This is a genomic window from Enterovibrio norvegicus FF-33 (assembly GCF_000286835.2).
Lineage (GTDB): Bacteria > Pseudomonadota > Gammaproteobacteria > Enterobacterales > Vibrionaceae > Enterovibrio > Enterovibrio norvegicus_A.
This window is the reverse complement of sequence record NZ_AJYD02000013.1, coordinates 468308-583650: the sequence shown is the minus strand read 5'-3', so window position 1 is coordinate 583650 and position 115343 is coordinate 468308. Positions and strand designations below refer to the sequence as shown.

The window sequence follows — 115343 nt, the reverse complement described above, 5'->3', positions numbered from 1 at the left end:
CGGCTCTGCCACTCTTGAAAACTAAAAGTAGGAAAACGCCCATCTTCTAGTTCGGCCAACATACTCCATGCCGTTTGACCATCAACATAGCCGTCAAACTGCTTAAAAAATCGCAGTCGGTCAATGTATTCTGCAGCGTCGCCCGGCCGCCAAACTGCAGGCATAGAGACCAAAGCCACATTTTCTGTCTGTCCCATCGGACGGCGCATTTCCAGCTCAAAATCCAAATTGATTTTCTTGCTTGCACGTGAAGTAAATGTCGCCATGCCGTAGTTTGGGATCATGTGCTCTACACGGCACTCAATCGGCGTATCAACCGTGACTTGCCATTGAGATTCCAGCGGCTTCGCACCATAGAATTTGCTCGCATTAGCCGACAGCGGCAACATGCTTGCAGCGATGAGAAATGTCAGCAGTGGAGAGGTGTTTGATCTCTTCATGGCAGGGCAGTTTCCTGTTTCTCGTGGTGGCTCGAAGTGGAATGGTGCTGTTTACCATATCGGTAAGTGACGCCATATCTTTAGGGTTTATTTTAATCCGTAGAGCCTAAAGTAGAAATGAAAATACCCCGCGCTTCTGCCATAATACTCGCCTGATTTTTATTAGTTGCAAGAGACATGACTCAAGAAACCAACCTTAACACGCTAAGAGCACGATTCCGCGGATACTTTCCTGTTGTTATCGACGTCGAAACCGCAGGGTTTAACTCAAATACAGACGCTTTGCTGGAAATATGTGCCGTAACCTTAAAAATGGACGACGATGGTTGGTTGTCTCCTGATAAAACAATTCATTTTCATGTTGCTCCATTCGAAGGTGCAAACCTTGTCAAAGAAGCGCTTGAGTTCAATGGCATTCGCGACCCCTTCAGCCCGCTTCGCGGCGCGGTTAGCGAAGAACACGCGCTAAAGGAAATCTTTAAGCTTGTCCGTAAAGAACAAAAAGCATCAGGGTGTCAGCGTTCAATCATTGTCGCGCACAACGCGAACTTCGATCACAGCTTCGTGATGGAAGCCACTCGACGCTCTCTCCTCAAGCGCAATCCATTCCACCCGTTTGCGACGTTTGACACGGCGGCATTAAGTGGACTGGCACTAGGACAAACAGTGCTCGCAAAAGCCTGTAAAACCGCAGGCATCGCCTTTGACAACCGCGAAGCGCACTCAGCACTTTATGATACAGAGCGTACCGCAGAGCTGTTTTGTGAGATTGTTAACAGATGGAAGACATTAGGCGGTTGGCCTGTTCTTGAAGTCGAGAGCGATTCCGAACAAGCCGCTGATGAACAAACAGATTAGACACATCTAAATAAATGGCGGAACTGATTGAAATATAAGACAGTCCGCCTTCCTTACCAAAATATCAAACACCAAATTCAAACAAAAGTTTGAATTCCTCAAAAATCCACCCCAAATAGCAATCAGATCTCGCGCAAACTATTGATAACAAAACATCTACATTTTTAATCTTGTGCCTATACTTTTTTTGACTAACTCGCTCTACCATTTTTGAGAAATAACGCAAAAAAGAAGCGAGAACCATACAAGGCAGTGACAAAGAGGCAAAATTAGATGAAACCAATAGCAAAACGTACCCTACTAGCTACCGCCGTTGCTTTAGCAGCATTTCAAGCACACGGTGCAGGCTTCCAAATTAGCGAACATTCAGCAAGTGGGCTAGGCAGAGCATTTGCCGGCGAAGCCGCAATTGCAGATAACGCCGCCGTCGCAGTTCGAAACCCAGCCGCTATGACCATGTTTGACTCCGCACAGGTTTCTGGTGGTTTGTCATTTATTCAGCCGGATGTAGATGCGACTGTTAAAACTGTCGGAACTACGCCAGCGAGTGCATTGCCATCTACAGTTTCATCAGATCACAGTGATGTTGCTCCTGACGCGATCGTCCCTTATTTCCACTATGTCAGGCCCATCAATGATAAATCTGCGATTGGATTTTCTACCTTCTCTAACTTTGGCCTCGCAACAGACTATCCATCTAACTCCTCCGCTGGTCCTATTGCAGGCCAAACCGAATTGCTTACCATTGATTTCAATCTCAATTTCGCGCACAAGGTTTCAGAACAACTAAGTTTAGGTGCTGGCCTGAATGCTATTTATGCGGATGCATCGCTAACAAGAAATGCTGGTGCTGCAGTATATGGCGCATCAGCGCCTACATTGGCTGCAATTGGGGTAACACAACCTACCGATGAAGTAAGTCATCTTGCAGGAGATGGCTGGGGGTTCGGCTGGAACATTGGAGCGCTATGGCAAATTAACGAAAAAAACCGCTTAGGGGTAGCGTACCGTTCTAAAGTCGACGCCACCTTAGAAGGGGATTACCGTGGCGTTAACACTGCTTATGTTGGAAAAACTGGGGCATCAGTGCCTGGTGAGCTTGAACTAAATTTACCCGATGTGTTGGAGTTATCTGGCTATCATGAAGTAGTACCAAAATGGGCAATTCATTACAGTGCGATGATGACAGGTTGGAGCTCATTCCAAGAATTAAAGGCAACAAGTACTAATACAAACTGTGGCAGCTCAGCGGGCAATTTCGATGGTGTCTGTCTGCAAAAAGATGAAAAGTGGGAAGATAGCTGGCGCTACGCTGTTGGTGCGACACATTACCTAGACAGTCAATGGACGCTTAGGGCTGGTGTTGCATATGATGAGAGCCCGGTAAAAGAAGAATACCGAACTCTCAGCATTCCTGATTCTGATCGTACTTGGTATAGCATTGGGGCAACCTATGCGAGTTCAGACGATTTGACTATTGATGCTGGTTTTGCATACCTGAGCGGTGATAGCGTAACGGGATCTGAAGATGGCTTCACATTTGAAGCAGGTGGAGACGCTTATATCTTCGCGCTTGGTGCCAATTACACCTTCTAACCGATTGTTTTAAATATGAGAAAAGCCGATTTTTTAATCGGCTTTTTTTTGTTGCCTATCACAAAAGTGAAATCTTCTCTTCCCTCCCGTCACTATGTTATTTGGGTCAACAAGCCATCTTTCAAACAAACGTTCACTTAACACGCAAGCCATTTCAAACAGTAACCCCCTAATAATAAAGCGTTCATGACAATCCATACCATTTTAGTGTTTTTACTTAAAACGCAAGTTTTAAAACTAGGCACCGATACCTGATATTCCATACAGAAGCATTGCTTTTAACAGGTATTTAACATTCCTGTGCAACATGACATATTGACTATTCAAAAGATCCGACCAGCTTGAATAGTGGCTTGCTTTAAGCTGCAACGTTTTTCAAATTATTGAAAAAAATGGACTTTGATTAAACAACAATCAAAAAGCTCAATTTGGACGAGAGGCTCTATGTCAAAAAAATTATCAAGAATCGCGATAGCGCTGGCTGTCGCACTCGCTGCCCCTAGTGCTTGGAGTGCGGGTTTTCAGGTATCCGAGCACTCGGCCAGTGGTTTGGGTCGGGCATACGCAGGCGAGGCAGCAATGGCGGATAACGCTTCTGTAATGGCTCGCAACCCTGCTTCAATGGCGTTATTCACTGAGACACAAGTGTCTGGCGCTCTTCACATTGTTGACCCAGAAATTGATATTACAGACAAAACAACTGGGCAAAAAGCATCTGACGTTGCTCCAATGCAGGTTGTTCCCGCATCATACTATGTCAATCCGCTAAACGATAAGTGGGCATTTGGTGTTGGCCTTTATACAACATACGGTGTAGCTACTGATTACCCAGATGCTTTCAACGCAGGCGATCTTGCAGGAGATACTTCTTTAGTTTCAGTGAACTTGAATCCAGCAGCCTCCTATCGAATTAATGACAAGTTCAGTGTGGGTGCAGGCCTCAATATTGTTTATGCCATGGCTGAGTTAAATCGCCATTACGGTATCGCTTCAACAGCCGTATCCAACGATTTTAGTGACAAACTGATAACCATGGAAGGTGATACCTGGGGTTTCGGTTGGAATGCAGGTGCAGTCTATGAACTCAGTGACAAGCATCGTTTTGGACTAGCTTATCGTTCTCGTATCGACCTCGAGTTTAATGGTGATTTCACCGATCACTCTGGAAACATCATCCCAGGCGGTGGCGAAACCAGTGGAGACCTAAACGTTCCCCTCCCTGCCATTGCCGAATTTTCTGGTTTTCACCAACTTAATCAAACTTGGGCCGTTCATTACAGCGTCATGTGGTCTCAATGGAGCAAATTTACAGAGCTAAAAGCCACGGGCACAGGCTGTTCATTAACCAATGGAATCTGTTTTCAAAAAGACGAAAAATACGATGACGCATTCCGTTATTCAGTCGGCACTACTTATACACTTGATGAAACCTGGACGTTACGCACTGGTTTCGCCTTTGATGAACAGGCGGGTAAATCGACACTCAGCATCCCAGATACTGATCGCTATTGGTTTTCTGGTGGTGCCACCTATCAATACTCGCCACAACTCTCTTTTGACGTAGGTTTGACATATATCTACAGCAAGTCAAACACCTTAAAGGAAAGTAGCAGCGTATCGGGTATCGACTTTACCTTCGATGGCAAAGGCGCTGCGTATCTCGCGGCAATGCAAGCCAATTACACCTTTTAACATCAGTCGAGGGAGATGAATGATGTATTTAGAATTACCAAGCAATAAAACCCGACTAGCGCTGATGTTAACAGCTGCATTTGGTCTTTCCGCATGTGGAGAGTCCGAATTAAGTGGAAACACTGGCTCTGGCGTTTTTGAAGAAGCTTATATTCAAGAAAGCTTAAAAGCACCTACCAAGATCAGCTTTAACCTCTCTGGCAGTAATGCAACGATCCCTGGTCCTAGTTTCTTATTGATGGATACTAACGACGGCACGTTAAATATCCCCACCAGCGATGCAAGTGCCACGCAATCCAGTATGAGTTCAGGTAATCGTGCTGCTCTAGCTGCAAATCTCGCCGATCCAAGAGCAGCAATGGGTACCATGGATGGCTGGCCTGTCTCGATGCCGATAGTCATGCCGTTTGAAGGCGCAGGGTTAGCTGATGGCGTGTTGGCATCAGGTGTCGTTGTTGCTCAACTGACTGAAGGATTAACAGGCTCTCCAAACCTTAAAAAAATGTTGGTAAATGGCACGGATTACCAAGTCATTTCTGATGCAAAAAACGATCGCCTCATCATTCAATTCGCCGACTCATTGGCAGAAAAAGGTGAGTATATTATTGCACTCACAGACGACCTGAATGACGCCAACGGCGATACACTCGGCATGTCGTCCTCCTATGCAACACTGGTTTCTAAATCAACAACCATTGTGAATGATTCTATCGCTACCGCCGCTCAAGTGACCAAAGGAATCAATGCAATCTTTGCTCAGTTGGGGACCGCGAACGAGGACATTATTTACAGTTCTTGGTTTACGACACAATCAGTCGGCGACACGCTATATGCGACTAAAGCTGCGATTGCGACAGGAGCTGGATTAGGAGACTTCGGTGCAGTCTGGAAAGATTCCGCTAACCCCAATGATGTTAGCTTAACAGGCGCTTACTTTATGTCGGTTCCTGCGTCAGGTCAGGATTATGCAACTGCACTACCTGCCGACACCAACTTTGCTAGCTACATTGAAACGAACAACGGTAGCGATGCTGCAGCCTTGGTTACCGCTTATGCGCCCGGTACCGTGACTGTTTCAAAGGGCACAGTCAAACTGCCCTACTTCTTGGAAAAAGACGCTTCGACTTGGAACACAACACCGTTTGAATCGGCGATGCCGAGCTTGGCAATCGTTTCCAATGTACTCAATGGCGACAATTCCGATGACGCAAGTGCGGTTGGGCAACAACTCGTGGCGGCTGGTGTTGATTTAACCACATTGGCGACAGACCCTGCCGAACAACTCAAGCTTGTTGGCCTCACGTTAACCAAAGCAGACGGCTCACAGCTAGATTCAGAGCGTGTTATTACTCGCTATAACCCTGTCCCTCAGCTTAAATCTTTGGAAGACGTGCCATTTATACTCTTCACCCCAACAGCCCTGGTTGGCTCACCCGGTGACATGGAACTGGTGATTTACCAACACGGTATTACGTCAGCGAAGGAAAATGCCTATGCGTTTGCTGCCAATGTTATTAATGGCGCGAAAACTCTCACCAAAGACATTGCGGTTATTGCTATTGATCAGCCATTGCACGGTGAGCGAAGTTTAGATGCCACGCGCTCAGCCAATGTTGATCCGACGGCTTTCTTGAACTTGACTTACCTACCTGTAGGTCGTGACAATTTAAGACAAAGTATGTTGGACAACATGGGATTGAGAGCAGCAACAACAATCACCCAGTCTGTTACCGCATTTACAGGCACACCGCTCGCTTCATTGGCTAATACCGCCGTGACAAATCCATCACTGTTTGGTCACTCACTGGGAGGGATCACAGGGTTTGGTACTGTCGCCATGGCGAATAGCACGCTTGACGATGCGGCAGGCGACGCCATCTTTAAGTTCTCTCGTGTTGCGGCAGCCAATACCGGTGGTCAAATCGCCAACTTGTTGTTGGGTTCTAACACATTCGGCCCTGGCATCATTGCCCAGGTCACGAGTGGCACAACGGATGCAACAAAGGCGGCAGAACTAGTTAGTAGTTTTGCTTACGCGGCACAAACGGTTATTGATGCCGTCGACCCATTCAACTTGGTGGGTGAAAATGACATCAATGGCACTAACGTTTTAGACGCGTTGCCGATTCATATGCAACAAGTGAAAAATGATGCGACAGTGCCAAACACGGTAACCGATGCGCCGTTTGCGGGTACAGAACCGTTAGCAACGAAGCTTCAGTTAACCACTGTTGATAGTGCGTCACAAACGACAAGCAATGGCAGAAACTTCACTAAGTTCAGTGATGTTGGTAAGCACAGCACTGTGATTTCTCCTCAAGAAGACGATTTTAGTGACCTTGGGCATACCACAGAAATGCAAAGCCAGTTGGTACAATTCCTAGCAGGCAGTTCCGATTATGCGGTGAGTGACACCAGCGTTCTAGAATAATCTCCCTAGACCTCCCCCAAAAGGCCAGCACCCGCTGGCCTTTTTTATTTCCGCTAGTCGCCCAATTTCCCCTCGACAACCTCAAAAATATCCGCAAACTGTGACCTTCGTCTTTTTGGGATAAATATTGGCCCGCATTTGGGCTGGAAGTAGGGATAAGAAATCATGAATCCAGTAGTCATTTCAGTTTGCGTGATGCTGGCATTAGCGCTGATGCGCGTGAATGTCGTTGTCGCGTTAACCTTTAGTGCCGTTCTTGGCGGCTTGGTCAGTGGCCTATCACTCACCGATACCATTGCAGCCTTTGAAGGCGGGTTGGGCGGTGGTGCGACGATTGCACTCAGCTATGCCATGCTGGGCGCATTTGCCGTCGCGTTGAGCCGCTCTGGCATTACGGATTTACTCGCTCATGGCATCATCCGAAAACTGCATGGTAAAGACAATGCCGCCGCATCAAGTGCACTCAAATATATGGTACTTGTCGCACTTGCATTGCTAGCTATTTCGTCGCAGAACGTCATTCCGGTTCACATCGCCTTTATCCCAATTGTTATCCCGCCGTTGCTGCATGTGTTTGCCAAACTGAATATGGATCGCCGCCTTGTTGCTTGTGTTCTCACCTTTGGTTTGATCACGCCATACATGGTGTTGCCTATTGGTTTTGGCGGGATTTTCCTCAACAATATTTTGCTCAAAAACCTTCACGACAATGGGTTAGATGTCGTCGGCAGCCAGGTGCCACAGGCCATGCTATTACCCGCTGCAGGCATGTTGTTTGGTGTGCTGGTTGCAACCTTCATCAGTTACCGTAAACCACGCCAGTATTCTGAAGAGAAGATCCTCGCAGCAGAGCCTGAAAAAACCGAATTCAAACCTCAGAATATCGTTGTCGCCGTTTTTGCTATTGCCGCCGCGCTGAGTGTGCAGCTTTATACTGGCTCCATGATTGTCGGTGCTTTAGCCGGCTTTATGGTGTTTACCTTTGGTGGCGTCATTAAATGGAAAGACACCCAAGACGTGTTTACCCGCGGTGTACATATGATGGCGATGATTGGTTTCATTATGATTTCCGCCGCAGGCTTTGCCGCAGTGATGAAAGCCACTGGCGGGGTTGAGACCTTAGTGGCGTCGCTGTCTGACGCGATTGGGGACAACAAACCGCTGGCGGCGCTGCTGATGTTGGTTGTTGGTTTACTGGTGACCATGGGTATTGGTTCGTCGTTTTCCACCATTCCCATCATTGCCACCATTTACGTGCCACTTGCGCTGGCATTCGGCTTCTCACCAATGGCAACCATTGCTTTGGTTGGCACCGCAGCAGCACTGGGTGATGCGGGTTCTCCAGCGTCAGATTCGACCTTGGGTCCAACATCTGGTCTCAATGCAGATGGTCAGCATGAACACATTTGGGATACGGTTGTGCCGACCTTTATTCACTACAACCTGCCATTAATTGCCTTTGGTTGGATAGCGGCCATGACCCTATAGCATTCAAACAGTGCTTCTAGCAAACAGACACAAAAAAGCCGCTGAATCAGCGGCTTTTTAACATTATAGCGTCACAGACTGACAAAACGGACTAGCTGTTTTCTTCAGTGTCACGACGTGCTGTCGCGTTTTTGATCAATGGCTGAAGTTCACCTTTCTGGAACATTTCCAGAATGATGTCACAACCACCAACCAACTCGCCTTCAATCCACAGTTGTGGAAAAGTTGGCCACTGTGCATAAATTGGCAGCTCAGCGCGGATATCTGGATTTTGCAGAATGTCTACGTAAGCGAATTTCTCGCCACACGCCATCAGCGCTTGGCTAGCTTGAGAAGAAAAGCCACAGCTAGGTAGCTTAGGTGAGCCTTTCATGTATAGCAGGATCGTATTTTCTTCAATCTGCTGTTTAATTTTATCAATCGTTTCCATTACTTCCTCGAACACCAAGTGTGATGATTACCTTGATTCTAACTGGGAAAGGGTTGGAAAAAAACGCCTAAAATCTTTAGGGTCAAATTCAGCCGCTTTTTTAAAAAATTATTCTTTTAATAAAGTAAAACCTTGCTAAACTGTTTCGCAGTCAGTCTATAAGTAGATACGTCACCTATAGGTAACACTCCTACAGTGTAAGACAAATCTACAGGAAGCAATAATGTCAGGGGGAAACCCCGCCATCATGGAGAATCGAGTAATGGCATTTCAACTACCAGCTCTTCCTTACGAGAAAAACGCGCTAGAACCACATATTTCTCAAGAGACTCTGGAATACCACCACGGTAAACACCACAACACTTACGTTGTTAAGCTAAATGGCCTAGTTGAAGGTACTGAGCTTGAGAGCAAATCTCTGGAAGAGATCATCAAGACCTCTACCGGTGGTGTTTTCAACAACGCGGCACAAATCTGGAACCACACCTTCTACTGGCACTGCCTAAGCCCAAATGGCGGCGGTGAGCCAACGGGTGATGTTGCTGATGCAATCGCTAAGTCATTCGGTTCTTTTGAAGAATTCAAAGCGAAATTCACTGATTCTGCAATCAACAACTTCGGTTCTTCTTGGACTTGGTTGGTGAAGAAAGCAGACGGTTCTTTGGATATCGTTAACACGTCAAACGCAGCGACCCCTCTTACTGAAGAAGGTGTGACTCCTCTGCTGACTGTTGACCTGTGGGAACACGCTTACTACATCGATTACCGCAACCTGCGTCCAGACTACATGAATGCATTCTGGGCACTGGTTAACTGGGAATTCGTAGCACAGAACCTGGCTGCTTAATTTTCCGTTCACCTTGTGTGAAAGATGATAATACCTCGCCTCGGCGGGGTATTTTTTTGCCCAAAATTCAACGTGATTGTTTCTATCCCAAATAACAGATACAAAAAAGCCGCTGACGAACAGCGGCTTTTTTTAATTATTTACAAACCTGTTATTTTTGCGAGATGCGCTTAAGCCACTTCTGACAAAATAATGCGCAGTGTACGGCGAAGCGGTTCTGCTGCCCCCCACAACAGCTGATCACCCACGGTGAACGCGTTGAGGAAATCATCACCCATGGTCATCTTACGCAGACGACCAACAGGAACAGACAATGTGCCCGTTACTTTCGCTGGTGACAGTTCTTGAACCGTGATATCACGTTCGTTCGGGATGACTTTCACCCAATCGTTATGTGATGCGATGATGCTTTCAATCTCGTCCATCGGCACATTTTTCTTCAGTTTCAACGTCAGTGCTTGGCTGTGACAACGCATGGCACCGATACGCACACAAGTGCCATCAATCGGTACTGGGTTATCTTGAATGCCAAGGATCTTGTTGGTTTCAACCGTACCTTTCCACTCTTCTTTGCTCTGACCGTTTTCACGCTTCACGTCGATCCATGGAATCAATGAGCCCGCAAGTGGCGCACCAAACTCAGATGTTGGGAAGCTAGAAGAACGCAGTGTTTCTGCCACTTTACGGTCGATATCTAAAATAGACGTCGAAGGGTTTGCCAACTCAAGACCCACTGAGTCGTTAACCACACCCATCTGGCTGATCAATTCGCGCATGTTTTTAGCACCTGCACCAGACGCTGCCTGATACGTTTGCGCGGTCATCCACTCAACCAAACCTTCTTGGTACAGACCACCAACGGCCATCAGCATCAGACTGACGGTACAGTTACCACCTACATAGGCTTTCGTGCCTTTGTGGATGCCTTCTTGAATTTGCTTAAAGTTAACGGGATCAAGCGTAATGATGCTGTCTTCTTTCATGCGCAGTGTTGATGCTGCGTCAATCCAGTAACCTTTCCATCCTGCTGCCAGCAGTTTTGGATATACAGCCTCGGTATAGCTACCACCTTGGCAGGTAATCACGATATCGAGTTTTTTCAGGCTATCAATATCAAATGCATCTTCTAACAAACCCGCGTCTTTTCCGTAATTCGGCGCTGGAATGCCAATTTGAGAGGTGCTGTAGAAAACAGGCTCGATAACATCGAAATCACGCTCTTCTACCATGCGCTGCATCAGTACAGAACCAACCATACCGCGCCAGCCGACTAAACCTACTCTTTTCATTCGCTCTCACACTCCTTGTTATAATCTTCTCGCCCTATCTTGAAAATTAACGACACAAATAACAAGCAAAAACTGCATCTTTTTGCCTAACTCAGCGAGGCAAATCAAGGCAATCATGCCGACAGCCAACGAATTAATGATATTACCCCTCATTGAGTGAAATATAGGGCATTACTCTCTGTTTTTTTAAGTTTTCGGGGGATCTCAAAATCCCAACCACATCAATAAAAGTGTTTATCACTGGTAATTATCATATGAAGGATTAAAAAAACAAAAATTTCTGCTTACTCAGAGAAATTCGTGAGTTTGAAACAAAAATTCACACATTAGAAAAACACCCACGAAACACATTTAAAACACTTAAATCAACAAATAAACCGTCAATTAGACACAGTAAACCATGAAAAATAACGCACCTGACTCAAAGCTCACATAAAACGAAATACTTGTTCACCCCTTCATCCCTGTTTCTATAAAGTATGCGTCGCCGCCAGGAAGGCAGTACCGACAGCCCCTATATGGATATTTCACCGGCAGGAGCCATTGGGCCCGACATAGAAGGTTTGAAATATGCAAAAACACTCGGCGCAACTCCCTTCGTTATTCCAAGTATTCACTGCGCTTGGTCTGTTTCTCTTACTGGCATTCTCTTTCACAGCAAAGCTGGATTTGCCTATTCAGTTAGCGCTTTATATCGGCTGGTTCATCGTTATCGGCCTTGGTATTAAGCTAGGGCACAATTACAAAGATCTCGAAAAAGCAGCCACACAAGGCATATCTAACGGCCTTGGCGCTGTGCTGATCTTGCTCGCGGTAGGCGCGCTCGTTGGTACTTGGATTGCAGGCGGCATTGTCCCCACCATCATTTATTACGGCTTGAATGCTATTCATCCGGCGATCTTCCTTGCCGCTACCATGGTCATTTGTTCGTTGACCGCATTGGCAACAGGCACGTCTTGGGGAGCCGCGGGTACAGCTGGCATCGCAATGATGGGGATAGGACAAGGGCTGGGCGTTCCAGCGCCTGTCACCGCAGGTGCGGTGCTTTCTGGCTGCTATTTTGGCGACAAATTGTCTCCGCTTTCAGATTCAGTGATCCTTGCATCATCCATGTCTGGCGTTGAAGTCGTTGAGCATATCAAGGGCATGTTGCCAATCGCTCTGATCAGTTACGTTATCACAGGGATTCTGTTTACCGCTCTGGGTCTTCATTATGCCGGCAATGTCGATATGGCTCAGGTCAATGACGTCATCATTGCAATGGAAAAACAATTTGTAATCACCCCACTAAGCTTCGTCCCTGTCGCCATTGTCTTGGTATTGCTCGCTTTACGTTTACCGTCTTTCCCCGTTATTTCACTAGGGTCTGTTCTGGGTATCGTATGGGCGATAGTGGTTCAAGACATGGCACCGCTGAAGGCCATCAATACGGCATGGGCACCGTTTTCCATTGAATCTGGGGTCAGCTTTATCGATGCAATTCTTAATCGTGGTGGCATGGAATCCATGCTTGGTTCTGTGGCGGTAATTATATTCGGCCTGGGATTTGGCGGGCTGCTGGACAAAGTCGGTGTGCTTGAAACCATTGCGAAAGTGTTTGAAAGCAAAGTGAACTCGGCAGGCAGTTTGGCTACATCAACCATTGGCACCGCGTTTCTGGGTAACGTGTTTGGCTCCGCCATGTATGTATCGCTGATCCTGACACCAAAAATCTGTGCGAAGAATTATGATCGCTTAGGTTACCAACGCAAGAACCTGTCGCGGAACGCAGAGTTCGGCGGCACCTTGACGTCTGGCATGGTTCCTTGGAGTGACAACGGCATCTACATGGCCAGCATCTTGGGTGTTGCGACGCTATCTTACGCGCCGTTTATGTGGCTAAGTTTTGTCTGTATTTTCGTCACCATATTGACCTCGTACATGGGCTGGTTTGTTGACCCTTGCGAAAAGCAGCCGACTCAGACAAACACTGAAAGTAACGAGCGTCTAGCGACGGTTTCTTCAACCAGCTAGCCACGAACTATCGACGTAGAGCCCACCTCACTCAACACAAAGAAGGTGCTTTTTGCACCTTCTTTGTTTTCCTTTCTTGATCCACTTTCCTTTCTTTTGTCTTCTTCCTGTTTTCTTTCCGATTAGCGACAATCAAGCTTCTTCCCAGATCACACATCTTTATTGTTACACGTCATTCACACCAAATAATTGAACTGTTAATCCAACAAACTCAGAATTCCAATCTACTCGTAACGACTAACTCCATCTCTATTAACGTAAAAGCAGACCAATACCTCACATTCATGCAAAAGAAAGCTTTCCGGTTCATTTATTCCATTCGGGTTGATGCCAATCAATTTCCCTTGCCCGCACTTAAGCACAATCAGGGTGACTAATTTTTCATTTTAGGGAACCATCATGTCGCAACCTGACCCGCAGGACCGCAAAGTTACAATAGGCAGTTACATTGCCCTCGCCTTTGCTGTCGTTTTCTTTTCTGGACTACTTCAATCTAACGAATGGTATGGCGTTTTTGACTTCACCACATTGAACGGATCATTCGGTAGTGTTGTTTACGGCGTCAATGAAACTGCTGACGGCATTCAAGCCGCCACAACTTCTATGCGCGGTAAAGGCGGCAGCGGTGCTCGTGATGGCTTCCTGTTTGCGTTGACACTGATCCCTACCGTGATGTTCGCCTTGGGCATGATCAACGTGCTTGAGCACTATGGTGCGCTTGATGCGGCTCGTAAACTGCTTACGCCGTTACTTCGCCCTCTTATGAACATTCCAGGTAACACAGGTTTGGCACTGATTGCGTCTCTGCAGAGTACCGATGCTGGTGCCGCGATGACACGACAGCTAAAAGATGAAGGCCATCTGACAAAACGCGAAACCGATATCTTCACCATGTTCCAGTTTTCTGCCGGCGCGACCATCGTCAACTTTTTCTCGTCTGGCGCAGTGCTGTTCACGTTGGTACTCATGGATGGTTCACTCGCAGTCACGTCTTCTATCGGCTTGGCTGTCGCCGTGATGTTTGTGTTCAAGTTCGTCGGTGCAAATTTATTCCGTGTTTACCTAAACATCACCGAAGGTAAAGAAGACAAGACCACAACACCGACGATGACCGAGGAGAAAGCATAATGAGCACAGCTAAAAACCCAATGATTACCGACATTTTCGTTGAAGGTGCAAAGAAAGGCTGGACCATCGCAACGACCTCGACAGTACCGAACGTACTGATGGCATTCGTTATCATTAAAGCCCTTCAGATCACGGGGGCGCTTGACCTGATGGGCACGCTGTTTTCACCGATCATGGCCGTATTTGGCCTGCCAGGTGAAGCTGCAGCCGTTCTTATCGGTGCATGGATGTCCATGGGCGGCGCTGTAGGCGTGGTGATTAGCCTGTTTGACCAAGGTATCCTTAATGGTGAACACATCGCCATCTTGGCACCGGCTATCTACCTGATGGGCTCACAAGTGCAATATCTTGGTCGCATCCTCGGCCCTATTGGCACCGAAGGTCGATACATTCCTGTCATGATCTTTATTTCAGTGATTAACGCACTGGGTGCAATGCTAGTCATGAACATTCTTGTTTAACCCCTTTCTATCACGCTGCACCTTGATGGCCTTCACGGCCTGAAAGCTCGACGTTGCTCACCAAACTGGCTTGCCGATCAAATATCGTCAATAACAGACTAAAATTAAAAATAAAAAAAGGGCGCTATTCATCAGCGCCCTTTCTATTTTTGTCAGCCTAACTAGGATTTATATCCTCGCAACGAGTCGAGATAGTTCGGCAAGAACAGTGATATATCTGGAATGTAAGTGATCAATATCAGGAAGAAAAGCAGCAAGCTTAGCCACGGCAGTGCCGCTTTAATGGCCCACCCCATGCTCTCTCCCGTGATCCCCGCCGTCACAAAGAGATTTAACCCCACGGGGGGCGTGAGCATCCCGATCTCCATGTTCACCACCATGATGATGCCAAGGTGAATAGGGTCGATACCTAACTGCATGGCAATCGGGAACAAAATAGGCGCCATGATCAGCAAGATGGCTGATGGCTCCATGAAATTCCCCGCGATCAACAGCAGAATATTTACTACGATCAAGAAACCCCACGCTGGCAGCCCCCATGCAACAATGGTTTCCGCAATGCTGTGTGGAATACGTTCCGTTGTGAGTACATGTGCAAACAGCATGGCGTTAGCAATAATGAACAACAACATGATGCTAACTTTCGACGCATCACGCACCACATTGCTCACTTCTTTGTCTGTGAAAGAACGCACCATGACCAAAGGCAGTAGCGCGAAGTTACGCAGCAACATGCTGATTGTCCCCTCACCCTCGTTACGCCAAGGCTTGGCTTTTAGCGGCCCTATATCACGATAGCCCCACACACTGACAAGCCATGCATACACCGCAGCCACAGAGGCGGCCTCTGTTGGGCTGGCAACACCGCCATAGATGGACCCCAACACAATAATAATCAGCATTAAACCACCCAGCGCACGAAGCCCTGAATGAACCAATGACATCACACCCGGAAATGGCTGAGAAGGTAACCCTTTCACAACGGCAACAATGTAGATTGCCACCATCAAAATACCGCCCATCATCAACCCAGGAATGAAGCCCGCCATAAACATACGAGAAGCAGACACTTCCGTTGCCGCAGCGTAAACCAACATGACAATAGAGGGAGGGATCAAAATGCCCAATGTGCCTGCATTAGCGATAACCCCAGCCGCGAATGCTTTGGGGTAGCCCGCTTTAACCATGCCCACAATGACGATAGAGCCAATGGCCGCAACCGTTGCAGGCGAACTACCTGATACGGCGGCAAAGAGCATACACGCCATCACAGATGCCATGGCGAGGCCACCACGTATGTGACCCACGCAATCAATGGCGAAGTTGATCAATCGACGGGCAACGCCACCCGTAGACAAAAAGGCAGATGAAAGAATAAAAAATGGGATAGCCAATAAGGTGTAGTGTTCACTGGTGGCTTCAAACAGCTTAAGCGCTATCGACGCCAGCGAATCATTGGAAAACAGAAGAATAGTGGAAACGCTCGACAAACCCAGTGCAATAGCAATGGGCATCCCCATGAACATGCATAGAAAGAGCATGCCAAATAATGCAGCGATGGTCATTTCTTGCGCTCCTCTTTGTCTTTGTATTCCTCTTCCATTTCACCCGCCAGTTCCTCGGCCAAATGCATGCTTTCTTTGGCCTCGTCAAACAAACCGAAACCTTGACGATTTCCTGTCCATACTTCATAGCCAATCGTGCAAACCCGAAGCGCCAACATACAAAATCCGAGAACCAAACAAGACATTGCTTTCCATTTCTCGATCGGCAGATCTTCCATTTCGATACCGATCATTTGCATTTTGCTGAGGTAAATCCAAGATCCATAAAGAAACAAACCGCAGTAAACCAAACACAGCGCAAGCGCTAGCAAGGTCACGGCTTTTTGCATCGAGGGTGATAGCAATTTAATGGCGGCATCCACGCCAATATGTGCGCCTTCACGAAGCCCCCAAGAAGCCCCCATAAGCACTAGCCATGCTGAAAGGTATAGCGTTAACTCTTGCGCCCAAAGCAAACCTTCATTGAAAAAGAAGCGCAATATCACTTCGAAAAACACTAACAGTGTCATTGTCACCAATAAGAGGCCGATGCCTGCCTCTTCAAAACGGTGTAATAACCGAACCATTTCCTACTCCGAAGATAAACGCCCAGCGCCATTACACGCTCTGGGCTTTATCACTTACTGGTTAGATGCCACTGCGGCTTGGATAATGTCCTCACCGATTTCACCTTGAAACTCACCCCAGACAGGTCTCATGACCTCAACCCATTGCTGACGCTCATCGTCGGACAAAGTGATGATCTTGCTGCGACCTGATTCCAGAATTTTCTGGCGATCTTTCATCGATTTCTCATTGGCAATGGCATTACCGTGAGCAACCGCTTCAGCGAGCGCTTTTTTCAATACAGCGCGGTCTTCGTCAGGCATCGTCATCCAAAACTCGGTCGAGGTTGTGACCATGTAATCCAACACACCGTGGTTTGATTCAGTGATGTATGGCTGCACTTCAAAGAATTTCTTCGAGTAGATGTTTGACCAGGTATTTTCCTGCCCATCGATGGCGCGCGTTTGCAGGAGAGTAAATACTTCAGAGAAGGGCTTTTTCAGTGGCACAGCATCAACAGCTTCAAACTGAGCAGCCAAGACATCTGAACTCATAATGCGGAATTTTTTACCGTCGGCATCACCAGGCACATGGAGCGGATCATTCGCTGACAATTGCTTCAAACCATTGTGTAAATAACCAAGTCCAATCAAACCTTTGCTTTTGACTGACTCCAGCAGTTGCTGACCCGCTTCACTCTGTTGGAATCGATCTACGGCTTCCATGTCTTTGAACAAAAATGGGAGATCATAAACTTGCAGTTTTTTGGTGTACTTGGAGAATTTAGACAAAGAAGGTGCAATAAAATGAACGTCTCCAAGCAACAGGGCTTCCATTTCTTTCCCATCGCCAAAAAGCTGTGAGTTCGGATAAACCTCCACCACGTATTTGTCGCCAATGCGCTCTGCAACTAAATCGCGGAACTTCAGCGCCATTTGTCCTTTAGGCGTATTTTCAGCAACCACATGTGAAAATTTAATGGTTTCAGGTGCTGCATGCGCAAATGCAGTCATTCCTGCACAAAGCGCTAACGCTGAAAACATCGTTTTTAGCTTTTTCATACCGTGTCCTCTTTCCTTGTGTCAGCCATGCCAATGCGGCACGCGATTTATTAACTCCCTATATGTTTAGTGGAGGAAACAAACAAGCACACAACTTGAAACAATTAATTAACAGAAAGAAAACAAAACTGAGAGCTGCAAAAGAAGAAATGGGTGTGATTCCACCCATTCATTAGTCAAAAGCAGAAAAGGAAAATAAAAGCAGTTAGCTGAAGAGTGCAGATAGGTAATATCGTGCCACCATCAGTGGCCTACGCAAGCGCATTTTAGGCTCAGCCCAGCGCACAATGTGATTGATCTCCAAACGAGTAGCATCTGGGTAGCACTGTCGATTACATTCTCTGCACGACGAGCCGCTTCCCTCATTACAGCATTGCATAACACGCTGTTCTTCAAATGTGATTAAGGCAGTACACTGCGCACATAACTGACTGCCACGGTGTATACGTTTGCAATATAGGGTCGCCATTGCGCGAACAAGCCAAACAGGTTGGCGACGTTTCACTGGCGTTATCGATACAGTTTTCATAGGCGCGCTATTTTCCCTAGGTGCTTACAAAAACCTTTGACGCTGATCAACATTTAGTGGGTAAAGCCCGTTGAAACTCACGTCAATCAGAGCGTTTTATACTTCGACCTCAGTAGACAGTGCTTTGATGCAAGCAATATAGATGTCATTTTCTCGAAGTGGCTTACCGATATGACCTTGCATACCATTGCTGATGCAGCGCCAAATATCATCTTTCAGCACATTTGCTGTCATTGCCACAATGGGGGTTTGGCGATTAAAACTGTCAGAGGCTCGAATTTGCCTCGTGGCTTCTAAGCCATCCATCAACGGCATTTGTATATCCATAAAGATGATGTCATAACCTTGCGTCTTAGTCTTTTCTAGTGCTGCAAGCCCATCTGTTGCCCTGTCCACAGAAAAGCCAAACTTCATCAGCATCTTTTCGGCAATCATGAGATTGATTGCATTGTCTTCAACCAGCAAGCAATGCTTGCCGGAGAAAGCATCATTGTGTTGCTTGATCAGCTCTCGACCTTTTAGTTCGACACTGTCTTTTTCAATTTGGAGTGGCAACATGACACTAAACTGACTGCCTCTCCCAACTTCACTGGTGACAGATATTTCCCCACCCATTAGATCAATCAATTGCTTAGTGATGGCCAGCCCAAGCCCCGATCCCCCATAACGGCGAGTCGTGGACGTATCCGCTTGTTGAAATTCATCAAAAATAAGGCTGTATTTTTCCTTAGGAATACCGACGCCCGTATCCGACACTCGAATATTAACGCCAGTGTATCGACCCCCTTGCTTATCAACCGTCACCTTGAGGCTTACCAGCCCTGTTTCCGTAAATTTCAGCGCATTTGATACCAGATTAAGCATAATTTGCTCGATGCGGTGAGCATCACCTAAGAAGCGCCGAGGGCACTCAGCTTCGTAGAAGAAATCAAAGACCAATTGAGGTTTATTGATAATGGTTGGCAACATCAGGTCTCGAATGTAGCTACCTACCTGTTCAAGATCGAATGGCGCTTCTTCCAGTTTCAGGTGATTAGACTCCATCTTGCTGAAATCTAAAATATTGTTAATAAGCGACATTAATCCGCGCGAAGAATGTGAAATAACAGACAGATATTCCGCTTGCTTACCAGACATGGGCTCATCTTGCATCAATGAAGCAGCACCGAGTATGCCGTTCATTGGCGTTCGTATTTCGTGGCTTATATTTGCAAGAAACAACTGCTTCGCCCGCGCAGCTTCTACCGCGCGTTCGCGGGTTTCTACCAAATTGGTACTGAGCTGATTAAACTCCCGAACCAACATGCCTAATTCATCTTGTTCCGGATAATCAATTGGGGAAAAAGGCACATCACCACGCTGACTAACAAGGGCGCTTCGTACACGAGCCATAGGACGAACGATTTGCAAATGGATGGCAATGTATGCCATTGCCACCAGCAAGATGGCCACCAGCACCATAGCGAAAAAGAGGTCGTTTTTCAGTTTTGTCGCTTCAACCAGTAACAGCCGCTCTGGCAATGCTCCAACCAGTAACCAATCGGTATCCGGCAGCGTCCGCCCGAAAACTAACGTTGCTTCATGTAAGATAGGATCTCGTTCGAGACGATGGATGAACAGACGCTCTGTGGGCTGAAAAACCGTCGGATTAGGGGTTAGTTCAGCAGCAACAGAGAGTGCATACCCCAAATCAATATCAGGGGACGAGGCAACAATAGACTTAGCCATCTCTTGTAAGTTGGGGTTGCTTTGGATCACCAGACGCTCACCTTGCGTGGCAAGACTAATGACTAATGCTAGCTCCGAAAAATCAGGTTGGGTACTCGCAATCTCGCGTACACTCGGCAAGGGTGTTAGGCGATCACCAGAAAGCGCATCAGGGTATGACATGATGCGGCCACTTCGGTCGAACATCACCATATATCCGCCCAATTTCTGCCCACTTCGAGACAGGAATGCCTGCAATTCGGCCAACCGAACATCAATGGTAACCACCCCAGCAAATTTACTCTGGTGATATATTGGTACGCTGCAAGTCACCATCGGCTCATTGGTGTAAGGGTCAATATACGCTCTCGACCAATAGGCTTCTTCTTGAGACAGTCGCGCAGGCGCATACCACTCCGCAACATGGTAAGGCGCAGAGGAAGGTTGATTGTAATCCTCTATACGTGAATACGTTCCGTCTTCATTAAATGCGATGAACACAGAGGCTTTTGATCGCTCAGCATCGTAAAGGTAAGGTTCAGGCCAGAACCCGCCACTGGCAACAATGCGTTTGATGTTCTTGTTGCTGAGCATGGCCGACAGCTTTTTTTCTATCTCTGCTTCGTTGTCATCAAGGAGCAAGGTATTGGCCAGTGACAATGCGATGGTCTCAACGTTATTTGATAGCTGCCCTAAGCTTTGAGCCACGGTTTCGACCTGTGCCTCAACGCGTTGGTTAGCACTGTCTCTCACCATGCTGTCACCGGTTGTTTCCAGCACATAAACAATAGTGATAACAACAACAGTCAGCATCAAAGCCACTATCCAAAGGGCTTTAACCCCCATGGTTTTATACCAGGGTAGATCCTTCGCAAGCACGTTCAGCCCTCAAGACACGGTGGTTTTATGAGACTGTTCCATATCTTTCAAAACAGCTTGGATGGTGAGGCTCAACAACTTTTGAAATTGTTTGACAGAGGCAAGGTCGATTGGCATTCCTTGTCTGAGCGTCGCTTCAGCGCTCGTGCAATACGCTTGTAACGCAGTCGCTCCGATATTGCCGGAAACCCCCTTTAAGTTATGCATTAACGAACGGGCTCGAGCAATTTCACCCATTTCTACGTGTTTTTCGAGAGCGTGACCGTCACCTTGGTGTTCCGCAACGAACATGGTTAATACAGATTCAACAGCTGACATGTCATCTTCTAGTTGCTCTTGCAAAATGGTGCCATCAAAAAGTGGTTCGGAAAGATCGGCAGATTGGAATGGCCTAACCGCATTGGCCTCACTCACTTCTTTTTTCATGCTGTTAGTTTGCAGATTATCTGTCTGAGTACTAACAACGCTATACCTCAGTATTACCTGAGCAATCAACAGAGTAAAAGCCACAAACAGTGCTGAAATCGTGTTATCAAGCAGCGCCAATACTTGTGTTGTCCAATAGGTTTGTTGCTGAGTCATTGAACGAACAAATTTATGATTGATCACGGCATCGACACTTTCAAACTGTCGATTAATACGCTCCAAACTCGTATACAAGGTATAAAGTTGCACGTGTTCAACGTTGGATTCCAATCTTGTCAGTTCACCTTCAATCTCGGAGATATAGCGGTTAAAGCGCTCAACACGATCAGTCTCGGTGCCATGATTAAAACCATGTAGCTCGAATAAAAGATAACTACTGACGGATTGATACAGTGCCGTAAGCTCTGGAGAAGAGCGAGAATCCAAGAGATGCTTAAGCTGCTCAGTGACTCTCGATACGGCGTAAATTGATGCAAGTAGATTATCGACATCTTCAACAAACGCATCCGCATCTAACAACGTTTGCTGAATATCATCCCAATTGTCTTCGATAGTGTGCGATTTGGTACGCAGTAACAGATATCGAAAGTGCTGAACCTCTTGCTCAAGGTTCTTACGCTCTTTGTCTTGGTTCAACATGGAAGCCGACACCGTTTGGCGCAACTGTTGTGCGGCATTGTTCAATTTAACGATGTGCGTCGTGTGATCTTTCGTATGCTTCATATCTGTATACGCAAATAGTGCATAGCAAAAAGACACAATAAACCCTCCCCACAGCAACAGGGACAACCAATGCGTCAGCGTGCGTCGGCGCGCGTTTAAGGTGAGCTTTTGGTTTAATTGAGACAATAGAGGAAGCGGTGTCACTGGCGGTCCTTGTTTTTTGAATTCAACCCTAATGAGTTCAGATGCCTACACATTTATCACGCACGGTCTGCGAGACAAAGTAATAGTTTTACAACACTTACTTAAAATTAGGTAATTTGTCTTATTTTGCAAACACATTGGGGAAAACTTGTATGATTGCGCATACGCATTGTTCGCAAAGGACATGACAAACAAGGCGTATGCACACAAGTGTTACTCTTCGACGTTTAAGCGGCGTGTTAATTGGTCTCGCAGATTTGGCGGGGTGCCTTTGATGGTCAGCGTATCAGTCGCTTGATCGTAAAAAACACGCTCTCCAAGCAACATGCTGTCAAAATTAATCGACAAACCACCGCCGCCGCCCACAAATTTAGTCAGCTTTCGCATGGATGTTCTGTCGGCAGGGAAACTCTCTTCCAGTTCATAACCTTGCTCAGAGGCGAACTGATAGAAATCAACACCCTGATCATTTTTTGGCAACTCACTCGCAAGCTCTTTGACGATCACTTCGTCACCAGCCTGAAGCTGACCGTTGCAGTAGTCATAAACTTGTTTACGATATTCTTGCTTTTCTTCTTTCTCCAAGCGCGAATCCGCACAGTAATCCTCGACGGCCTGCATCAGAACAAGGTTTTGCTGCTTCGTATCCATGCCAACTTCGGCTTGCATGAAATCGAGGAAGAAATCTGCCACTTTGCGGCCGACACGCCCTTTGATGAAGGTCAAATAGCGGTTTGATTGCGCATCGGTTTCCCATGTTGATAAATCAATACGCGCAGCAATGTCCATTTTGGCCACATCAAGGTAGTCGGTCGAGCTGATCTCCAGATCATCCGTGACTTTCATGCTGGCTTTCGATTCTAACAAACCAATGAACAGATATTCCGTTGCAAGTGAACGGTATTCCGCGATCACTAACACCCCTTCATCAGCAAAAGGATATTTGGATAACTCCGTTTTTAATCGCTCTGCCGATTGAGATGAAAATGATAGAAAATCGAGTTCTTGCTTACGGCATGCTTTCAACCAACTGGCAACATCGCTTTCTTCGGCAAACTGGCCAAAACCTTTTGCCGCTTTGGCGTTGTACACACGATGGACTTCGCTGATCAAATTTTCCGTTGAAGGTGAATGAGTTAGCATCTGATCTCTCAGGTGCACGACCAATGAATCTTCACTATCTTTTTTAAGTTGATGAAGAATAACGTTTGAAAGCGTGAGGCTCATAATTGAAAACATTTTTCGTCAGACTAGAGTGTGAGGTATTATACGCGGCTTCTGCTGACACAAGACAAGAGTTTCTATGCCTGTTACTTCTAAATATCAAGATAAAAACGTTGAACAGATCCTCAACGATGTGGTCAATGTTCTTGAAAAGCACAAAGCTTCGACTGACCTTTCACTGATGGTGGTGGGCAACATTGCTACTAATCTGATGAATAACAACCTGCCAGCTGCGCAGCGAAAAGTGATTGCGGAAAAATTTGCTCAAGCTCTGCTGTCTTCAATCGATACAGAGTAATAAGACCGCGTCGGAAATTTACGCGCACAGTAAAACAAAGAGAATAATTGGCCTTTATGGTAGACAGCGGAAATACATACAGGGACAAGGTGTCACAGCTGATAAGCTGGGGACACTGGTTTAGCTTTTTCAATATTATCGCAGCCATGTTGCTGGGGACGCGCTACATAGCGCAATCCGGTTGGCCCGAGACATTGATCGGACAAACTTATCAGTTGCTGACTTGGGTTGGTCACTTCGGTTTTATTGTTTTCGCTGTCTACATTCTGGTGATTTTCCCGGCAAGCTTCCTCATTCCGTCTCAACGACTCATGAGGCTGTTTGCCGTTCTCGTTGCCACAGCAGGCATGACAATACTGCTGTTGGATATTTACGCCTTCGAAACTTTACACCTCCACCTCAATCCATTGGTGTGGGAGCTGCTATTAAGCGGCGAAAAAACTGACATGAACGCCCACTGGCAATATTTATTTGTTGTCGTGCCTGCTATTTTCCTTCTTGAAATAGCCATGTCTGAATGGGTTTGGCGCAAACTCCGTAAGCTTTCTCGCAAGCGTGTTGGCGTGCCAATTGCCGCTGTGTTCGCCGTCTGCTTTCTTGGAAGTCACCTCATTCACATCTGGGCAGATGCATTCTTGTATAGCCCGGTGACCGCACAGCGCTCTAATTTCCCCATTTCTTATCCTATGACGGCCAAAACCTTCATGGAAAAATATGGCTTGCTTGATCGTCAGGAATATCAACGTCGTCGTGACGAACTCGGCAACCAAGAAAGCGAAGTCATTCGCTATCCGCTGGAAAAAATCTCATTCGCCGCAGATGCATCAAGCTACAAACAGAATCTACTGATTGTAATGGTTGATGGTCTTCGTGCCGATATGCTCGACCCAGTCGTCATGCCAAACCTCAGCCAGTTCGGCAAAGATAACATGACGTTTTCCCATCATTACAGCTCCAGCAATGATGCAATGGCGGGTATCTTCGGATTGTTTTATGGTCTGCCTGGCAGCTATGCACAAAGTGCTCGCACTGAAGGCCTAAGCCCTGTACTTATCGACACACTCGATAAAAAAGGCTATCGCTTTGGCTTATTTAGTGCCGACAGCTTTGAAAACCCAATTTACTACCAGAGTATTTTCGGCAAACACCTAGAAAACACGACGAAAGTTAACTCAAACGAGGCTTGGGTTGCTGACCATATGGCCGCCGACAATTTGGACAAGTGGATCAAACAAGGCGATAGCAAAAAACCTTGGTTTGCCTATCTTGAGCTAAAAAGCGTCACCGAGTATGAACAAGGTGGCGACTATGACCGCCCATTCCAACCTTCTCTAGACAATGAGCTTGCCAACGTTGGCGATCACACCGCACTCGTACTGAAAAACAGCTACAACAATGCGGCATATTACGTTGATGGCTTGTTGGGCGAACTTTTTGACACACTTGAACAGAATGGTCAGCTTGATAACACCGTGGTGATGGTTACCGCAAACCATGGCACAGAATTCAATGAAACCGGTTCAAACAGTTGGGGCGCCAATACCAACTACAGCCAATACCAGTTGCAAGTGCCTTTGGTCGTTCATTGGCCAAATCAAAGCCCACGAGAAGTCGACGCCTACAGTTCACACTTGGACATCGTACCGACGCTAATGGAGTCCATGCTGGCTGTAGACAGCCCTGCGGAGCTTTATACCAGCGGTCGCAATCTGTTCGAGCTTGCTGATAAGCCACGTCGATGGGTGATTGCAGGTGATAGCCGCGACATTGTCGTGGTTCAGCCAGACAAGACAACCGTGGTAGACAAATTTGGTAATTACCGCATCTATGACAGTAATTACAAGTTACAACCTGAAGGTAAACCTCAGCTATCTGTACTCATGCAGGTGATGCACGAACTCAAGCGGTTTTATCATCCAGACGAAAGCTAATGCAAAAACTGATGCATAGGCAGCCTAAGTGGCTGCCTTGTTTTTTTGTCCAAATGATTGAAATACGCCAACTAAATGAAGAAAGTCGATTGACACTCAAATCATGTGTTCGTAACATGACTTTCGTGGAGTCGGTCTGTAGCGCAGCTTGGTAGCGCACTGTCATGGGGTGTCAGGGGTCGGAGGTTCAAATCCTCTCAGACCGACCATTATTTTTAAAAAGCCCGCAGCATTTCGCTGCGGGCTTTTTCCGTTTTAGAAACTCAGCCATGCATCGGTTAGTATCAAAATGCGGTTGCTAAAGCGTTTCCCTTAAAGTTATTACTTTGGATTGAAGATATGGAAGTCTCGATTGAATTTGGCGTACTGCTGGTCGTTCTCGGGTTTATCGCCGGGATTATTAACACACTGGCGGGCGGCGGTTCGAACCTGACCATTCCAGCACTGATTGTCTTAGGCATGCCCGCTGAAATCGCAAATGCAACCAACCGTGTAGGTGTCCTGATGCAAAGTGTTGCAGGCGTAGCGGGTTTTCGTCACCACAAACGACTTGAGCAAACCGATCTTATCCCAATACTCATTCCCACGTTGATAGGGGGTATTGCAGGAGCCTCAGCAGCAGCGTGGCTGCCTTCAAGCATTATTAAGCCAATACTACTCGGGACCATGCTACTTATGGCCTTCATCATGCTTGTGAAGCCCAGCATGGTCAGCCCCGATGCTAACGAACCCTTTCGGATGATGAAAGACACCCCAGCCTCATGGGTTGGGCTGGGCATCGCCGGATTTTACGGCGGCTTTGTGCAAGCAGGCGTCGGTTTCGTGTTGCTGGCAGCACTATGTGGAACCTTGCGCTATGATCTCGTGCGCGGCAATGCACTCAAGCTCGTCTGTACTCTCGCTTTCACTTCTGTCTCTCTCATCATCTTTATCTGGCAAGATCTCATCTTATGGCTACCCGGTGTACTGCTCGCTATTGGCTCCATGGCAGGGGCATGGTTGGCAGTGAAATTTGCCATCAAAGCCAATGCCAGCACCTTAAAATGGTTCTTGTTTCTAATGACTTTAGTGGGTTGTATTTTCGCGTACACATCGTGACGTCAGCCACATATTTTTCATTTAAAATTCAAGTGGCTACTAGCTGATATCAAAAACATTTACTTACATCACAACCTACAAATCTCAGCTGTGACGTCAGTCGAAGATGATGGACAATCCGCAAATTATGATACTAATTGCTGTCATACTTGCTGAAAAATATTAGAAGCAAAATCACACTTTTCGTCAGTCACTAAGGGAGTCATAGGGCATGATTGCTCTGGATTACGCATTCTGCCTCAAGGTAGGAGAAGCTATTTGTCCACAGAAGGATCTTAACGATTTCTGTCTGGCTCTTGGTCTCGCATTTACGAAGCAATTCACGGATGCGCGCAGCCAATTACTCATCAACGACGAAAATCATGCTGGTTGGCAGCAGTTGGCTGACATTAAGCCACGACACTTTCAGCTGTTCTCGCCCATGATACCCATCAGTGAACATGACGATTTATTGTTAACTAGTCTATTAACAGCAGAAAGCGATCACCTTTATAACGATGTGTTCAATCAACTGATCCCTCTTAAAATCAGAGGAAGCAGTTATGGCTATCTGCTATTAAAGACACCGCATAAATACCATGTCGACCGTCATGCCCTTGAGATGCTGTCTCTCTTAATTTCCGGTGCATTAGATAGCCACCTTCAACACCATGCATTTTTGTTAGAAAGATCTCATCATCAAAAGACCGAAGAAAAGCGAGTTCAAGAAGTCTGTTCTCAAAAAGGGCTACTCGAGCAGCTACATATTCTGCACAAGATCTCTCTACGTCTTTGGCACTCGCACTCTCTCGACAATATGCTTCACACGGCAGTCTACGAATGCATTCATGCGCTCGATTTCGACCGAATGGCGATATTTCTTCTTAATAGCCACACCGGACTAATGCGCGGTACCTACGGTACCGACATCAATGGCACTGTCACCAATGAGCAATGGTATTGCACTGCCATGTATGAGCACTATCACGCGAAGACGACACTTGATAAGAAACAGCACATCAACATCAACGAAGGTACAGCCCTGTTTCATGACAACGTCGAAGTGGGTAAAGGATGGAACGCGACGATTTCGCTTTGGGATGGTGACGAGCCAATCGGCTGGATAGCCTGCGATAACCTGATCACACATACGCCTCTCAAGAGTTACCATAGCGAGTTGCTGAAACTATTGGGTGTGACCATGTCACAACACCTTATTCAGCGTCGCTCCCAAGACGAGTTGAAGCTGCTTAACCTATCACTTGAACAGCGGGTAGCCGATCGCACTGCCCAGCTAGAAGAAGTGAATAAGCGCCTAAACCAAATTTCGCGCGAAGACAGCCTGACCAAGGTTCCTAATCGACGTATGCTTGATGAGAAAATGGAAGAAGAGTGGCGTAGAGCCATGCGTTATCAAACACCGCTTTCTATTTTGATCGTCGATATTGACCACTTCAAACAGTACAACGATTTATATGGTCACGCCTTAGGTGACAAATGCCTCGCTCAAGTGGCTAAGACGCTAAGCCAAGTCGAACGAAGAGCTGGCGCAATCCTTGCGCGATTTGGGGGGGAAGAATTTGTCTTTTTGCTGCCAGGCAGCAACAGGGAAAATGCAAAATCCGTAGCTGACCGCGCATTGGACGCGATCACAGCGCTACAGATCCCACATGATGATTCACCTATTTGCCCTTATGTGACTGTCAGCATCGGCGGGAAAACCTGCATTCCAGACAAACCTAACAGCCAGCAGCAATTGTTTATTGATGCCGATGTTGCGCTTTATGAAGCGAAAAGCAGCGGGAAAAATCAGGCCTTCGTTTTATAGCGTTTACGACCAGCGCCGCCGTTTCCTCTTTTCTTCTTGAATGGATTAGGCTGAGACGGCAGCGAACGCAGGCTCTCGGGTACTGGCCCTTTCCTTACAGCATTCATTAAGTCCAACAATTCCGATTCCAACGCCGACATGAACGGCTGATAGGCCCCCTTCTTTTCGGCCATATCTTGCAGCTGGCGCTCCCAATGCGCGGTCATGTCAGGGTAAGCCGCTTTTTCTGGTAATGCATCAATAAGACCACACGCCGATGCAGTAGCTCTTATTTGCTTACCTTCACGCGAGAGTAAACGACGTTTAAACAACAATTCCAGAATGCCAGCGCGGGTCGCTTCTGTGCCTAATCCGTCTGTATCCCTCAGTATTTTTTTTAACGACGCTTCTTTCACAAATCGTGCAATGCCAGTCATCGCTTGCAACAACGTCGCTTCAGTAAAATGCCTTGGTGGCTCAGTCATACAATCTTTAATTTCACCTCGTGCGCACGTCAGCACAGTGCCTTTGTTTAACGGTGGCACCTGACTTTCTATATCTTCTTTTTGCGCTGCGTTATCTCGCGTTAACAATGCCCGCCATCCGGGCAGAGTCAACTGTTTGCCTTTGGCAATGAAGATGCCTCCCGCAATATCAAAATCGAGCTTTGCTTCTACATATTCAGCCGCAGGGTAAAACTGCATCAGGTATTGGCGGGCGATCAGCTCATAAACATCACGCTCTCTGCCACTTAACGCATTGCTGCTCTTCCCTGTTGGAATAATCGCATGGTGCGCTTCTACTTTGCTGTCGTTCCACGCTTTGGATTTCAACGACAAGTTAGCGTTTTTCACCGCATCACTGAGCGAAGACACCGTGTTGCCAATTGCTGCTGTTACGGTAGACGCTTCTTTCAAATGATCTTTCGGTAAATAGCGACTGTCCGAACGCGGATAGGTGATGACTTTATGTTTTTCGTACAACGACTGACAACACGCTAATACATCAACCGCACTCATGGTGAAGCGTTTGGCGGCATCAATTTGAAGTGCAGACAGGCTGTAAGGCAGCGGTGGGGCTTGCTTTGTACCTTTGCGTTCAGACACGACAACCGTAGCAGGTTGATTAACAATACGCTGGGCGACATTTTCCACCAATTTACGCGAGAGTACCCTACCTTCTTCATCTTGCCATGGCTGGCACGATTCGCTCGGCTGCCAACGCGCCAAAATATCACTGCCTTGATAAGGAATGACTGCATCAAGCTGGTAAAAAGGTTTCGGCATAAATGCCGCGATTTCTCTGTCACGACGCACGACCAAACCAAGCACTGGGGTTTGTACGCGCCCTACCGACAACACACCCTGATACCCTGCCTGCTTACCCAGCAATGTGTATGCGCGAGACATATTCATGCCATACAGCCAATCGGCACGAGAGCGAGCCAGCGCCGAGACAGAAAGCGGGACAAAATCGAGGTTACTGCGCATGGCTGATAACGCTTTTTTCACGGCAGATACGTTAAGGTCGTTTATCAGCAAACGTTGTATGCGCTGTTTTTTCTTGTCCGCCAATTTGGCATAACTAAACACTTCATCCACCAACAGCTGCCCCTCTCGATCAGGGTCACCCGCGTGGATAATATCGTCAAATTGGCGGAGCAGTTTTTTTACCACTGAAAGCTGTTTAGCCGCAGATTTTCGTGGTTTCAGAATCCATGGTTCAGGCAATATTGGAAGATCGTCTAAACGCCATACTTTGTATTTTTCGTCGTAAGCGTCAGGCTCTGCTTGTTCAAGCAGATGACCAATACACCAGGTTACCGCGTCGCCATTGGCAGCCTGGACATAACCATCGTGATTTTTATGGGGCTTGGGTAAAGCGGCAGCGATTGCGCGACCAAGACTGGGCTTTTCTGCAACAAAGAGTCGGGCCATGGGAAACCATCAAACAGAGCAATTGTCGACAATTTAGCGAAATTAAAAGGGCTTAACAACAATTAACTGGATATTTATCCAGTTAATTGTGAGGTGGCATGAGGTGTAGCCTTAGAGGTAAGAAACGTATTTGCTGGTATCACGTTTGGGGGCATTAGCCGGTGTGCAATCTGGCGTCCCGATGTAAAGGAAGCCGACAATTTCATCATCGCCCGACACACCAAACGCTTCACGCACGACAGGATGATAAGCCCATTTCCCTGTGCGCCAAAAGCCTTGATAGCCCTGTGCAACGGCTGCCATTTGCATTGCCTGCGCAGCACAACCCGCAGAGATATGCTGCTCAATCACAGGTACCTTATCGTGCTGCTTAGTACGCGCTATTACGGTGATCACCATGGGTGCGCGAAAAGGCGAGTTCGCGGCTTTTTCCACCACGGCATCTTCTTCATTATCAGCTTGAGCAGCGCGTTTTAGGATGGAAGAAAGCTTATCTAAACCTTCGCCTGTCGCAACCACAAACTCCCACGGCGTTAACGCGCCATGATCAGGAGCACGAAGACCTGCCGCCAGCATATTTTCAAGCGCATCACCCTGAGGGGCTGGCGCAGACAAACGAGGAATAGAACGACGTTGGGTGAGTAAATGTAATGCGTCCATGAAGATCCCAATGACTAGTAAATAAAATCGCTGTTATTGCCCCTAAAAATAACACAAACCCGAAAGAACAACTCCCTCCGGGTTTTGTGGATTAATCGTCGATGTTCTTAAAGGGCTATCGCGAGTTCAACACCTTGACGAATGGCTCGCTTCGCATCAAGCTCACCGGCCTTTTCTGCACCGCCAATGATATGAGGCTTCTGACCTTGGCTTTCCAACTGATCGGCCAAATCATTCACTGACTCTTGCCCGGCGCAGATGATGACATGATCGGCGGGCAAAATATGTAACTGCCCTTCCAACGTAATGTGCAGACCGGCATCATCTATTTTTTCGTAGCTGACACCACCCAGTAGCTCGACACCACGTTTCTCAAGTGTTCGACGATGTATCCAACCCGTCGTTTTACCGGGCCCTTTGCCAACCTTGCCAGGCTTACGTTGCAGCAACCACACTTGACGCTGGGCAACATAATGAGGCTGTGGCAGCAACCCTCCCTCATGAGACAGGGTTTGATCAATGCCCCAATCTTTTAGCCAATCTTCCAGCTTGTGATCTTCAGGCTCGGTGATCATGGTTGCCACATCAATACCAATACCACCCGCGCCAACAACCGCGACACGAGAACCCAGTGTGGGCTTGTCTCGAATGAGCGTCTGGTAATCAATCGCTTTCGGGTGATCAATGCCCTGAATAGCGGGAATACGTGGCTTCACGCCCGTTGCAATCACCACTTCATCAAACGCTTTGAGCATCTGTGCATCAACGAGCTGATTGAGCCTGACTTCAATATTGAATTGCGCCACTTTGCGAGTGAAGTAACGAATAGATTCTTTAAATTCTTCTTTGCCAGGAATTTGCATCGCCAAATTGAACTGGCCGCCTAGCCTGTCACTCTTTTCAAATAGCACCACATCAAAACCGCGCTCTGCTGCTGTCACTGCGCATGACATCCCCGCCATGCCACCACCAACAACCGCGACGCGTCGTTTGTTGACAGCGGGAGAAATCACCAGCTCAGTTTCGTAGCACGCTTGCGGATTAACGAGACAGCTAGCGCGCTTGCCTTTGAATACGTGGTCAAGACACGCCTGATTACACGCGATACAAGTATTGATGTCGTCGGCTTTATCTTGCTCAGCTTTGACAACAAATTCTGCATCAGCCAAAAACGGACGGGCCATCGAGACCATGTCTGCTTGACCGCTTGCCAAAATATTTTCAGCGACCTCAGGGGTGTTAATGCGGTTGCAAGTTACCAATGGGATAGATACTTCACCTTTTAGGCGTTCTGTCACCCAGCTAAAGGCCGCGCGTGGCACCTGAGTGGCGATGGTCGGGATACGCGCTTCGTGCCAACCAACACCTGTATTAATAATGGTCACGCCCGCCGCTTCAAGTGCCTTGGCTAGCTCAACCACTTCATCATGGGTGCTACCTTGCTCGACAAGATCAAGCATAGAAAGACGGAAGATAATAATGAAATCATGTCCTACCCGTTCGCGAACAGCTTTAACAATCTCGATAGGGAAACGAATGCGGTTTTGGTAACTGCCGCCCCAGCCGTCATAACGTGTATTTGAGCGGGCGCAAATGAACTGGTTAATCAGATAACCTTCCGAACCCATGATTTCGATACCGTCATAGCCCGCTTCTCTGGCCAATTCTGCACTCTTTGAAAAATCCTTAATGGTATTCAGGATTTGACGCTCACTCATGGCAGACGGCGTAAACTTAGAAATAGGGGCTTTGATCTCGGAAGCACTAAGCGAAAAAGGATGCATGGCATAACGACCTGCATGCAACAATTGGAGCGCAATTTTTCCACCATTTTCATGCACCGCTTCGGTGATAGTCCGGTGTGCGCGTGCTGCTCGCCCACTGCTAAACTGCGCACTGAGAGGATGCAAACGTCCACGGAAATTCGGTGAGAAACCGCCCGTCACAATCAAGCCAACGCCACCTTTAGCTCGTTCAGCATAGAAGGCTGCTAGCTTTTTAAAACCATCGTTCGATTCTTCTAGACCAGTATGCATTGATCCCATCAGTACACGGTTTTTCAACTGCGTAAAACCAAGATCCAGTGGCGCGAGTAAGTGAGGGTACGGCAAGTTCATTCTACGCTTCCATCGTATTGTTATTCTGATTACACAACCATAAACCCGTCAAACAGAAGTTTCAAACGTTTGTTTACATTTTTACAACATAAATCAAAGCTAGGTTATCTAAACAGGATTAGTTACGATTACAGATATGAAAAGAAGCTGGGTAAACAAATGAAAACGCTTTTTAAATTCTTTGGCACCTTATTGAAATGGTGCTGGAAGATTCTAGGTTTCGCTCGTCAATTGGTGTTGAATCTGTTTTTCATCGCCGCCATTGTGTTGGTCTATTACGTCGTGACAGACGATGATGTCATCTCGCAAGAACCAACAGAACAACCGATTCAAGCGCTATTGCTTGATATATCGGGACCTATCGTCGAGAAGCAACGCAGAATTGATCCTTATGATTTTGCTACTCGCAACCTTTTTGGCCAGCAGGTTGAATTTGAAAATGTCCTCTTCGATATTGTTGAGCAAATTCGCACGGCCGCAAAAGACGATAACATTAACGGCATGGTACTGAGCCTGTCAGACATGTCTGAAACCAGCCTCACCAAGTTGCGTTACATTGCGAAAGCCATCAATGAGTTCAAAGCAACCGGTAAACCCGTTGTTGCGATTGGTGGCCACTACAACCAAAGCCAGTACTATCTAGCCAGCTACGCTGACGAGATCTACATGGCACCCGATGGTGCGGTACTGCTGCGTGGCTACGGTTCGTTCAATCTGTATTTCAAAGATCTACTCGATAAGCTCGATATCACAACGCATGTGTTTCGCGTGGGGACATACAAGTCGTTTGTTGAGCCGTATACACGAACGGAAATGTCACAAGAAGCGCGAGAAGCTAGCTCTGTTTGGCTCAACCAGCTTTGGGGCGCCTATGTCGAAGACGTGGCGTTAAATCGCGAATTGAGTGTTGAGCAACTGTCGCCTGATACGCAAACGTTACTTGATGAACTCAAAGCAGTGAACGGTGATTTTGCGCAGCTTTCAAAACGCTTGGGTCTGGTCGATGAGCTTCTAACACGACAACAGATTCGCACTAAGCTTGCAGAAACGTTTGGTAGCAATGGAGAAGACAGCTTCAATTATGTCAGTGTTTATGACTACTCATCACTCCAGTTCCGCTTACCAAAAGCAGACCAAATCGCGGTCGTTGTTGCCAGCGGAGCCATCGTTGATGGCTTTGAATCTGAAGGCACTGTCGGCGGTGACACCACCGCAGCATTGCTTCGCGATGCTCGCCTTAACGACGCAGTGAAAGCCGTGGTGCTTCGCATAGACAGTCCGGGAGGCAGTGCATTTGCGTCCGAAGTCATCCGCAATGAAGTAGAGGCGCTCAAAGAAGCGGGTAAGCCTGTTGTGGTGTCGATGTCCAGCGTCGCAGCATCTGGCGGATATTGGATTGCCGCCAGTGCTAATCGCATTCTGGCACAACCGACCACAATCACAGGGTCAATCGGTATCTTTGGTATCCTGACCACCTTTGAAGACGCCTTAGCAAAATACGGCGTATACAACGATGGCATTGGCACCACACCGTTTGCGGGTGTCGGCGTGACGCGCGCATTGCCTGAAGGGGTTGCCGACATTATGCAACTTGGCATTGAAAACGGCTATCAGCGCTTCATTGGGCTGGTCGCAAGCCAACGCAACCTTTCTATCGAAGACGTTGATCAGATCGCGCAAGGTCGAGTGTGGACAGGCTACGACGCAATGAAGCGAGGCTTAGTCGATCAACTGGGTGACTTTGATGACGCCGTTGCCGTTGCCGCTGAACTGGCTAACATTGACGACTACTCGTTGAACTGGCTCGAAGAACCACTAACACCCGCTCAGCAGTTTATCTATGACATTGTCAATCAAGCCATAGTGAAGCTTGATTTGAACACAAACATCAAACTACCAGCAGCAGTACAACATTTTGCCAACACTGCAGCGACTGAAATAAATCACCTTAATAACTTCAATGATCCAAATGGACAATATGCTCTTTGCCCAAATTGCAGTTATTACGACAACTGAGAACTCCCCGGCAAGCGCCGGGGTTTTTTTAATGAATTCGATACGTATAATGCGCCCACGACCTTGGCAACAATGAATTTGTGATGATGGAAAGAAAACACATATATATCGCCTACACTGGCGGCACTATCGGCATGCTGAAATCCGAGCAGGGTTACATCCCCGTTTCAGGCTTCATGCAACAACAGCTCAAGCAGATGCCGGAATTCCATCGTCCTGAGATGCCAGAATTCACCATTCATGAGTATATCCCGCTCATTGATTCTGCTGACATGACGCCCGCTGAGTGGCAACGCATTGCTGACGATATACGCGACAACTACGACAACTATGACGGGTTTGTTATTTTGCATGGCACTGACACCATGGCTTATACCGCCTCGGCATTGTCTTTCATGCTGGAGAATCTGGATAAGCCAGTTATTGTCACGGGGTCACAGATCCCATTGGCCGAACTACGTTCGGATGGGCAAGCGAACTTGCTAAACGCCCTGCACATCGCAGCCAATTACCCAATCAACGAAGTCACCTTGTTCTTCAACAATCAATTGTTGCGAGGCAATAGAAGCACCAAGTCTCACGCAGATGGCTTCAATGCATTCACGTCGCCGAACCTACCACCACTTGTGGATGCGGGAATCAATATCCAATTGCATGGTGCTGAGATTGACAAAAAGCCGGAAGGGGCTTTCAAAGTACATACGATTACAGAGCAACCTGTTGCCATCATTATGATGTACCCAGGCATTTCTCCTGACGTAGTCCGAAATGCACTGAAGCAGCCAGTGAATGCGATGATCTTACTGACCTTTGGTGTGGGTAACGCACCGCAAAACAAAGAACTGTTAGGATTATTGAGAGAAGCAACCAATCGCGGTGTTGTTGTGCTTAACCTTACCCAATGTCTCGCTGGAAAGGTCAATATGGGCGGGTATGCTACAGGTTGTGCTCTTGCAGAAGCCGGAGTATTGAGTGGTTACGACATGACGCCAGAAGCTGCATTAGCAAAACTTCATTATTTACTCAGTCAAGATTTGCCCATTGAACAGGTTCGCAACTTACTTCAGCAAGACTTACGTGGTGAACTCACGCTCTAAGCCAAAGTACTGCGATAAGTAAATGGACAGTGACAGTCATAAAATAAAAAAACGGCATAAATGCCGTTTTTTATTTTATTCAAAATCCAATTACTCGTCGTTTACATTTTTCTGAATAATCGTTTCCTGATTTTTTGCGAATTCGCGCTGAAGCGCCGATTTCGATTTCAACGTAATGTCACCGCCAGCCGCCACCGTCATATGTTGTGGCTCGGTGTTATGACGCGATTGATAAAGCATGACAACTTGCATCGCATGGTCACGTTGCTCTTGCGACAAAGGCGTACCTTCAGGCCACTTCCCTGTTTCAACCGCAAAGCTCAAACGATCATAAGCTTCAGGCGTAATGCTGGACAACAACTGTTCAATATCCATGTCTATTCCCTGGGTTACATGCCTCGATATCTGGCTTAATTTGTATGCTAACTCGTACTATATCGTGGGCGTTCAAAACAATTAGGCAATAATAACGACAAAATCAATACCAGTCTTTTATCATGTATTGATACATGCCTTTACCATGCTTTGGTACTGGGTTAAGCAATTCAGCCAGTCCAATAGTAATGATTTTATAATGAATACGCACTTGCTTGCTTGAGCAAATCCACAGTTTTTGCCACCTTGTGTGACAGAGACAAGTGAAATGCGACGGGTTGCAGTGAACTCTTCCCAATACCAATACTACTAGTCCAACTATCTTTGTGGGGATATTTCCTCCTCAATTTTTGCGCAGCAATTTCTATCCCAAGAGCTAAAACTAAGGTAAAGAACATGGCCTCTATCACTGGCAGTAATTCGTCCGATAACCTCATCGGCACGGCTGACGATGACAGCATCTACGGCCTGCTAGGCGAAGATACACTTCGCGGTTATGCCGGAGATGATACGATTTACGGCGATTCTTCTGCGTCAGAAATTCAAGAACTTTCCTCAAACGGAGACGGCAGCTATACACTTCAAAGCGACACGTTTGTTTCTGTTTCTTTGTCTCAATTCAACTTTCCTGTCACAGACGAGAAAAGTTTGGGCTACGCCATTCTCGATGCCAATGGAGACGTCATTAGCAAAAACATTATTGTTGATTACGTAAACATCGCTGAACGAGGATCAGCTATCGACATCAATGTCGCTGGCGGTGCCAAATTAGTATTTTTTACGATTCCATCGAGCGAACTACCCAACTTCGAATGGACGCCCCTAGACCTTAATAACGTCGATACGAATATCGCGACGTCTCCTGTCACCATTACCGTAAAAGAAATCAACAGTGACAGCGCTACACACGGTGATGATGCCTTGTACGGTTATGAAGGCGACGACCAACTGTTCGGTGAAGGTGGGGACGATCGCATCGTCGGCGGCGATGGACATGACATCATTTCTGGCGGTGATGGCGACGACTCGGCGTGGGGAGGCAATGGAGACGACCACCTTCACGGTGGTAAGGGCGACGACAAGCTTTATGGTCAGAATGGCAAAGACAAACTAGAAGGTGGCGCAGGTGACGATGAACTGTGGGGTGGGCGTGATGACGACACCTTACTGGCAGGTAGCGGCGCAGATTACATCGAAGGACAAGATGGGAACGACACCGTACAAGCAGGCGACGGTGATGATGAAGTCTGGGGCGGAGCTGGCAACGACAATATTCGCGGCGACCAAGGGAATGACTACATCAATGCTGAAGACGGTGAAGACCTTGTTTTTGGCGGTGCCGGTGATGATGAAATTTATGGCGGCGACGACAATGATGATCTTCGCGGCAACGCTGGGAACGATAAAATCTTCGGCGAGCAAGGAAACGACATTCTCAGAGGACAAGCCGGCAATGACTACCTCGATGGCGGAGATGGCAACGACGAGATATACGGTAACCTTGGCACCAACACCATGCTTGGTGGTGACGGGAACGACTACCTATTTGCAGGCTGGTTCAGTGCTGACAACTATCTTGACGGACAAGCTGGCGAAGATATCTTAATCGGCAGTATTGGATCAGATACCTTGATATTCGATGAGAATGATTTTCAAGGACAAGTCAAAACCTTTTCAAATGGCACTCAAATCAATAAGCATATTTATGATGCTTCGTCTGGGTTTGACACCTTGCTGATCACCGGTGCACAAAACGCTGATTTTACCGGCACCAGTTATCAAACCGACCCAAATGTAAAAGGCAATGTCGTCGCAGGGGTTGAAGCCGTGATTGGTGATAGTGCGGATCAAACACTGACCATTAACACACATGAAATCGATGCTCAGTCAGACAATACTGCAGGTGATGATTGGCAAGGCTTCATTGCATGGTTAGGTAATGGCGACGACACGCTTAACCTCACAGGTGTTGATTGGCAGTATGATGCAGCAGCAACATCAAACGCAGACATCACGCCAGCGATGGTCGCCAAAATGGGGCTATCAGCGGCACAAGTCGCTGATCTACAAGCCTACGTGTTCAACGATCTCTATAGCAATGATCAGATCACCGTATGGACGGATGCGGAATCGATCACCTATTTGGGCACAGATATTGTGTAAAACACATATACACAAGCAAACTATCAGAGAAAATCATAGGCCAGCCATCATGCTGGTCTTTTTTATCTCTGTGGACTGACGCAAAACTCAGGAAATGAAGATAAACTGAAAGAAGATGTTTATGTTATAAGTCACTCGCATCGAATGAGAGACCAAAACTAAAGAGCCACGACCATCATGAATAAAGGCCCTATTTCATTTCCATATAAAGTTGTCATTACGGCGATAAGCACCTTACTGCTTGCTGGATGTTTTGAAAGCAACCGCAGCACCGCGCAGCTTTGCGAGAACTACCCTCAGATCTGTAACAAACTAAATACTGAAGATGGCCAGTGTCGACATGAGCGCACTGACCTCATTTGGCTGCGTTTTGATGTGATTAAAAAGCCTTCAGATTTGAATAAATTTGACGAACTACAGCTCACGAAGAAATACGCCAAATGTATGTCGCTTGCCGCACAGATTGAAAGCACGACGTTAAAATCTAAAAAAACCCTGCGGACTGAAGCGCTTTTCCACGCATACGACACGATTGATCAACTAGAGCTTGAATTGAAAAGCTCCTACCAGCCTTCAATCATCTACTACCGCTGGACCCAAGGCGACCAAGAGGCTCTCGAGCAATTTTTAAAGCTAGAAGAAACCGAATATCTCGATTCCCCCGAAATGCAACTCGGTCTTGCAAGCTATTATGTCGACAAAGACAAGGTTCACACCATCAACCTTCTGATGAAATCTTTGACGCTTTATGATGGCCGCAGCAGCATGACAATGGAGAAAACAATTCCAGACGTCGTGAAGTCGCTTGCGACGGCCAATCACTCACTGGGTAAACTCGATGAGGCGTATATGTGGGCTTTAGTCGGAAGCGAGTTAGGTCTAGCGATTGCTAAAGAAGCGCAAATTAAATTGCTATATCCAATGATCGATGAAAGACGCGCACTGATCGCTGACATTTCAGATGATATCGCCTCGTCTATTGAAAGCGGTAATTTCGACAAGAGCATGTTGATACAACTTTCCGGACTGCCGCCACTGTCGACAACGCAATAAATCGCCGACATTGATAAAACAAAAAAGCGTGCTGCGAGCACGCTTTTTTGTTTAGAGTCAGTCACTCATTTCGAGACCTATCCATCAACGTTCTGACTCTTCAAATGCCATGGACACTGAGTTGACACAATAACGTAGCCCTGTTTCCGTTGGGCCATCATTAAACACATGCCCAAGATGGCTGTCGCAATTTACACATCTTACTTCCGTTCGTAACATGCCATGGCTATTATCTTCAACGTACTTAACCGCCCCCTCAACCGCCAGCTCAAAACTCGGCCAACCACAGCCAGAGTCGAACTTAGTGCTCGAATCAAATAGCAAAGCATCACAACACACACAATGATACGAACCGTTTTTGTGATTGTGCAATAAAGCCCCACTAAACGGAGGCTCAGTGTGCCCCAAGCGGCAGACCTTGTAGGCCTCGTCAGAAAGGTTTTCTTTCCACTTTTCATCAGAATGCGTTGTCATTACGTCCTCTAGTCTGGGAGTTTGGCGTCTACTACTCAATAAGCATCTGTATGACGCTCTATTTTGATGCTTACTGGAATATTCGCTCTTTTATTACCTTTTAATTGTGCTCAGTACCAGTTTGAACCCTAAGCATCGCTGACTGCATCACAACTTCCACACACTGGTGCTGCAAGCGTCACGGAAATGACATGTCACAAGAAACATCCAGAGCAACATGCGCTTTTCGTTTGTTTTTGATCAGTTTTACTTAACTTTTAACCACATAACTGCATAGCCGCTGAAACTGCGCCCAATTCTCAAAATTCGCACGCAATGGAACACACTTTCTTTCCATACTTTTTCGTTAGCCATAAACAATACAAGACACCCCTGTACACAAACGTAGCTAACAGTAAGTGGCACATTATTTTCAACATTCCGTGTAAAACACCAAAGAATTGTTTAGGTGATGTAAAAATAATCCGTACTATTTTTTGATTTTAAGCAATTTAGGTGGGTTTTTTGCTTGCATGGGTGGTACCGATTCTGTAATTTTACTACCAGTTTCATTTTTCACTAGATATCAAAGTTGTGGAGCAACGTAATGACTATCAAAGTAGGTATTAACGGTTTTGGCCGTATCGGCCGTTTTGTTTTCCGTGCATCTGTTGAGCGTAACGACATCGAAGTTGTCGCGATCAATGACCTGATCGACGTAGAATACATGGCGTACATGTTGAAGTACGACTCAACTCACGGCCGTTTCAACGGTACTGTAGAAGTTGTAGACGGTAACTTGGTTGTTAACGGTAAAACAGTTCGCGTAACTGCAGAACGTAACCCAACCGAACTTCAGTGGGACGCAGTAGGCGTTGATGTTGTAGCTGAAGCTACAGGTATCTTCCTGACTGATGAAACTGCTCGTCAGCACATCACTGCAGGCGCGAAGAAAGTTGTTTTGACTGGTCCTTCTAAAGATGCGACCCCAATGTTCGTAATGGGCGTTAACCAAGACACTTACGCAGGCCAAGACATCGTTTCTAACGCTTCTTGTACGACTAACTGCCTAGCGCCAATCGCTAAAGTACTGAACGACAACTTCGGTATCGAATCTGGCCTGATGACTACTGTTCACGCAACGACAGCAACTCAGAAGACTGTTGACGGTCCTTCTGCGAAAGACTGGCGTGGCGGTCGTGGTGCTTCTCAGAACATCATCCCATCATCAACTGGCGCAGCTAAAGCAGTAGGCGTAGTTCTTCCAGAACTAAACGGCAAACTGACTGGTATGGCTTTCCGCGTACCAACTGCAAACGTTTCTGTTGTTGACCTAACTGTTAACCTGAAAAATGCAGCAACTTACGCTGAAATCTGTGCAGCGATGAAAGCCGCTTCAGAAGGCGAAATGGCTGGCGTTCTTGGTTACACTGAAGACGAAGTTGTTTCACAAGACTTCATCGGTGAAGTTCAAACTTCAGTATTCGATGCGAAAGCTGGTGTTGCTCTGACTGACAAATTCGTTAAAGTTGTATCTTGGTACGACAACGAAATCGGTTACTCAAACAAAGTTCTGGATCTGGTTGCTCACATCTCTAAGTAATCATTCCGGATTGCCTATTAGGGCATGAGTGACAAAAGGCGGCTTATTGGCCGCCTTTTTTGTATCTAAATTTCACATTCAGAAGGCACATTTCATGGACGTTAAACAGCTCCCAACTACTGCTGTACTCTCTGACTATGTCACCATTTGCGAACTTGACGGCATCAAAGTGGTTCGCGTTATCCACCCAAAAGCCACCGCAGCAATCTCTCTCTTCGGCGCGCATGTACTTAGCTTTCAGCCATCAGGTAAGAAAGAAACCATCTGGATGAGCGAAAACGCGGATCTGAGCGGCACGAAAGCCATTCGCGGTGGTATTCCTGTCTGTTGGCCTTGGTTTGGCAAAGCTGCGGAGCCATCACACGGTTTCGCGCGTTCCAGTGAATGGGCTTTGAATGAGCACAGAGAAAATGAAGAAGGCGTCATCATCAGCCTGACTCTGACCGACACTGCTGAGACTCGTGCAATCTGGCCCCATGCTTTTCGCGCTGAATTGCTGATGGAAGTCACTGACACACTCAAAGTCAGCCTGATCAGCACCAATACCGGAGATGCGCCGATGCAGATCGGAGGCGCTCTTCATACTTACCTGAATATTGGTGATGTTACCGAGACCACTGTGTCGCAATTGGGCAACGAATACATCGAAGGCGGTATCCGCAAGCCAAGTTCAGGCAATACCGGATTCGATCAAGAAGTTGATCGCATTTATACGCACGCCAATGAAACAGTCATGGTAGAAGACCCACGTTTTCAACGTCGTTTAGCTGTCACAAACCAAGGCAACAATGCCGTGGTTGTTTGGAACCCTTGGAAAGCGCTTTCTGCCAGCATGGGTGATATGGCAGACGACAGCTACGAAACCATGGTATGTGTCGAATCGGCAGTATATGACCGAAGTGTCAAACTAGAAGCTGGCGAAAACCATACGCTATCAACCTTGATTTCAAGTCAATAACAAGCCGCTCAATCAGGGTAACGTCAGGCCGGAGCTTTCCCAAGTTCCGGTTTTTTGCCTCCATGGCCCCAGCGACTACCCCCTCCTCCCATCAAATCCCAGCGCATATTGAACGCAATGAAGTCAGTTATCCCTAAATACTAAGCTCGCTTAGGTAGACATCCTTTGATGTTTCAATCCAAAGCGTGATTCACTCTGTAATGAAAAGTTCATCGCTATAAGAAAGTTACAGTCTGAATACAAAGCCTTATCACAAAAGGGAAAAATATCGAAAAAACAAGTAATTCAACCAAGCAAATTGATCAGTTGCTACTAGTCTTAAAAAGGTGAGGATATGAAAGCGACTGCGCCAATATCCTTTCTTATTGATAACAGCAAGATTTAGGGGGCAGGACCATGAGTATTTTCGACCACTATCGTCAGCGATACGAAGAATCTAAAGACGAAGAGCTGAGCCTTCACGAGTTTCTGGACCTTTGCCGGGAAGATCGCGGTGTCTATTCCAATGCGGCAGAGCGTTTGTTAACGGCCATTGGCGAGCCAGAAATGATCGATACCGCTCACGATCCTCGTTTGAGCAGACTTTTCTCTAACCGCATCATCTCTCGATATAAAACATTCGAAGATTTCTACGGGATGGAAGAAGCGATTGAACAAATCGTCTCCTACCTCAAACACGCAGCCCAAGGGCTAGAAGAACGCAAGCAGATCCTGTATCTGTTAGGCCCTGTCGGCGGTGGTAAATCATCACTGGCAGAAAAACTAAAAAGCCTGATGCAGAAAGTACCTATCTATATATTGACCGCAAATGGCGAGCGTAGCCCGGTCAATGACCACCCGTTCTGTTTATTCGATGTTGTCGAAGATGGGGCATTACTCGAAAGTGAGTATGGCATATCACAACGTTGCCTGCGCTCTATCATGTCGCCTTGGGCTGCAAAGCGCCTGCACGAATTTGGCGGTGACATCAGCAAGTTTAGAGTGGTAAAGGTTCGTCCATCAATTCTCGACCAAGTCGGCATCGCGAAAACGGAACCCGGTGATGAGAACAACCAAGACATTTCATCACTGGTTGGTAAAGTGGACATCCGCCAACTTGAACATTTCTCTCAAGATGACCCCGATGCATACAGTTATTCCGGTGCATTGTGTAAAGCCAACCAAGGCTTAATGGAATTCGTAGAGATGTTTAAAGCACCGATTAAAGTGCTTCACCCGCTCCTAACTGCCACGCAAGAGGGCAACTACAACGGTACTGAAGGCCTTTCTGCATTGCCATTTGACGGCATGATCCTCGCTCACTCCAATGAATCTGAGTGGCAGACATTCCGTAACAACAAAAACAATGAAGCCTTCCTTGACCGTGTTTACATCGTGAAAGTGCCATATTGCTTACGCGTATCGGAAGAAATGAAGATCTACGACAAACTACTGCAAAACAGTGAGTTGTCAGCGGCACCGTGTTCACCGAGCACACTGGATATCCTGGCTAGATTCACTGTTCTCTCACGCTTGAAAGAGCCAGAAAACTCCAGCATCTTCTCGAAAATGCGTGTTTATGATGGCGAGACACTGAAAGACACAGATCCAAAAGCCAAGTCTTATCAAGAGTATCGTGACTATGCTGGCGTAGACGAAGGCATGAATGGTCTATCGACGCGATTCGCGTTTAAGATCCTTTCTCGCGTCTTTAACTTTGACCATTCTGAAGTTGCAGCGAACCCCGTTCATCTGTTCTACGTACTGGAACAGCAAATTGAACGTGAGCAATTCCCGCAAGATATTGCTGAGAAGTACCTGGAGCACCTCAAAGGATATCTGATCCCTAAATATGTCGAATTCATCGGCAAGGAGATCCAGACTGCCTACCTTGAGTCTTACTCAGAATACGGCCAAAACATTTTTGACCGATATGTCACCTATGCAGACTTCTGGATTCAAGATCAGGAGTATCGTGACCCTGATACTGGTCAGTTGTTCGATCGCTCTGCGCTCAACAGCGAATTGGAAAAAATCGAAAAACCCGCGGGCATCAGTAATCCAAAAGATTTCCGAAATGAAATCGTTAACTTCGTCCTTCGTGCTCGCGCGAATAACGAAGGTAGGAACCCAGGATGGACCAGCTACGAGAAGCTTCGTACCGTTATCGAGAAGAAAATGTTCTCCAACACGGAAGAGCTGCTCCCGGTCATTTCCTTCAATGCGAAAACCTCAAACGAAGAGCAGAAGAAACACGACGACTTTGTGGCTCGCATGATGGAAAAAGGGTATACCCGCAAACAAGTACGACTCTTGTCTGAATGGTACCTGCGCGTGCGCAAATCTTCGTAATCAGGCTGACAGTGAAGTAACGAAATACGGGGGGCTTATGGGGCATTTCATTGATCGAAGGCTCAACGGAAAGAACAAGAGTACAGTGAATCGCCAGCGTTTTTTAAGGCGTCACAAGCGACAAATCAAAGAGTCGATTGCTGATGCCGTTAATCAACGCTCAATCACTGATGTGGACAGTGGTGAGAGCATCACTATCCCTTCTCGTGACATCCGAGAGCCAACTTTCCGACAAGGCAAAGGGGGACAGCGTGATGCTGTCCACCCTGGCAACGACCAATTTATCCCTGGCGACCGCATCGAACGCCCACCTGGTGGTGGCGGAGGTGGCGGCGCTGGTGAAGGGCAAGCAAGCCCTGATGGCGAAGGTCAGGACGATTTTGTATTTCAAATCTCTAAAGACGAATATCTAGACCTCTTATTTGAAGATCTTGAGTTGCCGAATTTGAAGAAAAATCAGATGACGCAACTGGTGGAATACAAATCACACCGCTCTGGTTTTAAATCCAGTGGCGTACCTGCCAACATCGCCATTGTGCGCTCGTTGCAGAACTCTCTTGCACGCCGTACAGCAATGAGTGCAGGAAAACGCAGGCAACTACGCGAACTTGAAGCAGAGCTCGAAGCACTGCAACACACAGAGCCGGCTCAACCGTTGGAAGAAACGCGTATTCAAGAAGAAATCGACGCACTCAAAGGCAAAATTGCAGCGGTTCCATTCATCGATACGTTTGACCTTAGGTTTAAAAATTACGAGAAGCGACCACAGCCCAGCAGCCAAGCCGTTATGTTCTGTTTGATGGATGTGTCTGGCTCAATGGATCAAGCAACCAAAGATATTGCCAAGCGATTCTACATATTGCTTTATCTCTTTCTCACACGTACCTACAAAAACGTGGAAGTGGTATTTATTCGCCACCACACACAAGCAAAAGAAGTAGACGAGCATGAGTTTTTCTACTCTCAAGAAACCGGTGGCACTATTGTTTCAAGTGCACTGCGTTTGATGAACGATATTGTGAAAGAACGTTACCCATCCAATGAATGGAATGTGTATGCCGCACAAGCTTCAGATGGAGATAACTGGGCTGACGATTCACCAGGTTGTCGCGAGTTATTGCAAACGCAACTGCTTCCTGTCACGCGGTATTACGCCTATATCGAAATTACACGTCGTGCACACCAAACCTTGTGGCGTGAATATGAAGCTCTGAACGAAACTTACGAGAATTTCGCCATGCAAAACATTCGCACTGCAGACGACATTTTCCCCGTCTTCCGGGAGCTATTTAAGAAACAGGTAAGTTAACGCTTACCTCTCTTCTCTTTCAGTTTGAGATCCAAGGAGGACTTCCATGGCAGTCGCAGCTAAAAACAAAAAGAAGACACTCAGCGATGGTCCAGACTGGACATTTGATCTGCTGGACCAATATCACACAGAAATCAAACGGGTGGCTGAACACTACAAGTTAGACACCTACGTCAACCAGATAGAAATCATCACTGCCGAACAAATGATGGATGCGTACTCAAGTGTGGGCATGCCAATTAACTACAGCCATTGGTCATTTGGTAAAAAATTCATCGAAACAGAACGCGGTTATAAACATGGTCACATGGGTTTGGCTTACGAGATAGTGATCAACTCAGACCCTTGTATTGCATATTTGATGGAAGAAAACACCATCACCATGCAGGCCTTGGTTATGGCACATGCCTGTTATGGCCATAACTCATTCTTCAAAGGTAACTATCTGTTCCAAACTTGGACGGATGCAGGTTCTATCATTGATTACTTGTTGTTTGCCAAAAAGTACATCAGTGAGTGCGAAGAAAAATACGGTGTGGATGATGTTGAAAAACTCCTCGACTCCTGCCATGCGTTGATGAATTATGGCGTCGATCGCTATAAGCGCCCTCAAAAAATCTCAATGGCAGAAGAAAAAGCCCGCCAAAAAGCGCGTGAAGATTACTTGCAAACGCAAGTGAATGCCCTTTGGCGAACGATTCCGATCAGCGAGAAAGTGCTCGAGAAAACCGTAGATCGCTTTCCGTCCGAGCCACAAGAGAACATCCTCTATTTCTTTGAAAAGCACTCGCCTCTGCTTGAGCCGTGGCAACGTGAAATTGTGCGTATCGTGCGTAAAGTTAGCCAATATTTCTACCCGCAAAAACAAACGCAGGTCATGAATGAAGGGTGGGCAACTTACTGGCACTACACCATATTGAATCATCTCTATGATGAAGGCTTGGTCTCCGATCGCTTTATCATGGAATTTCTTCACAGCCACACAAACGTGGTGGCACAACCGCCTTACAACAGTAACTACTACAACGGTATTAACCCGTATGCACTTGGCTTCGCCATGTTCAAAGACATTCGCCGTATCTGTGAAGAGCCCACAGAAGAAGACAAATATTGGTTCCCTGAAATTGCAGGTTCTGAATGGCTAGAAACCATGCACTTCGCCATGCATAACTTTAAGGACGAAAGCTTCATCAGTCAGTTCCTATCACCCAAAGTGATGCGCGACATGAAGTTTTTCTCCGTCAACGATGATGACAGACAGAATTTCATTGAAGTGACCAGCATTCACAACGAGGAAGGCTATAGACAACTACGCGAGAAACTGTCTGCGCAATACAACCTCAGCAATCACGAACCTAACATTCAGGTATGGGATGTGGATTTACGCGGAAATCGCGCACTAACGCTGCGCTACGTGCCTCACAATAGAATCCCTCTCGGTAACTCACATGAGGAAGTATTAAAGCACGTGCACCGTCTATGGGGTTTTGAAGTGGTGCTTGAGGAAGAGTTGGCAGACGGAAAAGGTAAAATCATCGCAACGTGCCCGAAAAGACCACAGTTTGATCCTGATTTCATTCCGGGAAGCTAAGCCCAAAATAGGCGCTAACGACTCCGATATTCTCAACAAAATAAAAAACCGCCAGTTCGGCGGTTTTTTTGATTCTTTCACTCGAAATTGGACGCTGAATTCGGCGTGTTACGCCTCTTCTTGCTCCATCAGTTTCGCAATGGTATCGCGGTTAACGAACCACATCGCGCCACTTTCGCGGCCATATTGTTTGATGCGTTCAGCAACATCGCCATGACGACCTTCAACGGTGATACTCAGCAGATCACGGTAAAACTGAAGGGCAAGTTCGCAAGCACGCTTGTCCATGAAGTAGTAACCACCAACGCGCGAGTAAATCTTACGCATACCATTCATCGTGAGTACGTACACTTTGTTGCCAGAAAGCTGCGCCATGCCTTGGAACAACATGTAGTCAAAATAGTTAAATGCACGACCACGGCAGACTGCTTCACAGACTTCGGTGTCAACTTTACCGAAGGAGTCGAAGATTTTTTTCACGTCTTGTTGAATGGCGGCTTTTTCTTCCACCGTTTCAACAAAGCTTGCAAAGCTCTCGCTCGCTAGCAACGCTTCACAGCGGCTAATCACCTTTTCAACTAACGCTGTGCATGCCTCGGAATCACTTTTCACCGCATAGCGCATGTAAACGCCGCTGATGTCGGTACGTGCTGACAGGAGGTTTTCTAGCACACCATGAACATCTTCACCTTCAAGAGTCACCAAGGTATCCAAGATGCTTAAGCCAGATGTGTTCATGTAGTCATTAACACGCGTCGGTTTACCGTGTTGAATCGTCAACCAACCATCACGGGCCAAACGCTGAAGTACTTCACGAAGTGTGGTTCGGGTAACGCCAATCAGCTCTGACAGCTCGCGCTCTGCGGGAAGAATTGAGCCTTGCGGAAAATGATTATTCCAAATGCTCTCGATAATATATTTCTCAGCAAACGTTGCCGGACTGTCCGCCTTAATAACCATTTGTTGTTGTTTCCAAGTTGCTTCTTATCTTGATTAATAACTCATCATACCACTGATGGTCACAACCTAGAAACCTATCAATGTTGTCGTTTTCGCGCTTTTGGCTGCGAATTGACGGCATACATCACAGTTAACCACATTCCATAAGGGGGTCGGGCAAATGCACCAATCTGGGTTGGTATAAGACTATTTGCAGTGCCCACATGACGTGTTTGTTATAGGTTTTCTTTCATTGTTGTTGTCTCTTTGTATCTATGTTGTCTAAACAACTGATTAAATGCGCGCTTATCCGCAAAGTACTGATTAATCTTGATCCGCATCACTGTATACAACCGGACTCACGCATAAAATAATCGCGCCAAAATGTTACCAAATATTTCAAGCCATACGGGGTCGCGTCGCGTTTTTTCGTAACATACTCCAGTAATTTAATTAACATGCAAAGGATTGTTGACTGTTTGGAAAGTCGCTGTATTGTGTGCTCCGAGTTTGCCTATGCGATGGGTTTCAATAGTATTTTTTACCGAGTAATCATTATTTTGTTGTTTGACTTCATGTCACCCACAAAAACGGAAAAAGTTACCTAACCATCACCCAATGCAACTGCTCATTTACACCTTCATTTCAAGCCCCCAAGAATATTTGCTTTTTCTATAAGAACAGAGACAAAAACATGGCCATTACGCTCAGGAACGCTTTTATCAAGAACTTTCTCGGTAAAGCGCCCGATTGGTACAAAGCGGCGATCATCGCGTTTTTGATTATCAACCCCATTGTTTTCGCAATTGACCCGTTTGTTGCTGGTTGGTTGCTGGTTGTTGAATTTATTTTCACATTAGCGATGGCTTTGAAATGCTACCCGCTTCAGCCCGGTGGTTTACTGGCGATTGAAGCCGTAGCCATAGGGATGACAAGCGCCGAGACAGTAAAACATGAACTGGTAGCCAACTTTGAAGTGCTACTCCTTCTGATCTTCATGGTCGCGGGCATCTACTTCATGAAGCAGCTACTGCTGTTTATGTTTACCAAAATACTGCTTGGTATTCGGTCGAAGTCCCTGCTATCTCTCGCTTTCTGTGCAGCAGCTGCGCTACTGTCTGCGTTCTTGGATGCCCTGACTGTTATTGCTGTTATTATCAGCGTAGCCGTCGGCTTTTACTCTATTTATCACCGTGTCGCATCGGGTGGTTCACCGGATAATGACCATACCTCAGATGATCACCTTGGCGATGATTTGAGCCGTGATGACCTTGAACAATACCGCGCATTTCTGCGCAGCCTGTTAATGCATGCCGGTGTCGGTACCGCACTTGGTGGTGTAATGACCATGGTTGGCGAACCGCAAAACCTTATCATTGCAGAAAAAGCAGGGTGGCAATTCGGTGAATTCATCATCCGTATGTTGCCAGTTACCCTCCCCGTTCTGGTGTGTGGTCTTGCAACGTGCTTTCTTGTCGAGAAATTTCGCATATTTGATTACGGTACAAAACTGCCAGAAAACGTTCGTAACATTCTGTTGGAATTTGATGCCGCCGAGCGCGCAAAACGCACCAACATCGATGTTGCCAAGCTTGTTTCACAAGCACTAATCGCCGTTTTCTTGGTGATCGCACTCGCTATGCACCTTGCGGCAGTTGGCCTTATCGGTTTGACCGTTATCATTTTAGCGACGTCTTTCACCGGCGTTATTGACGAGCACCACATCGGTAAAGCCTTTGAAGAAGCGCTGCCCTTTACCGCGTTACTTGCCGTGTTCTTTGCGGTCGTTGCTGTCATCGTTGATCAGGAACTCTTTACCCCAGTTATTGCTGCCGTACTAGAAATGGAAGGTGGCTCACAGCTAACCATGTTCTATATCGCGAACGGTTTGCTTTCTATGGTGTCAGATAATGTATTCGTGGGAACCGTTTATATTAACGAAGTGAAAGCTGCGCTGATGGACGGCATGATTTCTCGCGAACAGTTTGAACTGTTGGCTGTGGCTATCAACACAGGGACTAACTTGCCGTCGGTAGCAACACCAAATGGTCAAGCGGCATTCTTGTTCTTATTGACATCAACACTGGCTCCGTTACTTCGCTTGTCATACGGCAAAATGGTGTACATGGCACTGCCGTACACCGTAGTGATGGGATTGGTTGGCCTTGCGGGCATCGAGTTTTTCTTAGTACCAATGACCGATTGGTTCGACCATGTGGGTTGGATCTCGCTAGGCACTGTTGATGCGGTAGGCGCAATAAGCACTGGTCATTAAAGATTGAATTTCAATCAAATAAACCTTTGAATACCAACGTCCCACAAACACGTGGGGCTTTGTGTTTTAAAACGGATTCTTAACCTATGTTGTCCTTCTTCAATGAAATATCTCGCGGGCGTGGCGCGTGGCTGCTGCTGATGTTGTCTGCGCTGGCATTTGAAGCCTGTGCTCTCTATTTTCAGCACATCATGAATCTTGCTCCCTGCGTCATGTGTATTTATGAGCGTGTCGCCATGATGGGTATTGTTGGGGCTGGTCTCATTGGCATTGTTGCACCAAAAAACGGCCTGTTTCGCTGGTTGGCTCTAACGGCTTGGGGTATTTCAGCAGGATGGGGTCTGAAGTTGTCGATTGAACACGTCGGTTACCAATTCCCCGATCCAAACGATCTGTTTGGTGCAACGTGCGATATCTTTGTGTCCTTCCCTTCTTGGGCGCCGCTGAATCAGTGGGTTCCGTGGATGTTTGAAGCCAGTGGTGATTGCAGCAAAATCGTTTGGGAGTTCATGACATTAACCATGCCTCAGTGGTTGGTCATTATTTTTGCCGCGATATTGGTGGTGTTTGTTGTCGTGATACTTTCTCAATTCTTCGGGAAACGCCGTGAGCGCCGTCTGTTCTAACGGATTCAGCGCAATAAGCAGTTATACCAATCAGAATAATCCCAGCTTTTCGCTGGGATTATTCTTTAAATCTTCTGAGCTGACATTCAACGTTACTGCTGCTGAAGTTGTCTCACCAACGGCTTATCTGCACCACTAAACGTATAGCGGCTAAGTGCTTCTGGTGACACCCACGCCATGGCCTGATGACAGTGCAACGTCACATCGCCTTTGAGTACTTCACAAGAATAACTACGCAGTAGAATCGACTTGTTCGGGTAATGGTGAAGGGTTTCCAGCAGAAAATCGCCCACCTTAACCTCCACACTCAACTCCTCAATCAGCTCCCTTGCCAGCGCTTCTTGGTCTGTTTCACCCTCTTCGACTTTTCCTCCGGGAAATTCCCAAAGACCAGCTTCGCTATCTTGATCATAACGTTGAGTGATCAATACGCGTTGACCATCAGCGATCACGCCAGCAACGACAAGGATTGGCGCGCTTTCTTCCATCATTTGTTGCCGCAACACTTCTTGAATTTTTTACCACTGCCACAAGGGCAAGGGTCGTTACGTCCAACAGACTTATATGGGTTAACTGCACGTGCTCCTGAACCTTGCTGAACTTCGTCAGCTGCAAGCGCGACTTCGTTAATCATCAGTGGCAGTTGCTGGTAGTATTTTTCTGGCGAAGGAAGTGAAGCAAGACCGGCTTCTTCCATTTGCGCCAGTGTTCCTTTTTCGTCGTGCAGAAACAACATGGTAGTCATCAACGCTGACAGCATACGACGACTGCCGTCTGACACCGTCACTTCGCGCCATGCTGGTTCAATGTGAGGCCAGACCGCAAGGAAGCCTTCAGCAAATGCTTGATGCTCATCATTACGTGCTTCGTCTAAAGACAGTGAATCAGGCAATGCATATTCATGCTTCATCAACGCAACGTACTGCTGCTCAAAGCGCAGCATGATGCTTCGTTTTTGCTCAGCAGTGAGAGGTTCTATATTGTCTTCATCGACACCGCCTGTTTGCAAGATAGGCAGCCATACACAAGGATCTAAGGGTGCCGGAGACAGGTTTGCTGCAAGCAGCGCACCTTCAATAAAGGTAGCAGGCATGCCATCCCAGCTGTCTTGCAGTTCAACCAATGTTGTCATTGCGGTTCTCGAAAATTGAAAGGGGGAATAATATACCGAAACGCTGCAGATATGCAGATTTCTATCACGCCATGAATCAGCGAAGTCTAGGTTTGAAATCATAGACCAAAACCTGAAAACCCAAGCTAATGGCACCAGTTGGGGTCTATTTTAAACGTGCAACGGTTCGCGTTTCATTAAATATTGCGTTTAACATATTGAATCATTCTGTACAAACCGTGGTAGCCTTATCCGCGATAGAATACGGAAGGAAATTCTTTTGCCATCGTCTCGAAGTGTCATTCTGGCCGGAGCCACAGGCTTGGTCGGTGACGAACTACTCCATCAACTGCTGGGTGATCAAAACGTGACGCATATTCATGTGGTGACGCGTAGACCTATAGCCCTCGTGTCGGACAAAATTATCGTTCATCAAAGTCCGGACTTATCAGTGACGCACTGGCAACCCCAGTGGCCTGTGCCGTTGCAAGGCTACATTTCCTTGGGAACAACCAAGCAGCAAGCGGGCTCCAAAAAAGCATTGGAAGCGGTTGATTATCAACTGGTCGTAAAAGTCGCACGAATGATGGCGGTAATGGGCGTAAAACATCTCGCCGTCGTATCTAGCCTGTTTAGCCACCCTTGGTCACCCTCCCACTACTTGCGTTGCAAAGGCAAGATGGAGCGCGCGGTATCTGAAATGGGGTTTGAACGTTTTTTGATTGCGCGTCCTGGTCCATTGCTTGGTGAGCGCGAATCTCCGAGAAAAGATGAACAAATGCTGCAACGCTTTATGCCTGCACTTTCGCCTTTCCTCGCGGGCCCTTTGGCTGATTTGGAGCCCGTAGAAGCGGTTCGAGTAGCACGCGCGATGATCACCGCCTTGTCAGAAGAAAACTGGCCGGGCCGAATCGATAGGCGCACGCTTCCTGGTCGCATCCTCAACCAGTACTGATACCGTTATTGGGCAACACTGAACAAGACAAGACAAAGTAAGCTGCATATAAATGCAAAAAGGCAGACGTCTCGTCTGCCTTTTTTACATCTTAATTTAATCGACCCTACGCCACGAAAAGCCGTGAATTAGGCGAAGACGCTCTCTTCAGCATGGCGTTCGATGTGTTTTTCAACATCGTGCAACGCGTTGGTGATGATATTCAGAATTTGCTGTTTGTCTTTTAGCTGGCGAATCTCTGCAAATAATGCATTGGCTTGCGGGTATGGCACTTGTAAATAACGGAACCATTGCTTCACTCGATTCGGGTAGTACAACCCCTTGTCACCACGAATTTCAAATTCAGAGTAGCGAACCAAAAGCGCTAACACGGCGTGCCAAGACATGGGTGCCTCACCACGCTTGATATGCGCGCCTAAATTTGGCACGTTCAACGCACCTCGGCACACCATCAAGGTGTCACAACCCGTTACGGCCTGGCAGCGTAACGCGTCTTCCTGATTCCAAATATCCCCATTGGCAGTGACAGGAATGCGTAAACGCTTGGTGATGTCACCAATCAAATCCCAGCGCACTGTGCCCGGCTTATAGGCATCCGCTTTGCTGCGACCATGCACCACAATTTCATCCGCGCCAGCCAATTGAACCGCGTCGACAATCTCTCGATACGATGAACAATCATCAAACCCTAAACGCACTTTGGCGCTGACCACGTTGCCCGCAGGAACGGCATTACGCACGGCTTTCACCACTTGAAACAGCAACTCAGGCTCTTTAAGCAAAGCAGCTCCGCCTTTACTGCCATTGACCGTTTTGGAAGGACACCCAAAGTTGATATCGACCCCCGCAGAACCAAGCTCAATCACTTGCGCAGCGTTCTCTGCCATAAACTGTGGCGACTGACCCAGCAATTGCACGCGTACGGGCGTTCCTGATGGCGTTTTACCACCCGCTTCAAGCTCCGGACACATACGGTGATAGACACGCGGCGGAAGCAAAGCATCAACAATACGGACAAACTCGGTCACGCACATGTCGTAACCGTTAATTTCGGTGAGCATTTGACGCATCAAAGCATCAAGCACGCCTTCCATTGGACCAAGAACAAGCTTCACGCTTACTTGCCTCGTCTCGGATGGTTCAGAATGTGGTCTTCCCAGTCAATCACGTCGATTTCGTAAACCACTTTCTCACGCACAGACTCATCGGCGGCATGCATAGCATCTTTCGAGCCCGTGATTAACGGGTGCCACGCTGGCAGTGGCTTATCTTCTGCCAACAAGCGATATGCGCAGGTATCCGGCAGCCAGTAGAACTCCTCGATCTTGTCACGTGACAATTTCAAGCAGTCTTCGTCATAGCTAAAACGATTTTCATAGTCTTTGCATGAGCACGTTTTGTCGTTCAGCAAGCTACACGCGATATTGGTGTAGTAAAGCTCTTCGGTGTCTTCATCAATCAACTTATGAAGACAGCACTTTCCGCAACCGTCGCACAGTGATTCCCACTCCGCATCCGTCATGTCAGTCAGTGTTTTTTGTTCCCAGAAAGGTGTCGTCATGTTTATGTGTACCGTTGATATTGAGATAAAACCAAGAGGCGCCCGTTATACCACCCAGCCCAAAAAGTTCAAGGACTATCCCCTCTCTCGCGGCGTATCGAACAAAGGAAAACCAATTATCAAGCGGTTATAAGCCGCCTTTGCCTAAACATGCGTTGAATGATAATGTGCGCGCCTTATTGTCACTGAGTGTTGGGCGCATCGGATGAAAGAGCAAGAAATGAGTTGCCGTTTAGGCTGTGGGGCATGTTGTATTGCACCTAGCATTTCATCGGCCATTCCGGGAATGCCAAATGGAAAGCCAGCGGGTGAACGCTGTATTCAGCTTGGTGACAATAATTTGTGCAAGATATTCGGCCAACCAGATCGCCCTGCCGTGTGCAGCCAATTCAAAGCCGACCGAGACATTTGCGGTGGAAGCAATCAATTCGCGATTGATGTACTCACCGAGTTAGAAGCACTCACTTAATCTTAATGACGTTCTGCCACTTCCTCTTCAGTAAGTTCACGCACCACACGCGCTGGGTTCCCCACCGCAACATGGTTGGCAGGTATGTCTTTCGTCACCACGCTGCCCGCCCCAATCACACAGTTCTTACCAATGGTCACGCCCGGTAATACAATCACACTGCCGCCAAGCCAGACATTGTCACCAATGGTGATAGGCAATCCGTACTCTTCCAGATCAATGACCCTACGCCCCACATCAAGAGGATGTGTCGCAGTAAGCAATTGCACGTTATTTGCCATCATCACACGGTTGCCGATGCGAACAGGCGCGACATCTAAAATTGTGCAATTAAAATTCATAAACACATTCTCACCAATTTCAGTGTGAATGCCGTAATCACAGAAAAATGGCGGCTCGATATACACATTTTCTGCTGCATTCGGCAAGAGGTCACGCTTAGCCGCTTTCCAATCATCACTTTCTGGTAAGCTCTGATTAAACCGATGCATGGCTTCTCGGCAGCGCATTTTATCCGCCACCAGCTCTGGGTCACTGGCAAGATAAAGCTCGCCACTTAGCATTTTTTGCTTTTCTGTTTTCATTTTTCTCGCTTAATTGCGCACACTTACTGATAAGAAAGAAAACATTACCTCAACCTGGAGATCCAATGCTGAGACCCTTGTCTGCCTTCTTATTTTTACTGCTCGGTTTGACAGGCTGCGCCTCATCACCTTTGCCACAGCTTTCGAAAGGAGCGACGGATTGTGAACAAACACTTTACCGTTTCTATCAAAACGTGGATTCTACACGCGACTACCTGTTGCCTTATCATCTAGACCCGCGATTTCCGCACCTTGCTTTTGATCGAATCAGTGCTTCTTTTGCAAACCAACTCGACAGTCACGCTTCGCGCACCGAATGGCTCAGCTATGTCTCAGGCCTTGGTCAGCAACAGCTCACCACTGCTTTGGCTTTATCAACGAATATCGAACCTGAACAACAAGCAGTATTAACCCAATGTCAGCAGGCACTCACTACCGTAAGCGCAGACAGCGACGATTTCTGGCAAGCCATTAGTGATGCCGCACCCATGCTGCCCACCGCGTATCAGCATTGGAAGCGCGTGTTGGGTGCTTATCCCATCGCCAGCAAAGTGGCACAATCAAGAATCGAACAAGAACAAGACCACATCAGAAGTGAATTTGGCCGCTCATTGGCCTATCCGTACCATTACAGCGAAGCCTCAAAGATATTGTCACAGCCTATGTCACAAGAGCAGATTGAACACATGATGAGAAGCATCCGCCGCTCTTCTTCACTGGGTTGGCCAATGTTCAATGAAACGCAAACACGACAACTCTTGAACCATTACACACCCATAGTGACCGTTGAAACCTTGACGCAGGATGACCTAATCGGCGCGCTTGGATTGGACGACGCAAACACGCCCTTCGTAAACACACAAGTTCCCATGATCTACCGAGGCATCAGCTATACGCGATTTGATGGTGATATTTTGCCTCAACTTAATTACGTGCTTTGGTTTCCCGCTAGAACCGCCAAAGGGACGTTTGACCCCTATTCGGGCGCATTGGATGCGATTAACCTTCGCCTGACTTTAGACACTGACGGCTCGCCACTGATCTTCGATTCTATCCATCAATGTGGCTGCTTCCACATGGTGTATGCCCTCAAGCCGACACTGCAATTCACGCAAAGCGATGATGAACGACCGATTGAGAACCACCTTCCTCAACCGAGCCCATCTTCTCGTCTTCATGTGTCATTGACCGGTGGCGAGCACATGGTCAATCAGGTGAGTTTTACCGATAACATCCCCGCCACGATTAGGCTTGAAGCTAATCCGCTAGCCATATTAATGACGTTGAAAACAAAAACGGGAAGTATGATGAGTCCGTTCAATCGCCACGGTGTCATCACGGAAAGCGCAAGAGGAGAAGAATGGTTCTTATGGCCGTTTGGGGTTCGCTCACCCGGCGCCATGCGCCAACAAGGGCAGCATGCCATTGCCTTTGTCGGTGAACGACATTTTGATGAGGCGTTTATGTTTGATGGCTTGTTGGAAAGACTTGAAGACGAAAGATGAAAGATGAAAAATGAAAAATGAAAAATCTGAAGCCCAGAAAACAAAAAAGCGAGCTGTTTAAGCTCGCTTTTTCTCACCCATAAAGGTGAATCGCCAACCGCACTGATTAGTGCACGTGGCCGTGTTCAATTTCTTCTGGCGTCGCGTCACGGACTTCGCGGACTTCGCCTTCAAAATGCAGCACCAAACCCGCTAAAGGATGGTTGCCGTCAATCGTGACTTGCTCGCCATCTATCTCTGCGATAGTCACTTGGATATCACCTTGAGGACCTTGCGCATTGAAGACCATACCCACTTCAATCTCTTCAACGCCTTGGAAAACACTTTTTTCTACCGTTTGGATCATCGATTCATTACGTGGGCCGTAAGCATCGTCAGGTTGGACGACTGCACTAAACGCATCGCCTACCGCTTTGCCGGTCAATGCATTTTCCAAACCTGGAATAATGTTGCCCGTGCCATGCAGATACGCTAACGGCTCTTTGCCTTCTGATGAATCAATCACTTGGCCTGATTCGTCTTTTACCGTGTAATCGATTTTTACAACTTTGTTATCTTCAATCATCTTGCCATCCTTTGTCGGCAGCGAATATGTGCATCTGAATTGACAGATACCGACTCCCCACAGTGGAGGGATACGTTGACTCTAACACAGGGAAAGTGACACTCGTATTGAAGGCCTAAATCCGTGAGATTAAATTCGAAAAAACGTGAACTTAGGCCTATCTGTGCACGAAAGCATGCAACATTCGCCGTATTGTTGAATCTTCGTTTATCGCCAAAGTGCCTTCAACGGACAATCAGGGCTAAAACGGTGTGCCACTTGCGCTTGCAACAATTCTGCCGTCGCAATGGCATCTATCAATGCATTATGCCCTTGATAGAATGGCAAATTGTAGCGGCGTCGACTGTCGGCTAAACGAATTGAAGTCAACGGTTTACGCAATACACATGACCAAAATTTGTGCCTGGGTTTACGGTAAAACCATGACTCAATTTCCAGTGTATCAATCACAGGGAACAGTAACCCTTCACCCAATCGCTGCTTAATCGCCGAATCAATGAATTCACGCTCGATACGACGATAATGCACCACCACGATTTTGCCTTCTAAGGCCGCCAATACTTCTTCGAGAATACGGCGTAAATCGGGTGCATCACAGACATCGGAATGGGTAATACCATGAAACACGACCGAATCTTCATGCAAGGCTTTACGCGGTTTCACTATCCAATGTTTCGCGTCACGGCAATGAATACGTGACAACGTAAAAGGCACCAACCCAACACTGATGATCTCGCTTTTCAGCGGATCGAGCCCTGTGGTTTCAAGATCAAGGGCGACAAACTCCAGCTCAGAAAGCGGCGTGTCTCCGTTGGTATTGGTCACTTCATAAAAGCGCCTCAGCAAAGGGACTTTTGCTTTTTGTTTTAATCGCTCAATCAACGTTGGCCAATCAGGGCCTGCATTCGCGGGTGTTGCTTGTTTAGGAGGAGCAAGATACAACATGATAACCCCCTAGTTACTGCGATTCGGTTGATAGCGATATTTCAAAAACTTCTGCGCATTACTTAGGATTTGGAACGCATCCTTCAGGTTACGGCGCTCAAACTCAGACAAGTTATCTGGTTCGATGTTGTTATCCGGTTCAATATCCGCTTCGACATCTAATGCCTGATGGCGAATACGCACGGTGGAAATAAACTCCATCGCATCGCGAATATCTTCACCACGACCTTTTGGCAAAATCCCAGCTTCAATGATGTCATCAAGGCGCTCAAAGGAGTTCTGAGAACGAGAGTCCACTGCCAGCGCATGGACTCGGATCAAATCCGCCAGTGGCGCAGTGCCGCGTCGCTTCAAGTTCATGGAATTCTTGTGGCGACCGTCTTGTTCCATCACGAAGTTTTTAAAGAAACCCAATGGCGGCGTGCGGTTCAACGCATTGCGCGCCATACAAGCCAAAAAGCGGTTATTACGGCGAGCACGACGGCCAATGAAAGCTTTCAGCGTTTCCGCCCAGTTCGTCGCGCCATAAACCCCATCAAGATCAAAGAAGATACTACTGTTAAGCAAAGACTTAGGATTGGGTTGGTCAATCCAGTCAGCAAAACACGCTTCCCATTCCGTGCGAGTTTTACGCCATTCGGGGTTTGTCGCCATAATGTTACCTGTACAATAGCTGTAACCGCAGCGTGCAAGCCCATCACTGACAAACTTGGCTAAGTGAGCAAAATACTCATCGTGCTCAGCGGGGTCGTATTTGTCATCCAAGATCATGGCATTGTCTTGGTCAGTCACAATTAATTGCTCATCACGCGCCATCGAGCCCAGAGCCAAGAAACAATACGGCACGGGTGGCGGGCCAAATTCTTCTTCGCCCAACTCCAGCAAGCGCTGTTTGAAGCTGCGCCCGATAACCGCCATTGCAGAACCAATCATGTGCGAGTTGGCATCTTCAGACACCATGCGCGAGAAGCAAGCTGGCACGCCTTTGGCAATGGCTTCCAAATCATCAATGGTTTGCTGACGATAAATGCTGCTGACGATCACCAAACTGCTTTGAGACTCGTAACGAACAATGTCAGACAACGCAATCACGCCCACTGGTTTTTGGTGGCGGAGAATAGGCAAATGATGCAGGTTGTTTCTCAGCATCGCCAACATGGCTTCAAACACATAGGCATTGTGATCAAGGGTGATCAACTGCGGTGTTAAGATCTCTGAAACCTGCGTTTCATAAGGCAAACCCAAGGCGATGACACGAGAACGCAAATCGCGATCAGTGATAATACCTACCACGCGCGTCGTTTCCTGATCGTCTTCGTCTGTTTCCGTGGTCATGACCAACAACGAAGAAACACCTTCATCCGTCATGATTTTCGCGGCTTGTTGAATCGTCGCTTCACATTCCACGGTCACCGGATCACGAAGAATCAGGGAACTGACTTTCGAGGTTGTCAGGTCATTGCTGTCACTCTGGCTTTCAACTGCCTGACGCAAACGCGTGGTGTCTTCCGTTTCCATGAAGTCAGAGAACACTTCGAAACGCTCAAAGAGATCGTCAAATACCGTATCAGGAATGAAATACACCAAGCTGTCTTCAATGGCCTTGGCGGCATAACGAACCCGACGGTTCATTAATAGCCCCCATTGACCGAAGATCCCGCCTTCAGACAAGCGATTAAACAGCTCACCGTTTCGACGGTATATTTCGAGTACACCGCTTCTCACTACACACAAATCATGGATAGGTGCGCCGTATTCAAAAAGCTGCGTATCTGCACGAAAATAGGATATTTCCACCTGCTTGGCGACCTCGTCGACCACCTCTTCCGGCAAATGATTAAACGGTGCATGTTGTTTGAGAAACGCTGCGATTTCTATTTGTTCCGCTTCCATTAATTCTCAATCTCTTGGGGCCGAATTCGGTTCCCATTTAGCCAGACGAAACGGGGCAGACTCATCGCCTGCCCCGTTGCTTACACTCACCAGTGTGACTAACCTCGGGGCTCAGACATCAAGCCCTTTATCGTTGAAACACAGGCAACCAATAAAACAATGGTGAACGGAAAGCCCGTTGACACCGCCATGGCCTGCAAGGCAACCAAACCGCCCCCGAGCAGAAGCACAATCGCGACCAGACCTTCAAACGTACACCAGAACACGCGCTGTGGCATAGGAGCATCCACTTTACCGCCTGCTGAAATAGTATCAATCACCAGCGAACCGGAATCCGAAGACGTCACAAAGAACACCACCACCAGAATAATACCGATGAAAGAAGTGACCTGTGCCAGTGGCAACGCATCAAGCATAGTGAACAATTGCAATGGCAACGCCGATTCCGTTACTGCCATGTAGCCATCGTTGACCACTTGGCTGATCGCCGTGCCACCAAATGCTGTCATCCAAAGTACACAAGCGGTAGATGGGATCAGCAAAACACAAACGATGAATTCACGCACGGTACGGCCACGCGATACACGCGCAATGAACATACCGACAAATGGCGACCAGGAAATCCACCACGCCCAATAGAATGCAGTCCAACCTTGCGAGAAGTTGGCATCTTCTCGACCAAACGGCATAGAAAGCGCAGGGAGATATTCAATATAGGCCACCAGGTTACCGAAGAAACCACTAAGAATACCGATCGTTGGGCCCATCAAAATCACAAAAGACAACAACGCGATGGCCAACATCATGTTGATTTCCGACAAACGCTTCACGCCCGCATCAAGCCCAGCGGCAACCGACACCAGTGCGAGTCCCGTGATAAATACCACCAGAAGGATTTCTGTGGTTGTCCCCAATGGAATACCGAATAGGAAATTCAACCCCGCCGCAGCCTGAGACGCACCAAAACCAAGGGACGTAGCCAAACCGAACAGCGTTGCAACCACGGCCAATATATCAATGATATGACCCGTCCAACCCCAAACACGCTCACCGAAAAGTGGGTAAAACACAGAACGCATGGTGAGTGGTAAGCCCTTATTAAAGGAGAACAGTGCTAAACCTAATGCCAGAATGGCGTAAATCGCCCAAGGGTGAAGACCCCAGTGATAGATAGTGGCAGCCATGGCCAAATCTGCTGCTGCACTTGCGTCACCCGCAGCACCACCTAGCGGCGCCCAGTCCGTCCTCACGCCATCTTCAACCGATATGCCACCAAACGATGACGCATAGTGAGAAAGCGGCTCCGACACACCATAGAACATCAAACCGATGCCCATACCTGCTGCAAACAGCATGGAGAACCAACCTGGATAGGTATAATCCGGCGTCGCTTCAGTACCACCAAGGCGAACCTTACCCAAAGGGCTGACAATCAAAAACAAGCAGACAATGACAAAAATGTCACCCGCTGTAATGAAGAACCAGTCAAGGTTTGAGGTTAGCCAGCCGCGGATATCGCCAAAAACTGGCGCGACTTCTTTTTGAAAGGCAAGGGTAACAAAGACAAACAACGCGATGAAAAGCCCTGAGATAAGGAATACGCGGTTGTGGATGTCTAGCCCGAGTGGGCCAATTTTAAGTGCTATGTTGTCTTGACCCACCTGATAGTCGGTATCGATGGGGTTAACGTCACCATCAGGTTTCATTAACTCTTCATGACTTTTATCGCTCACAGTAAACTCCTTTGTCCGTTTAGCGAGTGATGTCAATGGCGTTGAATATGCGGGAAGAAGAGCCAATTACAACATCTGTCGACATCATACATATTGAACGCTCACTGGCAGACCGAGCACTGTAACATATCCTTAGTGTTCAATGCTTCAATAGTAAGATCTGCGTCGAAGCAATTGCCGCTTTCTGCTTCATTTCTAGCCATGTGTAGCAACTATCAGGCAGTTCACAGACGAATATAACCATTGAACCCTAAGCATTTGATACATCTAGTTCGAACAATAGTTTTATCTTTTCGCCTGCCAAGCAAGTTATGTAAATGCGTCTCTGACGATCTTAAATCAGCCAATGTGTCATATTGAAAATGATCAGGTGTTGCCAATGAAATGACCTCAACATGCTTGTTCTACTCGGCCTCGATAGCGTGTGACATGTTGCGAAACAAGGATCTTGAGGTGACTCAGTGCGAGATACAAAAAATCCGGGCGTTTCCGCCCGGATTTTAGAGGTGTTACGAACGTGGTTCTGACATGAGTCCCTTCACCAAAGAGAAGGCACAGAGCAACAGTACAATACCAAACGGTAGACCGGTCGAGACCACCATGGCTTGTAGCGCGGACAGACCGCCGCCCAGCAACAGTGAAATCGCAACTAGGCCCACAAATGAACACCAGAAAATACGCTGTGGTACTGGTGAATCCACTTTACCGCCTGCAGAGATGGTGTCGATAACCAGTGAACCAGAATCTGACGAAGTGACAAAGAACACCACAACCAGAATGATACCAAGCAAAGAAGTAATACTAGACAGCGGCAAGCCATCTAGCATGCTGAACAATTGCAAAGGCAACTCAGCATCAACAACGGCAGTGTAGCCACCTTGAAGCTGTTCAATCGCTGTCGTGCCAAATGCGGTCATCCACATCACACAAACAGAGGTTGGAATCAACAACACACAAATGATGAACTCACGTACGGTACGACCACGCGATACACGCGCGATAAACATACCCACGAATGGTGACCAAGACATCCACCACGCCCAGTAGAAGGCAGTCCAACCCTGAGAATAGTTGGCGTCTTCACGACCAAATGGCATCGACAGTGCAGGCAGATTCTCGAAATAAGCACCCATGTTTGAAACCAGGTTGCTAAAGATCGACAACGTTGGGCCGACCGCAATCACGAATACCATCAGTAACGTGGCCATCAGCATGTTGAATTCAGACAGACGTTTCACGCCCGCATCCAAACCTGCAACCACTGAACTCAACGCAAGACCGGTAATACCGATGATCAACGCAATTTGCGTTGGCGTGCCGTCTGGAATACCAAACAGGTAGTTCAAGCCCGCTGCCGCTTGCGAAGCACCAAAGCCTAACGACGTTGCCAAACCAAACAAGGTCGCAACCACCGCAGTGATATCGATGATGTGGCCAGGCCAACCCCAAATGCGCTCACCAAAGATTGGGTAAAACACTGAACGCATGGTCAGTGGCAAACCTTTGTTGAATGAGAACAGTGCAAGAGACAAAGCAAGCAGTGCGTAGATCGCCCATGGGTGTAGACCCCAGTGGTAAATCGTCGCTGCCATACCCAGATCTTTCGCCGCGTCTGCGTTACCCATTGCGCCACCTAACGGTGACCAGTCAGTACGCAAACCATTGGCGCCTTCAACAACCCCACCCATTGACGCCGCGTAATGAGATAGTGGCTCAGACACACCATAGAACATCAAGCCGATACCCATGCCTGCTGCAAACAGCATCGAGAACCAACCCACATAGGTGTAATCAGGTTTTGCTTCCGTACCGCCAAGACGCACTTTGCCAAGCGGACTGACAACAAGGAGAAGACACAGAATAACGAATACGTTACCTGCACCAATGAAGAACCAATCCAGTTGAGCGGTTAGTGTGTTTCGCATTTCACTAAAAAGTGGACCGACTGACTGTCGAAACAGAAGGGTGATGACAACAAACAATGCCACCATAGAACCGGAAATCACGAACACGCGGTTATGAATATCCAAGCCAAACGGGCCGATATTCAATGCGATATTATCCTGACCTACCTGATAATCCGTATCGATAGGTGCCACAGCACCATCCGGCGACATCAATTCATCGTGGCTTTTATCACTCACAACGACAACTCCATTTTCTTTTGGCTGGTACAAAAAACCAGCAACAGATTAAATTAATGGCTAACTATCGTTGTTAGTGATTGTTCGGTAAAACGAAAATAAATCGTCGTTTCAATCGAATTCTCCAATACAAATCACCAAGCAAATGACAGCCGTAAAAAACATTCACCGCACGAATACCATGCGGAAATATTTGTAATGAAAATAATCAGTTAGATTGCAGCAAAGATAAATAAGCCTTCCAGAATAAAAAAACGCCAGGTTTCGCTGGCGTTGATCTTATTTAAGTAGGCTTACTGTATTGAAGGCTTAAAAACAATTTTCTCGTCTTCTTCACCCGCTTTCATGTCGTTGTAACGAGCCAGATCCAAGGAATCTTCACTTTTCGCCACAATACATGTCACCGCACAGTCACCGGTAATATTTACCGCAGTGCGGATCATATCCAGCAGACGGTCAACACCCATGATCAATGCAATACCTTCTAGTGGCAGACCCACCTGATTCAATACCATCGCCAACATGACTAGGCCTACACCCGGTACGCCTGCCGTACCAATCGATGCCAACGTCGCCGTCAAGATCACTGTCAAGTAATCCATCATCGTCAAATCAACGTTAAACGCCTGCGCGATAAAGACCGTTGCCACACCCTGCATCATCGCCGTGCCATCCATGTTAATGGTCGCACCCAGCGGGATCGTGAATGATGCTATTTTGTTGTCTGCGCCCATACGGCGCGTCGCGGTTTCCATCGACACAGGAATGGTGGCATTAGAAGATGCCGTTGAGAACGCAAACATAATCGCGTCTTCCATCTTCTTGAGGAAGATGATTGGACTAAGCCCCGAAAATACTTTCAGTAGCGTGGTGTAAGTCACCAAGGCATGCAGGATCAGTGCGCCCGACAACACCAAGAAGTACTCAGCCAAACTCATGATGGCTGACAACCCTAACGTGGTAAACAGCTTCGCCATCAAACAGAACACACCATAAGGTGCAAGGTTCATCAAAAGCGCAACCAGCTTAAGGATCACTTCATTCATATCACGGAAAAATGACGCAACACGCTCACCCGGCGCACCAGAAGCACTGATCGCAATACCAAACAACACAGCGAAAATGATGATTTGCAGCGTATTGCCTTCAGCCATCGAACTGATTGGGTTGGTTGGGAACATGCCCACAATCACTTGACCCAAAGTTGGTGCTTCCGTCGCCGCAAAGCTAGAAGCTGCGGTTAAGTCTGCGCCCTTTCCTGGGCCAAACAGCAAAGCAAGGCTCATTGCCAGCGTAATAGCGAGCGCAGTGGTACCTAGATAGAACATCAGCGTTTTACCGCCCAAACGTCCCAAGGTCGCAATGTCTTTCAGCGCACTCGTGCCACATACCAGCGAGACGAACACCAAAGGCACAACCAGCATCTTCAGGCTGGCTACAAATATTTGTCCGCCGACATCAAAAAGACCGTTAACGATATACTCATTAACGAATCCTTCGTCAGCAAAAAGAAAGCGAATCGCAAATCCGGTCGCAATACCCATGACCATACCCACCAAAACGCGCGTGGTCAGGGACATCTTGTTTTTTTCTGCATTCATCGTTGAATACTCCATTTCTTGATTTACGTGCTTGTCACATACAAAGCGCAAAGAGATTAACAGCGGATCTGCAATTTGAGATACGTCCCTAATACGGGACAAATCATCAAACATGCGACAGATCACACATTTAAATGCGCGCGGCAACGTTGCAACCACAGAAAAATAACAAGGCGGCTATTTATTCGTTTGTTTATTGTTCAGTACAATTTGGGAGGGAATGATGAAATCGGTATATAAGGCGTAATTTCTTGAGTTTCTCCCCAAAAAATTGTTAACAAAAAGTCACCTGAGACGATTATCTCGCGACAGTTTGACGAGAGGATATTATCGATTATCATCATTTTAATAATCATAATTTATGAACAATCATGCTGAACCCAAAATGGCTAACCACATTTGAAACGCTGGTCAAAACCCAGAGCTTTACCAAAACAGCCGAATGCCTGTTTATGACTCAGCCCGGCGTCAGTCAGCACATTAAAAAGCTGGAAGATGCGCTCGGGGAAACGCTGATCTATCGCGAAGGAAAACAGTTTGAACTAAGCCAAGCGGGGATAATGCTCACGGAGTATATTGCGTCACAAAAGCAGCTCAAAGAGACATTTCTTGCCCAGCTAAAAGAAGACAGCCCCAATCAAGGGCCCATTCGCATTGCTTGCTCTGGTGCAATGGCGATGAAACTCTACCCGCTTTTACTCGCCCATCAGCAGCAGCACCCTGAATTATCCGTTCATCTCGAAGCCGCACCTGCCTCCCGCATTCACGCATTGCTCATGGATAATTCGATCGATATTGGCATCAGCACACAACCCATCGCCCACCCCTCGATTGAAGAAACACTGGTAGGTAAAGAATCGCTATGTTTGGTCGTACCATCACAAAGCAAAGTCGACGCGCAAGATTACGACGCCCTTTGCCGACTCGGCTATATTCAGCATCCCGATGCGAGCCATTATGCCGATCTGGTACTTTCCAAAAACTACCCCAAGCACTATCGCGGGCTAGACGGATTTCGTGACCGAGGCTACGTGAATCAACTGGCACAGATATTATTGCCAGTATCACAAGGACTAGGTTTTACCGTATTGCCGGAAGGTGTGATTGACAGCTTTACTGAGAGCAGCAAACTTTCTTGCCTTCCTTTAACTCATCCTGTTTATCAGCCCGTTTATCTAGCCCAAAAGCGTTACCGGAATTTACCTCAGCGTTACCAGACGGTGATTGAACTCATCAAAAAAGCCGTTGCATAAAAAAGCCGCCCTTGTAGGACGGCTATTCTTGAGCACTTTACTCGCGAGTCATTGCGTCGTTACAGACGGAAGAATGCCAGTTCTTGTTTTTGGTTTTCAGCCAATTGAGACAGCTCATGGCTCGCCTGCGCACTTTGACTGATACCAGTAACATTCTGCGTAATAAGGGTCGACACGTTAGTGATATTACGGTTGATGTCCTGCGTCACGGCTGACTGTTGCTCTGCCGCTGTCGCGACCAAAGTGTTCATATCCGTGATCTGCGCTACCGACTGCGTAATGCCATTCAATGCATCATTCGCTTGTAGGCTCAGTTCCTGGGTGCGTCCGAGTACATCCATACACATGCCCATGCTATCGCCTGCTTTAGAAGCCTGACCTTGTAACCCTTCAATGATTTTTTGGATTTCTTTCGTCGACTCTTCCGTTCGCGCCGCAAGCATACGCACTTCATCTGCAACCACCGCAAAACCGCGCCCTGTATGACCAGCACGCGCCGCTTCAATTGCCGCGTTCAGTGCCAGCAAGTTAGTTTGCTCTGAAATACCACGGATCACTTCAACAACAAGGCTGATACGGTTTGATTGCTCACGCAAAGTAGACACCATGGTCGCCGTATTTTCTATCGATTCAGCCATTTGCACCGCAGCTTGCGCGCTTTGTTCGAAGATCGCCAAACCTCGTGACGCTAACTCATCCGTTTGACGCGCCGCATGATCAGCATTCACGGCATTGTCAGACACATTGTCAGCCGTACTCGAAAGTTCTGTCACTGCTGAGGCAACTTGTTCAATTTCGCCTTGCTCTAGCTGTGCATTCGCCGTTGATTGCGTCATGACTGTCGCCAACTGTGTTGATGCTGCTGCGACTTGATCGCTGATGCTAAAAAGGGTTGTCACGGTATGACGTAGTTGATCAATGGTTTTATTGGAATCTTGGCCAAGACGTGCGAGCTCATTTGAACCTTCATCATTGGCTCTTGCGTTCAAATCCCCCGCGGCCAATCTACGCATCACATCTTGCAAAACAGCAAGTGGTCTAACAATCACACCTGATAACCACCAACCGATCATCATCGCAATCAGTATTGACGCCGCGAGCATACCGCCCGTCGTCATGATCGCCTGCTCCGTATTTTGATCAGCCAACTGTAAGTCGCGTTCGACTAACGGATTAATGAAAGCGGAGAGTTCAGCAATCGCGTTCATCATGTCGCTGCCCATGTAACGGTATTCGTTCACCATGGCGTTATAACGTGAGTTATCGACACTGTTCTCGAAAAATGCCCCAATCGTCGGTGCCGCAGTGGCACTGGTATAGCGAACATAATCGCCAATGCTTTTTTCGACTTGCTGCGCCAATTCACGTAATTGCGCAGTTTGCGCCATGTTACGAGTAATATCGAGCGCGTCTTGACCTAGTCGCGAAACATTGTTCGCCATTTCCTTCGTTCTTGCTTGATCGTAGATGCCATAGATCGCTTCTACACGCATGCCCCAGGCAATGTCTGCAAGTCTGGATACATCATCTTTGTCTGCTGCCGCTTGACGCGCCGTATTGCTGGTCATGTGCATGGAAGATTCCATTTCGCTTTTGGCGAAAATGAGAACCGAGAAAACGCTGAGAACCAGAATACAAATGGGGATCAGAATTTGGTATCGAATAGAAATATTGTTAAGTGACATATGTCGTTTAAACCTGAAGTTTTTCGTGTGCCGAGGTATCAAAATCCGCTGCATTATGTGATTTAACTCACTAAAACTCCACCTCAAATTCGTCTTTCGCAACACTTAATTTCACTATTAATAACACGCGTCAAATAGCCGCCGGAAGTGTCAAAAAAACATGAAAATAAACCTGGCGTAGATGGAAGAACGACCACAAATAGCTCGTTATTAGCACAGCCAGTAGAAAGATTAAAGAACATCAAATCGCCCAGTTATAAAGACAAAAAGTAGATGAGGCAATCGCCAGAAAGGAAGTGTTTGAGGAAAATCGGGAAAGCCTTGCGTACATATCTATATGACTTTATTTAACATACGCAAGGTTTGAAAATGAGTGCGGATCAACTCGCAGATAAAGCCGTGACAAGCTCTTCGATATCGGCATTCTTGTCATTGCTCGACAACCACACCATAAATAGCTCGCTCGCCGTTGAGGGGCTGTCTTTCACCAAATGTAATTCACCCGCTTCAATCCAATATTGAGCCACAGACAAAGGAAGAAAACCCACCCCTCCACGACTGAGCAGAAACTTCAGTGCAGGCTGACAACCATGGCTATGCAGAACAGGAGTGCGCTGTAGCGAAGGAATACGGCTGTGTTCAACACCAAAACGTGTTCCCCAATCTAAATACACCAGCGGTAATTCCGCGATGCTTTCCATGTCCTGATCCGGTTCGCTCGACACCAACACTAACTCAAAACTGGTCAAGCGGAATTGTTGCAGATCAGCCAATTTTGGCGGCTCACTGGTCAGCACCACATCCACCAGCTTTTCCAACAAGGCATTAGAAATTTGCTGGCGGTTTAACGATTCAGTCCGCAGTGCCCACTCAGGTTGCACCGTTTGCACATGCTCAAGCCAATCACTGCTGCTTTCCAACTCCCAGATCAGCGACGTTGCCCCTACGGTCAATTGTTGCTGATATGAATCAGTTAATGCCACGTCTTGGCGGGCACGCCCCCATGTTTGGAGGATATTCTCCGCATACGGCACAAAACGCTCACCAGCGGCAGTTAAACGCAAGTCACCACGTTTACGGGTAAAAACGGGGGTGCCGAGTTTGATTTCAAGCTGACGGATGCGAAAACTCACCGCAGACTGCGTCAAATACAAGTTTGTCGCGGCTTTACCAAAATGACGGGTCTTATTGACTTCCAAAAAGGTGCGTAGTAAATCAGTATCCATATCAGCGCTATATCAAGGTAATATCATCTACTTGCGTTATCGTGCAAAAGCTAGTCTCGGTCAAGGTGAAAAGCCATAAATTGCCAACTTTCATTGCCATTTGGACGACTTATGTACCCAGAGGGATGAAAATTGAGAAATGACTTCGCTGCATCAAGCTCTGCGGCGGACTTCCGGCTTAGGCAAAGAAAAACAAACAGAGTAAACGCCGCCCCCCAAACACCAACCCAAAACGAACAATCCCCAGTGCTGCACCACTCCGCCAATCAGCGCAGACGCAATCATGAGGAAAAGGCAAAGCAGTAAAAGGTTAATAAAAGAGGCCAGTGCACGATTCGCTTTGAAGCTCTTTTGCACAAAAACAAACACGCAAAGATAAATAGCGGCCACTTGCTTGTTGTAAAACCTATCAAGGTACATGACGAGCCACAAGCCCCACAACGCACCTAATGCCACATCCAACCAAAGCTCAAACATCTGGCCTCCCACCGCTTTTCAACCGCGTATTGGTTTATTTAGCTAAGTGTAATCTCCCCCCTCTTTTGACACGTGTTCTATCAAAGAGAATGCAACCAATCCCATAACACCCGAACGTAATTAAGAACGAACATTGGACGCCTACGTGGTACGTCTGCCCGTACAGACCGTCACGAAAAGTGAATCGAGACCTGCATTTTTTATGGGTCTCTCGATTGTTGCCCGTTTTATCCATTTCAATGCAGCTGGCCGATATTTCCCCACTTTAAGGCATGCTTCGCGTGGTAATCACAACACCGCTGTTTTAAGATGCCTGAACAGAAAGACATTGGACGTCACCACCTTACAGGAGTTATTGCGTGCGCATTTCCGCCCCAATCGTAGAATCATTAGACAGCATCTTGCCAGACGAACCTCTTTTAATGATGGGTGCGGGCCCAGTGCCAATTCCTGCCAAAGTGGCAGCCGCCAATGGGATCGTGATCAACCACCTTGGTGAAACCATGTCTCGCATTATCGAGCAGGTCAAAGCCATGTCGCGCTACGTTTTCCAAACCGAGTCATCACACATTTTGGGTGTGGCAGGCCCCGGCTCTGCCGCGATGGAAATGGCGGTTGCCAACTTGGTTGCACCGGGCGATAACGTCTTGTCTGTGTGTAACGGATTCTTCAGTACCCGCTTATCCGAAATGTCTGAACGTGTAGAAGGCAATGTCACGCGTTTTGTCATTGAAGAAGGCAAAGCGGCTGATCCCTTATTGGTTGAACAAGCTATCGCCAAATACTCACCGAAAGTGCTCACCATTGTGCAAGGTGAAACATCAAACACTGTGTGCAACAGTGCGCTGCCGGATATTTGCCGCGCGGCGAAAGCGGCAGGCTGTCTGGTGATTGTTGATGCCGTCTGTACCCTGAGCACAATGCCACTGTACATGGATGAGTGGGGTGTTGATGCCGTGATCACGGGCGGACAAAAAGGCCTGAGCTGCATTCCCGGGGTTTCCCTCGTGGCATTTTCTGAGCACGCATGGGACAAAATCACCTCGCGCCAAGACACGCTGCGCCATTGGTGTTTGGATGCCAAACTGGCCGATAAATTCTGGTACCAAAGCTCATACCATTACACCGCCCCCGTATCGGGCATCATGGCGATTCATGAAGCACTGCGTCTTGTCTGTGAAGAGACCTTACCGGGTCGTTTCGACCGTCATTTACGCTGCTCATTAGCACTACAAGCAGGCATTGAAGGATTAGGACTGTCGTTGTATGCCGACAAAGCATCACGCTTGAACTCTGTGGTGGGTATTCATGTTCCGAAGGGGATTGATCAAAAAACAATTCTTGCACGCATTTCGAACGATTTTAAAGTCGAAATCTCAGGTTCATTTGGGTTAGATATTGTCCGTATCGGACAAATGGGCGAACAGTGTCGTGTGCACAATATTTTCCGCACGATTCACGCGTTAGGTTCGACAATTCAAGGGTTGGATGGAGAGGCTAACCTGCCTCGAGGTGTGGCGATGTTGGAAAAAGCATTGCAGGAATATCAGCCGCAGTTCGTCTAACTGCTATTCGTTGTGTTAATTGTCAGCTATTAGAACGATCAACCGATAACTCACCATCCTCTTGCGTAATTGAAAACACATGGTTTGGTGAGTGTGTCACTTCCTCTGATCCCAAACGCAAATACTCGCCGTCAGACTCATAGCCATGGTCGACCCATATGCGAGTCATCGATGCGCGCTGCATGAACCGAGAAAGGTTGTTGTCTGCATTTTTTATCGAGACCGCTTTTTGCTTATCTGAGCCAAAAAAGTACAACGTAAAACAGCGAGCAAGCATCAATAACTGAGATTGGTTCAGTTCGATTGTCGGTGTCACATCCCCAGCGACCTCTTCTATAGCGTTATCCGTTTTAACATCTCGTGCTTCAGTTTCCGCGTCCCCCCGATCAACATTGGCGATATTATCGAGAGAAAGATCCGACACAAGATTCACGCCCGCGACATAGTCAGCGTCAAGCTGATACTCATTCAGATACACCACCAAATCTTTCCCTTTGGTGATGTGTTGCTTTGCCTCAGCGGTGAACGCAACTAACGCTTCAGCTTCTTCGATCTCTTCCCCCCAATACGGTGACGGGCAAGATCCCGCCGCGACCACGTCGCAATGAAAACCAAGGTCAACCCCCACAGTGGAAAGAAAATCGTGGACTGACAGTGTGACGTTTTCAGACTCGCTTTTAAGCAAGGTCACAAAATGAGGTTCAAGGATGACTTTCGGCTTAGGCAAATCTTTGAAGAAAAAGTCAGCCAGTTTGACGGTGATCGAAATCTGTTTCGATTCAGCTCCCACCAGCAAATAGAATTTCATTTTTTTGGTAAAGAAGTTATAACTTGGACGTCTAAAATAATTAAAGCGAACCTTCTCTCTAAGCCCAAGTAAAAAGACTCTGGGATGAGAAAGCGTATGGCTCAAATGGCTTTTTAAATTCGCCCGGTAATCAACCACATATTGACTCAGGCTGCCAGATTCATCAGAAAATCGATCATCTACAAGCAGATCTGCCCAGAACATTTCGGTTCCGATCAACCCCGCTCGCCAGTGGCGCTTCATGCAAATTGATTCAGTCTGCTTAATCGCCTCCAAACGCTACTCTCTCTCTGACTGTTAATATCATTAAAAAAGAATAGTTTATATTTGCGAATAACATGCAGTTCAGTAGCACATTCCATCACTTTTAAAAGGCCTCTTTGCCTATTTAGACGGAAAAGTGACAATCTTTGGCGCCTCATACACCATCATCGAGCGACTTAGTGCATCAAATGGCGACTTCTCACTGCCTCAATCGACATGGGCTTATCGTGGAAATAGCCTTGTTGATATTCGCAGCCTCGGTCAGCCAAAAATATCGCTTGTTCTTCGTTTTCTACCCCTTCAGCGACAATGTCGATGTTTAAACGATGAGCCAGTTCGATGATCGATTCCAGCACCGGCGCATTAATGGAGTCGACCCCCACTGTATCAACAAAGCATTTGTCGATTTTGAGGTAATCAAACTTAAGCCGCTGTAACATAGACAGCGAAGTATGCCCCACACCGAAATCATCAATCGCCACGCGAACACCTAAATCACGCACAGCATCAATCTGTAAGATCGCTTTTTCATCGAGTAGTTGTCGCTCAGTCACTTCTAACGTTAACGACAGATTCACACGATCGAATTCTTTTAACGTTGCTTTCAACGTGTCTTCAAGGTCATCACTGCACATGAACTCCGGCGGCACGTTAACGCCTAAGTGATAACACTGAGTAAAATTAAGCGATGCCATGTCTTCGACGACAGTTTTAAATACATAACGCGTAAACGGCATACTCAGTTGCTGATTTTCGATTTCAGGAATAAATATTTCAGGACTGACGCTCCCCATTGTTGGGTGCTGCCAACGCGCCAACGCCTCAAAACCGTGCAATCGGTTATCTTTGCCATAAATGGGCTGATACTGCAGATGAAACTCTTTTCGCTCCATACCCCGTCTAATTTCTTCTGCGAGCGAAAAACGAGGCGTGAAAAAACGGATCAGCAGATGCGCCAAAAGGGAAAGCAACAACGCAATCGGCATGCTCGATAGTACAAACATAGCCATCGTCTTGTTCACATTGCTATCCGATGCTGATGCACCAATTCTGATATGGTATTTGTCGGAACTTACCGAATTTTCAATGACCTGATCTGCATAGCATTTGCCAACCAAAGTCGCACTGCCGAACCAAATGGTCAGTTTGGAATAACGCGCAGAAGACGCCAGATCCAGATATTCATGAAACGCCGGCTTGGTCAGCACCACGAATCCTTGTCCGTTTTGCGTTTTTTCCGTGGCTACGACAAGCACTTTTTCACTGCTTTCGTCCGCATCAATTTTCCTGTAGCTGTGTATACCTGGCTCAATTTTTTTCTCAAGCAATGCCAGATCAACCCAGTCAAAAAACTGATTCGACTGACAGAGTATTTCTCCATCTTTGACCGTGATGTAATGCTCAACATTGGGCAAAAGCGCCATCCTGTCTTGGATGACTCGACAATTTTCGGGCTCACTCAGTGCCATACTGACCTGAGTAGCCAGCACTGTCGCTTTACGCTCGACGGCTTGTAGATAGAAGGCACCAAACTCTTCAGCATGTTTGTCTATGGTCAATTTGGACAAATACAGACCAAATGCAACAGAAAAAAACAACGGCACACAAAGCAAAACGAGGTAGTAAACCGCATCCTGTTTATCGAACTTCATTGATTCGGCAAACCTTCAAAATAGCAGATGTACCCAACAAAAAGACCAGCAAGCTGTCTAACTTATTAACCACCCCTCAACATTGAGAACATGTAATAGAGCAGCTAGTTACAGATTTATTGGTCAAAAAAAATGGGCAAAATAAAAAGAGCGCGATATATATCACTCTTAAAATGAAATCGCCATGAAACAAACGATGTAACGACCAAATAGACTGGAAAGATTTGCGGACAGATGCAATGGATCACACAAAAGTAGCGAGGTTTGAGCTTTAGTGGCTCAAATGGTTGTTTCAAGCAACTATCTGCAAATGGCATCAAGATGCTTGGCGAGGCGAGATTGTTAGACTTCCCCCGATAAACTTTTCAAGAAAAGAAGCTGCTGGCGCTCTTGCTCCGATGGCTGATAAGACTCTTCTGACAGGCTATTTGCATTGAATGGACCCAACTCAATCACCGAGACATTCGACACACCATAGCGCGTTTTTTCTCCCGGAGAACCAGACATACGCTCCACTTGAATGTCACGAAGCTGGTACTCACCACTTTCACCACCAAATACGGATTGATGGGCTTTCACATCCATCACACTCTCCCCTTCGGTTAACCTTTGCTTACTGGTTAGCACCGCGACAGGCGTACCATCGACTCTGTAAAGATTGGCGCGCACGCGATATAAGCCGGCTTTTTTAGCATCAATATCCAGCGGGATCGTCCAGTCAGCCCCTTGCACATACGCGGGTTGCGCACCGAGTAGGTAAGCCACTGGGTTTTGATAGTTCACGTCGGCCGTTAATACATCCCCACCACCAGCAAACTGCACCTTAACGCGAAGGCGCACATTGGCAGGCCAATTCTCTTTTGCTGTTAGTTTCCCTTGTGCGTTCTCACTGTTACCGGAGGCCACCACTTCGCGTGTATCGATATCAATCAAGTCAAACTTCATGCCCGTGACAGGCAGGCCACTTTTCACCCTAAACGCGATGGGTTCAGGGAAAAAATAGCGATATTTATCGACCACCAGCGCCGCTGAGTGTTTACCGTCTAGAACGGGCATTTCAACCACCGCAAAATGGTTAGGCGTCAGATATGGGCTCGCTAAATCCACAATGGGCTGAGAATACGGCGGGTAATTCAACTCACTTTCAAATGTTTGAGCAATGCGGGAAAACTGCGCTGACATGGCTTCCGACACCACCACTTTCTCTTCGGTAGGTGCTGTCTCAACCCTAGGCGAAACATCGCGCTTAACATTGGCGATTCCCGTCGTAGCCAACACCATGGTTGAGCGCTTCTCTTCACTGTTTGCTGGCAGTAAATCCATGCGTTGAGGGGCGTTATCTTGCGTACCTGCAAACCAAAAAACGCCTAACCCAACACTAACTAGCGCAACCACCATCCACAACCGCTTCATCGACAATCCTTGTTCATACAAATAAGGGGAGTCAGACTCCCCTTTTCAAGCTGTATCTTCGTTGTACTCATGCTTTAAAGCTAAGTCAGCACGCGGTCAAAGCAAATCAGCAACCAGTTCTGACATGGTGTGATCGTCGGAGCCATTCACATGACGATACGTCGCCCATTTCCACCACGACCATTTATCCTGCGTAGCGACAGAAATCGACTGACCGTTAGCTAATACCGCACTTTTGCGTGCTGTCGTCACTTTTCCTTGATGGCGATCGCCAATTAACTCACCGTGACCATAACCGCTCCCCATTAACATCGGGTAATGGCGCGGCATAAAGCTAGAAACGCCATTAGATTGATACGCCACCTTGCCATCAAACGCCACCGACGTAGAACAACTGCCAAAGCTGCCCGCGCGGCTTGCACCACAGGTTGAATGCGACGACACAACACCATCATCATGACCGGGTAAGAAAGGCGACGTTAAACCAAAGTACTCAGAATCATCGCCGACAAAACGGACTCTTGGCACACGCCCATCAGGAAACGGTGCGATCTGGCGAGCATTCGATACTTTCAGATCATTCAACACACCGACATTGCTGCTATTGGGTATGTCCCCAAGCCAAAGTGAGATAGCCAATCTCAGCGAGGCGTTTAAAACACCCCCACCTTCGGCAATATTTACCGCCAAATCTGCAAGCTCTGAACCACCACCCGCGCCTGCGAAATCAAACGTGGAAATAATATTTAATGGTGTTAAACCTTCGTTTAAAATCCAGTTTTCTTGATTATCTAAAATATAACGGGTGACGAGATCTCCCGTTGAATGTGTAACAAAAATACAACCGTTCACACAGGTATTACTTTGTGCCAGTTGTTTTAATTTCGGCCACGCATAATCACTGGCAATTTTACCCGCAATCCTTTCATGGGAAGGCCAATCGATCCGCACATCAGCATGGGTGAGCCAGTACGCCTGCCAATAGACTTCTCCATCAGCACGAACCTCTGTCGCATCTGGTCTTGCCTGTAATTGTGCGGGTTGCAGCCCATGCACAAGAACGACGGGATGCTGGCCAATCGCGGCAAAAGTAGAAACGGAAAACGTTGCAGCAGCGAGTGAGAGCATTGCGATGAATCTCTTCATTTCAAACCATCCTTTTTTATTGGTTTCGAACAGCCTAGATGAGAGATTAAAATATAACAATTGATTAACATTGATCTTGATCCCATTCGCTTAACAAGGGAATTATCAAAGTACAAATCGAAGTATTTGAAGACAGGTATTGTATAAGTGCGACATTATTGACTGAAATATTTATATCTAAAAAACACTCACTGAAACTTATTTCATTATTTACTATACCCGCCTCAACCATCTTTAATTTATGAATAACGCTCACACTGTTCATGAGCCGTTCGTCTCGTTGCCACCCTGAACATACCTTGCATTTTCGCCTGATTTTTTTCTGCTTCTCCGTCGTAAAACGGCGCGAATCACGTCGTAATTACATAAATACCCCTATTTGAATCACGGCATTATCTGAAGAATATCCCCCTCACTATGGTTTGACCAAAGAAGGTTGACCGCAGTTTGAGACGGCTGAACGTTTTGATACGGTTGGAAGTAAGGAAAGGGCCATGAGTCATCTGCCTGTGAAGAACATCGACACCATGCCAATCAACAGAGAGATGGTGAAAACCATGCTTGAGCGGCGCATTCCCGACTACACACTAGAACAGCCCTTCTATACCAGTCCTGAACTGTTCCGCATCGACATGGAAGAGATTTTTGGCAAAGAGTGGATTTTTGCAGGCATGACCTGTGAATTACCCAAAAAAGGCAGCTTCATCACCTTAGAGCTGGGCGACAATCCCATCGTCATTCTTCGCGACAACAACAATGAAATCACCGCTTTTCATAACGTGTGCCGCCATCGTGGCTCTAAGCTTTGCCTCACGCAACGCGGGAAATCCCCCAAGCTGGTTTGCTCCTATCACCAATGGGCTTACGATCTGGATGGGACACTGGTTTATGCCGGATCCGATATGGGCGACGATTTTGATAAACAACAGTTTTCGCTTCACCCAGTGCACTGCGAATCCGCAGGCGGCTATATCTTTGTGTGTTTGGCAGACAACCCACCGCCCATTCAAGAGTTTCTTGATGACATGAACCTATACCTTGAACCGCATGGTATGGAAGACACCAAAATTGCGGTACAAAGTGAAATCATAGAAAAAGCCAACTGGAAACTGGTGGTCGAGAACAACCGCGAGTGCTACCACTGCGACGGCTCACACCCCGAACTGCTCGCTTCACTGCTGGAATGGGACGATAACAACGACCCTCGCTCGACACCAGAATTCAAAGCGCTGGTTGCCGAGAAACAAGCGCTATGGGATACGCTCGATATTCCTTACCTCTTCAAAGGGGCGTACAACAACCGAAACCGCCTTGTTCGTACCCCCTTAAAAGCTGGCACCCACTCCATGACGCTGGACGGCAAAGTGGCCAGCACAAAACTCATGGGACGCATTACCTCACCAGATCTCGGCGCATTGCGTATTCTGCATTTACCCAACTCATGGAACCATGGCATGGGCGACAACTTGATCGCATTTCAGATCATCCCCATCAGCCCACAGGAAACCCGTGTTGTTACGCGCTGGCTGGTTCACAAGGACGCCGTTGAAGGTGTCGATTACGACCCTGAAAACCTCGCCAAGGTCTGGACAGCCACCAATGCACAGGACAGATCGCTGGCAGAAAATAACCAGCGCGGCGTGAACTCCGTGGCCTACCAACCTGGCCCTTACTCCAAAACCTTTGAGTTTGGCGTCATCAATTTCGTCAATTGGTACTGCGAGCGGCTAGAAGAAAACTTAGGGTAACCCGTGTGGTTTCAGGTATGTCAGTGTCGTGTTTGCGTAACTCACAAACGGGAAAGCACAACAAAATCCCCTATAACTTAGAGACATTAATTTGTGTTAATTGATTAGGGATAAAGGCATGAGTGAACTGGACGCTGGCGCTGAAAACAGTCTCAACCCGGTAAACACACAAACGTGGGTCAATGGGCGCCACCTTGTTCGTTGTGTAAAAGTGATTCAAGAAACCCATGACGTGAAGACATTCTGCTTTGTGAGCCAAACGCCCATACTGTATTTCTTCAAACCGGGTCAGTTTGTCACGCTTGAACTAAACATCGGTACTGAGCAAGTCATGCGCAGCTACACCATGTCATCTTCCCCTTCTGTGCCTTACAGCTTTTCCATTACTGTCAAACGCGTCAAAAACGGTCAAGTATCTAACTGGCTACATGATAACTTGCGGGTGGATGATGAACTCGCCGTGCATGGGCCTATTGGCAACTTTAACTGTATTGATCACCCTACCGACAAAGCCTTGTTTCTTTCTGGCGGCGTTGGCATTACCCCCGTCATGTCGATGGCGCGATGGTGGTACGACACCAACGGCGCAGTAGACATGAAATTCGTTCACAGCGCCCAAACCCCCAAAGACATCATCTTTTTGAAAGAACTGGAGCTCATTGCCTCGCGCATTGATAACTTCGAAGTCAGCATCATCTGTGAACGGTATGACATCGGCGAAAGCTGGCACGGCTATCGCGGTTTTTTAACCAAAGAACTCTTACAGCTCATCGCCTCTGACGTATTGCAACGGGAAGTCTACTGTTGTGGCCCTGAGCCGTACATGAGAGCCGTTCGCGCCATGCTGACTGATCTTGGCTATGACATGAGTCGATACCATGAAGAGAGCTTTGGCGAGACACCTGCAGATGCGATCGAAGATGCAGAAGAATCCGCGGAGTTGGCACAAATTGCTGATGAGCTTCCCGCGAATGGCTTTGCGGTTGAGTTTGTCGATGAAGGCATGTCTGTCACCTTGAGCGAGAACGAAACCATTCATGCTGCCAGTGCAAAGTTGGGCATTCACGTACCGAAAGCCTGTGGTATGGGGATTTGCGGCTCGTGCAAGGTTCGATTGCTTTCTGGTGAAGTGAACATGGAGCACAACGGCGGGATCAGCGACGAGGAAATGGAAGAAGGCTATATTCTCAGCTGCTGTAGCACCCCGATCAAAGATGTTTCTATTGAGACCTGATTAACCTGCAATCCACGCTAACAGACATCCCCCCTAAATTGCCTCGTTGACTTAGAGGCAACTTACTTCTCACTTTGATCGTCTCTGTCTGAAAATTTCTGTTTGAAAACAAATGTCGATCACCGTGCTCTGCCCTCCCTGATTTAGATCACCGCTTCCAAATTATGCCTTGAACCAGAGCGTTTCACTTCGAACAGCTTATCAACGAATGTCTATTTTATTGGACTCATATTCCGCCTAACACAACCATCACCGAACCCTAACATTACCAACAAGAGTTTGAACCACAGTGTATTGGCTGCAGCAAAACACTTTTAACCCAAGACTCTAAAGGAAAGGAGAACAACCCATGAATATGTTCAAAACAATGATGTTAGCAATGGCGGTTTTATTTTCAGGCATGGCGTTAGCCACTGACACCAAAACGGAAACTTGTCCAGAAGGGTCAGAAGCGCCAGAGTGCCAAATGCAGAAAGACGATAGCGGTTCGACTAACTAAAGAACCTCCTATCTTCAATTTTGTCGCTTCGACCTCGACCTTCGAGCAACAAAAAAAGGCCAGTGGCATTTGCCATTGGCCTTTCCCGTTTTATCTGTTTAGCGCCTGCGCGCATTAATCGCGCAAGTAAATCATCCAATACCACATGCCCACAAACAAACCACCGCCGATAATATTACCCAACGTGACAGGCACAAGGTTGTTCACAATGAAGGTCATCATACTCAGGTCAGAGAATTGTGCCGCTGTCGTGCCCGTCATCTGCCAGAAAGATTCTGGCGCGAAGAATTTAATCCCAATCGCCATGGGTACCTGAAACATGTTAGCGATACAGTGCTCAAACCCCGCTGACACAAACATCGCGACAGGCAAAATCATCACCATGATTTTATCGGTTAGTGTGCGACCGCTATAGGTCATCCACACCGCAATACACACCAGCACATTACACATAATGCCGAGCGCAACTGCTTGGAAGAAGCCATGATGGAGCTTATGCTCTGCAATCTTCATGGCATTAATACCCACTTGCCCGTTGTCGAACATGTACTGTTGAGCAATCAACATACACACCACCAACAACGCGGCACCAACGAGGTTTCCGGCGTACACCACCGCCCAGTTTTTGAATAAGGCTTTCCAGGTAATCTTACCACTGGCTCGCGCCACTAAAGTGAGTACCGAACTTGTGAAAAGCTCGCCACCGGTAATGATCACTAGGATAAGACCCAAACTAAATGCCAGCCCACCGACAAAGCGCACCATGCCCCAAGGCAAGTCGCCTGCACCCGTTGTGACTGTGGTATAGAAGATAAATGCGATACCGATATGAATACCGGCTGAAATAGCCAGAAGGAAAGATTTAGCCGGATCTTTCGTTGCCTTAGCAACACCAATTTCCGCCGCTCTTTCAGCAATCTGAGGAGGGGGTAACGAATCAAACTGAGTAAAGTTCATAGCTGATAACACTGAGTAAGAAACACGAAGGGCGCGGATAATCTCTCCTTTCCCTGCGTTTTTCAAGGGCTATTTTTTTAATCAATTTATGTTTTCAACAATACACACCAAACCGAACAACGAACACAAACAAGAAGGTATCGAATAAACAAGCTACTGCGCCCAAATGCCGCAATATTGCTGCGTTCGTGCCGAATTCATGAATCGCTTTCTAATAACACTTCTCCATGCCGGCAGATAGACTTCTGCTTACAGGCTGATAGACTTCGCGCCTTGAACCTCTAACCGTGAATGCCCATGACTTTTACTGCGCTGAACCTTACCCCTGCCGTGCTCAATGCGCTGCCAAGCCGCCTTTCTTCACCAACGCGGATCCAGACCCAAGCGATCCCCGCGGCGTTGGCTGGAAACGATTTGCTTGCCATGGCACAAACGGGCAGCGGCAAAACGCTCGCGTTTGGTTTGCCCCTGCTTCAGCGCGTGGAGAAAGACAACGGCGGTATTCAAGGTGTTGTGCTTGTACCAACTCGTGAACTTGCCGCGCAAGTCAGCACGGCGCTACAAGAAATCGCTTCGCCAATGGGTATTAACATCGTCATGTTATGCGGCGGCGTAGCGCCTGCATTACAAATTGCCGAGCTAGAAAACGCCCCGCAACTTTTGGTCGCCACTCCTGGTCGCCTGCTCGATTTCCTCAATCAGAACATCGTGAGCCTAAAAGGCGTAAACCAGCTGGTATTGGATGAAGCCGACCGTTTGTTGGAGATGGGCTTTTGGCCGGATGTTCAGCGCTTAATTGCCTCTATGCCCGCCAAACGTCAGACCTTGCTGTTCTCTGCCACCTTACCTGCTGAATTGGAATCTGCCGCCTTGGCGCTGCTTTTCAAACCTGTGCGTATTGAGGCCCATGAAAAAAACAGCGTGGTCGAAGACATTGAAGAGCGCCTGTATTTGGTGAACAAAGGCAGCAAAGCGCAAGCGCTGATCGCCCTGTTGAAACAACATGGCTGGCAACAAGTCTTGGTGTTCGTGAGTGAACGCAACGCCGCCGATGCGCTGGCAAAGAAATTAGCGAAAGCCGGTGTTTCAGTCGCGGCCTTACACGGCGACAAAGATCAGGCCGCGCGTGAAAACACGCTGGCAGAGTTTAAAGCGGGGAATATCAACGTGCTGGTGTCGACGGACTTACTCTCTCGCGGTATTCACATTGATGCGTTACCCGTGGTGATCAACGCCGACTTGCCACCCAATGCCCCGGTTTATGTTCACCGTGTCGGGCGCACCGCACGCGCTGGCGAAAACGGCCTAGCGCTGTCGCTAGTGTGTCATGGCGAGCAAGAAGCATTGAACGCGATTCGCACCCTCACTGGTCGCGCATTGGCACTTGTCGAGTTGGACGGTTTCCCTGTCACCGACAAACCTTCTGACGGTGTTTCATCAGAAGAGCGTAAACGCGCCCCTCGCGATAAGAAAGCCAACCGTCGCAGCAATACGAAACGCAGCATCAAACAGTTTAAGCCCAAAGCTAACCAAGAGAAGCCATCGCGCTAGGCGGCTAACTCGGTCAGTACGGCAAGAAAAGCCAAATCCCAGAGACAACAAAGCCCGAGCAAGTCGGGCTTTGTTTTCAGCTGAATATCATCACATGTTGTTTAACAGGTGTGGTTCAGCACATACGAGGTGAAACGATTACTCTTGGTATTCGGTCACGTCGTCTGGACGCAGCTGACGCTGAACACCCGTCAAGAAATTGCGCAGAATCTGGTCTTTACATTCACGGTAATGCTTGTTGTCCGGCTTGCGGAAAAACGCACTCAGTTCATGCTTACTAATGTTGAAGTTCACCAGCGCCAAGATGTCTAAAATATCTTCAGCTTTTAAATTCAACGCAATGCGCAGCTTTTGGAAAACCATGTTGTTGCTTAAACGGGCTTCTGGTTTAGGCTGCTCGCCTTCACGTTTGCCGCGCTTCAGGTTGATCAAACCATTCAAGAATGAAGAGAGTTCAACGCTGTTCATTTGCACGAACGCTTCATCTTCATCTTTTTTCAGCCAAGCTATCACTTGTTCTTTCGTTACAACGACTTCAGCAAGAGCGAAAATTTCTATCACTGCTTTATCTTTAAAATCGAAGGCATAACGAATGCGACGCAGAATATCATTATTAGTCAAAGCAAAATCCTAGTCTTAGGTAGTCCAGTGTAATCAACACGACTTACTGGAGAGGCCAGAAGTGTAACAGATATCACACTTCTCCCCAATTGATAGTTACTGAGCGAAGCATTAATACCGTCAAGCATACGCTCCCCGTCGTGCCCCAAAAAATACAGGCTCGGCGCTTCCTGCCAACAAGAAAGCTCGAGATACCAATGGATAACATCACTTCCCCTGCCGCCTGACAACACACTCAATTAGGCGCATATTCAAATTTTGAGTTATTCTTTTTTAAAATGTGTCGAGGAGCTTTTTGCATGGGAAATGCCGCTTTGCTACCAGAAGAGATGAAATTGAACGTGATTTGTCGACTCGAACCGGGCTGTTTAGGGCCACAAGGGGCGAGCAAAATTGACGATTTTTGCCAATACATTGAGCAAGACATGCAGGCTTTGAACAGTGACAGCGTGACGCTAAATGTCGTGCCAAGAAATGACAAAAGCTTGCCAGAGATCCAGTTCACTGTGATGGGAAAAATGATGAGTCGTTCCCAAGCTGCAAAATACCTAGAACGCTTAGATCAGAGCTTGGATGATTTTGAAGCCTTGTTCGAGGGTAAGCTAGAAACCTTGATTGATAAATACATGGGCTACTAAGTAGCCCTTTTATCTTCTCTATCTTCTCTATCTGCAGTAGATCTCATCCTTATCGCCAATGCCATTCACCAAAGCCACTTGCAAATACCATTCGCCATTCTCGCGTTTCCCGAATTATCCCTGCTCGCTCAATGAGTTTGGCGTTCCTCATGCAACACACATACAAATAGGCAAACAATAGCGAGGAATTTTCTATCGTAACAAGGCGGGACGAGACTATTATCTTCGCAGGATAACGATCTGGCGACACGCCAAGAAAAGCATGAGGTTCAAATGCAATTTACTTACTCCAACCCAACACAAATCTTCTTCGGCCAAGGCCAAATTGCGGCTATTACAAGCGCCATCCCAACACAGAGCAAAGTGCTGGTCATTTACGGCGGCGGGTCGATTAAGAAAAATGGTGTTTACGACCAAGTCAGCGATGCCCTTAACGGCCACACTTGGCTGGAATTCTCAGGCGTTGAGCCAAACCCAACCAAAGAAACCTTGGACAAAGCCATCGCTATCGCCAAACAAGAAAAGGTGGATTACATATTGGCCGTGGGTGGTGGGTCAGTCGTTGATGGCTCGAAATACGTGGCAGCCGCAGCAAAATATGATGGCGACGGTTGGGACATTCTTATCGGTAAACACACCATCGAAAGTGCCCTGCCGATTGGTGCGATTCTGACACTGCCAGCAACAGGCTCTGAGTCCAATTCAGCGGCGGTCATCACCAAAGCGGCAACACAAGACAAACTGCCCTTCATGCACCCAAGCGTGCGCCCGCAATTTGCCGTACTCGACCCTGACGTGATGAAAACCCTGCCAGAGCGACAGCTTGCGAACGGCATTGCAGATGCATGGGTTCACACCTGTGAGCAATACATCACACGCCCTACCGGCACCATGGTGCAAGATGGCTACGCAGAAACTCTGCTACGCACACTGAAAACCTTGGGTGAGCAATTTGACGATCGTGACAACGACGCATGGCGTGAAAACCTGATGTTTAGTGCCAACCAAGCACTGTTTGGCTTAATTGGTAGCGGTGTATTGCATGATTGGGCCACGCACATGATAGGCCATGAGTTCACCGCGCTATGGAATGTCGACCATGCCCGCTCGCTGACCATTGTTCAGCCTTCGTTGCTGCGTAACCAAATCGAAAGCAAACGCGCCAAGCTCGAACAAATGGGCCGCAACGTATTTGGCCTCACCGACAGCGAAGATTTGGCAGAACGCACCATTGATGCCATTGAAGCTTTCTATCGTCAGCTTGGTTTAGAAACCCAATTCACCGCGCACGGCACAGACAAAGAAACGGCCATTAACGCCGTCATGGAACAGCTTGCCAAACACGGCATGACCGCGCTGGGTGAAAATCAGGCCATCACTCTAGAGAAAAGCCGCGAAATCTTAGAAAACGCTATCGCGTAATGTCCACACTGCTAAGTTAAAGTGAGTAATCACTTCCCATGTGAAGGGCTGACCAAATAGGCCAGCCTTTTTACTCCCTAACTTTATTCATTTTATTCGTTCAGTTTCAGTAACATCAATCCGCCGCTAAATCCTATCGGACATCCAACAGTTGCTACACTTAACTGGCCGTAATTCACGCATAATATCGGCGGCATAACGTAAGCTAATTTTCCTTACGCCTTACCGAAAAATTGCTCGCCTCAATGTCATCACAACACCATCCATAGAACATAAAACAAATCCAAAATAAGAAGGGATACGATGAAAGAAATCACACGGATAAACCACGTAGGGCTTCGCGTTAGAGATCTGGAAATATCGAGAAAGTTTTACGAACAGCTTGGGTTTGAATTTATCGCAGGCCCTGTTGGTCCAGAGCCCGCTGCCATTGTTGAGCACCCATCAGGGATAAACATCAACTTTATACTCAATGCCTCTGACGATGCCCCTCAAGACAATATCTTGATGCGAAAAGACATGAAATACCCCGGCTACACACACATCGCACTTGAAATCACCGACGCCGATGCGGTTTCAAAAAAAATAGAAGCACTGGGGATCACGATCACTGAGCGCGTAGAAATCAACGGTGCTAAGTTTTTCTTTATTCGTGACCCAGATGACAATGTTATTGAGCTGCATCAGCCTGCCAGCCGCTGAGCACACGCCAATGGTGGGCAACGTCAATACAACATAGTCACCGCTTGGTTATAATTCACCGTTTCAAGGCCGATGCCCCCGCTGGCGCTAAATGAAAGCCCGAGATAGCGGATTGGGTAGTAGCTGAACCATGCGCCGCTGCCCACATCGGCAACCCCTAGCGGCACACTGATGCTCGCGCCGTGGGCATAGCCACCGATGTTTGCTGAACCACTCTCAATGCCATCTTTCCACACACCGATACTCACACCGAGCCCGACGCTTAAAGACGCCCCTTTTGAATAGGCCATGACGCCATAAGGTCGCGTGTTGCCCTGCCAATCCAGTGCAATGCCGTATTCCGTGGTTGCGCCCACGCCGATTTCAAGTTCTGGTGCAGCGCCTAACGTGAGAGATTGATAGCCATTGGCGATCGCCGCATCACGCAGTGCAAGGTAACTCGGCATTGGTGAAATCAGCCGATACACTTCCTCTCCGTCTTTGTCTGATATGGCACGTCGCAATTCATCATGCTTTGCCACTTCGGCGACAAACTCTGCGGCGGCTTGGCTCAGTGTGAGGTCTTCTTCAAGTTTGGTTCTCGCTAAATCGGTAACCACGGTTGCCATATCCAGCGGCGTACCGCATACGCGATCATAAGGGGGGCCGAAATTTTGCAGTACCGCTGCAGGTGCTGGCATCAGCGATAAGTCTTCATCACAATAGAATTCCGTTTTACATTCGGCGCTGGGATTAAACGCCCACAAGAAGCTGACTTTTGAAGACCCTGTCGGGCAACGATAGCACTCGCCGCCTTTTTCAAACTGCCCTTCTTCGCAGCCATAAGCCGACCGTACAAACGTGGCGTCCACCTTGTCTTTGTTAAAACCTAAACCTCGTTCTTTGCAGCTTGCGTCTTTATGAATGGCTTTCCATGTTCGGCGATACCCGTCTGGGCAGCTCCAACACTCTCCGCCCTCTTTTGGGGTGAAATAGAGGTTCTTCCCTTTGCAGCCCCAATTGGTCGCATCCCCCACCAAGATGGCATCTATCTTGATTTCATCCCCACACGGCGGAGCCCCTTCTTCACCACAAAGCAGGTCTGGCGGCCCTAAATATTCGTCGAACGGCACGGGTGTGGTGTCCGTTGTTATTGGTGGAGCAGGCACATCAGGCGGAACACTCACTGCCTCCACACCCTCTTCAACAGTCAATGCTTCAACAGGTAAAGGCGGATCAACATTGTCTATTGGTTCTGACACGACGATGACGTCAGTCACTGTGGTTGATTCTGGAGATTCTGAGGGCTTAGTCGTTTGTGAAGAAATTAGCGGCGGCGAGACTGCACTCGGGGATGGCTCACTGTTAGAAAGAGGCTCGGTCGACGTGCCGCACCCAGCACTAATCAGGGAGAGGAAGAAAACCAACACAATGTGGCGATAATGAATCCACCAACGGTTCATAAGGCTGCCTTAAAAGCCCGCTGCAACATGCAGTGTATTGGGCTTTACATACAGCATTTAATTATAGGTAGCACATCACAAAGGCTGTGTTCACAAATGCGACCCACCCGCAATCAAGTGATGAACGTATCTATGCAAGCGTTTTACTTTCCATCTAGACGAGGTGTTTTTGACGCCGCGACCACCATACCGCTAATCAACGCGCGATCACGGCAGTCACTGCATTATTGCTGATGACGATTCTTGAGATAGGTTTCTTGAAGAATGTACATACGCTTAATGTCGCAATACTCGCCGTTAACGAATATCTCTTTTACCAAGTGTCCTTCTTCGATAAAGCCACACTTTTCATACAGGTGGATCGCTTTTTCATTGTTAACCGCAACGCTCAGGTACACCTTGTGCAGGTTCAAAATGGTAAAGGCGTAATTCAGGGCTTTTTTAATCAGCGTTCGCGCGTAGCCACAACCTTGGTAGTCAGGCGCGATAATGATTTGGAATTCAGCATTACGGTGAATCGTATTTATTTCAACGAGTTCCACCAGGCCGACGGACTGCTTTTCGTTATTTTCGGCGATAAAGCGACGTTCGTTGCTGTCGTGGATATGCTTGCGAAACAGCTCTTCCAGCTCATAGTAAGACTCATACGGCTCTTCGAACCAATAGGCCATGATTGAACGGTTGTTGTTCAACTGATGAATAAAGCGAAGGTCGGTTTGCTCAAGAGCACGTAGTCGGATTTGATTATCCATTTCACTTTCCATTAACAATTTAAAATATTACCTACAGCATAAAATACAGATTTTCATGCCAAGAAAGGAAAGTATCACTATTGCTTGCAGTGGGAAATGGAAATGTTGGCCCAAATACCCCGATACCTCTCTCATTCGCTTTATTCGACATCGGTGGCATCGATAGCCACTAAGCTGGCTATCACACAGGCAGTGCGCAGAGGATGATTAGTCAGTCGCTTATTTACATCGCAAGCGCAAACAAGGCGAGAGGGATACCAATCACGGACAAGTGTAAAACGTTGAACAATTTATCGCGATGTTGAACAGGCTTGAAACCCACAATCGCCAGTAGCGCGTCAAGAATCGTCATCTTCTGTCGCGTGACCATCAATACAAACAACAACAAGATGCCGCCTATAAAAATGAATTTAGCCGCAACACCATAAGGCGTCGCCCAAACGGCATTGAGGCTTTCAACAAAACTTTGACTGGCTGGCATTGATACTTACATCCTTGTTTACTGGTCTTTGGGGGCATCCTGCCCTTTGGGGCGACGTGAGGCGCAACCCGCGTTTCATCATCAAGAGACTATAGCGCGAATGGGGATCTGATAACGTTCCTGATTTGAAGAAAAAGCGCAAAGAGGAGAGGAGATGAGATGAAGGAGAAATAAAAACAAAATAAAAAACAATCCGTCCAAAACACAAGCAGATGCGTTGTTTATGGTGGTTTACACAGTTAAACCGTCACCTTAATCTCGGCTATATTTGCGACGAAGGCGAAGCTGTTCATCGTTAATTTTTTTCAATTCCAGTATCTGAAAGAGATGAATCACTAACTCATCGTCTTCTCTTCTGATGGTCTTTCCTTGAACCTCCGCAGAGCCGACTTCAAAATGTATGGTTCCTGCAATAGGCTCCTCAGGCACAACATCATTTTTAATGAGTAAACGGATACCATTCTCGGAAATCTCACACACGCGGAATGTATTATCACCGCAAACAATAAGCGGCATGTCCTGCTCTAAGTAACGAAGTCTAAAAAAGTCTCGCTTTTGCTCTTCTTCTTGGTCTTCGTTTTGACCTTGTTTCTGATTTTTATTTTCTTCCATCACGATAAGTCGCTTCCCTCGTCATGTGACCCTTGCAGCCACAAAGCACGCAATACCCTAATTTTAGCAAGCATTTCCATGTTGCAACTTAGGGTGTTTAGTTATGGGACGTGGCGACCAAAAAGGCAGGCAGGAATAAAAAGAGATATACCCGAATGCAATAACACGCGCAGCCTCGTGGGTGAGTCCTGCTGTACGCGCCATTACCTAAGTGTCGTAACAGCGCATATCCATTTACATTGCATTGGCCTCTCAACGAATGGCGTCTAACACCTTTTTTAGCAGTTCGCCGCCTTCCTCTTTCAACGCTTCGATGCGCGACGTCAATAATGCTACGTTGCGATTATCCGCCGAAGCCTCTTGAATCGCTGAAATGAGCGCTGGGTAAGCCGCATGTTCGGTGATCTCAGGGCTGAGTCGGGATACGTCTAGGTCGGTATCAAGCAACAGGCTGGCTTCTTTTTCGGACAAATCACGGTCAGTCTTGTCGGCAGTGCGCCTTGCGCGTTCAAGCATGCTCATTATCTTCACTCCAAATGTTTGTTGGCTTTTTTATCGAGTTTTCGAATCTCATCCAGCCCTGTGGAGGCCTTTTCAGACAGGTCGGAAAGTTGCTGATTAATCTGGTTACGAACCGCTTCTAGCCCGGCTTTATCGAGCAAGTCATTTTGCACATCTTGCACTTCTCGAATGCTATTGAGGTGAGCCGTGATGGTTTGGTGGCCTTGCTGAATCAATGCAAAACTTTGGTTAATATCCGCGATGAGTTGTTTTTCTGCCTCATCCAACGGCGAGAGCAAAGACTGGCGTTTATCTTCAATTATGGTGATGGCACTGTCAGCCCACAGCACAATACTGTTTAGCTGCCCAACACTATCTGTGGTGCGGGTTTTCACGAAATCGGCTTTTTCCTCATCATAAATCACGTCGCCCTCAGCCATTTCTATCAACTGGCCGTCTTTCACCCAGCCTTTCACAAAGCGGGGAGTCCATTCATTTCGTAGGTAGTCTTCACGTTGCTTTCGCAACACCTTGATGTGCTGGTGAACAAGGCTGGTATAACTTTCTTGCACGTGAGTCAGGTCTTGCTCAATACGGTAAGACAGTTCCACCACTTCTTTGGGCACCGTGGCACTGCACGCTGACAGCAGCACCAAGAGAAAAGGGAGTAGTTGTTTCATAGATCCTCATTGGTCAGTTTTTCACCATATTGATGAGTCAACAGAAGGAGTGCTGCGAGTGACTTTGCATTCGCCAAATTTCGCAATCTGTTGCATTTTTTATTGTGAAGTGGGGCGATGGGATAGAAGGAATGTCAAAGCGGTCTGGGCTGAATCGCTTGGTGATTACCCTAAAACGTTTTTGGACAGAAACGAGTTGGCGGGCGTGCACGCAAGTGTCTACTTCGGATAAATTCAATTTGGGGAAAGCGAAGTAGACGGCTTTGTTGTTCGAGAGCATTGGCAGCTGGCGCAGCCAAAAGAAGAATATTACCTATTGACCGGAGAAGGGCTCATATGTTTTCGACTGAAAGTTCAAGATACGAATAATAGCGGTCATACTCACTTTCAAATTCACTTACTTCTGAATCATTATGTTCAGTAAGCCCCCATTCACGTAAAAAATTAATGTACTTATTTCTAGCGAGCAAATAATCATCCAATACTAATTTATAATTACAATTACCGATAAGTGGATGTATTGGATTAAGTGTAATTTTAACTTCGTGAAGATCATTTTTTATAGATTCAAAATCACCAATCATGTCAATATAATGGTCACAATCCTGAATTTCATGCACTCGATCACTAGTCAGATCAGATAATAAATCCCTGATAGCATCGGTTATTTTTGCAAGATCCATTTTGATTTTATTTTTCACTTTGGAATATGATAATAGCCTGAGACTTTTTTTAATATCCGGACAATTTAACTCATGCTCTTCAGAAAAGTGAATTGTTTTCGATCCATTAAAATCTTCAAATGAGCGCACATACACTTTTTGCCTGCTTAGATTTACAAAGGCAATTATAACTGGAATATCAAGGCTAGCCCAATACTCTATATGCTTGCTTTCTACTGAAACTTTAGATTTATCTTTATCCTTTGTTGTCTTGACTTGCACTGCTATGAATTGCCCCATACTGTGACGATCATCATCAAGCACTTCGATTTGGGCATCAATTCCAATATCGATATCAAACAAGCGACAAGGCCACTCTAAAACTCTAGATACCGTATATGCTAAAAAGTACTCGCCAGTATCACCCGTTGCGGTATCTTCACTATATTTCATAATAACTCTCCTATCAGTCTAACAATTTATTAGATCCCAAAGGGGGTGTTTCAATACCCCACTTTGGGATTTTTCATGCATACAATGAACACTGAAATCTAGAGTAAAAGCATGTTATTGCGAGGATATCACGGGATGCATCAAAAGCGAGAATCAGAAAATACAACAAAAAGGGGGTATTTTCATACAATTCACGTTTGGCATTAGGAAACCTATGGAAAGCTCTCGATGTGAGAGTGAGTGGGTTTGCTTTCGTCAACAAGCAATGGGGCAAGAACGTGCCAGAACTGATTAGCAGGTCACGCTTGGGGAAGTGGACAAAACTACTTGTTACACTGCAGATTGCACAATTTTAGGGTTTCAAATTTACCAGCGAATTCCGTTTTTGCCTTAAGTAAATACTCAGAAACCCACTCTAAACATAGAGCGGTGTATTGAATCTCTATTATTGATTCGACACCTCGACCTCTATTACCATCCGCCATTCTATAGAACCCCATCGGGAAGGTATGAGTATGATTAGATGAAAATATGTATTTAAACCTGAAATCTGAGACGTTACTACCACTTGCAGTCAGTATCTCATCCTGACTTTTGAAAAATGCATTCTTACCTTTTAAAAAGTGTGTTTTCTCCTTATCAGATAATTCACGAAACCATTTGTTTGATTTTAAATTATCAATGACTTCAATTTTTACGTTTTTAGCTTCTTCTTTTCCCTCATAATCTATGCCCAAAGTATTGAACATTTTAACCCTTGACATATGGTCGTGTAGATTCATCAATTGCCAACGTGCATTCCATTCTTCAATTGAGCATTTATCAATACATAGATAATAAAATGTAATATAGCATTCAATAAGATCTCTAGTTAAAGATGAAACAGAGCTGTAATCCCAGTGAGCATTCTTACCTATCTGGTCAGGATTTGGAGCCAAGTGACCAATTGAATTAGCGCAATTACATAACTTCGTAAATAACAGAGAAGCATAAAAATGAGAACTGGTTGGCGATGGTATTCCGGCAAAATTTTGAGATAAATTTGTACACTCTAAAAGAGCAGACTCATATTTTTCAAAAGATTCTTTATAGTTTTCCATTAAATCATTTTATCCGTATAACGCTTGGTTTAGCAACGCTGTAGGTATCACCTGCACCCACTTGATACTCGTGGGCACGTTAATCAACGTGAACTGCATTTTGTGCAAAGCTAGATAAGGTTGCTTTAATTTTTTCTAACCTATTCTTTGCTATTAAATCGTTTCTATTTGTCTTCAAATACTCTTCAATATATTTTACTTCTATATGCGCCAAGTAAATACGTAGCCGTTGTAACCAATTTTGTCTGGCTAGATTATGATCTTCCCAATTCCTTACCACTAACGGATTTTCGTAGTAGGGGACATCCTCGAAGAGTTCTGGAGGTATTCCCTTTGACTGTATTAATTTATTGAAGTCTGCCATGAGGTTTTTATCACTTTTCTCCAGACGATCTAATAATCCCTCGATCCCCTCTATAGCTTTTCTTGCGCTACACAAAATTTCAAAGAAGCTACTCTTTGCGTCTATAAATAAAGCTAGTTCCTCGAACGTATGATCGATTGTGTTTAATCGCTCAATATCCTTCCAGTATTTCTCCATTTCTGAAGCTAATTTATAAAGCTCTGACTCGTCGATCTTGAAGTTTGATTTTTCGAACACAGACTCATGCTCAAATTTTATCTGTGTCAGTCTTTCAACTGTATATTCTTCAATATCATTCGTTTCTATATGATGTGGGTAACACATAATCAGAAGATTATCGTAGGCTCTACGATCTTCATCATTTTGATTTTCATTGTACCTCTCACCATTTGGCATTGCTGCCTCGATGTGGCAAATTTGACCAATAAATTTGTTTTTAGTATTTACCAAAGGTTGTGTGCATCCAGGAAAAGCACACTGATTCCCCGATCGAGCAAACAATGCTCTAACAACTTCTAACTGTGGGGCTAGTCTTGCCATTTTTTCTCTCGGTGACTTGCTGCGTATACAATTTACTAGATCCCCAAATTGAGCATTTAAACACCTCGTTTGGGTATTTTCCCTACATCTGACTAATTCCAACATTTAGCATAAGCAAATGTTTTTTAGGGTATCATGGAATATAACAAAACCTAGAATGGGAAAATGTGACACTTTGAGGTGTTTATGCACACCTCACGCTTGTCATTAGAAAATCTATCGAAAAATCTTGGTTTGATAGTGATGAGTGCTACTTTCGACGAAACGAAAAGGGGGCAAAACCAAGCTACCCCAACTCACTCTGGTCAAATCACGCCCGCCCAGAATCATCCCGCTTCACCGCACGCACCAGCAATAACGCCGCTATTACCACCAGTAAAAGCCCAAACCCAATAAACACCCATTGTCCGTCTGTCATCTTGATACCCTATTTATGTGTATGCAAAGTACGCAACGCCCTTCCTAATCAATCTAGGAATGAAGCTTTCTGCATATGATTATAGGAAAAGTTTACAGGCGTATTGAGGCAAGGTTTTGGTGGTTAACATGGGGGTTAGTGTCAGATCACATTGTTTTTTCATGTTTCTTTGAGTGTGTGGGTAAACAAAGGAGAGTGAAAATGTAGAAAGGGAATTTTTGAAACGCTAGAAGGGTGGAAGCCTCCCCAGCCACATCCCGGCACACACGTCCCAAGCGGGGGCTGCTTCCTTCCGGATCTGACCCAATACACAAGATAGTGTTGCGGGAGGACCAAGGAGGCCTCCATAGATTCTTTTACCGAACAATTTCTTATGAAAGAAACCGTTGGTTCGAGCGCATTATGTGTGAACCCTAAGCCCATTGCAAGGGGTTATCTGGCGATCACTGTCTAACTGGTGAGTTTTTATCCGCCCTACTCTTCTTCGTTTTCTGCATTGAGCAAGTAATCGCCTAACCATGCAATGGTGAGTGACAGTAACCACGCGACAAACACGGGGTTGGGCACGCTAAATTGCGGGAACACGACGATGGTAGCGAACGCGATGGCCGGTAAAATCACGCTGAGTTTGTCGCCCCGTGCTTCGCCGCCAATACGTTGTAATTCTTGCAATGTTATCACTAACACACTGCCGCAGAACGCGAGCAAGGCGGCTTGTGTCCAACCACCCGCCAAGAGTGCGAGAATGAATAGCGCAGGCCACCAACTGAGGTTTTTTATTGGCTTCCAGAAATAGGCGGAGACCCACACGGTGATCACACAGAGGATTTGCAGCAAGGTGTAGCTCATTGCGCCACCGAGCTTTTCATCCCCTTGCAATGCCAACACGCCGCATTCCATGGCTATCACCACGGAAATCACGAGCAATGAAACCTGCCAGTTACGACGTTCTCCAGTGATTAGTACTAAGGCTGGGAGGATCATCCAAAGGCTTAACGAGATGGCGATGGGTTGGTATGGCATGAGTGCGCCGAAGCCGATAAGCCCGATGGCGAGCAGCCAGACAGCAACGCCGCCTGAGCCAATAAAAAACAGCGCGGGGATTGCGAAGGCAATCAGCGGGATATTTCCATCGGCAATAGCAGCCGAGAGTGCGGCCCCAACAACCATGACGGCAGCGGTGACCATTAACATTGTCGCATACCACATAACCGCACCTCCTTGCGCCTTATGCTGACATCGAACCAATATCATCTTGGTGGGTTGTCTTTGTTTCTGCTTATCCTTGAGGGTTGTCTTCGCAGCGAAGAGAATCTGCTGCTTTCCTATCCACAATGTCTGTTCACAATTGATATGATAGCGAGCAATAACCCTTTTCTTTTTTCATTGTGCTCAATATCAATATGCCTAATTTTGACGATCAGATCTACGCGGTCTTGATACAGATACCCCAAGGAAAAGTAACAACTTACGGTGATGTCGCAAAAATGGCAGGCTTCCCGAGACATGCGCGGCATGTTGGCAAGTTATTAGGCTCCTTACCCAAAGATAGTCGTCTACCTTGGTTTCGGGTAATCAATGGGCAAGGCAAGATTTCGATGATTGGTGAACGCTTCGATCGTCAACGCGAAAAACTGCGGGATGACGGCGTTGAGGTAAAAGATAACGGCACGGTCTCGTTGCGACGTTTCCGCTGGGACGGTTTTCCGGTTTGATAAACAAGCGGCTTGGGTGATTCGAAGCTTATGGCTCTTGCTTCTTCTCCTGATCGCAACTCTCGCTTATCCATCCTAGATACGCATCTAGCCCTTGCTCAATTCGCAGTTGGATGATCTCTGGCACGTCGTAATCATGCAAACGGCATATCTCTAACTCTATTGTTTTATACAATGACTTTTTCGTTTTGATCATCACCTGTTTTTCGGCATCTTCTGCGATTTTCCCCTGCCAATGGTAATAACTTTGAATAGGCATGACCTGTATACAGGCCGCTAATTTTTTCTCTAATAACGATTCAATGATGCGCTTGCCGATGTGCTCGTTGGCAAACGTGGTTAACACGACAATGTAGGCGTCTTCTGATGCTGTCATGGCATACCCTCTCTGCGCGCGTGTGCTTTGTTCGGCCAATCTTTCACGTCTTGATGAAAGCAAAAAGACGTGAGTAAGGTCTTTGAATATACCCCCCACTCACGCCGAGTAACCTCAAGATGCAGGATGCTGTTATGCGAATCGCGCTCTTATTGCTCTTATCCGTCTCCATGGGCACAGCATTGCCTGCGCTTGCCCAAAGCTTTGAGAACAGCGGCTCACCTGCCACTGTGGTGGAGCTTTTCACCTCAGAAGGATGCAGCAGTTGCCCTTCTGCAGAAGCGGCTCTCAATCAATTAAAAGAAAGCGATGGATTGTGGACACAGGTGATCCCCATGGCGTTTCATGTTGATTACTGGAATGACATCGGCTGGCCGGATCGCTTTTCCAAACCTGATTTTAGTCAGCGTCAGCGCCAGAAAGTGTCGCAAAGTAGTGCCAGCGGCGTTTATACCCCCGGCTGGTTTATTAACGATCAAGAATGGCGCGGCTTTTTCGCCCGTCAGTCAGTGCCTTATGCCAATGGCCCTGCCGCATCGGTGCTAAAAGCCTCGGTGAACGGCAATACATTGCGGGTTGACTATGCAGGCAATGAGCGGCTAAACGCGAATTTTGCACTGTTGGCGATGGGATTAACCACGGAAGTGAAACGGGGCGAAAATCGAGGTAAAACCCTTGAGCACGAATTTGTGGTGGTGGATTTTGACGCCAAAGCGGGTCAGCGTCATTGGCAGTTTGTATTGGATGAAGACACCATCGAAACACCGTCTGCGATCGCGGTATGGCTAACGCCGCAAGGCGGGGGCGATCCCATCCAAACCGTTGCAGGCTGGCTTGAGCCTTAAGCCTTGAGCCTTGAGCCTTGAGCCTTAAGCCTTAAGCCTTAAGCAATTAAAGACAAAACATGCATCAACCGATCAAAAAAAGGGAGCTTAGCTCCCCTCTGTTATTCTGATTGCGTCGTCATTGAGCAACGCTTTTTTGTAGAGGCTATCGAGCTGCGCTAACAACCTGAATGCTGATGTTCTGCGTTTTCGCGGGGTCATTGATCACGGGGTTGGCCGTGTCGCTGATAAACAGCAATTGCCCATCAAATTCGATGCGCGCGCTCACTGTGTAGGTATGACCCGGTTTAATTTCTGATGGCGAATAGCTTAAGCTAAATGGCAAAGGAACTTGTTGGCCTTCCGTCATGTAAGATTGGCTGCTAATCACTTCCATCGGTGCATCTGCGAGAGACACATCCGCAAGTGTCACGGTTAGCTTGGCGTTATCAGGAAGTGCAATGCGCTGTAAGTAATAAACATCACCGTTGACTGTCGCCATGACGGGTTCCTTTGTGAAGCCACTGCACGCGGTAAAAACCACAGCGACCAGCGCCAAGAAGAAACCATAAAACGCTTTTTTCATTACTTGTACTCCAAGGCGACCATATTATTGATAACAATAACAAGAGTTTAACACTGCAGGGGCGTATCCCCCCCTACAATTGTGGATTTAAGATCACAATCTGAAATATTATTTTGCTATTGATTAGAAGCATAAACCCATAAAAAGTTCGGTAATATACGGGGATTGAGAGAATTTTGTCAGTTTTCTGTCAACGCATTTGAAATCATTCCGTTATGTTTGGCTAGGAGCACTATGAGCACACAACTTGACGCACTTTTATCACTTCTGAACCTTGAACAGCTTGATGAAGGCTTATATCGAGGGCAAAGCGAAGACTTGGGCTTGCCGCAAGTTTACGGCGGCCAAGTGATAGGACAAGCGCTCTCCGCTGCAAAAGGCACTGTCGCCAGTGACCGTTTCGTGCATTCGTTCCATAGCTATTTCTTGCGCCCTGGTGACCCAGAAAAGCCGATTATTTATGACGTCGAAAATCTCAGAGACGGACAAAGCTTTTCGACACGTCGCGTAAAGGCAGTACAAAAAGGCAAGCCGATTTTCTATCTTACGGCGTCTTATCATTTGCATGAGCCCGGCCTTGAGCATCAGTTCACCATGCCGAATGTCGCTGGCCCTGAAGGTTTGATGTCGGAAAAAGAGCTTGTTGCTTCTATTGCACAGCATTTACCCAAGCACATCAGTGATACCTTCGGTGGTGACCGTCCAATTGAAGTTCGTCCTGTGGTAGTGGTTAATCCGCTAGCGCCGGAAAAGCAGGAAGCGAAGCAGTATTTGTGGATCCGCGCGAACGGCAAAATGGTGGACGATTTGCGCATTCACCAATATCTGCTCGGCTACGCCTCTGATTGGGGTTTCTTAGTCACTGCCATGCAACCGCATGGCGTCACACTGATGACACCGGGCATGAAAGTGGCGACGATTGATCATGCCATGTGGTTTCACCGCGAATTCCGTATGGATGAATGGCTACTGTTTGCTATCGACAGCCCTTCTGCCAGTGGTTCACGTGCCCTGGTTCGTGGCAGTATCTACAACCAGAAAGGCGAGTTAGTGGCATCAGCGGTACAAGAAGGTTTGCTGCGTAAGCGCAAAAACTAAGTTCCGTTAAGCACGATAAACGCACAGAAAAAGGCCAGCAGTGATGCTGGCCTTTGCTATTTTTCTAGGGCAGTTGTAGGGCAGTTCTTTGGAAGAAATAGCGCCTAAGAAGACGCAACTCTCAAGAGAAGATTGCGCTTAGCAAACGGGACGATTAGAAATCGTAACGAATACCGGCTTGCAGTTGGTCGTCTTTGCCAGAGATGCCTTCAAACTTGTAACCCGCGTAAGTGCGCAAATGACCGTTGAATTTGTACACCGCTTCAACTGCAATGTTGTTGGCTTCTTCTGTGGTCGTGTTATCAAACTCACCAAAGTTATATACACCCACGACAGCAAGTTGCTTGGTCGCTTTATATTGCGCTGACAGTTCGTAGCCTGTGTAATCTACGTTGCTTTTAGACGCCATGGTGTAAAGTGCGCCCAAGGTAATCGCATCTTGCTTGAACTGTGCAGCAAGGTTGATTTGGTCGTCGCTGTCAGTCCCCGCATCTTGAGAGACATAACCCGCACCAACGGCGAATGCACCGATGCTGTAAAGCGCTGAAATGCCCACACTGTCCGCATCTTTCTCATCTGCTGCGATGTAGTTCGCTTGAATGCTCAAGCCGTCAAACTCACCAGCGTATAAGAAATTGTTTTCGCGCTTATCTTTGTTGCCTGAAACCACATCTGCTGCGTCAGCACCAAACGTTGCCATGACATCAGTGATATCCGTTAGTTGCACTTGCGCAGAATCTTGCTTGCCGTAAGAAAGCTCGCCTGCTGAGAAGCCTAAACCTGCAAAGAAGTAACGGTTTTTCAGGCTGTCAGCATCTGAAAATTCTGCTTCGTACTTACCAAAACCATACAGCTCATCTGAAATTTCAGTTTTACCTTTCAGGTTTACACGAGCACGAGATTTGTCTTTGAACGAGCTATTTTCAGTGCTTTCGTTGTTATCAGAAATGTTGAAACGCGCTTCCGCACGACCGCCTACTTTGAGCGTTGTACCGTCTGCATCGTATACCGTTGCAGCCATTGAAGGGGCTGATACCAACGCACAAAGAATTGCTGAAGCGAGTGCTGCCTTTTTCATTTTCTAACGTCCTTTTAAATATTGGGCTTTCTGCCGTCTCATTTTCGAGAAGGCCAAATTAGACGTTGAAAATGAAGCTTGGGTGACTAAACGGTGACATTTCATGGCGAGTCATATTGCAGTTTGATGACCACAAACATGGCTCGCAAAATGGCGCAACGTATTGATAAATTTCAGTGGTGTTGGACGAAAAAAAGAGAAATAAGAGGAGAAGAGGAGAAATAAGGGGAAAGAAAGAGATTAACAACGAGAGCCGAGAAAAAGCCAAGGGGCTGACGGTGTACCGCCAAAGCCCCAAGTTGAAGAGTCTGTTATTCGCGTGTCGTGCTATTCAAGTGACAGGTTTTCTTTTTGATAGTCCGACATCTCACTGCCATCTCGGTTTTTCAAGTTGTTGAGTTCTTGCTCATGCAGGTACGGCTGTTGCTCGTCTTGCTGAAGTTGATAATCCGTGACAGCCTGTGGCAGTTGAGAATGACCAGGCTCTAACGCAGGTTGTGGCATGGGGTCAGGTTGAAGACTCATGGGGGGAATAGCGTCTGGGGTGTTCATTTCATCTAAATTTTCTGCCGCATCTGCTGACGAAAAAACAACCAGTGGCAGCGCCATCAACAACAAGGCAAGTTTTGTGTTCATAAGTGGCACTCCGATAACGAGGTTTATAACCGATCACATACGGTATAGTTCTCTGTACACGCTAACGGTGTGCCACTTTTAAGCTTATCTTTTATGACCAGTGAAAATCGCGTTATTCCGCTTCACCACTGGCAATTTGCTCCAGTTCCACCAGATGGGCTTTCGTCTGTTGTAGCTGATACATCTGCCAATATCGACCCTTGTTAGCCAGCAACTGCTGATGGCTACCCTGCTCTTCGACATGCCCGCGATGCAGCACCAGAATCTTATCTGCATCGGCAATGGTCGAGAGTCGGTGGGCAATCACAACAATGGTCATGGTATGACGAAGGGACGACAACGCGCGCTGCACCCGCTCTTCCGTCCCCGAATCAATGTTCGCTGTGGCCTCATCCAAGATCAAAATACGTGGACGTTCCACCAGCACACGCGCTAGCGCCAACAACTGTTTTTGACCCGCGGACAAAGTGACATCGCCGGTACCAATCGGCGTATCAAGCTTGGTAGGAAGATGCTGAACATAATCCGCCAAATCGACTTGCTCCAGCGCCTGCCAAATATCATCATCAGATATCTTGCGCCCTAGCGTGACGTTTTCACGAAACGTGGCTGACAACACATGCGGGTCTTGCTGCACCATGGCAATGCCTGTGCGCATCGCGTTTTGCGTAAGCGATGAAATAGCCCGACCACCGAGTTTTAACTCGCCCGCTTGCAAAGGGTAAAAGCCCATCATCAGCGACGCTAATGTGCTCTTTCCGCTGCCCGTGTGTCCGACTAGCGCGAGGAACCCACCTTCTTTGACCGACGCATTGATGTCAGTCAGCACCGGCGTTTTGCCGTCGTAGCTAAAAGTGAGATTGGAAATCTCGATGTCGCCATTTTCAATCGGCGCATCATCGCTGCCGTATTGATTCGGTTTAGCGTCCATCAATTCAAACAATCGCTCGCCCGCCATGATCGCTTGCTGCAACAGCGACAAACGCTGCATCAGTTCAATCAAGGGTTCTGTCACGCGTCCGAGGTAACTGATAAAGGCATACAGCACGCCGACACCAATCACTTCACTTCCCTGCCAGCCAAAAATCGCGGTCAATGAGATCAGTGCGATACCGGACATGAGATCAATCAGTGGACGCAGAAAGATGCCGTTCACTTTGACGATCTTCACTTCTGTGGTCAGGTGTTGATCGGTTAGCGACGCAAAACGCTCCGAGAATCGCTGCTCTTGCCCCATTAACTGGATCAAGCTCATGCCCTGAATCGACTCGCTCATCACGCTGTTAATGTCGGTGAGTAGATCGCGCGAATCTCGATACGCAGGCGTAGAACGATGCTGGTAGTAGTACATCACAAACACCACGGACGGCAGCAAAATAGCGACAACAAGGGTCAGCGTTGGACTAAGCAGGTACATGGCAATCAACATGGCGGTGATAAGCGCCACACTGTTCAAAAAGCTGGCAACAACCTGCACGTACAACTCTTTGAGTGATTCTGTGTCGTTCGTCACCCGAGAGACAAGTTTACCCGCAGGCACGTAATCAAACGCCGATAGAGGCTGATTGATAATGCTGGCATACACTTTCTTGCGAATGGTCTGCACGATGCCAATCGCAATGCGACTAAAGCGCAGGCCATAGCTGTAGTGCAGCGCAGCAGAAAGCACGGTCGCCGAGATGTACCCGATCGCCAACCCCCACAACACCATGGGCGGGAAATACGATTTCGCCAGATAATCATCAAGGAAAATGCGTATCAACCAAGGGCCACTGACATCCGCAACCGCGGCAACCAGCAACAATGCGGCGGCAATCGCAAAGCCTTTTTTGTCATCCAGCAAGTAACGCAGCAATCGCGCTAAGACATCACGTTTACTCATAGCGACTCCTCCAGCGCTTGTTCGAGTTGCTGATAATGCTGCATTTCTGCGTACCATCCGTTAGCTGCCACCAGCGTATTGTGTGTGCCGCGCTCTTCGATATGCCCTTTTTGCAACACGATGATCTCATCGGCCGCTTCCAGTGCTGAAAGTCGGTGAGCAATCACCACCGTGGTTTGGTGCTGTGCGCGGTCGTGAAGGTTTTTCAGAATATGGTGCTCAGTGCGACCATCAACGGCTGACAAGGCATCATCCAATACCAGAATTTCCGCATCGAGTAACAAAGCACGTGCAATCGAAATGCGCTGTTTTTGACCGCCAGATAGCGTAATGCCTTTCTCACCGACGAGGGTTTCATAGCCTTCGCGGAACTGGAGAATGTCGTCATCGATACATGCGAGTTTGGCCGCGGCGCGTATCTGCTCGTGTGTCGCGTCCGGTCTGCCCAGCGCGATGTTTTCCGCAATGGAACGCGAGAACAAAAATGGCGTTTGGGTGACCACGGCCAATTTGCCGCGCCACTCGCCGATCTTAAATTCTTTCAAACTGACGTCGCCATATTTCACGGCGCCTTGAACCGGATCTTCAAAACGCAGCATCAAGGAAAGCAGGGTCGATTTTCCGCTGCCAACGGGGCCAGCAATGCCGAGCATTTTTCCCGCCGGAAGCTCGATGGCAATATCGCGCAATGCGGGAATATCATGACCACGCCACGTAAACTGATCGAGGGTAATGGCAAGCGTCTGCGGATTTTCCGGTAACGGCATCTCACCGTCTTGAAGCTCTGAGGTTTCATCCAACACTTCTTTGATACGCTTCCACGCTGCCGCACCACGTTCGATGATGTTAAATAGCCACGCAACCGCCAACATTGGCCAAATCATCAAGCCTTGATACAAGGTGAATGCCGTCAGCTCACCGAGCGTCAGCGTGCCATTGGCGACCATATAACCGCCGCCTGTGATAGAGCAGAAGAACGAGGTGCCGATGGTGACGAAAATCACCGGATCGAACATGGCATCGACTTTCGCCACCGCCATGTTTTTCTCGCCCGTGTCATCGGCGACCTTGTTAAAACGCGCAATTTGCTGAGATTCCAAGCCAAACGCGCGGATCATGCGAATGCCATTGAGCGACGATTGGGTTTCATCAGACAGGTCAGAAAACGCGGCTTGTGATGCGGAGAAACGATGATGTAACTGCGTGCCAAATCGGTTCACCATAAACGCCATAACAGGCATAGGCGCAAGCGCCAAAAGAGTCAGCTCCCAGCTAATGGTCGTGGTCATCACGATCAGCACGGCCAAGCCTGTGATCACCGAGTCCGCCAACGTGAGAACACCTTCACCTGCGGTCATCACCACCGCTTTCACATCATTGGTAGAACGCGCCATGAGATCGCCAGTGCGATAGCGTTCAAAGAAGCGAGGCGAATGGGTAGTGAAATGGCGATATAACTTATCGCGCAGCACAGTGCCAAGCCCCGCCGCTGCACCAAATAACCAGACTCGCCAGATAATACGTAGTACATAGACAACAAACCAAAGCAGCACGATAGCACCAAGCGCCATCAGCATATGCTCTCGGGTAATGTCGCCTGCCATGGCGCCGTCCACCAACCAACCGATCGCTTTTGGTGGGATCAGTTCAAACGTCGCGACGAAAACAAATATGACAATGGCACCGACATAGCGCTTCCACGCCTGTCGAAAATACCAACCTAGCTCGACGAAAATGCGCATTCATCCTCCTGTGCGCGATGACTTTTAGTTCTAATAATTTTTTATATTTTTATCAGGTGAAACATCTAACAAGATGAAGCATCAAAGTGGCAATGCCGTGGTGTACTTCAGCGGTTCCATCGCAAAGGTTGAGGTCACATTGGTCAGACCCTCTAAGCTGTTCACCAGCTTTTTGTAAAACTGATCATAAGCTGCCATGTCTGCCACTTGTACCTTCATCATGTAGTCGTATTCCCCCGCCATGCGGTAGCACTCCATCACTTCTGGAAATGGCGTCACCGCATCCACAAACTTGCGATACCAGCTCTCTGAATGATCGGCAGTTTTTATGTGTACAAATGCCGTGAACGACAACCCAAGCGCTTGAGGATCTAACAGCGCTACGCGCTTTCGCAACACGCCACATTCTTCAAGGCGCTTTAACCGCTTCCAACAGGGCGTAGTAGTGAGGTTGACCTTCTCGGCCAAATCAGACAGCGATAGCGACGCATCACGTTGCAACCAATCCAAGAGTTGACGATCAATATTATCTAAGGAAATAGCCATTAACGGTTTACCATTTTTGCGCGAAACACGATGAATCATTCCTCCAACTAGCCTATGAGAGAAATTATTCCTACAATTCCGTTTATTTTAGAATTATTTTCCACGCATGGCGATTTATAAACGATAAATGGCAAAACATTACTCTTAACAACCGCTTATAGTTTAGGTATCAACTATGCAGTAAGAGTTTGACCAATGATGACCGACACCGTTAGCACTAACACTTCGTCTCACTGGGTTTGCGAGGCAATTCGTAAAATAGAAGCGGATTTCCAACGTTCAGCGGACACCCACTTGATTAAGCTGGATTTACCCTATTTCAGCGATATTGATATTTACCTCAAAGATGAAAGTACCCATCCAACAGGTAGCCTGAAACACCGCCTTGCACGCTCACTTTTTCTCTACGGTTTGTGTAATGGTTGGATTAAAGAAGGCACCACGGTCATTGAGTCGTCATCTGGCAGCACGGCCATTTCTGAAGCCTACTTCGCCCGCTTGCTTGGCCTCCGCTTTATTGCGGTTGTGCCGTGCACCACGGCGAAAAAGAAAATCGAGCAAATCCAATTCTACGGCGGCGAAGCGCATTTCGTTGATCGTTCTGATGCGATTTATGCTGAATCTCGTCGCTTGGCAAAAGAGTTGAACGGCCATTACATGGATCAGTTCACCTACGCCGAACGCGCAACCGACTGGCGCAGTAATAACAACATCGCTAACAGTATTTTCGGTCAGATGAAATTCGAACGTTACCCCGTGCCAAGCTGGATTGTGATGAGCCCAGGCACAGGCGGCACATCGGCAACCATTGGTCGTTTCATTCGCTACCGTTGTCATGAAACCCAACTGCTGGCGGTTGACCCTGAAAACTCGGTATTCCACGAATTCTACAAAACCGGAGATTGTTCCCTGACGCTTGATCGCGGTGGAAAAATCGAAGGCATAGGCCGCCCGCGCGTTGAGCCGAGCTTTATTCCCGGCGTGATTGATCGCATGGAAACCATTGCTGACGCAGACAGTGTGGCAACCGTTCACTGGCTGGAAGGGATTTTGGGCCGCAAAGCAGGCGCATCCACAGGCACTAACCTGTTCGGCGCGTTGAAACTGGCTGAAGAGATGCAAGCGCGCGGCGAGAAAGGCTCAATCGTCACCCTGTTGTGCGACAGCGGCGATCGCTATCTTGATACCTATTTCGATGAAGCATGGGTAGAAGCCAATATCGGTGATGTTGCGCCAACGCTGGCGTATTTGCAGAAGTTTGGCGGGTAATAGGCTTATTGTTTCCCTGTATTGCGCTAACTAGATAACCCAATATGTGCATAGTCTGCATCAAAGCCACATTGATGACAGACTGTGCTTTTTTGCTTTATAATTGACCTAATTGCAAAGTGGGAGGCTACATGACGAAAACGTGTTCGAAAGCACCATCTGAAAATCAAACGCAATTCAAACCAAAAATTGAAAACTTTAAAACCAGCCTTGCTTATGAAGGCTTATCACTTAATAAAACTAACAAGAATCGTTCAATTGAAGAATTGAAACAAGCGTATGCGAGATAAATATGGCGTAGCACAAGACAAATATTGCTACGCAGATTCTGATGTTCTGATAAACCTACTTAACATCAGAGATTTTGACGACTTAGCAGAAGCTGAATCTGAATTCACTGCTGAACGCTATCGAACCTATCAAAGTAAAAAAAAACCGATAGAAAGGTTTGATCTCGCCCACCTGATCCACCTTCACTATCACCTATTCCAAGATGTGTACAAATGGGCAGGTCAACTAAGAGATGTAGATATCTCCAAAGGAAATACAAGGTTTTGCACCTTCACTCGAATAGTGCCAGAAGCAAACAAACTTTTTATCAAAATCCCTTCTTTACAAACAATCACACACCGTGAACAACTCATTGACGCGGTTGCAGATCTTTTTTGTGAGCTTAATCTTTTGCATCCATTCAGAGAAGGAAATGGGCGAACGCTAAGGTTCTTTTTCGAAGAAATGCTTTTTGATATTGGGTATGACATCACTTGGCCGGAGATTAACCAACAGCAGTGGATTAAAGCAAATATTGCTGGTGTACATTTAGATCTGGCTCCGCTCAAGGGTATATTCAACCAAGCAATACCTAATCGATAACGCGCTAAACATCCTACTTGTCAAATCGATTTATACAGCTCTTGCATAGAGCTCCTCACCCTTCTGCGCTAAACTCCGCACCTAAGAAACTATCTACAAACGGTTAAAGGTTTACCCATGAAAAAAGCGGTTGTCGTCTTTAGTGGCGGTCAGGATTCAACAACCTGCCTGATTCAGGCGCTGTCTGAATTTGACGAAGTGCATTGTATTACCTTCGATTATGGTCAACGCCACAAGCAAGAAATTGAAGTGGCTCGTGATGTGGCTGAAACGCTCGGCGCGACATCACACAAGGTAATGGATGTCGGTCTGCTGAATGAGTTGGCGATAAGCTCGCTGACCCGTGACAACATTCCTGTTTCACACGAACTGCAAGAAAACGGCCTACCAAACTCATTTGTACCGGGTCGTAATATTTTATTCCTGACACTGGCAGGGATTTACGCGTATCAGTTGGGCGCACAAACCGTGATCACGGGTGTGTGTGAGACCGATTTCTCTGGCTACCCAGATTGTCGCAATGATTTTGTTCAGGCAATGAACAAGTCATTGGTGCTGGGAATGGATCGTGAACTGGAAATTCGAACGCCTTTGATGTGGCTAAACAAAGCGGAAACCTGGGCGCTGGCAGACAAGTTCAGTAAACTTGAGTATGTTCGCGATAACACCCTGACTTGCTACAACGGCGTGATTGGCAAAGGCTGTGGCGATTGTCCTGCCTGTGATTTACGCCAAAAAGGGCTAGATAGCTATCTTGATGACAAAGATGCAGTGATGGCATCGTTAAACGAAAAAGCCTAACTTCGCTTTCAAGCTCTAAAAGTCAGGCAAACCAGAAAACAAGGCAGCGCAGTCTGCCTTTTTTATCATTTAATGAAAGTTATTCCTCCCCCTCCGGTTTCTATTGATAGCGAAATTCAAAGGAGGATGCATGTATCTTGCAGTAAGTGGCACCTGTTACTGGTGTATGGAAGCGGTATTCAGTTCATTACGCGGTGTTTCCAACGTTGAGCAAGGCTTTGTAGCATCGAAGCAAGGCAAATACGTGGAAGCGGCATTTTTTGCCTTCGATGAAAAAACTGTATCTTTAGAAGATATCGCCCGCGTGCACCTTTCTACACACTCTTGCACCTCAAACCACAGTGCAAGAGAGAAATACCCAAGCGCAATGTATGCAATAGACAAACAACAGCATGCTGCTGTGGCCAACGCGATTGCTATCGCTGCATCTGATTTTGATGCGCCTGTCATGACATCAGCGAAGCCGTTTGTCGCGTTTTATCCCAACCCCTCTGCGGTACAAAACTACTTTTGGCGTCAACCTGACAAACCGTTTTGTGATTCGAAAATTCTGCCAAAACTAAAAACACTGGCGATAACATTCCCAAGGCTGGTTAAACCGTCTGCCGTGCAATACCTTCGCGAAACCGTTTATGGCGCAGAACGGGCGTAAAAAAAGCACCAATTGGCGCTTTTTTCTTTTTCTTTCACTCTGCGTAAGCATTTACATCAGCTTACTTGTCGGCTTTTGCATCCTGACGTTTCTTAAATGCCACCATTTGCTCATCCGTAGCTGGCAGTTGGTGGTTGGCTTTCCACTCGCTGTAAGACATGCCGTAAACTCGCTCACGGGCTTCGTCGTCACTTACGTCAATGCCTTTGCTATCGGCTTCTGCTTTGTACCACTTGCTCAGGCAGTTACGACAAAAATCCGCCAGAATCATTAGGTCGATATTCTGAACATCTTTGTTGTTGTCCAGATGCGATAGGAAGCGACGGAACGTGGCGGCATCCAGTTGATCTTGTTGTTCTTGCGTCAATTTATCAGACATGACTTTTTTCCCGTTGATGCTTATTGAATTCGTTATCGTTCAACCTTACCAATGCTCAGCACGGAAAACCAAATAAAAAAATGCCAGCCTCTTAGCAAGGCTGGCATTTTTATTGTGCGGTCTCAGACAATTAGCGCGCGTCGAATTCGCCATGTGCCGCGCGATGCGGCTTGGCAGCTTCAAGCTCGGCATTCAACTGCGCTTCAACATAACCCGGAGAATGGGTTTTGACTGAAAGCAGACGATACATAGCCGGAATAACGAACAAGGTCACCGCTGTTGCGAACGTCATGCCCGCAAAAATCACCGTACCCACGGCAACACGGCTTTCATAGCCTGCGCCCGTCGAAATAATCAACGGAATCGCACCAATGATCGTGGTGAATGCCGTCATCATAATTGGGCGCAGACGACGCACAGACGCATCAACAATCGCTTGTTCAAACAGCACACCACGGTCACGAAGCTGGTTGGCGAACTCCACGATCAAGATACCGTTTTTGGTCACCATACCAATCAACATGATCATGCCAATTTGTGAGTAGATATTGAGCCCTTGATTGGTCAGCCATAGACCAGCAAAGCCACCGAAAATCCCCATTGGAACAGTCAGCATGACCACCAGCGGATTCACGAAGCTTTCAAACTGAGCGGCAAGCACCAAATAAGCCACCAGCAACGCCAAGCTAAACACAATTAAGATGCTGCTTTGGTTGTCTTTAAACTCTGCGGACTCACCTGAATAACTGACAGAAATATCGGCTGGCAGCAATTCGATGGCTTTGGCATCCAGAAAATCAAGTGCATCGCCTAAGGTGTAACCGTCACCCAAGTTGGCTTTCAGAGTGATGGCTTTTTGCTTATTGAAGTGACGCAATGTCTGCGCGGACGCGACTTCTTCCACTTCTGCTAGCGTATCCAAACTCACCAGATCGCCATTGCGGGTGCGCATGTAAATCTGGCTGATGTCGTCTTTGCTGTTGAAGCGCGATTCGTCTCCGCGAAGGTAGACATCGAACTCTTCACCACGATCCACAAACGTGGTCTCGGTGCGTCCGCCCAACATGACTTCCATGGTGTTAGACACTTCATCGACACTGATACCCAGCTCCGCCGCACGTTGACGGTCAATTTTCACAACAAGCTCTGGCGTGGTTTCTGCGTAATCGAGATCCACCCCTTGCAGCATTGGGCTGTTATTGGCTTCGTCCACGAGCAATTGTGCCCACTTGTTGAGTTCTTGATAATCAGGACCACCAAGCACCAATTGCACAGGCTCGCTTGAACCCCCACGGAAACCCGGCATAAAGGCGCGCACGAAAATATCAGGAATACCGGCTAAGGCTTGGCGAACACGGCCTAGGGCTTGGCCTGCGGTTTCGTCTCGGTTGTCCCAGTCTTCCAACTGCATGATCACAAAGCCTGTTTGATCGCCGGCCATGCCGCCAAATGCTGGTGCTTGCAAACTGATAGATGTCAGCAGGCCTTCTTCCACCAATGGCATTAGGCGTCGCTCAACTTCTTCCATGTTGCCAACCATACGGTTGTACGCTGTGCCTTCTGCGCCTTTAACAAAGGCCATCAGCACGCCACGATCTTCTTGCGGCACGAGCTGTGCTGGCAGGTTTTTCATCAAAAAGGCGCTACCACCAATACAGGCAATTATCACCAGCGGCGCAGCGAATCGCGCGGCAACAGCAACGGTTACCATGCTGCGATATCCATTTTCGAATTTCTCGAAGAAGTTATCGACCATGCGATTGAACGCGCCACGCTTCACGTTGGCTTTGAGGATTTTACTGCCCAGCACTGGCGTTAGTGTTAATGCCACGATAGAGGAGAAAATCACAGACATCGCGAGCAGTACGGAGAACTCGGTAAACAGTTTTCCGACCATGCCATCCATAAAGGAGATCGGCAGGAACACCATCACCAGTACAGCCGTTGTCGCCACGACCGCAAAGCCCACTTCTCGCGTGCCGTTGAAGGCTGCCACCAACGGCGTTTCGCCTTTTTCGATATGGTGGAACATGTTCTCAACCACCACAATGGCGTCATCAACCACCAGACCAATGGAAAGAATAAGCGCCATCAAGGTCAGTAGGTTGATAGAAAAACCAAAGAAGTACGCGGCAATAAATGCAGAGATCAGTGACACAGGCACGGTGATCGCAGGGATCAATGTCGCGCGAACCTGCCCAATGAAGATGTACAGCACTAGCACGACCAGTGCCCCTGTGACAAACAGAGTGCTGTAAACCTCATCAATGGAACGCTCGATAAAGATGGTGGAGTCATAGTCCACCCAAAGGCTTGCGCCTGCGGGCAGGAACTGCTGGAACTCATCAACCAGCGCTCGTACACCGACAGCGACATCCAACGGGTTCGCATCAGATTGCGGTACGATCCCTAAGCTGAGGTTGTTGATGCCGTTGTTTTTGTACGTGGCATTTTCGTTTTGGGAGCCAATATAAACGTCAGCCACATCTTTTAGATAAATCGGGCTGCCATCTTTTGCTGTGCGGACCACCAGATACTGAAAATCTTCTGGTGTTTGATACAAACGCTCGGTACGTACCGTCATCTTGGTGATGTCGTTACGAATTTCACCACCTGGACTTTCGAGGTTTTCACGACGAAGTGTTGAGGTAATGTCTTCCGTGGTGACACCGCGACCCGCCATCAAAACAGGGTCGAGACGCACGTACATGACTTTGTACAATGCACCATATAGCTCAACAGAACTCACACCAGATAGCAGGCTGAATTTATCTTCCAGCACGCGCTGCGCGTATTCTGTCAGCTGTGTTCTGTCCATTTCAGGCGAAGCAAGGTTGATGTAGATTGACGCTTCACCCGAGCCGTTGGATTTGGACACGACCGGTTCATCAGCTTCGTCAGGGAGACCACGTTGTGCTCGCGCGACGGCGTCACGCACATCACTCACGCCTTCTGTTAAATCCCAGTCGATATCAAATTCAACCGTGATACGAGACATGCCGTTACGGCTGACAGAGGTAATTTCCTCAATGCCACTGATACCAGAAAGCTCATCTTCCAATACTTGGGTGATCTGACTTTCCATGATGCTGGCTGACGCCCCCGCATAACGGGTCATCACCGACACCACAGGGCTGTCGATATCTGGGTATTCGCGTACAGAAAGGTTACTAAAAGAAACGATACCGAAAACACACAGCAGCAAGCTCAGTACAATCGCGACAACCGGTCGCTTAACAGAGACATCCGAGAGCCACATTTATTCGCCCTCGTTTTTCGCGGCTTTGGCTGCGGTCAGATCGTTAACTTTAGTGCCATCACGCATGCTCACGAGACCTTGCACCACGATGCGGTCACCAAGTTCAAGGCCGCTTTCGACGGTGACTTTGTTTTCAACGCGCGCGCCCAATTTCACTTCGGTGCGATGCGCAATACCTTGGTCATCGACCAGATAAACAAAGCGCTTCGTGCCAGAGTATTCGATCGCTTGGACCGGAATCACGGTGGTCACCTGCGGAGCAAAGCCCAGCGTGGCTTCCATCATCATCCCTGGGCGCAGCAAACGATCACCGTTATCAATGTCGATACGTGCACGCAGGTTAAGCGTGTCGTTGTTTATGCGTGAATCGACAGCCGTTAGTTCCCCATCAAAGGTTTTGTCTTTCCACGCTTTGGTACGAGCAGTCACGTTAATGTCTTTGCTCAGTTCACTCAGGTATTGCTCAGGCACGTTGATGTCTAATTGCATCAAGGCCAGATCATCCAGGTTCAGCAGCGCTTCGCCCGCAGATACCAGTTGGCCACGGGTGATATCCACCAAGCCCACAGTGCCCGCGAACGGCGCTTTGATGTGAAGGTCATCCAGATCGGCTTGTGCCGCATCCAGACGCGCTCTAGCGATGTCGACACTTGACTGTTGGGCATCGAGTTCAGTTTTGGTTAAAGCGCCGCGCTTGTGCAGTTTGGCAAACTCACCCAACTTGCGCATTTCGTCTTTATGGAAGGCTTGCGCTTCGGCTACTGACGCTTGTGCCTTGGCCGTTTCTAATGTCAGTAGTGGCGTGCCTTCTTTGACTTGTTGACCCGCGCGAACGTGAATCGCATCAATTTTACCGCCAACCTCAGGGGAGATGATCACAGAGTTTTCAGATTTGAGGTTACCAATCAGCGATAGGTTGCGTGCAACGGGATATTCTTCCACCTGCGCGGTCGCAACGGCAATCGCCGCACGAGCAGGATGCCCAGAGGGGCTATCTGCCGCTTCTGTTTTACTTTGCCAAGCGAAGTAGCTCACGCCGCCAAGGACAATGGCAGCAGTGAAAAGGAGTTTGTTTTTCATTTTATTAACCGTAAATAACAACTCGCCATAGTCTACTCCATGCCTATCTTGCGTGCGGTAAAGAAATGTAAATCCGAGAAAAGTTTACGCCAATCACGCAAAATCTCCCAAATTGCTCCAACACGGCGTATCAACGCCGAAAAAACCAGCAAACGCGCGTTGTTTTCGTTAAAAAGGCTTTACAGCTTCCCTTCGTTTGATAATATGCGCCCCGCACTTGTGGTGGGATTCCCGAGTGGCCAAAGGGATCAGACTGTAAATCTGACGGCTCCGCCTTCGAAGGTTCGAATCCTTCTCCCACCACCATTATTCGCTTTGTGGATTGATGGAAACATTAGAACGCAACGCAAGATAGAAAATGTAAAAGAAAAACTCGTGGTGGGATTCCCGAGTGGCCAAAGGGATCAGACTGTAAATCTGACGGCTCCGCCTTCGAAGGTTCGAATCCTTCTCCCACCACCATCATTCGCCTTGTGGCTTGATGGATAACATTAAGAACGCAACGCAATATAAAAAAGTAAT

At 47.3% G+C, this 115343-nt stretch carries 99 protein-coding genes, 3 tRNA genes, 1 other RNA gene and 1 pseudogene (1 of these 104 cut by a window edge); 47 read left to right on the top strand and 57 right to left on the bottom strand.

Annotated features, from left to right (window positions below):
- Positions 1-389: the 5' portion of a flagellar protein MotY gene (motY, locus tag A1OO_RS04960; RefSeq protein ID WP_241819056.1), read on the bottom strand. 448 nt of this gene lie to the left of the window's left edge; 389 of the gene's 837 nt are visible here — the first part of the coding sequence; the start codon lies at positions 387-389; the stop codon falls past the left edge of the window.
- 228 nt (positions 390-617) lie between these two features.
- On the opposite strand from motY, the gene rnt reads away from it, so the two are divergent.
- The 5 genes from rnt (at position 618) to A1OO_RS04935 (ending at position 8505) form a co-directional block, all read left to right on the top strand.
- Complete coding sequence (rnt, locus tag A1OO_RS04955; protein ID WP_017004804.1) at positions 618-1298, top strand: ribonuclease T; 681 nt, start codon at positions 618-620, stop codon at positions 1296-1298.
- A 273-nt stretch (positions 1299-1571) separates the two neighbouring features.
- Positions 1572-2894, top strand: a complete 1323-nt coding sequence (locus A1OO_RS04950; RefSeq protein ID WP_016958385.1) for an outer membrane protein transport protein — start codon at positions 1572-1574, stop codon at positions 2892-2894.
- Between the two features lie 444 nt (positions 2895-3338).
- Entirely contained in the window at positions 3339-4586 is a 1248-nt protein-coding gene (locus A1OO_RS04945) for an outer membrane protein transport protein (RefSeq protein WP_017004803.1), read from the top strand.
- Between the two features lie 22 nt (positions 4587-4608).
- Positions 4609-7017, top strand: a complete 2409-nt coding sequence (locus tag A1OO_RS04940; protein ID WP_017004802.1) for a VolA/Pla-1 family phospholipase — start codon at positions 4609-4611, stop codon at positions 7015-7017.
- Positions 7018-7182: 165 nt separating this feature from the next.
- Complete coding sequence (locus A1OO_RS04935) at positions 7183-8505, top strand: Na+/H+ antiporter family protein (protein WP_016958388.1); 1323 nt, start codon at positions 7183-7185, stop codon at positions 8503-8505.
- Between the two features lie 91 nt (positions 8506-8596).
- Here the strand turns inward: A1OO_RS04935 and A1OO_RS04930 are convergent, their stop codons facing one another.
- Positions 8597-8935 carry a Grx4 family monothiol glutaredoxin gene (locus tag A1OO_RS04930; protein WP_016958389.1) on the bottom strand — a complete coding sequence of 113 codons (339 nt, stop codon included), beginning with the start codon at positions 8933-8935 and terminating at the stop codon, positions 8597-8599.
- Between the two features lie 262 nt (positions 8936-9197).
- On the opposite strand from A1OO_RS04930, the gene sodB reads away from it, so the two are divergent.
- On the top strand, positions 9198-9782 hold the full coding sequence (gene sodB / locus A1OO_RS04925) for a superoxide dismutase [Fe] (RefSeq protein WP_016958390.1): 585 nt from the start codon (positions 9198-9200) through the stop codon (positions 9780-9782).
- A gap of 170 nt (positions 9783-9952) precedes the next feature.
- Here sodB and asd read toward each other — a convergent pair whose 3' ends face one another.
- Positions 9953-11071, bottom strand: coding sequence for an aspartate-semialdehyde dehydrogenase (gene asd, locus A1OO_RS04920; protein WP_016958391.1), 1119 nt, complete (start codon positions 11069-11071; stop codon positions 9953-9955).
- 570 nt (positions 11072-11641) lie between these two features.
- On the opposite strand from asd, the gene nhaC reads away from it, so the two are divergent.
- The 3 genes from nhaC to A1OO_RS04905 all read left to right on the top strand — a co-directional run bounded on the left by nhaC (position 11642) and on the right by A1OO_RS04905 (position 14673).
- Positions 11642-13084 carry a Na+/H+ antiporter NhaC gene (gene nhaC, locus A1OO_RS04915; RefSeq protein ID WP_017004801.1) on the top strand — a complete coding sequence of 481 codons (1443 nt, stop codon included), beginning with the start codon at positions 11642-11644 and terminating at the stop codon, positions 13082-13084.
- A gap of 399 nt (positions 13085-13483) precedes the next feature.
- Positions 13484-14212, top strand: a complete 729-nt coding sequence (locus tag A1OO_RS04910; protein ID WP_016958393.1) for a nucleoside recognition domain-containing protein — start codon at positions 13484-13486, stop codon at positions 14210-14212.
- Positions 14212-14673 (top strand): YjiG family protein, encoded by a 462-nt coding sequence (locus tag A1OO_RS04905; protein WP_016958394.1) that lies wholly within the window; start codon positions 14212-14214, stop codon positions 14671-14673. The genes A1OO_RS04910 and A1OO_RS04905 overlap by 1 nt, the downstream gene beginning before the upstream one ends.
- A gap of 161 nt (positions 14674-14834) precedes the next feature.
- Here A1OO_RS04905 and A1OO_RS04900 read toward each other — a convergent pair whose 3' ends face one another.
- The 7 genes from A1OO_RS04900 to yejK form a co-directional block, all read right to left on the bottom strand.
- Positions 14835-16238 (bottom strand): TRAP transporter large permease, encoded by a 1404-nt coding sequence (locus A1OO_RS04900; RefSeq protein ID WP_017004800.1) that lies wholly within the window; start codon positions 16236-16238, stop codon positions 14835-14837.
- Positions 16235-16804, bottom strand: a complete 570-nt coding sequence (locus A1OO_RS04895) for a TRAP transporter small permease (RefSeq protein ID WP_017004799.1) — start codon at positions 16802-16804, stop codon at positions 16235-16237. Before A1OO_RS04895 ends, A1OO_RS04900 begins: the two co-directional genes overlap by 4 nt.
- A gap of 54 nt (positions 16805-16858) precedes the next feature.
- Positions 16859-17845 carry a TRAP transporter substrate-binding protein gene (locus A1OO_RS04890; RefSeq protein ID WP_017004798.1) on the bottom strand — a complete coding sequence of 329 codons (987 nt, stop codon included), beginning with the start codon at positions 17843-17845 and terminating at the stop codon, positions 16859-16861.
- A 205-nt stretch (positions 17846-18050) separates the two neighbouring features.
- Positions 18051-18374 (bottom strand): nitrous oxide-stimulated promoter family protein, encoded by a 324-nt coding sequence (locus tag A1OO_RS22955; protein ID WP_083248034.1) that lies wholly within the window; start codon positions 18372-18374, stop codon positions 18051-18053.
- Positions 18375-18470: 96 nt separating this feature from the next.
- A complete protein-coding gene (locus tag A1OO_RS04885; protein ID WP_017004797.1) occupies positions 18471-20927 on the bottom strand; it encodes an ATP-binding protein in 2457 nt (818 codons plus the stop codon).
- A 42-nt stretch (positions 20928-20969) separates the two neighbouring features.
- Positions 20970-22109 carry an Hpt domain-containing protein gene (locus tag A1OO_RS04880; RefSeq protein WP_241819043.1) on the bottom strand — a complete coding sequence of 380 codons (1140 nt, stop codon included), beginning with the start codon at positions 22107-22109 and terminating at the stop codon, positions 20970-20972.
- Between the two features lie 357 nt (positions 22110-22466).
- Positions 22467-23480 carry a nucleoid-associated protein YejK gene (yejK, locus tag A1OO_RS04875; RefSeq protein ID WP_016958400.1) on the bottom strand — a complete coding sequence of 338 codons (1014 nt, stop codon included), beginning with the start codon at positions 23478-23480 and terminating at the stop codon, positions 22467-22469.
- A gap of 76 nt (positions 23481-23556) precedes the next feature.
- Between yejK and A1OO_RS04870 the strand changes: the two genes are divergently transcribed.
- From A1OO_RS04870 to A1OO_RS04850, 5 genes are all read left to right on the top strand, one after another.
- Positions 23557-23775: a YejL family protein gene (locus A1OO_RS04870; RefSeq protein WP_016958401.1), complete on the top strand. Its 219-nt coding sequence runs from the start codon at positions 23557-23559 to the stop codon at positions 23773-23775.
- A 56-nt stretch (positions 23776-23831) separates the two neighbouring features.
- Positions 23832-25706 carry a DUF3413 domain-containing protein gene (locus A1OO_RS04865; protein ID WP_017004795.1) on the top strand — a complete coding sequence of 625 codons (1875 nt, stop codon included), beginning with the start codon at positions 23832-23834 and terminating at the stop codon, positions 25704-25706.
- Positions 25707-25838: 132 nt separating this feature from the next.
- Positions 25839-25915, top strand: a tRNA-Pro gene (locus tag A1OO_RS04860).
- A gap of 130 nt (positions 25916-26045) precedes the next feature.
- Complete coding sequence (locus tag A1OO_RS04855) at positions 26046-26804, top strand: sulfite exporter TauE/SafE family protein (RefSeq protein WP_017004794.1); 759 nt, start codon at positions 26046-26048, stop codon at positions 26802-26804.
- A gap of 211 nt (positions 26805-27015) precedes the next feature.
- The gene (locus tag A1OO_RS04850; protein WP_016958404.1) at positions 27016-28611 is read left to right on the top strand and encodes a sensor domain-containing diguanylate cyclase; all 1596 of its coding nucleotides are present in this window, start codon (positions 27016-27018) and stop codon (positions 28609-28611) included.
- Here A1OO_RS04850 and A1OO_RS04845 read toward each other — a convergent pair.
- From A1OO_RS04845 to A1OO_RS04835, 3 genes are all read right to left on the bottom strand, one after another.
- Complete coding sequence (locus A1OO_RS04845) at positions 28593-30527, bottom strand: DNA topoisomerase III (protein ID WP_017004793.1); 1935 nt, start codon at positions 30525-30527, stop codon at positions 28593-28595. The genes A1OO_RS04850 and A1OO_RS04845 overlap by 19 nt on opposite strands.
- Before the next feature lie 111 nt (positions 30528-30638).
- On the bottom strand, positions 30639-31187 hold the full coding sequence (locus A1OO_RS04840) for an NAD(P)H nitroreductase (RefSeq protein WP_016958406.1): 549 nt from the start codon (positions 31185-31187) through the stop codon (positions 30639-30641).
- Positions 31188-31294: 107 nt separating this feature from the next.
- A complete protein-coding gene (locus A1OO_RS04835) occupies positions 31295-33304 on the bottom strand; it encodes an NADPH-dependent 2,4-dienoyl-CoA reductase (RefSeq protein WP_017004792.1) in 2010 nt (669 codons plus the stop codon).
- Positions 33305-33463: 159 nt separating this feature from the next.
- Between A1OO_RS04835 and sppA the strand changes: the two genes are divergently transcribed.
- Both sppA and ansA read left to right on the top strand, forming a co-directional pair.
- The gene (sppA, locus tag A1OO_RS04830; protein WP_016958408.1) at positions 33464-35320 is read left to right on the top strand and encodes a signal peptide peptidase SppA; all 1857 of its coding nucleotides are present in this window, start codon (positions 33464-33466) and stop codon (positions 35318-35320) included.
- Between the two features lie 86 nt (positions 35321-35406).
- Positions 35407-36417, top strand: a complete 1011-nt coding sequence (ansA, locus tag A1OO_RS04825; protein WP_026024047.1) for an asparaginase — start codon at positions 35407-35409, stop codon at positions 36415-36417.
- Between the two features lie 90 nt (positions 36418-36507).
- Here the strand turns inward: ansA and A1OO_RS04820 are convergent, their stop codons facing one another.
- Entirely contained in the window at positions 36508-36792 is a 285-nt protein-coding gene (locus A1OO_RS04820) for a YeaC family protein (RefSeq protein WP_016958410.1), read from the bottom strand.
- Between the two features lie 396 nt (positions 36793-37188).
- On the opposite strand from A1OO_RS04820, the gene A1OO_RS04810 reads away from it, so the two are divergent.
- Complete coding sequence (locus tag A1OO_RS04810) at positions 37189-38955, top strand: calcium-binding protein (RefSeq protein WP_017004791.1); 1767 nt, start codon at positions 37189-37191, stop codon at positions 38953-38955.
- 177 nt (positions 38956-39132) lie between these two features.
- Entirely contained in the window at positions 39133-40008 is an 876-nt protein-coding gene (locus A1OO_RS04805) for a DUF2989 domain-containing protein (protein ID WP_017004790.1), read from the top strand.
- 84 nt (positions 40009-40092) lie between these two features.
- Here the strand turns inward: A1OO_RS04805 and msrB are convergent, their stop codons facing one another.
- On the bottom strand, positions 40093-40482 hold the full coding sequence (gene msrB, locus A1OO_RS04800; protein ID WP_016958414.1) for a peptide-methionine (R)-S-oxide reductase MsrB: 390 nt from the start codon (positions 40480-40482) through the stop codon (positions 40093-40095).
- A gap of 586 nt (positions 40483-41068) precedes the next feature.
- Here msrB and gap point away from each other — a divergent pair.
- The 5 genes from gap (at position 41069) to A1OO_RS04775 (ending at position 48253) form a co-directional block, all read left to right on the top strand.
- Entirely contained in the window at positions 41069-42064 is a 996-nt protein-coding gene (gene gap / locus A1OO_RS04795; RefSeq protein ID WP_016958415.1) for a type I glyceraldehyde-3-phosphate dehydrogenase, read from the top strand.
- 94 nt (positions 42065-42158) lie between these two features.
- Positions 42159-43022, top strand: a complete 864-nt coding sequence (locus tag A1OO_RS04790; RefSeq protein ID WP_017004789.1) for a D-hexose-6-phosphate mutarotase — start codon at positions 42159-42161, stop codon at positions 43020-43022.
- A 396-nt stretch (positions 43023-43418) separates the two neighbouring features.
- On the top strand, positions 43419-45353 hold the full coding sequence (locus A1OO_RS04785) for a PrkA family serine protein kinase (RefSeq protein ID WP_016958417.1): 1935 nt from the start codon (positions 43419-43421) through the stop codon (positions 45351-45353).
- Between the two features lie 37 nt (positions 45354-45390).
- Positions 45391-46662 carry a YeaH/YhbH family protein gene (locus A1OO_RS04780; RefSeq protein WP_026024046.1) on the top strand — a complete coding sequence of 424 codons (1272 nt, stop codon included), beginning with the start codon at positions 45391-45393 and terminating at the stop codon, positions 46660-46662.
- Between the two features lie 46 nt (positions 46663-46708).
- Entirely contained in the window at positions 46709-48253 is a 1545-nt protein-coding gene (locus tag A1OO_RS04775; RefSeq protein WP_017004788.1) for a SpoVR family protein, read from the top strand.
- Positions 48254-48361: 108 nt separating this feature from the next.
- Here the strand turns inward: A1OO_RS04775 and fadR are convergent, their stop codons facing one another.
- Positions 48362-49213, bottom strand: a complete 852-nt coding sequence (gene fadR, locus A1OO_RS04770; RefSeq protein ID WP_016958420.1) for a fatty acid metabolism transcriptional regulator FadR — start codon at positions 49211-49213, stop codon at positions 48362-48364.
- Between the two features lie 673 nt (positions 49214-49886).
- On the opposite strand from fadR, the gene nhaB reads away from it, so the two are divergent.
- Positions 49887-51467, top strand: coding sequence for a Na(+)/H(+) antiporter NhaB (gene nhaB, locus A1OO_RS04765; RefSeq protein WP_017004787.1), 1581 nt, complete (start codon positions 49887-49889; stop codon positions 51465-51467).
- An 86-nt stretch (positions 51468-51553) separates the two neighbouring features.
- The gene (dsbB, locus tag A1OO_RS04760) at positions 51554-52093 is read left to right on the top strand and encodes a disulfide bond formation protein DsbB (RefSeq protein ID WP_017004786.1); all 540 of its coding nucleotides are present in this window, start codon (positions 51554-51556) and stop codon (positions 52091-52093) included.
- 92 nt (positions 52094-52185) lie between these two features.
- On the opposite strand, the gene A1OO_RS04755 is transcribed toward dsbB, so the two are convergent.
- Both A1OO_RS04755 and A1OO_RS04750 read right to left on the bottom strand, forming a co-directional pair.
- Positions 52186-52584 carry a (deoxy)nucleoside triphosphate pyrophosphohydrolase gene (locus A1OO_RS04755; protein WP_026024045.1) on the bottom strand — a complete coding sequence of 133 codons (399 nt, stop codon included), beginning with the start codon at positions 52582-52584 and terminating at the stop codon, positions 52186-52188.
- The gene (locus tag A1OO_RS04750) at positions 52581-53225 is read right to left on the bottom strand and encodes a YecA family protein (protein ID WP_016958424.1); all 645 of its coding nucleotides are present in this window, start codon (positions 53223-53225) and stop codon (positions 52581-52583) included. The genes A1OO_RS04755 and A1OO_RS04750 overlap by 4 nt, the downstream gene beginning before the upstream one ends.
- Positions 53226-53484: 259 nt before the next feature.
- On the opposite strand from A1OO_RS04750, the gene A1OO_RS04745 reads away from it, so the two are divergent.
- Positions 53485-54159, top strand: a complete 675-nt coding sequence (locus A1OO_RS04745; protein ID WP_016958425.1) for a hypothetical protein — start codon at positions 53485-53487, stop codon at positions 54157-54159.
- 128 nt (positions 54160-54287) lie between these two features.
- Here A1OO_RS04745 and dusC read toward each other — a convergent pair whose 3' ends face one another.
- Positions 54288-55274, bottom strand: a complete 987-nt coding sequence (dusC, locus tag A1OO_RS04740) for a tRNA dihydrouridine(16) synthase DusC (protein ID WP_017004784.1) — start codon at positions 55272-55274, stop codon at positions 54288-54290.
- A 2-nt stretch (positions 55275-55276) separates the two neighbouring features.
- On the bottom strand, positions 55277-55720 hold the full coding sequence (locus A1OO_RS04735) for a YcgN family cysteine cluster protein (RefSeq protein ID WP_017004783.1): 444 nt from the start codon (positions 55718-55720) through the stop codon (positions 55277-55279).
- Between the two features lie 205 nt (positions 55721-55925).
- Here A1OO_RS04735 and A1OO_RS04730 point away from each other — a divergent pair, with 205 nt between their 5' ends.
- The gene (locus tag A1OO_RS04730) at positions 55926-56189 is read left to right on the top strand and encodes a YkgJ family cysteine cluster protein (protein WP_017004781.1); all 264 of its coding nucleotides are present in this window, start codon (positions 55926-55928) and stop codon (positions 56187-56189) included.
- Positions 56190-56191: 2 nt separating this feature from the next.
- On the opposite strand, the gene A1OO_RS04725 is transcribed toward A1OO_RS04730, so the two are convergent.
- Positions 56192-56773, bottom strand: a complete 582-nt coding sequence (locus tag A1OO_RS04725) for a sugar O-acetyltransferase (protein WP_017004780.1) — start codon at positions 56771-56773, stop codon at positions 56192-56194.
- Between the two features lie 65 nt (positions 56774-56838).
- Here A1OO_RS04725 and A1OO_RS04720 point away from each other — a divergent pair, with 65 nt between their 5' ends.
- Positions 56839-58278: a hypothetical protein gene (locus A1OO_RS04720; protein WP_017004779.1), complete on the top strand. Its 1440-nt coding sequence runs from the start codon at positions 56839-56841 to the stop codon at positions 58276-58278.
- Between the two features lie 106 nt (positions 58279-58384).
- Here A1OO_RS04720 and A1OO_RS04715 read toward each other — a convergent pair whose 3' ends face one another.
- The 6 genes from A1OO_RS04715 to A1OO_RS04690 all read right to left on the bottom strand — a co-directional run bounded on the left by A1OO_RS04715 (position 58385) and on the right by A1OO_RS04690 (position 67159).
- Positions 58385-58843, bottom strand: coding sequence for an FKBP-type peptidyl-prolyl cis-trans isomerase (locus A1OO_RS04715; RefSeq protein WP_016958431.1), 459 nt, complete (start codon positions 58841-58843; stop codon positions 58385-58387).
- A 207-nt stretch (positions 58844-59050) separates the two neighbouring features.
- On the bottom strand, positions 59051-59788 hold the full coding sequence (locus A1OO_RS04710; RefSeq protein ID WP_016958432.1) for a 3'-5' exonuclease: 738 nt from the start codon (positions 59786-59788) through the stop codon (positions 59051-59053).
- A gap of 9 nt (positions 59789-59797) precedes the next feature.
- Positions 59798-61681 carry a DUF294 nucleotidyltransferase-like domain-containing protein gene (locus A1OO_RS04705; protein WP_017004778.1) on the bottom strand — a complete coding sequence of 628 codons (1884 nt, stop codon included), beginning with the start codon at positions 61679-61681 and terminating at the stop codon, positions 59798-59800.
- A 98-nt stretch (positions 61682-61779) separates the two neighbouring features.
- On the bottom strand, positions 61780-63414 hold the full coding sequence (locus tag A1OO_RS04700; RefSeq protein WP_016958434.1) for a BCCT family transporter: 1635 nt from the start codon (positions 63412-63414) through the stop codon (positions 61780-61782).
- 509 nt (positions 63415-63923) lie between these two features.
- Positions 63924-65558: a BCCT family transporter gene (locus tag A1OO_RS04695; RefSeq protein WP_017004777.1), complete on the bottom strand. Its 1635-nt coding sequence runs from the start codon at positions 65556-65558 to the stop codon at positions 63924-63926.
- Positions 65559-65851: 293 nt separating this feature from the next.
- Positions 65852-67159, bottom strand: a complete 1308-nt coding sequence (locus A1OO_RS04690) for a dicarboxylate/amino acid:cation symporter (RefSeq protein WP_017004776.1) — start codon at positions 67157-67159, stop codon at positions 65852-65854.
- A 371-nt stretch (positions 67160-67530) separates the two neighbouring features.
- On the opposite strand from A1OO_RS04690, the gene A1OO_RS04685 reads away from it, so the two are divergent.
- On the top strand, positions 67531-68412 hold the full coding sequence (locus A1OO_RS04685) for a LysR family transcriptional regulator (protein ID WP_017004775.1): 882 nt from the start codon (positions 67531-67533) through the stop codon (positions 68410-68412).
- 59 nt (positions 68413-68471) lie between these two features.
- On the opposite strand, the gene A1OO_RS04680 is transcribed toward A1OO_RS04685, so the two are convergent.
- From A1OO_RS04680 to A1OO_RS04670, 3 genes are all read right to left on the bottom strand, one after another.
- Positions 68472-70097, bottom strand: coding sequence for a methyl-accepting chemotaxis protein (locus tag A1OO_RS04680; protein ID WP_017004774.1), 1626 nt, complete (start codon positions 70095-70097; stop codon positions 68472-68474).
- A 380-nt stretch (positions 70098-70477) separates the two neighbouring features.
- Positions 70478-71323, bottom strand: a complete 846-nt coding sequence (locus A1OO_RS04675; protein WP_016958439.1) for a LysR family transcriptional regulator — start codon at positions 71321-71323, stop codon at positions 70478-70480.
- 153 nt (positions 71324-71476) lie between these two features.
- On the bottom strand, positions 71477-71800 hold the full coding sequence (locus A1OO_RS04670; RefSeq protein WP_016958440.1) for a hypothetical protein: 324 nt from the start codon (positions 71798-71800) through the stop codon (positions 71477-71479).
- 359 nt (positions 71801-72159) lie between these two features.
- Between A1OO_RS04670 and A1OO_RS04665 the strand changes: the two genes are divergently transcribed.
- The gene (locus tag A1OO_RS04665; RefSeq protein ID WP_017004773.1) at positions 72160-73365 is read left to right on the top strand and encodes a pyridoxal-phosphate-dependent aminotransferase family protein; all 1206 of its coding nucleotides are present in this window, start codon (positions 72160-72162) and stop codon (positions 73363-73365) included.
- Between the two features lie 22 nt (positions 73366-73387).
- Here A1OO_RS04665 and A1OO_RS04660 read toward each other — a convergent pair whose 3' ends face one another.
- The 4 genes from A1OO_RS04660 to A1OO_RS04645 form a co-directional block, all read right to left on the bottom strand.
- Positions 73388-74377 (bottom strand): hypothetical protein, encoded by a 990-nt coding sequence (locus A1OO_RS04660; RefSeq protein WP_241819042.1) that lies wholly within the window; start codon positions 74375-74377, stop codon positions 73388-73390.
- A 236-nt stretch (positions 74378-74613) separates the two neighbouring features.
- A complete protein-coding gene (locus A1OO_RS04655; protein ID WP_017004772.1) occupies positions 74614-76089 on the bottom strand; it encodes an EAL domain-containing protein in 1476 nt (491 codons plus the stop codon).
- Positions 76090-76431: 342 nt separating this feature from the next.
- Positions 76432-77502: a hypothetical protein gene (locus tag A1OO_RS04650; protein WP_017004771.1), complete on the bottom strand. Its 1071-nt coding sequence runs from the start codon at positions 77500-77502 to the stop codon at positions 76432-76434.
- 96 nt (positions 77503-77598) lie between these two features.
- A complete protein-coding gene (locus tag A1OO_RS04645; RefSeq protein WP_017004770.1) occupies positions 77599-78648 on the bottom strand; it encodes a hypothetical protein in 1050 nt (349 codons plus the stop codon).
- A gap of 494 nt (positions 78649-79142) precedes the next feature.
- Here A1OO_RS04645 and A1OO_RS04640 point away from each other — a divergent pair, with 494 nt between their 5' ends.
- From A1OO_RS04640 to A1OO_RS23535, 3 genes are all read left to right on the top strand, one after another.
- Positions 79143-80396: an aromatic ring-hydroxylating oxygenase subunit alpha gene (locus A1OO_RS04640; RefSeq protein WP_016958446.1), complete on the top strand. Its 1254-nt coding sequence runs from the start codon at positions 79143-79145 to the stop codon at positions 80394-80396.
- A gap of 118 nt (positions 80397-80514) precedes the next feature.
- Entirely contained in the window at positions 80515-81630 is a 1116-nt protein-coding gene (locus A1OO_RS04635) for a hybrid-cluster NAD(P)-dependent oxidoreductase (RefSeq protein WP_016958447.1), read from the top strand.
- A gap of 349 nt (positions 81631-81979) precedes the next feature.
- Positions 81980-82129, top strand: a complete 150-nt coding sequence (locus tag A1OO_RS23535; RefSeq protein ID WP_016958448.1) for a hypothetical protein — start codon at positions 81980-81982, stop codon at positions 82127-82129.
- Between the two features lie 114 nt (positions 82130-82243).
- On the opposite strand, the gene focA is transcribed toward A1OO_RS23535, so the two are convergent.
- Complete coding sequence (focA, locus tag A1OO_RS04630; protein ID WP_026024043.1) at positions 82244-83086, bottom strand: formate transporter FocA; 843 nt, start codon at positions 83084-83086, stop codon at positions 82244-82246.
- Between the two features lie 297 nt (positions 83087-83383).
- Between focA and A1OO_RS04625 the strand changes: the two genes are divergently transcribed.
- Positions 83384-84637 carry a DEAD/DEAH box helicase gene (locus tag A1OO_RS04625; RefSeq protein ID WP_017004767.1) on the top strand — a complete coding sequence of 418 codons (1254 nt, stop codon included), beginning with the start codon at positions 83384-83386 and terminating at the stop codon, positions 84635-84637.
- Between the two features lie 138 nt (positions 84638-84775).
- Here the strand turns inward: A1OO_RS04625 and A1OO_RS04620 are convergent, their stop codons facing one another.
- A complete protein-coding gene (locus tag A1OO_RS04620) occupies positions 84776-85258 on the bottom strand; it encodes a DUF1456 family protein (protein WP_016958451.1) in 483 nt (160 codons plus the stop codon).
- 299 nt (positions 85259-85557) lie between these two features.
- On the opposite strand from A1OO_RS04620, the gene A1OO_RS04615 reads away from it, so the two are divergent.
- The 3 genes from A1OO_RS04615 (at position 85558) to A1OO_RS04605 (ending at position 88020) form a co-directional block, all read left to right on the top strand.
- Positions 85558-85896, top strand: coding sequence for a hypothetical protein (locus A1OO_RS04615; RefSeq protein WP_016958452.1), 339 nt, complete (start codon positions 85558-85560; stop codon positions 85894-85896).
- Between the two features lie 273 nt (positions 85897-86169).
- Positions 86170-87318, top strand: a complete 1149-nt coding sequence (locus tag A1OO_RS04610) for an iron-containing alcohol dehydrogenase (RefSeq protein ID WP_017004766.1) — start codon at positions 86170-86172, stop codon at positions 87316-87318.
- Positions 87319-87621: 303 nt separating this feature from the next.
- Entirely contained in the window at positions 87622-88020 is a 399-nt protein-coding gene (locus A1OO_RS04605) for a VOC family protein (RefSeq protein WP_017004765.1), read from the top strand.
- A gap of 23 nt (positions 88021-88043) precedes the next feature.
- Here A1OO_RS04605 and A1OO_RS04600 read toward each other — a convergent pair whose 3' ends face one another.
- The 11 genes from A1OO_RS04600 to A1OO_RS04550 all read right to left on the bottom strand — a co-directional run bounded on the left by A1OO_RS04600 (position 88044) and on the right by A1OO_RS04550 (position 97234).
- A complete protein-coding gene (locus A1OO_RS04600) occupies positions 88044-89462 on the bottom strand; it encodes a hypothetical protein (RefSeq protein ID WP_017004764.1) in 1419 nt (472 codons plus the stop codon).
- 224 nt (positions 89463-89686) lie between these two features.
- The gene (gene speG / locus A1OO_RS04595; protein WP_017004763.1) at positions 89687-90214 is read right to left on the bottom strand and encodes a spermidine N1-acetyltransferase; all 528 of its coding nucleotides are present in this window, start codon (positions 90212-90214) and stop codon (positions 89687-89689) included.
- A gap of 223 nt (positions 90215-90437) precedes the next feature.
- Positions 90438-90695: a hypothetical protein gene (locus A1OO_RS04590; RefSeq protein WP_017004762.1), complete on the bottom strand. Its 258-nt coding sequence runs from the start codon at positions 90693-90695 to the stop codon at positions 90438-90440.
- Positions 90696-90947: 252 nt separating this feature from the next.
- Entirely contained in the window at positions 90948-91307 is a 360-nt protein-coding gene (locus A1OO_RS04585; RefSeq protein ID WP_017004761.1) for a hypothetical protein, read from the bottom strand.
- A gap of 252 nt (positions 91308-91559) precedes the next feature.
- Positions 91560-91829 (bottom strand): hypothetical protein, encoded by a 270-nt coding sequence (locus tag A1OO_RS04580; RefSeq protein WP_017004760.1) that lies wholly within the window; start codon positions 91827-91829, stop codon positions 91560-91562.
- A 5-nt stretch (positions 91830-91834) separates the two neighbouring features.
- A complete protein-coding gene (locus A1OO_RS04575) occupies positions 91835-92488 on the bottom strand; it encodes a hypothetical protein (RefSeq protein ID WP_016958460.1) in 654 nt (217 codons plus the stop codon).
- Between the two features lie 332 nt (positions 92489-92820).
- Positions 92821-93603 carry a DUF4365 domain-containing protein gene (locus tag A1OO_RS04570; RefSeq protein WP_017004759.1) on the bottom strand — a complete coding sequence of 261 codons (783 nt, stop codon included), beginning with the start codon at positions 93601-93603 and terminating at the stop codon, positions 92821-92823.
- Positions 93604-93926: 323 nt separating this feature from the next.
- Entirely contained in the window at positions 93927-94703 is a 777-nt protein-coding gene (locus tag A1OO_RS04565) for a DUF5677 domain-containing protein (RefSeq protein ID WP_026024042.1), read from the bottom strand.
- A gap of 79 nt (positions 94704-94782) precedes the next feature.
- A complete protein-coding gene (locus tag A1OO_RS04560; protein WP_017004757.1) occupies positions 94783-95607 on the bottom strand; it encodes a hypothetical protein in 825 nt (274 codons plus the stop codon).
- Between the two features lie 659 nt (positions 95608-96266).
- Positions 96267-96363, bottom strand: an RNA gene (gene ffs / locus A1OO_RS04555) — signal recognition particle sRNA small type.
- 136 nt (positions 96364-96499) lie between these two features.
- Complete coding sequence (locus A1OO_RS04550) at positions 96500-97234, bottom strand: hypothetical protein (protein ID WP_016958466.1); 735 nt, start codon at positions 97232-97234, stop codon at positions 96500-96502.
- 194 nt (positions 97235-97428) lie between these two features.
- Between A1OO_RS04550 and A1OO_RS04545 the strand changes: the two genes are divergently transcribed.
- Positions 97429-97740: an MGMT family protein gene (locus tag A1OO_RS04545; protein ID WP_016958467.1), complete on the top strand. Its 312-nt coding sequence runs from the start codon at positions 97429-97431 to the stop codon at positions 97738-97740.
- Positions 97741-97768: 28 nt separating this feature from the next.
- Here the strand turns inward: A1OO_RS04545 and cutA are convergent, their stop codons facing one another.
- Positions 97769-98116 carry a divalent-cation tolerance protein CutA gene (gene cutA, locus A1OO_RS04540; RefSeq protein WP_017004755.1) on the bottom strand — a complete coding sequence of 116 codons (348 nt, stop codon included), beginning with the start codon at positions 98114-98116 and terminating at the stop codon, positions 97769-97771.
- Between the two features lie 134 nt (positions 98117-98250).
- Between cutA and A1OO_RS04535 the strand changes: the two genes are divergently transcribed.
- Positions 98251-98961, top strand: coding sequence for a DUF1223 domain-containing protein (locus A1OO_RS04535; protein ID WP_017004754.1), 711 nt, complete (start codon positions 98251-98253; stop codon positions 98959-98961).
- A gap of 145 nt (positions 98962-99106) precedes the next feature.
- Here the strand turns inward: A1OO_RS04535 and A1OO_RS04530 are convergent, their stop codons facing one another.
- Entirely contained in the window at positions 99107-99526 is a 420-nt protein-coding gene (locus tag A1OO_RS04530) for a YbaY family lipoprotein (RefSeq protein ID WP_016958470.1), read from the bottom strand.
- Positions 99527-99760: 234 nt separating this feature from the next.
- Between A1OO_RS04530 and tesB the strand changes: the two genes are divergently transcribed.
- Positions 99761-100624: an acyl-CoA thioesterase II gene (gene tesB / locus A1OO_RS04525; protein ID WP_016958471.1), complete on the top strand. Its 864-nt coding sequence runs from the start codon at positions 99761-99763 to the stop codon at positions 100622-100624.
- 154 nt (positions 100625-100778) lie between these two features.
- Here tesB and A1OO_RS04520 read toward each other — a convergent pair whose 3' ends face one another.
- From A1OO_RS04520 to A1OO_RS04500, 5 genes are all read right to left on the bottom strand, one after another.
- The gene (locus A1OO_RS04520; RefSeq protein WP_017004753.1) at positions 100779-101702 is read right to left on the bottom strand and encodes a porin; all 924 of its coding nucleotides are present in this window, start codon (positions 101700-101702) and stop codon (positions 100779-100781) included.
- 327 nt (positions 101703-102029) lie between these two features.
- Positions 102030-102338: a hypothetical protein gene (locus A1OO_RS04515; RefSeq protein WP_017004752.1), complete on the bottom strand. Its 309-nt coding sequence runs from the start codon at positions 102336-102338 to the stop codon at positions 102030-102032.
- A gap of 112 nt (positions 102339-102450) precedes the next feature.
- Positions 102451-104220, bottom strand: coding sequence for an ABC transporter transmembrane domain-containing protein (locus tag A1OO_RS04510; RefSeq protein ID WP_017004751.1), 1770 nt, complete (start codon positions 104218-104220; stop codon positions 102451-102453).
- Positions 104217-105962 (bottom strand): ABC transporter transmembrane domain-containing protein, encoded by a 1746-nt coding sequence (locus tag A1OO_RS04505; protein ID WP_017004750.1) that lies wholly within the window; start codon positions 105960-105962, stop codon positions 104217-104219. The genes A1OO_RS04510 and A1OO_RS04505 overlap by 4 nt, the downstream gene beginning before the upstream one ends.
- A gap of 81 nt (positions 105963-106043) precedes the next feature.
- A complete protein-coding gene (locus A1OO_RS04500; RefSeq protein ID WP_016958477.1) occupies positions 106044-106508 on the bottom strand; it encodes an Lrp/AsnC family transcriptional regulator in 465 nt (154 codons plus the stop codon).
- Between the two features lie 195 nt (positions 106509-106703).
- On the opposite strand from A1OO_RS04500, the gene A1OO_RS04495 reads away from it, so the two are divergent.
- The 5 genes and pseudogenes from A1OO_RS04495 to A1OO_RS04480 all read left to right on the top strand — a co-directional run bounded on the left by A1OO_RS04495 (position 106704) and on the right by A1OO_RS04480 (position 110103).
- A complete protein-coding gene (locus A1OO_RS04495; RefSeq protein WP_016958478.1) occupies positions 106704-107777 on the top strand; it encodes a PLP-dependent cysteine synthase family protein in 1074 nt (357 codons plus the stop codon).
- 131 nt (positions 107778-107908) lie between these two features.
- Positions 107909-108067, top strand: a complete 159-nt coding sequence (locus A1OO_RS23530; RefSeq protein WP_016958479.1) for a hypothetical protein — start codon at positions 107909-107911, stop codon at positions 108065-108067.
- Positions 108057-108650, top strand: a complete 594-nt coding sequence (locus A1OO_RS04490) for a Fic/DOC family protein (RefSeq protein ID WP_016958480.1) — start codon at positions 108057-108059, stop codon at positions 108648-108650. Before A1OO_RS23530 ends, A1OO_RS04490 begins: the two co-directional genes overlap by 11 nt.
- Positions 108651-108758: 108 nt before the next feature.
- A pseudogene (queC, locus tag A1OO_RS04485) lies at positions 108759-109451 on the top strand (7-cyano-7-deazaguanine synthase QueC); the annotation flags it as partial.
- Between the two features lie 130 nt (positions 109452-109581).
- Positions 109582-110103: a peptide-methionine (S)-S-oxide reductase gene (locus A1OO_RS04480; RefSeq protein ID WP_016958482.1), complete on the top strand. Its 522-nt coding sequence runs from the start codon at positions 109582-109584 to the stop codon at positions 110101-110103.
- Positions 110104-110164: 61 nt separating this feature from the next.
- On the opposite strand, the gene A1OO_RS04475 is transcribed toward A1OO_RS04480, so the two are convergent.
- The 3 genes from A1OO_RS04475 to A1OO_RS04465 form a co-directional block, all read right to left on the bottom strand.
- Positions 110165-110482: a DUF1244 domain-containing protein gene (locus tag A1OO_RS04475; protein WP_016958483.1), complete on the bottom strand. Its 318-nt coding sequence runs from the start codon at positions 110480-110482 to the stop codon at positions 110165-110167.
- Positions 110483-110612: 130 nt separating this feature from the next.
- A complete protein-coding gene (locus A1OO_RS04470; protein WP_017004747.1) occupies positions 110613-113741 on the bottom strand; it encodes a multidrug efflux RND transporter permease subunit in 3129 nt (1042 codons plus the stop codon).
- Positions 113742-114821, bottom strand: a complete 1080-nt coding sequence (locus tag A1OO_RS04465) for an efflux RND transporter periplasmic adaptor subunit (RefSeq protein ID WP_016958485.1) — start codon at positions 114819-114821, stop codon at positions 113742-113744.
- A 221-nt stretch (positions 114822-115042) separates the two neighbouring features.
- On the opposite strand from A1OO_RS04465, the gene A1OO_RS04460 reads away from it, so the two are divergent.
- Positions 115043-115127 (top strand) — tRNA-Tyr (locus tag A1OO_RS04460).
- 71 nt (positions 115128-115198) lie between these two features.
- Positions 115199-115283, top strand: a tRNA-Tyr gene (locus tag A1OO_RS04455).
- Positions 115284-115343: the final 60 nt, after the last annotated feature.

Bases quoted from the DNA above. Each gene is read 5' to 3' on its own strand.
- A1OO_RS23535 (WP_016958448.1), top strand. From the start codon at position 81,980: ATGAATATGTTCAAAACAATGATGTTAGCAATGGCGGTTTTATTTTCA.
- A1OO_RS04465 (WP_016958485.1), bottom strand. From the start codon at position 114,821: ATGAAAAACAAACTCCTTTTCACTGCTGCCATTGTCCTTGGCGGCGTG.
- nhaC (WP_017004801.1), top strand. From the start codon at position 11,642: ATGCAAAAACACTCGGCGCAACTCCCTTCGTTATTCCAAGTATTCACT.
- A1OO_RS04780 (WP_026024046.1), top strand. From the start codon at position 45,391: ATGGGGCATTTCATTGATCGAAGGCTCAACGGAAAGAACAAGAGTACA.
- sodB (WP_016958390.1), top strand. From the start codon at position 9,198: ATGGCATTTCAACTACCAGCTCTTCCTTACGAGAAAAACGCGCTAGAA.
- A1OO_RS04790 (WP_017004789.1), top strand. From the start codon at position 42,159: ATGGACGTTAAACAGCTCCCAACTACTGCTGTACTCTCTGACTATGTC.
- msrB (WP_016958414.1), bottom strand. From the start codon at position 40,482: ATGACAACGCATTCTGATGAAAAGTGGAAAGAAAACCTTTCTGACGAG.
- A1OO_RS04900 (WP_017004800.1), bottom strand. From the start codon at position 16,238: ATGACCATCGCTGCATTATTTGGCATGCTCTTTCTATGCATGTTCATG.
- A1OO_RS04905 (WP_016958394.1), top strand. From the start codon at position 14,212: ATGAGCACAGCTAAAAACCCAATGATTACCGACATTTTCGTTGAAGGT.
- A1OO_RS04645 (WP_017004770.1), bottom strand. From the start codon at position 78,648: ATGAAGAGATTCATCGCAATGCTCTCACTCGCTGCTGCAACGTTTTCC.
- A1OO_RS04690 (WP_017004776.1), bottom strand. From the start codon at position 67,159: ATGAATGCAGAAAAAAACAAGATGTCCCTGACCACGCGCGTTTTGGTG.
- A1OO_RS04650 (WP_017004771.1), bottom strand. From the start codon at position 77,502: ATGAAGCGGTTGTGGATGGTGGTTGCGCTAGTTAGTGTTGGGTTAGGC.
- A1OO_RS04475 (WP_016958483.1), bottom strand. From the start codon at position 110,482: ATGTCTGATAAATTGACGCAAGAACAACAAGATCAACTGGATGCCGCC.
- A1OO_RS04640 (WP_016958446.1), top strand. From the start codon at position 79,143: ATGAGTCATCTGCCTGTGAAGAACATCGACACCATGCCAATCAACAGA.
- A1OO_RS04660 (WP_241819042.1), bottom strand. From the start codon at position 74,377: ATGTTCTGGGCAGATCTGCTTGTAGATGATCGATTTTCTGATGAATCT.
- A1OO_RS04845 (WP_017004793.1), bottom strand. From the start codon at position 30,527: ATGGCCCGACTCTTTGTTGCAGAAAAGCCCAGTCTTGGTCGCGCAATC.
- gap (WP_016958415.1), top strand. From the start codon at position 41,069: ATGACTATCAAAGTAGGTATTAACGGTTTTGGCCGTATCGGCCGTTTT.
- A1OO_RS04580 (WP_017004760.1), bottom strand. From the start codon at position 91,829: ATGAGCATGCTTGAACGCGCAAGGCGCACTGCCGACAAGACTGACCGT.
- A1OO_RS04805 (WP_017004790.1), top strand. From the start codon at position 39,133: ATGAATAAAGGCCCTATTTCATTTCCATATAAAGTTGTCATTACGGCG.
- A1OO_RS04670 (WP_016958440.1), bottom strand. From the start codon at position 71,800: ATGTTTGAGCTTTGGTTGGATGTGGCATTAGGTGCGTTGTGGGGCTTG.
- A1OO_RS04930 (WP_016958389.1), bottom strand. From the start codon at position 8,935: ATGGAAACGATTGATAAAATTAAACAGCAGATTGAAGAAAATACGATC.
- A1OO_RS04840 (WP_016958406.1), bottom strand. From the start codon at position 31,187: ATGGACGCATTACATTTACTCACCCAACGTCGTTCTATTCCTCGTTTG.
- A1OO_RS04565 (WP_026024042.1), bottom strand. From the start codon at position 94,703: ATGGAAAACTATAAAGAATCTTTTGAAAAATATGAGTCTGCTCTTTTA.
- A1OO_RS04750 (WP_016958424.1), bottom strand. From the start codon at position 53,225: ATGACAACATTGGTTGAACTGCAAGACAGCTGGGATGGCATGCCTGCT.
- A1OO_RS04495 (WP_016958478.1), top strand. From the start codon at position 106,704: ATGATGACCGACACCGTTAGCACTAACACTTCGTCTCACTGGGTTTGC.
- A1OO_RS04520 (WP_017004753.1), bottom strand. From the start codon at position 101,702: ATGAAAAAGGCAGCACTCGCTTCAGCAATTCTTTGTGCGTTGGTATCA.
- A1OO_RS22955 (WP_083248034.1), bottom strand. From the start codon at position 18,374: ATGAAAACTGTATCGATAACGCCAGTGAAACGTCGCCAACCTGTTTGG.
- A1OO_RS23530 (WP_016958479.1), top strand. From the start codon at position 107,909: ATGACGAAAACGTGTTCGAAAGCACCATCTGAAAATCAAACGCAATTC.
- A1OO_RS04850 (WP_016958404.1), top strand. From the start codon at position 27,016: ATGATTGCTCTGGATTACGCATTCTGCCTCAAGGTAGGAGAAGCTATT.
- cutA (WP_017004755.1), bottom strand. From the start codon at position 98,116: ATGACAGCATCAGAAGACGCCTACATTGTCGTGTTAACCACGTTTGCC.
- A1OO_RS04820 (WP_016958410.1), bottom strand. From the start codon at position 36,792: ATGGATATTGAACAGTTGTTGTCCAGCATTACGCCTGAAGCTTATGAT.
- A1OO_RS04480 (WP_016958482.1), top strand. From the start codon at position 109,582: ATGTATCTTGCAGTAAGTGGCACCTGTTACTGGTGTATGGAAGCGGTA.
- A1OO_RS04810 (WP_017004791.1), top strand. From the start codon at position 37,189: ATGGCCTCTATCACTGGCAGTAATTCGTCCGATAACCTCATCGGCACG.
- A1OO_RS04605 (WP_017004765.1), top strand. From the start codon at position 87,622: ATGAAAGAAATCACACGGATAAACCACGTAGGGCTTCGCGTTAGAGAT.
- A1OO_RS04590 (WP_017004762.1), bottom strand. From the start codon at position 90,695: ATGCCAGCCAGTCAAAGTTTTGTTGAAAGCCTCAATGCCGTTTGGGCG.
- A1OO_RS04560 (WP_017004757.1), bottom strand. From the start codon at position 95,607: ATGGCAAGACTAGCCCCACAGTTAGAAGTTGTTAGAGCATTGTTTGCT.
- A1OO_RS04865 (WP_017004795.1), top strand. From the start codon at position 23,832: ATGGTAGACAGCGGAAATACATACAGGGACAAGGTGTCACAGCTGATA.
- rnt (WP_017004804.1), top strand. From the start codon at position 618: ATGACTCAAGAAACCAACCTTAACACGCTAAGAGCACGATTCCGCGGA.
- A1OO_RS04610 (WP_017004766.1), top strand. From the start codon at position 86,170: ATGCAATTTACTTACTCCAACCCAACACAAATCTTCTTCGGCCAAGGC.
- dsbB (WP_017004786.1), top strand. From the start codon at position 51,554: ATGTTGTCCTTCTTCAATGAAATATCTCGCGGGCGTGGCGCGTGGCTG.
- A1OO_RS04490 (WP_016958480.1), top strand. From the start codon at position 108,057: ATGCGAGATAAATATGGCGTAGCACAAGACAAATATTGCTACGCAGAT.
- nhaB (WP_017004787.1), top strand. From the start codon at position 49,887: ATGGCCATTACGCTCAGGAACGCTTTTATCAAGAACTTTCTCGGTAAA.
- A1OO_RS04735 (WP_017004783.1), bottom strand. From the start codon at position 55,720: ATGACGACACCTTTCTGGGAACAAAAAACACTGACTGACATGACGGAT.
- A1OO_RS04910 (WP_016958393.1), top strand. From the start codon at position 13,484: ATGTCGCAACCTGACCCGCAGGACCGCAAAGTTACAATAGGCAGTTAC.
- A1OO_RS04890 (WP_017004798.1), bottom strand. From the start codon at position 17,845: ATGAAAAAGCTAAAAACGATGTTTTCAGCGTTAGCGCTTTGTGCAGGA.
- asd (WP_016958391.1), bottom strand. From the start codon at position 11,071: ATGAAAAGAGTAGGTTTAGTCGGCTGGCGCGGTATGGTTGGTTCTGTA.
- A1OO_RS04685 (WP_017004775.1), top strand. From the start codon at position 67,531: ATGCTGAACCCAAAATGGCTAACCACATTTGAAACGCTGGTCAAAACC.
- tesB (WP_016958471.1), top strand. From the start codon at position 99,761: ATGAGCACACAACTTGACGCACTTTTATCACTTCTGAACCTTGAACAG.
- A1OO_RS04870 (WP_016958401.1), top strand. From the start codon at position 23,557: ATGCCTGTTACTTCTAAATATCAAGATAAAAACGTTGAACAGATCCTC.
- A1OO_RS04945 (WP_017004803.1), top strand. From the start codon at position 3,339: ATGTCAAAAAAATTATCAAGAATCGCGATAGCGCTGGCTGTCGCACTC.
- ansA (WP_026024047.1), top strand. From the start codon at position 35,407: ATGGAAAGAAAACACATATATATCGCCTACACTGGCGGCACTATCGGC.
- A1OO_RS04615 (WP_016958452.1), top strand. From the start codon at position 85,558: ATGGGAAATGCCGCTTTGCTACCAGAAGAGATGAAATTGAACGTGATT.
- A1OO_RS04600 (WP_017004764.1), bottom strand. From the start codon at position 89,462: ATGAACCGTTGGTGGATTCATTATCGCCACATTGTGTTGGTTTTCTTC.
- A1OO_RS04505 (WP_017004750.1), bottom strand. From the start codon at position 105,962: ATGCGCATTTTCGTCGAGCTAGGTTGGTATTTTCGACAGGCGTGGAAG.
- A1OO_RS04675 (WP_016958439.1), bottom strand. From the start codon at position 71,323: ATGGATACTGATTTACTACGCACCTTTTTGGAAGTCAATAAGACCCGT.
- A1OO_RS04710 (WP_016958432.1), bottom strand. From the start codon at position 59,788: ATGTTGTATCTTGCTCCTCCTAAACAAGCAACACCCGCGAATGCAGGC.
- A1OO_RS04500 (WP_016958477.1), bottom strand. From the start codon at position 106,508: ATGGCTATTTCCTTAGATAATATTGATCGTCAACTCTTGGATTGGTTG.
- A1OO_RS04655 (WP_017004772.1), bottom strand. From the start codon at position 76,089: ATGAAGTTCGATAAACAGGATGCGGTTTACTACCTCGTTTTGCTTTGT.
- A1OO_RS04895 (WP_017004799.1), bottom strand. From the start codon at position 16,804: ATGGTTCGGTTATTACACCGTTTTGAAGAGGCAGGCATCGGCCTCTTA.
- yejK (WP_016958400.1), bottom strand. From the start codon at position 23,480: ATGAGCCTCACGCTTTCAAACGTTATTCTTCATCAACTTAAAAAAGAT.
- sppA (WP_016958408.1), top strand. From the start codon at position 33,464: ATGAAAACGCTTTTTAAATTCTTTGGCACCTTATTGAAATGGTGCTGG.
- A1OO_RS04835 (WP_017004792.1), bottom strand. From the start codon at position 33,304: ATGAACTTGCCGTACCCTCACTTACTCGCGCCACTGGATCTTGGTTTT.
- A1OO_RS04635 (WP_016958447.1), top strand. From the start codon at position 80,515: ATGAGTGAACTGGACGCTGGCGCTGAAAACAGTCTCAACCCGGTAAAC.
- A1OO_RS04510 (WP_017004751.1), bottom strand. From the start codon at position 104,220: ATGAGTAAACGTGATGTCTTAGCGCGATTGCTGCGTTACTTGCTGGAT.
- A1OO_RS04885 (WP_017004797.1), bottom strand. From the start codon at position 20,927: ATGGGGGTTAAAGCCCTTTGGATAGTGGCTTTGATGCTGACTGTTGTT.
- A1OO_RS04785 (WP_016958417.1), top strand. From the start codon at position 43,419: ATGAGTATTTTCGACCACTATCGTCAGCGATACGAAGAATCTAAAGAC.
- A1OO_RS04705 (WP_017004778.1), bottom strand. From the start codon at position 61,681: ATGGAAGCGGAACAAATAGAAATCGCAGCGTTTCTCAAACAACATGCA.
- A1OO_RS04515 (WP_017004752.1), bottom strand. From the start codon at position 102,338: ATGAACACAAAACTTGCCTTGTTGTTGATGGCGCTGCCACTGGTTGTT.
- A1OO_RS04625 (WP_017004767.1), top strand. From the start codon at position 83,384: ATGACTTTTACTGCGCTGAACCTTACCCCTGCCGTGCTCAATGCGCTG.
- A1OO_RS04855 (WP_017004794.1), top strand. From the start codon at position 26,046: ATGGAAGTCTCGATTGAATTTGGCGTACTGCTGGTCGTTCTCGGGTTT.
- A1OO_RS04535 (WP_017004754.1), top strand. From the start codon at position 98,251: ATGCGAATCGCGCTCTTATTGCTCTTATCCGTCTCCATGGGCACAGCA.
- A1OO_RS04680 (WP_017004774.1), bottom strand. From the start codon at position 70,097: ATGTCACTTAACAATATTTCTATTCGATACCAAATTCTGATCCCCATT.
- A1OO_RS04570 (WP_017004759.1), bottom strand. From the start codon at position 93,603: ATGAAATATAGTGAAGATACCGCAACGGGTGATACTGGCGAGTACTTT.
- A1OO_RS04725 (WP_017004780.1), bottom strand. From the start codon at position 56,773: ATGAAAACAGAAAAGCAAAAAATGCTAAGTGGCGAGCTTTATCTTGCC.
- A1OO_RS04720 (WP_017004779.1), top strand. From the start codon at position 56,839: ATGCTGAGACCCTTGTCTGCCTTCTTATTTTTACTGCTCGGTTTGACA.
- A1OO_RS04585 (WP_017004761.1), bottom strand. From the start codon at position 91,307: ATGGAAGAAAATAAAAATCAGAAACAAGGTCAAAACGAAGACCAAGAA.
- focA (WP_026024043.1), bottom strand. From the start codon at position 83,086: ATGAACTTTACTCAGTTTGATTCGTTACCCCCTCCTCAGATTGCTGAA.
- A1OO_RS04470 (WP_017004747.1), bottom strand. From the start codon at position 113,741: ATGTGGCTCTCGGATGTCTCTGTTAAGCGACCGGTTGTCGCGATTGTA.
- A1OO_RS04935 (WP_016958388.1), top strand. From the start codon at position 7,183: ATGAATCCAGTAGTCATTTCAGTTTGCGTGATGCTGGCATTAGCGCTG.
- A1OO_RS04940 (WP_017004802.1), top strand. From the start codon at position 4,609: ATGTATTTAGAATTACCAAGCAATAAAACCCGACTAGCGCTGATGTTA.
- A1OO_RS04550 (WP_016958466.1), bottom strand. From the start codon at position 97,234: ATGTGGTATGCGACAATGTTAATGGTCACCGCTGCCGTCATGGTTGTT.
- A1OO_RS04530 (WP_016958470.1), bottom strand. From the start codon at position 99,526: ATGAAAAAAGCGTTTTATGGTTTCTTCTTGGCGCTGGTCGCTGTGGTT.
- A1OO_RS04950 (WP_016958385.1), top strand. From the start codon at position 1,572: ATGAAACCAATAGCAAAACGTACCCTACTAGCTACCGCCGTTGCTTTA.
- A1OO_RS04730 (WP_017004781.1), top strand. From the start codon at position 55,926: ATGAAAGAGCAAGAAATGAGTTGCCGTTTAGGCTGTGGGGCATGTTGT.
- A1OO_RS04755 (WP_026024045.1), bottom strand. From the start codon at position 52,584: ATGATGGAAGAAAGCGCGCCAATCCTTGTCGTTGCTGGCGTGATCGCT.
- A1OO_RS04545 (WP_016958467.1), top strand. From the start codon at position 97,429: ATGCCTAATTTTGACGATCAGATCTACGCGGTCTTGATACAGATACCC.
- speG (WP_017004763.1), bottom strand. From the start codon at position 90,214: ATGGATAATCAAATCCGACTACGTGCTCTTGAGCAAACCGACCTTCGC.
- A1OO_RS04575 (WP_016958460.1), bottom strand. From the start codon at position 92,488: ATGAAACAACTACTCCCTTTTCTCTTGGTGCTGCTGTCAGCGTGCAGT.
- fadR (WP_016958420.1), bottom strand. From the start codon at position 49,213: ATGGTTATTAAGGCGGACAGTCCGGCAACGTTTGCTGAGAAATATATT.
- A1OO_RS04775 (WP_017004788.1), top strand. From the start codon at position 46,709: ATGGCAGTCGCAGCTAAAAACAAAAAGAAGACACTCAGCGATGGTCCA.
- A1OO_RS04880 (WP_241819043.1), bottom strand. From the start codon at position 22,109: ATGAAGCATACGAAAGATCACACGACGCACATCGTTAAATTGAACAAT.
- A1OO_RS04715 (WP_016958431.1), bottom strand. From the start codon at position 58,843: ATGATTGAAGATAACAAAGTTGTAAAAATCGATTACACGGTAAAAGAC.